Consider the following 112,306-nt stretch of genomic DNA (forward strand, 5'->3'; position numbering starts at 1 on the left):
TGGGGGAGCCGCCCTGGAGTTTGAGTTTGCTGCTGGTGACGTGCTGGAGGAAGTTGCCGTCGGCTTCGGCGCCTACGGCGTCGATGACGACGTCGGCGCCGAGGTAGTCGGTCTCCTTCTTCAGGTGCACCACAATGTCGTCGTATTCGGCGAAGTTGTAGGTTTCGGCGTGGGCGAAGGTGCGGGCCTTTTCCAGCCGGTACTCGAGGTGGTCGATCACGATGACCCGGCCTGCGCCCATCAGCCAGGAGGACTTGGCGGCGAACAGGCCCACCGGCCCGGCACCGAACACCACCACGGTGTCGCCTTGGGCGATGTCTCCGAGTTGGGCGCCGAAGTAGCCGGTGGGCAGCGCGTCGGTGAGCAGGACGGCGTCCTCTTCGTCCATCCAGTCGGGGATCAGGCCTGGCCCGACGTCGGCGAAGGGGACGCGTACGTACTCGGACTGGCCGCCGTCGTACCCTCCGCAGGTGTGGGAGTAGCCGTAGATGCCGCCCACCGCCGTCGCGTTCGGGTTGACGTTGTGGCAGTTCGAATACAGGCCCCGGGCACAGAAGTAGCAGGACCCGCAGTACACGTTGAACGGGACCATCACCCGGTCCCCCACCGCCAGGTTCTGCACCGAGGAGCCCACCTCGTGCACCACGCCAATGAACTCGTGCCCGAACGTCATGCCCACCCGGGTATCCGGCATCATGCCGTGGTAAAGGTGCAGGTCAGAGCCGCAGATGGCCCCGGTGGTCACCCGGACAATCGCGTCGTTGGGATGCTCGATCTTGGGGATATCTTTTTCTTCGACCCTGATTTTGTAGGGGCCGCGGTAAACCATTGCTCGCATGTGTGCCGCCTTGGTTGTTGGCTGGCAGTGCGGTTCCGTCTCGTACAGGAACCACCCCGCTGCTTGAGGCGCACCGCGTGCCCTACGTTTCCACTTCGGGCAGGAGCTGGTCAAGGGTCGCTGCGCCGGCGCCGGCAACCGGGGTGCCGGATGCTTAGGCCGCCCGGCGGCGGGTAGGGGACAGCTGAAAGGTGCACCGACGAAGGGGGAGTGGAACAGTGTCACGGGAAACCCGAACGCCGCCGGCGAAGGCGGCAGGCGTGCCTGCCAAGGCCCCGGCCTTCCTGTTCGGCATGGGGATCGGCGGCTTTGTGGACGGCATCGTCCTGCACCAGCTGCTGCAGTGGCACCACATGCTCAGCCACACCGAAAGCGGCAACACCAAAACTGTGGCCGGCCTGGAGTTGAACACCCTGGCGGACGGCGTGTTCCACAGTGGCATGTGGGTGCTGGTGGTGGCCGCGGCCGCCCTCACCGTCCGCGCCCGCCGGCAGGGGCGCCTGTCAGCCAGCTGGCGGTTCCACACCGGCCTGGTCCTGTGCGGGTGGGGAATCTTCAACATCGTCGAGGGCCTGGTCAATCACCAGCTCCTGCAGATCCACCACGTCCGGGACGATCTGGGCGGCCCGCTGGCTTGGGATCTTGGCTTCCTGGGAGTCAGCGTGGTCCTGGCCGTCGGTGGCTGGCTTTTATTTCGGGGTAGCCCAACGTCTGGAAAAATCGGCACACCTGACGCAGGATAGTAAGCATGCTGACTAACGCGGTCGTCGCCGGGTATTGGCGTGACGGCATCGCTGGCAGCAGGCAAGCTGTCCGGGCCTGACTGGCCCGGAGCCTGAATCGGCAACAGCAAACACACGACAAGGAGAATCACCATGTACCTGCATACTGAACTTCTCATCAACGAAATTGCTGCCGATGAGCCTGATCCGGCAGCAGCGAATGCCCTGCAGGAAGGCTTGGGTGGGCAGTTCGGTGAGATGCGTACCATGATGCAGTACCTTTTCCAGAGCATGAACTTCCGGGGAGACCCGGCTTCCAAGCCTTACAAGGACTTGCTCCAGGGTGTGGGCACCGAGGAGATCAGCCACGTCGAGCTCATTGGAACCACGATCTCCCAACTCCTGGACGGTTCCCCACGGTACCAGGGCAAGAAGACCGACCCCGTTGACGAGCCCGGCGCCAAGGGTGCTACGCCGCTCAAGATTGCCTTGGACACCAGCAATATCCACCATTACCTCGTGGGGGCCCAGGGTGCGCTGCCCGTGGACGCTGCCGGCAACCCGTGGAGCGGATCCTATGTCTACAACAGCGGGAATCTGGTCCTCGACCTGCTTTACAACCTGATGCTCGAGTCCACCGGCCGCCTGCAAAAATGCCGTATCTACGAGATGACGGAGAACAAGACGGCCCGCTCCACCATTGCTTACTTGATCGTCCGGGACCAGGCGCACGAGAACGCCTTTGCCAAGGCGCTTGAGAGCCTCGGAGTGAACTGGGGCAAGGTTCTGCCCATCCCCAAAACCAACGCCGAGCAGTTCCCTGAAGTGAAGAAGCTGCTCGACCTTGGACTGCAAAGCATCCAATACACGTTCAGCGCAGACAACCTCAGCCAGGCGGGGAAACTGTATCGGGGCGCATCACCGTCGAACGATGGCACGGAACTTAGCACTGACGTCATGCCTAAGGGCTTCCCCATGACGATGTCCCCCGAGCGCAAAGAAGAGTTCGCCCCGGGGCTGGACCCGGACTTGCTCGCTCTCATCCAGGCGACAGCAGAAATAGAACTGAAGGAAGCAGACAACCCTCAGGAGGCGAAGGCCTAGCCTAAGCCAGCAAGAAGCCCCTGCCGGCAGGTCCCCGATATGACCGGGCGGCAGGGGCTTCGTCGTGCCTACTTGTTGGGGTCTGGATCCTTGACGTCGCGCGGGCCGATATCGGCGGCGCCCAGGATGTCGGCGGCCGGGCTGTCAGCGGGTGCGTGCTCCCTGACGCTCAGCTCCGGGTGGTGCAGGTCCAGGGCGGGACGCTCCGAGCGGATGCGGGGCAGGGAGGTGAAGTTGTGCCGCGGCGGCGGGCAGGATGTGGCCCACTCGAGCGAGGCTCCGAAGCCCCAGGGATCGTCCACGGTGACCTTCTTGCCGGTCCGCCACGTGATGTAGACGTTCCAGAAGAACGGGATCATCGAGGCGCCCAGCAGGTAGGAGCCGATGGTGGAGAACTGGTTCATCCAGGTGAAGTTATCCTCCGGCATATAGTCGGCGTAGCGGCGGGGCATGCCCTCAACACCGAGCCAGTGCTGGATGAGGAAGGTGCCGTGGAAGCCCAGGAACAGCATCCAGAAGTGAATTTTGCCCAGGCGTTCGTTCAGCATGGTCCCGGTGAACTTGGGCCACCAGAAGTAGAACCCGGCGAACATGGCGAACACCACGGTGCCGAACACCACGTAGTGGAAGTGCGCCACCACGAAGTAGGTATCGGAGACGTGGAAGTCCAGCGGCGGGGAGGCCAGGATGATGCCGGTAAGGCCGCCGAAGAGGAACGTGATCAGGAAGCCCAGGCTCCATAGCATGGGCGTCTCGAACGTCAGCGAGCCGCGCCACATGGTACCGATCCAGTTGAAGAACTTCACGCCCGTGGGCACTGCGATAAGCATGGTCATAAACGCGAAGAACGGCAGCAGTACCGCACCGGTGACGTACATGTGGTGCGCCCACACGGTTACGGACAGGGCAGCAATGGCGATCGTTGCGTACACGATGCCCTTATAGCCGAACAGGGGTTTTCGGCTGAAGACCGGCAGGATTTCGGAGACGATGCCGAAGAATGGCAGCGCGATGATGTACACCTCGGGGTGGCCGAAGAACCAGAACAGGTGCTGCCAGAGGATGGCACCGCCATTGGCGGGGTCAAAGATGTGCGCACCGAATTTCCGGTCTGCACCCAGGGCGAACAGCGCCGCGGCCAGCGGCGGGAACGCCATCAGCACCAGGATGGACGTGACCAGGGCGTTCCACGTGAAAATCGGCATGCGCCACATAGTGAGGCCGGGAGCACGCATGCAGATGATGGTGGTGATGAAGTTGACAGCACCCAGGATGGTTCCAAAACCGGACAGCGCCAGGCCGAACACCCAGAGGTCGCCGCCGAGGCCGGGCGTAAAGGTGGTGTTGGACAGCGGCGCATAGGCGAACCAGCCGAAGGACGCCGCGCCCTGCGGGGTGATGAAGCCGGACACCGCGATGGTGGAGCCGAAGAGGAAGAACCAGAAGGCCAGCGCGTTCAGCCGCGGAAACGCGACGTCGGGAGCGCCGATCTGCAGCGGCATGATCACGTTGGTGAAGCCGGCGAAGAGCGGGGTGGCGAACATCAGCAGCATCATGGTGCCGTGCATCGTGAAGAGCTGGTTGTACTGCTCTTTGGTCTGCAGGATCTGCATGCCTGGTTCGTACAATTCGGCGCGGATCAGCAGCGCCATCACGCCGGCAAGCAGGAAGAAAACAAACGAGGAAATCAGGTACATGTACCCAATGGTTTTGTGGTCAGTGGACGTGATCCAGCTGACCACGATGCTGCCCTTGGGGCGCTTGACCACCGAAGGTGCGGCGGTCGCCGACGTTACGCCCATGTTCTGGCCGGTGGTGGTCATTACGGTTCCGTCCTTTGCTGTGCCTGTTCCAGGGCCGGCCGTGAGGGGTTCCGGTCGTATTCATCGCCGCGGATGCCGGTGTTGCCCCTGGCGCGGAGCTCGGCAATGTGATCGTTGTACTCCTGCTCGGTCACGACCCGGACCTTGAAGAGCATCTCGGAATGGTATTCGCCGCAGAGTTCAGCGCATTTGCCGGTGAACTCACCGATGCGGTTGGGAATGATGTCGATGAACCTGTTGTACTGGTTTTCGCCGGGGTACATATCCCTTTTCTGCATGAACTCCACTACCCAGAAGGAATGCTGGACATCGCGGGAATTCAGCTGCAGTTCCACCTTTTTACCGACCGGCAGGTACAGGGTGGGCAGCCGGTCAGGCGTGCCCCAGTTGCCGTCCAGGCGGGCCTGGACGCCCGGGTCTTCATGGACGTCCTCCTTGACGTAGTTGAAGTCCCACGCCCACTGCTTGCCGCGGACATCGATCACCACGTCGGGGTCCTCGAACCGGTCGTCCATGGCCCGCTGGTCGCGGTCGGTGAAGACGAAGAAGACGCCGACGATCATGAGCGGTACAGAGAGGTAAAAGACCTCCAGCGGGAGGTTGTAGCTCATCTGCCGCGGAAACCCGACCGTATCTTTCCGGCGGCGGTAAGCGATGACGCACCACAGGATCAGTCCCCAGGTGATCACGCCGATAACCAGCGCAGCGATCCACGAGTTCACCCACAGATCCGTGACCAGGGGGGTGTGGTCGGTCGTGTCCCGTTCACCCGGCAGCCAGCCCCGCTGGACCTCCGCAGAACAGGAGGTCAACGCCAGCAGGGCCGGAATGGTCAGTAAAGCGGCAGTCCGCCGCCGTCTAAAAGTGTTTCTTTTAGTATTGCCCACGGCGCGTTCCCTCCGGAAAATACCCAGAGGCCCAGCTGCATGAGCCCAATTGCCCATGGCACTTGGCCAGTGGGTTTGTGCCCACCCTAGCGCGGGAAAGTAGCGGATGGAAGAGGTCCGAACCGTGCGGATTTTTCCCCGGAGGCCGCCGGAACCAGGGCAAGCCGTAGGAGGCCGACGGCGGCGGGGGAGTACCGCCGTCGGGCGCCACATCAGGCCGCGTCGCTGATGATTTCCCTGGCCGCCATGGCCAGCAGGTCACGCTGGAGGGCGGGCAGCGAGATCAGTCCCTCCACGTAGGCCTGGACCTCGTATTCGCCGGCAGTGCCGCTCATGCGAAGTATCGCAGCCAGAGCTCGGCAACGGTGATGTCGGCATCCTTCAGCGTGCGGTTGAGCTGGCTGCGTTCCTCCGGCTCGTGCGGCTCGAATCCCATGACTGTCCCCTTGACGTCGTTGGGGGCGGCGCTGCCGGCCGCACGTCAGGCGACGTCCGGGTAGCTGGCGAGGATGTAGTCGGCGGCGGCAGGCCCGGTCATGTATAGCCGGCAGTTGTTCACGTCAACACCGCAACGCCTCATGCCGGCGCGGAAGGCCTGGTCCGATTTGGCCCGGAAGCCGTGCAGCGATGCCCAGCTGACGTAGAGGCCGTACAGGCAGTCAGGTCCCAAGGGGTGTTCGGCTGATGGATCGGTGACGGTGGCTTCGTCAAGGAACTGCTGGATATGTGAGGACGGCATGGTGGCCCAATCCGGTTCTGCAACATGTGCCGCCGGGTGGCTCCAGCAGCTACTTCCGCCGCCCCTGCAGTAAGGGCCGGGAAGGACGGGAGTAATGCCCGTCACACTTCAGAATCTACCCGCGGCAGCCGGGGAAGTATAGCCCGCCCGCCGCCATCCCGAGCTGAATCAGCAGGCTTAGGGAAACGCCAGCACACCGCCGTAACAAAAGGCAAGTCTTCCCAACAATTCATAAGGGTGCTTATTATGTTCTTCTTTCGACGGCATGCAGCGACCGTCAGCGAACCTTCCCGAATGGACTGCGGCCGGCGGGAAACAGCTGAAAGGCTCCCATGCACCTGACCCGGTCCGAGTACTCAAACCCCAACCATGTGCTGGTCCACGTGAGCGACCCCCACTATGTGGAAGAGGGGTTGCTGTACGGCGAGCTGGATCCCCAAACGGGGCTGGTGGAAGTCCTTGATGCCATCGAAGCCAGCGGGCTGAAGCCGGAAGCCATCATCTTCTCCGGCGACCTGACGGACAAGGGCAGCCTGGAAGCCTACCGGCGGCTGCGGACCACCTGCCAGGCGTACGCCGAGCGCATGGGCGCGCAGCTCATCTGGGCCATGGGCAACCATGACGAACGCATGAACTTTCAAAGGATGCTTCTCGACGAGGAGCCGCGCACCCTTCCGGTGGACCGAAGCTACTACCTGGGCAACCTCCGGGTGCTGGTCCTGGACTCTTCCACCCCTGGCTACCACCACGGCGAGATCAGCGAGGAGCAGCTGCACTGGCTGGCGGGGGAACTGGAGACACAGGCCGACGACGGCACCCTCCTGGTGATCCACCACCCGCCTGTGCCGCCGGTCCAGGAACTCGCGGTGCTTTCGGAGCTGCGGAACCAGGAGAGCCTGGCCCAGGTGCTGGAAGGCAGCGACGTCATCGGGATCCTCTCTGGCCACACCCATCACAGCGTCTTTTCAACCTTCGCCAGCATCCCGGTATCGGTGGCCTCCTCCACCAGCTACAACCAGGACCTGGCACTGCCCGCGGGCGCCATGCAGGGTCTGGCCGGCGCCCGGTCGTTCAACCTGGTCCGCATCCACAACCGGACCTTCGTCTCTGCGGTGGTCCCCGTGGGCGAGTTCCCCCGGATGAATTCCTACGTCACCGCCGAGGAAACCCGGCGGCGGCTCCAGGCCGCCAAAATCGACATCCCATCCGCCACCGAAAACGCGGGAGGCACCCCCTGCGGCCGCCGCTAGGCCGCGACGTCGAATGAAAGGACCAGCCATGGACCAGAAACCACCCGCTCCACCCGGTACCCGCCGCCGCAACGTGGCGGTCATCCTGGCGGGAGGAGTCGGCGCCCGCATGGGCCTGGACATACCCAAACAGTTTGTCCCGATCGCCGGCCGCACCAGTCTCGAGCACACGGTGGAGCTGTTCCAGCACTGCGGGCTGGTGGACGAGATGATCGTTATGATGGCACCGGGCTACATCCCCCGCGCCGAGGAACTGCTCCTGGGTAGCAAACCGGGCAGCAAACAGGGCGCCAGCGGCGACGCCAAGGCAGCCAACAAGTTCAGCAAGCTCGCCGGCATCCTTCCGGGCGGGGCGGACCGCAGCGAAACCTCCCGCCTGGCCCTGGCCGCCATCGCGGACAAGGACGCCAACGTCATCTTCCACGACGCCGTCCGCCCGCTGCTCGACGGTGACATCATCATTGCCTGCATCCGCGCACTCGACGTCTACGCGGCCGTCGACACCGCCATCCCCTCAGCGGACACCATCATCGAAGTGGATGATGAGAACTTCATCCGCGCAGTGCCGCCGCGGGCCAAACTGCGCCGGGGCCAGACGCCCCAGGCGTTCCGGATGCCTGTGATTGCCGAGGCGTATGAACGGGCCGGCCAGGACCCTGGCTTCTCCGCCACGGACGACTGCTCTGTGGTCCTCAAGTACTGCCCCGACGTCCCCATCTTCGTGGTGGACGGGGACGAGGCGAACATCAAGATCACCCAGCCCATCGACATCCACCTTGCGGACAAACTGTTCCAGCTCAAGCACAAAACCATGCTGCCCGGCGGGAACAGGGCCGGGCTCCGCGGCTCCACCGTGCTGGTGTTCGGTGCAAGTTCGGGGATCGGACTGGAGCTTGTCCAGCAGCTCGAGGCGGAAGGCGCCCTGGTAGTGGGGCAGAGCCGCACCGGCAACGGAATCTATGTGGAGGACCGCCAGTGCGTGGCCCAGGCGCTGGCCTCCGCTGCCGCAACCCATGGCCACCTCGACCACATCATCCTGACAGCCGGCGTCCTGAGCGTAGGGCCGCTCGCCCTGCTCACTGATGAGCAGCTGCACCACGACGTGGATGTGAACCTCACGGCAGCCTTCATCGTGGCCCAGGAATCGCAGAAGTACCTGGCCGAGAGCAAGGGATCGCTGACGCTTTTCGCTTCGAGTTCCTACACCCGCGGCCGGGCCAACTACACGGTCTACTCAGCCACCAAGGCTGCGATCGTGAACCTCACCCAGGCGCTCGCGGACGAGTGGAGCTCGGACGGCATCCGGGTGAACTGCATCAGCCCCAGCCGCACCGCCACCCCCATGCGGACCAGGGCGTTCGGGGCGGAGAAGGAAGGGTCCCTGCTGCCCGCGGCGGCTGTTGCCGGGGCCAGCATCCAGGTCCTGGCATCGGCCATGACCGGGCAGGTGGTGGACGTCCGGCTCCCTTACACAGACCCGTCCAAAGACCCGGAACTGGTGGCGCAGCCATGAGCCAGGACGTCGAGGTACGCAGCGTTACCAGCAATAGCTACAGCCACAGCCTTCGGGCGGACAGGGTATCGCTGACCCTCACGGGCCCGCCCATTCCGGCCGGCGCCACCTTGTCCATCCTGCTGGGGGACAGGCCCATCTGGAGCGTCCACTCCGGCGAGGGCGCCAGGCGCGGCCCCGGCTGCTGCATCATCGACTGGCCGCCGGCCTTCGCCGGCCGGCTGTCCGGGTGGGCGCGGCTCAGTGTGCTGCAGGAGGGAACGCCGTTATGCCCGACGGCGAGAGTCACCTTTGATGATTCACCCCACCAGTTCTCGCTCGAGGAGCCCGGCACGGGGATGCCGCAGATCATCAACAAGTGGGGGCGGATCGCCCGGAACTTCGAAGGCCGGCGCGCCTACCTGATTGACGAGGCGCTGGATGAGGCCTGCAGGCTCGTCGAGTGGATGCGGGGCCGCGGCCAGGAGCTGTTCGTCACCGGCGGCACCCTCCTGGGGCCAGTCCGGGACGGCCGGGTGATGCCCGGCGACGACGATGTGGACCTGGCCTACCTGAGCCGGTACGAGAATCCCTCGGACATCGCGCTGGAGGGCTTCGAGCTGGAACGGGCCCTTCATGCGCAAGGCTATGAAACGGTCAGGCACTCAGCGGGGCACCTGCAGCTGCTGTTCCCCGGCGCGGACGGCACCGACCGGTTCTACCTGGACATCTTCACCTACTTCACTGTGGGCGGCTGGTTCCACGGCACGTTCCATGCCCGCGAACGCACGGAGGACGTGACCATCTTTCCGCTGCGGAACCTCACCATCAACGGACGGGAGCTGCCCGCACCGGCAGAGCCGGAGCAGATGCTGGCCGCGATTTACGGGCCCGGCTGGCACACCCCTGATCCGGCATTCCGTTTCATCACCCCGCCGCCGGCCCGCCGCCGTTATGACACGTGGCTGGGCGGCCTGGACTGGGACCGGGAGAATTGGGAGGACCACCACCGGGCGCTGCTGCGGGGTGGGGGCGGGCACGGTGCCGGCCAGACGCCGTCGGCCTGGGCGGAGGAGTTAGCCCGCGGGCTGCCGCCGGGCTCACGCATCCTGGAACTGGGCTGCGGCCTCGGCGGCGACGGGCGGCACTTCTCCGAGCAGGGGCACCATGTGGTGGCCGTTGACTACAGCCGGCCGGCAATCGAGCACCAGCGCGGGCAACAGGCTGGCCCCGGGTCCCTGGAGTTCCGCAGGGTCAACCTCAACTCGCTCCGGGAGACCGCCCCGCTGGCCGCACTCCTGAAGGAGGGCCCAGGTCCCCTGTATGTGTACGCGCGGCTGCTGCTCAATTCGCTCAACTGGCAAGGCCGGGAGAACACGCTGGGGCTGGTCCGCCAGCTTCTGCGGAACCAGGGCCAGGCTGCCGCGGCCTTCCTGGAAGTCCAGGTGGGGGAGTCCGGTCCGGCCTTCCCGGAGTGCCGCTTCTATGCGCCCATGAACGTTGCCGATCTGAAACCCAGCCTCGCAGAGCTGGGACTGGAAGCAGAGGATGTTCCATCACAACCAGGGCGCCAGGCCGATGGCGCCATACCCACGCAACGAGTGAAAGTGAGGGCCCTGCCATGAATGACCCACTGATTGACGCCATCCACGAGCACGAGCCCCTGAGCGACCCGCTGGAAGAGGTCAACCTTCGGCTGGCCATAGCCGCAACGGATATCGCCGAACTGCGCGCCGAGGTTGTCCGGTTGGACCGGGACCTGGACGAGTCGCGGCGGCTGAACCGGAGGGCGGCGGAGCTGCTGGACCTCGTCTACGAGCACCTGGCCGGCAACCCGGGCCGCCTGCCCGCGGAGGCTCCTGCCCTGCAGGGGGAAGGGGCGGGCAGATGACCGGAATCGACATCATCGGTGCCTTTGAGAGCACGTATCTTCCCCGGCACGATAGGGACATCTTCGAATCCACTGCCCACGATGTCCAGTGGAAGCAGGACCTGCAACTGCTCGCCGAATGCGGGGTGAGCCGGCTGAGGTACCCCGTCCGCTGGCACAGGGTGGAGGCCGAGGAAGGGGTCTTCACCTGGCAGGACACGGACAAGGTGCTGCACTATCTCCGGGACAACGGCTTCCGGCCCATCGTGGACCTGGTGCACCACACCAGCTATCCCCGCTGGATGGCGGGCGGCTTCGCGGACCCCCGCTTCCGCACCGCCTACCTCCGGTACACGGAAGCGTTCGCCCGGCGCTACCCGTGGGTGCAGGAGTACACGCTCTTCAACGAGCCCTTCTCCACCCTGTTCCTCACCGGACATGAGGCCATTTGGCCGCCCTACGAGAAGGGCCTGGACAGCTTCGTACGCCAGATCCTCAACGTGCTGCCGGCAGTGGCGGAGGCGAGCCACGCGTACGCGGACCTGCTGCCCGGTGCAAAGCACGTCTGGGTGGACACCTGCGAGCATCACACCGGGGAAGGGGCCGCCGGCGGTGCCTACGCCACCATGGCCAACGAGCGCCGGTTCCTGGTGCTGGACAGCTTCCTGGGCAAATACGACGGCAAGGGCTACGACCCGGACGGCCCCATGGCGGAGCTGCTCCGCCACGCCGGGGGAGAGAAGCTGCAGGACCTGGTGCCGGGACGGATCGATGTGCTGGGCCTGGACTACTACGCCCACTGCCAGTGGCACTTCGATGACAGGGGCGGGTCCACCCACACCCCGCATCCCCTGCCCCTGGCGCAGCAGATCTATCTCTACTGGGACCGCTACCGGTTCCCGTGCCTGCTCACCGAAACGAACATCCGCGGCTTTACTTCTGACCGGGCCACCTGGTTCAAGTACGTTTTGGAGCAGTGCGAACGGGCCCGGCACATGGGGGTTCCCTTGGACGGCCTGTGCTGGTTCCCCGTGATTGACTCCACGGACTGGGCGTCGCTCCTGTTCCGCAACGATGGGCACATCGACCCCGTGGGGGTGTATTGGCTGGACGACGAGCTGGCCCGGCAGCCGTCGGTCATGTCCGAGTCCTATGCGAAAGCCGCGGTCGGCACGCCGTCGAATGACTTGGCGGCCTTCACGCTTCGCGAACCCGTGGCCACCTGGCTGCGCGGATACGAATCACAAATGTCCCACTGGAATTGGAGTGAAGCCCCTGGCACGGATCAGGGAAACAGCCTGCCCAACACCCAGACCCGGATGGAACTGAGGATAGTCAATGCAGAGTGAACTGATTGTTTTGTCGCATCTCCGCTGGGACTGGGTATGGCAGCGCCCGCAGCACCTCGTTTCCCGCCTGGGTTCGCGCTGTTCCACCTGGTACGTGGAGGAGCCACTATCGCCGTCGCCCGGATTCACCGGGCCGAACCGGATGAACCACACTCACATGGACGGGCTGAACCGGGCCTGGCTGGAGATCCCGGAGCAGGGCCACCACGTGGGATTTTTCGACGACGTCCTCCCCGACTACATTGAGCAGCTGCCCGAACTGGTGGGTCCGCCCACGGGGGAGCGGGTGGTGTGGCTGTATACCCCGCTGGCCCTGGAACTTGCCCTCGCCCTGCAGCCCACCACGCTGGTGTACGACGTGATGGACGATCTCGCCGCCTTCAAGGACGCCCCGCCCGAGCTGGTGGTGAGGCAGCGGCAGGCACTCCGCCGGGCCGACGTCGTCTTTGCCGGCGGCCGCTCCCTGCACCGGTCCATGGTCCGGCAGGGCCGCGCAGACACCCTGCTCTTCCCCAGCGGGGTGGAACCGGAGCACTACTGGACCCCGACGGCGGAGCCCCGGGTTCCGGGGCAGCGTCCCGTTGCCGGATACGTGGGAGTCCTGGACGAACGGCTGGACCTGGGCCTTATCGCCGACCTGGCCCGCGCGTTGCCGGAGTGGGACATCAGGATGTACGGGCCGGTGGCCAAGATCGATCCGGCCAGCCTGCCCCAGGCGCCCAACATCAGCTATGAAGGCTATACCTGCTACGCGGACCTTCCGGCGGCGATGGCGGGCCTGGATGTTGCCCTGATGCCGTTCGCCCTGAACGAGGCAACCCGTTCCATCAGCCCCACCAAAACGCTGGAATACCTCGCGGCCGGCCTTCCCGTGGTGTCCACCCGGGTGCCGGACGTGGTGGCTGACTTCCCGGGGGTGGTGCATCTGCGCGACGACGGCGCGGGCTTCGCTTCGCTGTGCCGGACCCTCGGCCAGCGGGATCCTTCGCGCGGGCCCAAGCCGAAGACCCGGGAGCTGCTGAAGAAGTACCACTGGGATGCAATCGCAGCCCAGATGGCCGAGTCCGTCTTAGCTTCGGGCCTGCGGGTGCCGGAACCGTCCGACGCCGAGGCCACTGCCTAGCGCTGCCAGTAACGGAAGGAGAGTGGAATGACGCACATACGGGCCATGATCGACGCCCACCCCAAAGGGCTGGATGAATTCAACAAAGCCAAACTGGCTGAATGCATCGGTGCCTGTTTCGAATGCGCGCAGACCTGCACTGCCTGCGCCGACGCCTGCCTCAGCGAGGACATGGTGGCGGAACTGGTCACCTGCATCGGGACGGACCTGGACTGCGCCGACATCTGCGCAACAACGGGAAATGTACTGTCCCGCCACGCCGCTTACAACGGCAACGTCACCCGGGCGTTGCTGGAAGTTTGCCGCGCTGCCTGCAGGGCCTGCGCGGAGGAGTGCGATAAGCACGCCGACATGCACGACCACTGCCAGGTCTGCGCGGAGGCGTGCCGGCGCTGCGAACAGGCATGCGCCGACCTGCTGACCTCACTGGACGAAGGAGCTGAACAACAATGAACGACGTACCCCTGCACAAGGAACTGCCGCTGCCCGCTTACGACCACCTGCCGGCGGGAACCCTCCCGTCACGCATCTCAGGCCTGGACGAGGCGCAAATCACGCAGTTGATCACGTACGAGAAGGCCCACGGGAACCGCCTGCCCATCATGCAGATCCTCGAAAAGAGGCTGCATGACCTGCAGGGCGGCACCGTTCCCCGCGGCCCACAGGCGCCCAGCACCCCGGAAGTGAACACGGGCCAGCCGGACACTCCGCAAACCGCGAACGTTCCGGGGCCTCCCATCAACCCGCCGTCGCAGGGCGATCCCACCAACCCTGCCCAGCCCCGGTGAGCCGTGGAGCAGTACCACGGGTTCGAGGGCCATGACGGCCCGGGCCACGAGGGCCCGGGCCTGCACGCCCCGGAGCACCAGGGCGTGAACGACGACGGCGCGGACCACGACGTCGGCGCTGACCTTCGCGCCTTCGTCGAGTCCCGCCGGGCTGAGCTCGAGGGCCAGCTGGCGGAGTGGGTGCGTGTGCCCGGGGTGCTGGGGGATCCGGAGCACACCAAGGGCCTGCTCCGCTCGGCCAACTGGCTGGCGGCGGCCTTCCGGGATGTGGGCTTCCCGGTGGTGGAGGTGTTGCCCACCGGGGAGTCGCACGCCGTGTACGCGGAATGGTGCGAGGCGGCCGGTGCCCCCACCGTCCTGGTGTACAGCCACCACGATGTTCGGGTGGCCAAGCCCGGGCAGTGGGACCAGACTGCCCCCTTCGATCCGGTGGTGCGGGACGGCCGGCTGTTCGGGCGGGGCAGCTCGGATGCCAAGGGCCAGGTGATGGCCCACCTCTGGTCGCTCCGGGCGCACCTGGCTCAACAGTCCAAACGCTCTCTCACTTCCGGGGCCCAAAACCCAAACGCTCTCTCACTTCCCGTGCCCAAAACCCAAACGCTCTCTCACCCTGAACCTCCGGGCTCCGCACGAACCGCACCCGCCGTCAACCTGAAGTACCTCGTCGAAGGGGAGGAGGAGGGCGGGTCGCCGCATCTTGCCCAGCTGCTGGAGGAGCAGGCGGACCGGCTGCAGGCGGACCTGGTGCTGTTCTCGGACACCCTTCTCTTCCGCGAGGACCATCCGGCCCTGTGCATGAGCCTGCGCGGGATGCTCAGCGCCCACCTGGAGCTCACCGGGCCGGACGTGGATGTTCACAGCGGTGCCGTCTCCGGTGCTGCCCCCAATCCGGCTTTTGAGCTGAGCAGGCTGCTGGCCGGCCTCCATGACGGGGAGGGCCGGATCGCCATCCCCGGATTCTACGACGACGTTGCCGCGGTGCCGGAAGACTTTCGGGAGGCGCTCGCACGCCTGCCCTTCACCGAAGAGGACTGGGTGAAGCGCTCGGAGTCGGGAAGCATCACGGGCGAAGTGGGGTACACGGTTCCGGAACGGCTGTGGCTCCGCCCGGCGGTGGAGGTCACGGCGCTGGTTGCGGGCGATCCTGTCGGACTTTCCAGTGCTGCGGTTCCATCCGTGGCGTCCGTGGACCTGAGCTTCCGGACGGTGGCCGGCCAGCGGGTGGAAAAGGTGGCCGGGCAGCTTCGGCAATGGGTTCAGGACACGGTGGGGGAGAACTATGGCCGCACGCTCAGCGTGGATCTCGAGACGGCCCAGGAACCGTACCGGACCCCGGACCACCCTGCTGTTTCCGCCCTGGAACGGGCCATGGCCAAGGGCTTCCGGTCAGCCGATGTGGGCAGGATGGGCAACGCCGGCGGAGGGCCTGCCGAGCTGCTCAGCCGGTCGCTGGACGCGCCGGTCCTGTTCTTCGGGACGGGCTTGGTGGAGGACCACTGGCACGACAGTGACGAAAGCGCCAACGTCGAAGTCCTTGTCAACGGCGCCGTCACGGTTGCATGCTTCTGGGACGAACTGGCCCGGATGGAATGACAAGGGACGACGACGATGGACGGTTCAGGAACAGAAGGCACCGCCGGTGCCACGGACGGGAGTGCCACGGACAGCGGTGCAGGCGTTTCGGAGCCTGGTGCCGCCGGGCGGCTGCGTACGTTCGGCATTGAGGAGGAACTGCTCTTGGTGAGCCCGGAAACGGGGGAAGCCGTGCCGATGGCCGGAGCGCTCTGGGACCTGTACGTTCGTCCGATGGACTCCGCTTCCGGTCCCGTCCTGACCGCCGAGTTCCAACAGGAGATGATCGAGGTTGTCACGCCTCCGCATTCCACCATGGCTGCATTGGAGGCGGACGTCATTCGGGGACGGGCCATCGCTGACAGGGCGGCGCGGGACATAGGAGTCCGGGTTGCTGCCCTGGGAACATCCCCGCTGCCCTCCGATCCCCATCCGGTGCAGCTCCGCCGTTTCGTGGCCATGACTGAGGAATATGGGCTAACGGCCAGGGAGCAGCTCACCTGTGGCTGCCATATTCACGTCTTTGTGGAGTCGGACGAGGAAGGCGTAGCAGTGCTGGACCGGATGCGCATCTGGCTGCCGGTACTCATCGCCCTGAGTGCCAACTCCCCGTTCTGGCACGGGCAAAATACCGGCTACGCCAGCTACCGCTCGCAAGTGTGGAACCGATGGCCATCGGCAGGGCCGCTGGAAATCCTGGGTTCACCGGATGCTTACCATCAACTGGTGTATGACATGGTGAGCACCGGTGTGGCACTGGACGAGGGGATGGTCTACTTCGATGCCCGGCTTTCCCGGCACTATCCCACGGTGGAGATCAGGATCGCGGATGTGTGCCTCCGGCCGCAGAACACGGTGCTGCTGGCCGGCATCGCCCGCGGATTAGTGGAGACCGCTGCCCGGGAGTGGCGGAAGGGCATCGACCCGGTCGCCGTGCCGGCGACGCTCCTTCGGCTGGCACGGTGGAAGGCCAGCCGGTGGGGACTGCGCGGGGAACTGCTGGACCCGGTGACCAGCCGCCCGGGGCCGGCGCTCGCCGTCGTTAATGCCCTGCTGAACCATATCCGGGAGGCCCTGGAGGACATCGGCGACCTGGAACGGGTGGAGGAATTGATGGACGATCTGCTCGCCGCCGGCACGGGCGCCGTACGCCAGTTGGAGGTTATCCACCGCACCGGGGACCTGGAGGACGTGGTGGCCGATGCCGCCAACTGCACGGTGTGGGTGGAGGCGGACCGCGACTAAGGCATATTGACACGGCCCACGCCTGGGCGCACCCTGATAGCGCTAGTTGCCCTGTGTTGGCCGGCACTTAGCGGCGCAAGCCGGCCTGCCAACTCTCCCGGGGTTGTCTGGGCGCTCCGGATGAAACAGTTCCACCCGCTCCCTGTCAGGAGAAGAAAATGGCCGGCAATTCAGTCAGAGCCCTTGAGGCGAAGTCGTTCGACGAACCGGATGAAAAACGCCGCCCGCCGAAGACCCAGGTGGATGTTGTTAACATCGGAGACACCACCCTGGGCAGGTTTACTTTTGAGCCGGGCTGGAAGTGGTCCGAGACGGTCAAGACCGTGGTCCACACCGACAGCTGCCAGGTGAACCACGTGGGGATCTGCGCCGCGGGGACGCTGACGGTGGAGATGGTGGACGGCACCCGGACCACGATCAGCCCCGGCAACGCCTACACCATTCCTGCCGGCCACGATGCCTGGGTCGAAGGCGACGAGACATTCGTGGGCTACGAAATCATGAGCGCGGCCACCTTCGCCAAGCCTGCGTGAATTGGGCGGGTAATGCGTTCATCTCCTCGGACGGCTTCGGGGTCAGCAGAAGCTCCTGATTCCGGTGCCCGGAAGAAGCCCCGGCGCGGTTGGCGCCGCGCCGGGATCGCCGCGCTGATCATCCTGGGGCTGATCCTCGTCTCCACGGTGGTCAACCTGGTCCTGGAGTCGACGGAGAAATCAGGCATGGCTGCCTACGGCGAACGTATCGCCGTAGGCAGCGGTTCTCTGAACGTGTACCGGAACGGGCAGGAAGACGGCCAGCCGATTGTCCTGCTCAGTGGTCTGGCAACGCCGGCGCCCGGCCTCGACTTCGCTCCTCTGGCCCGTGAACTTAGCGGCTTCGACGTTATCGCCGTTGAGGGGTTTGGGTACGGTTACAGCGACATGGAAGCCCCTCCGCGGACCAACAAGAACATCAGTACCGAGCTTCACGAGGTCCTGGCCAAATTGCAGGTCAAGCAACCCTACGTTCTGGCAGGGCACTCCATCGCCGGTTTCTACATGCTCGACTACGCGAACCGGTACCCAACGGAAGTGGCCGCCGTCGTCGGAATTGATGCGACCATACCGAAACCCGGGGATCAGCCGGTTCCAGACCCGGAGCCGGGCATCAACTGGGAACGGGCCCTGGCCGTCACCGGGATAGTGCGCGCAGTCGCCGCCGTGGCACCGTGTTTCGTGGACCCGGCCAGCGACGCGTACACGGATGACGAGCTGCACCGGATGCGCCTCATGACCAGCTGGAACTACGGCAATCCGGCAGTCGCCGATGAAACCGCCAGGATAGCAAACAACGCAGCAGCCCTGAGGGGAGTGACCTACCCCGACGACCTGCCCGTGCTGGCCTTCGTTGCCGGCGAGGATTCCGAGTCGACAGCCGCCAAAACATCCGCTGCGCAGAACCTGCTGAAGAACGTCCGGCGGCATGAGGTGGTCACGCTGGAAGGCAACCACTACCTGCACTGGACCCAGTCCAAGCGGATGGCAGAGGAAATCCAAACCTTCCTCGCCGGCAGCGGTTAGTCCGGCTGCCGGAGCCGCCTAGAGCGGCTCGGGCCGCACGCGCACGGCACCCAGTGAACGCAGAAGCGCGACGGCGGTGATGGCGCCCGCCGCCATGATGGACGCCAGGACAATCACCTGGAACCGCCCGGCTTCCAAAGGCGAGGCGCCGCCGAAGATTGCGCCCACGAAGGCGCCGGGCAGGGTGACCAGGCCGGTGGTTTTGGTCTGGTCCGTGGAGGGGATCAGGGCTGCGTGCACCGAGGAGCGGGCCTGGGCCAGTGTGGCCCGCGGGGCCGTGGCGCCCAGGGCGAGCCAGCCTTCCACCTGGTCCCACTGCTCACGGACCGCCTCATGGAATCGGTGCCCGGCAAGCACCGCGATGGTCATGCAGTTGCCGATCACTATCCCGCCCACCGCAAGGACGTAGCGGGGCTCGAGTGCCACAGCTCCGGTGCCGAAGACGACGGCGAGGGTCACCACAATGCCAAGGGCCATGGTCGCCGACACCATTGCGAAGCGCCGCCAGGACCACGTGAGCCGGCGCGTTGCCGTCACCGCAGCCACGGTGAACATCACCAGCAGCGCCACCACCACCCACAATGGATCTGCGATGATGCCCCCGAGAACCAGGCTGATGAGCGCCAGCTGGGCTGCGCCGCGGAGGATAGCCAGAGCCGGTGCAAGGTACGACGGCGTGCGCGCACCCCGGAGCACCGCGACGGTGAGCAGCATAAGGATGGCCACGGCCGCGAAGGTGGGTGCCAAGGCATCGAGGAAGGCCATCGGCTCAGACTAGCCGCCCATCTCGGCGTAATAATCCAGCGAATAGTTTTCTGTGCCTGCTAGTGCGCAGGGAATCTCTCATCAAGACTCCTTTAGAGGCTTACTCGAGCCGCACCCAAGTAATACCTAATCGTAATTAAGAGTACCGACTTCTCTTTTCCGTCGATTCTTCCCCCCGTACGGTGCCATTCATGAACGCAGACCGAAGAGTATGGGTCAAACCGCTGGACCCGCAACGTGTCGAGAGAGCGAAGGCTGCTTTCACTACCCGCCGGGTAGTGCCCGAGGCGATCGTTACCCTGGTTTCGGGAGCCGTGCGCCCTCGTTCTGGTGACCTGGTACTGGCTCGAATTGTGCAGCTGGGCCATCATCGTCACATTGAGCAACCGGACGGGCGGCGCGCAGTGCTTCACGATGATGACGAAATTATTGTCACATACGGCGACAGATACGCTACTGACCAGTTTGAGTCACAGGTGCCCGCGACACTGGGGAATTCGCAATTAGTTGCCTCAGGGGGTATTGCTTCCGAGGTGCTAAGCCGCAGTATGGCTGTCCGGAGGGCAACGGAAATTGAATCCATCGGCCTCTTGGGCGACGCCAAGGGCCGGCCGCTGAACATCCAGGACTTTTCATTGCAGCCGGTGACCCCGCAGGTTCCCCGTCCCCGAACCGTCGCAGTCATTGGAACAGCGATGAATTCAGGCAAAACAACTACTGTCCACTGCCTCGTCCATGGCCTGAGCAAGGTTGGGGTCCGCGTGGGGGCTACGAAAGTCACCGGAACGGGCTCGGGCAACGACTACTGGTGCATGCTGGACGCAGGTGCTCATTTGATGCTGGACTTCACGGATGTCGGGCTCGCCTCCACGTACCGTCAGCCGATGGATGTAGTGGAGTCTAAGTTCGGAGAGCTCGTCAACCACCTCACGGATTCCGGTTCCGCTCTCAATCTCGTGGAAGTAGCCGACGGCATCTACCAGGGCGAAACTTCCCGCTTGCTGGAGTCGGCCGTTTTCCGGTCAATGATTGACGCTGTGATTTTCGCGGCTCCTGACTCCATGGGTGCCGTGGCTGGCGTAACCCACCTGCGGAATCTGGGTCACGATGTTCTCGCTGTGACTGGGCTGCTCACCCGCTCTCCCTTGGCGATCCGGGAAGCCGCGGCCGTTACAGGGCTGCCTGTCCTGACCCGTGAAGAACTAACGGACCCTTTGCTGGCGGCCTCGCTGCTTCGAATACCGGAGGTCCTGGCCACCGCCAAGGACAGTGCCGAGTCAGTCGGTGAGGTGGTACAAGCCCCCGCGACCAGCGAAGTTCTGATCGGTCCTTTCACCGTGTCGCCTGAGCGGCCCGAACCGAGACGGGGCCTTTTCGGGTTTCCCCGACCGGCTACCCCCTCGGGTAGCCCGGACGGATGGTAAACCCGGTGGCTGGCAAACCCAGGCTGTACCGCATCCCTGGCAGCGTCTTCGCGAAGGTTATCGCTATCGGGTTGGCGCAGGTTCTTACCCTGGTCTCCTATGTCCTTCTGTTGCGCAGCATCGTGGACAACTTTGCCCCGGTGACTGTCGGAGCCGCTGCGGACCTGCAGTGGCGTTGGGCGTTGGCCCAGGCCGCCATCCTGGGAGCGGTCGCCTTGCTCCACGGTTGGCTCCGGGCCATGGCTTTCAACGTAGCCGAGACTGCCGGCTACAACGTGGTCCGGGACTTGCGGATGATGATGTACAAGCACTTGCAGGGCATGACACCCCGGCAATTCCAGGGCAGGGCACGGGGAGGCCTGCTTCTTCGCTTTCTTGGTGACCTCTCCATGACCAGGATGTGGATCAGCCGGGGAGTGCTGGGCGGGATGATGGCCGCCCTGGTGCTGGTGGGCACCCTGACAGTGCTGTTCTTCTTCAGTGTTTGGATGACTCTTGCCATCGTTGTGGCAATCTCTGCCGGGGCTGCCGCCTCGCTCGTCGCCGGACAACGCATGCGCCAGGCAACACGCATCATGCGCCGCCGCCGCTCGCTTGTTATGAGCAACCTCGACGAGCAAATGAACGCCCAAACTGTGGTGCAGGTTTTCGGGCGCACAGCAGGAGAATACGCGCGCCTCTCGCACCAGAACGATGAACTTACGCGTGCGCTCATCAGGGTAGCCCGCCTGCGCGGCTACCTCCGTGGGGTTGCGACCGCTTTTTCCCTGCTCGCGTTGGGAGCCGTTCTAACCGCAGGCCTGTTCGAAGTCCGGCAGGGAACGGCAAGCATCGGGACCGTGATTGCATTCGTCGTTGTCACCAGGCAGCTCTCCAGCCCTGTGCGTACCCTCGGTCTAGCCCATGATTACTGGCACCGCGCCCAAGTTTCTGTAGGAAAAATTAAGGAATTCCTTCGCAGTTCAAGCAGAGACATGGATTCCAACGGCCACGGTCCCCTCAAGGTCCGTCAAGGAACCATCGAATTTTCGTCAGTAACGGTAAACGGGTCCCTTCACGACGTTAACCTCTGCGTCGGAGCGGGTGAGGTAGTTGCCGTGACCGGAGACGGCGGAAGCGGCAAATCAACGCTGCTTAATTTGGTCTCCAGAACCATCGATCCTGACCAGGGCTGCATAATCATCGACCGCCAAGTGCTCGCGAAAACCGCTCTGCGTTCTGCAGCCCGGTGGACCGGGGCCATAGGCCCTGAGCTGCCGCTGATGCGTGGGTCGCTATGGCGAAACCTCACATACGCCGCCCCCCACGCGACAGAAGAGGATGTGGAGCGCGTGCTCGCCGCCACGGGGCTGGACGAAATGCTTTTAGACCTGCCTTACGGCCTGCAAACCTGGGTCACCGAAGGCGGGCTCAACCTGTCGAAGAGCCAGCGGCAACGGATAGCACTCGCCAGGGCGCTGATGGGTAACCCTCCCATCCTGCTTTTGGACGAGCCAACCCTTGGCTTGGACACGGCAGCGAAGCAGATCTTCGCGACAATGCTTCGCCGGTTCCACGGGACGGTACTGCTGGCCACTCAGGATCCACAGGAGCTCGCCCTAGCGGACAAAATAGTGGTCCTGTCCAAAGGCGTCGTTGTGGAAGTGCTAAGCGGTGAAGAGTTCCGGGACCGCGTTTGGCTGGAAACCAACCTGCCGGCACTGCCAGCATCGTCTACCACCGTCGAGGCCGAGCAAGTCCAAGCAGGCACAGATCGATACACAGGCCACCACAGCCTCGAAAAGGACTAGTCATGCATCCAAAAACACGCGACAGGTTCCTCATGGTGACGGCATTGGCAGTCTCCATCGCCGGTACGGGCGCAATAGCTGTCAATTATGGGGAGAAGCGGGCCCCGGAAGTTCAGTCCGTCGACGTGTGGACGGGTCGCCTCCCTGCCGAGCGGTGGTCGGTCCAGTTTTTGGGGGACACCATGCTGGGCGACGGGGCCACACCAATGCTGGACCCACTCGGTTATGACGCCGCCGTAGCTGGCGTTCTGCCACTGATTGATGGCGATTTCGTCATTGCTAACGTTGAAAGTCCAATAACTTCCCACGACCAGCCTTTGAACCCAGGAAAAGAGTACTCGTATCATGCGGAGCCGCAATCGGCTTGGACATTATCAAAGGCTGGCATTGATGCGATCGGCTTGGGCAACAATCATTCAATGGACATGGGCCTCGTCGGGCTCCAGGAAACAATGAAGCTGGCCAGCAATGCAGGGATGGCCAGCTTTGGCGCCGGGAACAACCTGGCCGAGGCGGAACGGCCTTTAATGCTGCGCACCGATAGGGGGACGATCGGGGTCGTAGCTATCGGCGAGAATTTCGGCAAGGCAAGCCGGGCCGAAGAGTTCAACCCGGGTACGGTGGCGCTTAGCCCGGCAACCGTGCAACGGGGCTACGATCTTGCCCGCGCTGCTGGCGCTGATTGGGTGGTAGCCTACGTCCACTGGGGTGACAATTACGTAGAAACAAGTTCGCAGGAGCGTTATTGGGCCCAAATGATGGTCGACACGGGTTACGACTTGATTGTCGGCCACGGACCCCACATAGCCGATAAAATCGAATTTATTGGCGATGTTCCGGTCGCCTACAGTCTTGGCAACTTTGTATTTGGTACGCCAGGTCGGTTCGAATCTTACGGAAAACAAGGTATCGGTCTGATGCTGAGCGTTGAAATGAGTCGAAACGGGCCGGTCCAACTCGCAGTCAAATGTCTTGTTACGGATAACTCTAAGACAGGGTTCGTCACCCAGCCTTGCGACGGGCCCCAGATGATAAGTGCGATTCCACTTGTCAACCCCGCTCTGCAAATCCAAGGCAACGTGGCCAGGATGCCCTGCCGCTGCTTCGAGCCGCCGAAATGACCGGACCACCTGTTCAGCCTGAGCGGCGTAAGAGGCTCGCTCTGGTGCTGGTGTCCGGGCTCCTCGCAGTATTGGCGCTCCTGGCGACTTACACATTCGTATCGGGAGAATTGCGTCAAGAATCAAAAGAATCCGATCAGGGAGACAAGATGTTAGGTTCAGGCGGCACCGGCACTCAGACCGGAATGATCCAGCCAGATACAAAAGGAAATTTTTCCTTTTCATGGGAAGGGCCTCTCGTCGACCAACCCATTCGTGTTTGGTACCAAGCCCCGGATGATCCTTCCTCAGCCCAGATCCTGGTTGTTATGACAGGAGCCAACCGGGATGGGGAAGCCTATCGGGAGGACTGGCTGCCGTTAGTCAAAGAGCGCAACACCTTGCTCCTGGTGCTCGAATTCTCAAAAGATGACTACCCAGGTGCCTCCTCCTACAACCAGGGCAACATCCTTGATGCCAACGGTGATATCAATCCGCCCGAGGCCTGGACGTTCAATATGGTCGAAGCACTCTTCGAAGCCGTCGTCCGCGACACAAACAGTAAGGCCAAAGACTATGCCCTCTTTGGGCACTCAGCAGGCGGCCAGTTCGTCCATCGGTTCATGCAATTCACTGAGGAAAACCACGTGCGGGTTGCAGTCGCAGCAAACGCCGGCTGGTACACCATGCCGGACCAGGATGTCGACTTTCCCTACGGACTAAAGAATTCACCGCTTTCTACCAAGGAGTTGCGGGAGGCCTTTTCGCGACGCCTTGTAATCCTGCTGGGAGCCGACGATGTAAATCCAGAAGATCCGTTGCTTCAGCGTGACCGGAAGACTGATGCCCAGGGAGACAACCGGCTTACCAGAGGCTTGACCTTTTACCAGGCTGCCCGGGATGCTGCCCGAGAGAGCGATGATTTTAATTGGGCCCTGACAGTGGTTCCGGGGGCGGCTCATGACCACAAACGAATGGCTGAAGCAGCCGCACCGCTGCTCTTGTCCTCCGACTAGGAAGCAATTCGATCAGAGCAGGCTGGGCTGGCTCGTGAGGATGTAGTCCACCGCTGCCGGGCCTTTCAAGGACAGCCCTGGCCATTCATGCCGGCCGGTATCGTGGTGTTGCTTCATGTATCCCCGTTGATCCATGGCTGCCCACAAGGACGTTACGGGGCCGGGCTGCTGGCCATTGAGCAAGCACCAGCTGACGTACACCCCGTAGATGTCGTCTTCGCGAAGAGCCGGTTGCCTCTCGCGGTCTTGAAGGAAGCAATCCGAGAGGAAGCGGGCGTAGTTCGGAACACTCATAAGTGGCTCCTTCGGGTCGTTGTAGCTCTAGGAATGCGCTGCGGCACAGGTCGCGCGGCAGTGATTCGGAGCCATCTGTGCGAAGGATGGGTCGCTGCTGATATATGCCTGGAAACCATCCGGACCAGCCGCATTGGGCAGGCCATAAACCCCGGGCAGCGGCCGCCCCTTCCGCATCTTCTGCCGCACTTGTAAGATGTGCACCGGAGAGCCGGGAAGCCTGGTCGGCCCGCACGCGGAAGCGCCTGCGGCATGCCATGGCAACCGCCTTGGCGTGATAGCTGCAGCCAAGGAACGGAGCATGCCATGCATGCAGACCCAACTCCCGTCATCAACACCTCACGCCTCGGCAAGAACTTTGGGCGGACGGCTGCGCTTGCCGGTCTGGACCTGTCCGTCATGCCCGGCGAGGTCCACGGTTTCCTGGGGCCCAACGGGGCAGGGAAGTCCACCACCCTCCGGATCCTCCTGGGACTGATCCGGCCAACATCCGGTACGGCACGGGTGTTTGGCATCGACCCGTGGGCTGAGCCGGTGCGGGCACACAGGGATGTTGCCTACGTCCCCGGGGACGTGACGCTGTGGCCCAACCTGACCGGCGGCGAGGTCATCGACCTGATCGCCGGGCTGCGGGGCGGTGCGGATGAAGGCCTGCGCAGGCAGCTGATTGATGAGTTCGATTTCGATCCACGGAAAAAGGCGCGCACCTACTCCAGAGGCAACCGGCAGAAGGCGGCCTTGATCGCGGCCTTTTCCCGCCCGGCCATGCTCTATCTGCTGGACGAGCCGAGTTCGGGCCTGGACCCCGTCATGGACGCTGTTTTCCGCCGGCACATCCGCCGGGTCGCCGCCAACGGGGCCACGGTGCTGTTGTCCAGCCACATCCTGGCCGAGGTAGAACAGCTTTGTGACAGGGTGACCATCATCCGGGCCGGAGCGGCAGTGGAATCGGGCACTCTGGCCGAACTCCGGCACCTCACCCGCACCCGCTTCCGGGTCACCTCAGCGGTCAAACCGGAGGTTATGGCTACGTGGCGGGGCATCCACGACCTCCGCGTCAACGGGACCGCCATGGAGTTCGACGCCGATGCAGCGGACCTGGGCTACGTCCTGGATGCCTTGGCTACAGCAGGCATCACCGGCATCACCGCCGCGCCCCCTTCCCTGGAGGAGCTGTTCATGCGCCACTACGGCGTGCAGGCCGGCGGACAGGCCGGCGGACAGGCCGGCAGGCAGGCAAGCCACAAGAGCCAGGCGCAGTGATGCGCGCCGTCCTTCGGCTGGCCCTGCTCGAGGCACGTAGGGACCGTGGGATCCTGGCGGCGTGGATCCTCGGCATCGCCGGTCTTGGCTACGCGGCAGCCACCGCCGTCACCACGCAGTTTGCCGGGGACAACGAGCGGGCCGCCCTGATTTCCGTGGCCGCGGCCAGTCCGGCGTTCCTGTTCCTCCGGGGGCTCCCGGATGGCATCAGTTCCGGAGCGGTCACCTTCTTCCAGGGCTATTCCTTCACGGCAGTGCTGGCGGGGCTGATGAGTGTGTTCCTGGTGGTCCGGCATACAAGAGGGGACGAGGACCAAGGCAGGTTTGAGCTGGTCGGTTCCACCAGGGTCACCCGGGTGACTTCCCTGTACGCAACCCTGCTTTTCGGCACCTTCGCAAACATGGTCCTTGCCCTGGTAGCTGCCGCCGGATTCATCAGGGCCGGCCTGCCGGTAGCAGGATCATTCCTGGCGGGGTCAGCCGTTGGCGCCGTGGGCATGTTCTTTATGGCCGCCGCCGCACTGGTGGCACAGGTCATGCCCTCCGCCAGGAGCGCGAACGGTACAGCCGCGGCGCTGGTGGGTGGCGCCTACCTGGTCCGGGGTATCGGCGACGCCCTGGGCACCGCCGATCCATCGCTGCTCCACGTCGCCGCCGCCTGGCCCTCCCTGTTCTCACCCATCGGCTGGGGCCAGCGCATCCGGCCCTTCACCGAGGCGGACACGCTGCCGTTGCTGGTTATCGGCGCCGGAACAGTAGTCCTGGCCGGGGCCGCCGTGGCGCTCCGCAACGGCAGGGACCTGGGGGCCGGCTATATCGCTGCGGATGAATCGGGTCCGGAACGGGCGGGCTCCGGCCTGGCGTCGATGCTGGGCCTGGCGTGGCGGTTGCAGCGCGGCAGCCTGGCGGGCTGGTGCTTCACCGCCGCTGCGCTGGGGGCCGTAGCCGGCGGCCTGGGCCCGGTTGTCGGCGACGCACTGGAAGGAAACCCGTCCGTAGCGGAACTGCTAAGCCGCATCGTTCCCGGCGACGCGGGCCTCACTGACCTCTTCACCACGGCCATGCTGGGCATAGCCGGGATCCTCGCCGCGGCCGCTGGCATCGAGGCAGTGCTCCGGCTTCGGGCGGAAGAGACGGAAGGGCGGGCCGAACTGCTCCTGGCCGCGCCGGTGTCGCGAATGCGGTGGCTGGGCGGCACCCTCGCCGTCGCCGTAATCTCGACGACGGCCGTAGCCGCTGCCGCCGGGGCCTCGGCCGCCGTCGTCGTTACCCTGGCGCAGGCCGGGGGAAGCAGCCCCGGTATGGTCTTTGCGGCCGCGCTGGCGCACATCCCGGCGGCGCTCGTCTTCCCGGCCGTGACCGTGCTCGTGTTCGCCCTTGCGCCCCGCTGGAGCAGTGCAGTTGGCTGGGGTGCCCTGGCCGCCGCGCTGGTCCTGGGGCAGTTCGGGGAACTGCTCGGCCTGCCGGGGTGGCTTCAGGACCTGAGCCCGTTCCGGCATTCTTCAGCGATGCCCGTTGAAGCCTTCCACCCGGAGGGCGCGCTGGTGATGGCCGCCGTCGCCATCCTCGCGGCAGGAGCCGCCAGCCGGCTGGTCCGCGAAAGGGACCTGACCGTATGACGGCATCAACGCGAAGTGCGTGGTACCCGATCACGGCTCGAAATGCGTCAGCACTTTCGGGTCCTGGGACACGGAAGCCACAATGGATGCCGCCACGTCACGGAGCTTGATATTGCGGCTGCTGGACGCGATGCGAAGGATCTTCATCGCCGTCTCCTGGCTGCAGCGGTTCTGCGCCATGATCGCCCCGACGGCGATATCGATGGTGGTGCGTGACTCCATCGCCGCGGCAAGGTTATTGCGGTCATCCACCAGTTGCGCCACCTTAACGGCCATACGCAGGGCTTTAGAGGCCTGCGTGGCGTACGCCTCGGCCTTGTCGATGTCCTCGCCGCTGAACGCGTGGGTGCTGGTGGAGTACAGGTTCAGCCCGGCATGCGCTTCGCCCTCGAGGGGGAGCGGAACGGAAAGGATGGATCCGATTCCTTCGGCCCAGGCAGCTTTGCAGTATCGGGGCCAGCGGGTCTCGTCCCGCAGGTCCGGAACGTGCACCGTGGCCTTTTCCCGAAGGGCTGCCAGGCAGGGCCCGTCGCCGTGGCCGTACTGCAGCTCGTCCAGGGGCAGGACGGCGGGGTCGCTCGTAGCAACGGTGGTTGGCTTTTTCCGCCGCATCAGCGTGACGCCGCAAAGCAGCTTGTTGTGGGTGGAGAGGCTGGCGGCGGAAAATGTGGCAAGTTCCGTCAGGAGTTCCTCCACGTCAGAGGAAGCCAGGACAAGGTCCTGGAGGTAGTCGGCCACGCCGTTGTCCTGCTGCGTGCTGCGGTCCTGGACCATGCAGCCTCGTTCCTGTAATGCCCCGAACAATGACCCTGAAGGTACACCGCAAAAGGCTGTGACCCGCCCGGACGGCAGATCTTCAGTTTATCCCCCAGGGCGGCCGGCGGGCCCGCCTCAAACCCCTCCTGAACTGTCGACGGCGGCGCCTCAGCCCGCGGGGTAAGGCGCCTGGTTGAGGGAGCGGGCAAGGTGGGCGGCGTTGCGTGCTGCTCCGGCGGTGGTCGCATCCACCTTTTCGGGGACGCCGTCCAGGTCTTTGTAGTCCACCGTTTGCATGGCCTCTCCCACCCAGTACGTGGCGCCCTGGGCGGGAATGGTGAAGCCGACGTCGTTCAGCGCCTGCTGCGTGTCCGCCACCGTCTTGTGCGCGCCGTCTTCATTGCCCACCACCGCGACGATCGCTACTTTTCCGTACATGATGGGCCGCCCGGCGTCGTCGGTTTCGGCGAGGTCGGCGTCGAGGCGTTCGATGACGCGTTGGGTGATGCTGCTCGGGTGCCCCATCCAGATGGGAGTGGCGAGGACCAGGATGTCCGCAGCGAGGATTTTCTCACGGATTCCAGGCCACGCGTCGCCGTCGCCCATGTCCACCTGGACGCCGGGCATCACGTTGTAATCCACCACCCGCAGCGAGGCCGTGCCTACGCCGTGGCCTGCAAGTTCATCCAGCACGTGGCGGGCCATCAGTTCACTGCTGGACGGCGCGGGTGAAGGCGTCAGGGAGCAAATAAGGGCAAGTGCGGTGAGGTCAGCCATCGTTCATCCTTCTTTTCGTCGAGTTTTCCTTGGTGCCAGTCAGTGGTTCGGGGCGGACGGCACGGCGGACTGCCGCAAAATGTGCCCTTCCGGACAGGAAAGTGCGACGGCGGTCCGAACCCCGGCCGCGTCCGATGTCCTCGAACACGTCTTGCGCGATAGATAGTAAGTGTGCTTAGTATCTAGTTAGTAACCTTACTTACTAATTGATCAGGCTGGGTTTGAAAGTCCAGCTGCCAACCAGTGGAAGCGAGTGACGATGACGGAGAACCAGTGGCCTGAGGCTTCTGCCCGAAGCCATCTCGACCAGTACGGGAACGCAGCACCGACCGATCCTTCCGCAGAGCCGGAAACCTACGTCACCAAGAAGGACGCAGCCAAGGAAGAGACGTCGAAGATTGCCGGGCAGGCGGCCGGTGCGGCCCACAATGTGGCGCAGACTGCCAAATCCGAAGTCGGGAACGTCGCGTCCGAGGCCAAGTCCAGTGCCAAGGACCTCCTGCACCAGGCGAAGTCAGGACTGGGCAGCCAGGCCGGCGCGCAGCAGCAGAAGGCCGCCGATGGCATCCGGACCATTTCCAGCCAGCTGCACACCATGGCAGATGCCCCGGAGCAGAAGGGTATTGCCAGTGACCTGATCCGTCAGGCTGCAGAGCGCACCTCCTCGGTTGCTTCCTGGGTTGAAGGCAAGGAACCCGGGGCGCTGTTGGAGGACGTCCAGTCCTTCGCCCGCCGCAAGCCGGGGACGTTCCTGCTCCTGGCTGCCGGCGCCGGCATCCTTGTGGGCCGGCTTGCGCGTGGCCTGCAGCCGGCCCCGGCCCCGCAGGCAGCAATCCCGCCGATGCCGGCGCAGGCGCCGGCTGCCGCAACAACTGCTGCCGCACCAACCGGTCCGCCGTGGGGCGAGGAGTCGGTCTACCAGGATCAGGTGGCGGCACCGGCAACCTACGGCGAAACCATCTACGGCGAACCCGCCCGGCCGGCCTATTCGGGGACGGAAGCAGGCGGGGTACCGCTGCGGGACCTGGACGATCCGTACAGCGAGATCCGCGGCGCGGAACGCCAGCCGTAAACAGTCAAAGCTGACAGCAAAACACCAGCACCACCAACCAAAGGACCCGTGCCATGAAGAAACTGCTCTTTGCCTTGCTCCCCGGCATCATCAGCCGGGTACTGAAGGCCCGGAAGGCCAAGCAACTCCGTGCCGGACAGACCCGTCCGCCGCGGAACCGCTTCTAGATTTGTCCTCAAGCAGCACAAAACCAGTAACAAGAAGGAGAAACACATGATCAGCACTGAGAACCTTTCTGCACTGACCACTGCCGGCGGACACGTCGTGGGTTCCGACGGAAGCAAGATCGGATCCATCGGCCAGATTTACGTTGATGACCAGACCTCCGAGCCCACCTGGGTCACGGTGAAGACCGGGCTCTTCGGATCCCACGAGTCGTTCGCCCCGCTGGACGCCGCGTCGCAGGACGGCAACGACATCGTTGTGGCCCACACCAAGGACAAGGTCAAGGACGCACCCCGCGTCGCCCCGGACGGCCACCTCGAGCCGGAAGAGGAAGACCGTCTTTACACCTACTACGGCCTCAACGGGCACACCGGCAACGGGCACACCGGCAACGGCTTCACGGGCGGCAACGGTTTCGCTGCCGGAACCGAGGACACCGGCCGCGGCACTGTCGGCCACGACACCTCCGGCCCCACCACCGATGACGCCATGACCCGCTCCGAGGAGCAGCTGCACGTCGGCACCCGCAAGGAAGAAGCCGGCCGGGCACGGCTGCGCAAGTACGTCGTCACCGAAAACGTCACCACTACCGTCCCGGTGCAGCGTGAAGAGGTCCGCCTGGAGCGCGAACCCATCACGGACGCCAACGTCGGTGCCGCCCTGGACGGCCCCGCCATCAGCGAGGAAGAGCACGAGGTCATCCTCCACGAGGAGCGCCCCGTCGTCGAAAAGGAAGCCGTCCCGGTGGAGCGCGTGCGCCTGGACAAGGAAACCGTGACCAACGAGCACACCGTCACCGAGGAAGTCCGCAAGGAAAACATCGAGTTCGACGACGACGGCCGCACCCGCCGCTAAGGCTCACCACCGGAATCCTCAAGGATTCCCCGCGCACGGCCCGCCCTCCATCCCGGAGGGCGGGCCGTGCTTTGCGTCCCGGCGTCCCTGTGTTCCAGGCCGGGCGGGCCCGGCCACAGGACCGCTGGCGGTATCCGGTCAGCCGAGAATGGGCCGTTCCTCGGGCAGGCGGTATAGGCGCGGCCGGGCCGAGAGGGCCAGGGCGGACGCCACTGCCACGGTGCCGATGCGGCCGGTGAACATCAGCGCCATGAGGACCCACTCAGCAACCGGCGGAAGGTTGTAGGTGATGCCGGTGCTCATGCCTACCGTGGCGAAGGCGGAGATGGATTCGAAGAGGACCTTCTCCAGGCTGTAGTCGGTGAACATCAGCAGCAGCATGGTGCCGGTGACCACGGCGGCGATGCCCAGAAGGGCCACGGACAGGGCCTGGCGCTGGGAGGAGGAGCTGATGGACCGGTGCGCGACGGTCACCTGGTCGCGGCCGCGGACTTCGTTCCAGATGGCGAAACCCAGCACCAGGAATGTGGTGATCTTGATGCCGCCGGCGGTGCCGGCGCTGCCGCCGCCGATGAACATCAGGATGTTGGTGACCATCAGTGTTTCCGGTGCGGCCACCGCGTAGTCGATGCTGTTGAACCCGGCGGTGCGGGGAAACACGCTGCCGGCGAAGGAACCTAGGATCTTGCCGGTGAGGGAAAGCTGGCCGAGGGTCTCGTTCCTGTTCCATTCGAACGCGGCGAACAGCGCCATCCCGGCGACCAAAAGGAAGACCGTTCCGTAGATGGTCAGGCGCAGGTGGATGGTCCAGTTCTTGGGTTTGATCTCACCGCGGGTGAGCTGGATGATCACCGGGAACCCCAGCCCGCCGGCGATGATGGCCAGGCAGATGGGGGCGATGATCCAGGGGTCCTCGGCGAAACCGATGAGGCTGTTGCTGTAGACGGAGAAGCCCGCGTTATTAAACGCGGAAACCGCGTGGAAGATCCCGTGCCAGAGGGCCGTGGCCAGGTTTTGGTCGTAGGCGATCCAGAACCGGACGGTCAGGGCCAGGGCTGTTGAGGCTTCGAACGTAAGCATGATCCTGGCAACCCGGACCAGGACGGCCCGGACGTCACCGAGGTTCAGGGTGTGGGTTTCCGACTGGGCCACGAGTTGGCCACGCAGCCCGATGCTCTTGCGGACCAGCAGCGCCAGCAGGGTTGCCAGGGTCATGATGCCGAACCCGCCCACCTGGATGAGCCCCAGGATGATGCCCTGGCCCAGCGGCGTCCAGAACGTTGCCGTGTCCACGGTGATGAGGCCGGTGACGCAGACCGCTGACACGGACGTGAACAGGGCCGGCATGAACCCTTCAGACCCGCCGTCGGTACGGGCCGCGGGAAGCATCAGCAAAGCGGCGCCAATAATGATGACCAGCAGGAAGGCCAGGGGAACTGCCCTGACCGGGTGGGACATTACCCTGCGGATGATGTTTTCCTTCCGGCCTTTCCTGCCGCCGCCCGTGCGGCCCTCGGCCCGGGCGTCCCGCAGCATCTTTTGGACGGCGGCGATGCTGGCCTCGTCGGGTACCCGCATGGCGGATTCCGACGGCGGGACCTCCTTGTGGATGCTCATCCCACGTGGATGCCGGGACGACATTCCGGATCCGGCTCGTTTTCGCGGATGATCTCCCGGACCACCGGGGCGGTGTCGCCGCGGCCCAGGAGCAGGTAGCGCATCAGGTGGGCAAGCGGGTTGCCTTCGGACCATTCGAAGTAGGCGTGCGGCCGGACGCCGGTGGCGTCCCGCAGGGCCAGGAGAATCGCGGCGATGGCGTTGGGCGCGGCCGGGCTCTGGGCGCGGAGGACCCGGTGGCCGTCCACTTCCACGCCGTGGACCGCCAGGGTGTCGCTGAACTCGGAGGGGTCGGTGATGCCGATTTCGAGGAAGATGACATCCGCGGTGCCGGGGACGGGGTTGTTCTCCCGCTGGACGGCTTCCTTGTCCGCGTATTCGGCGCTGTCGCAAGCCTGGGGCCGGTTGGCGATGAGGTTGATCCGGCCGTCGTACTCCAGGGTATCGCTGATGAAGCGGCGCGCGTCGTCGTCGAACTCGATCCTGTCCACGCGGAGCTCGGTGGTGCGGCTGATGCGGGAGACGAGGGAAACGGCCACGATGCCCAGAATGAAGAACCCGGAAATGGTGATGCCGTCCGGCTTCTCGATCACGTTCGCGGCCAGGGCGTAGAGCATCACCACGGTCAGGGCCGTGAAGCCGATGGACGCGCGGCGCTGCTTTTTGCGGATGGCCGAGATGGTGACTGCGATGGCCCCGGACACCATCATCGCCAGGATTCCGGTGGCGTAGGCGCCGGCCTGGGCGTTGACGTCCGCGTTGAAGCCGATGGTGATCAGGATGCTGATGGCGGTGTACACCAGCACCACCGGGCGGACGGCGCGGGACCAGTCCGGGGCCATGCCGTAGGAGGGCAGGTACCGGGGAACGATGTTGATCAGGCCGGCCATCGCGGATGCGCCGGCGAACCACAGGATCAGGATGCTGCTCACGTCGTAAACGGAGCCGAAACCGTTGCCGAGGCGTTCGTGGGCCAGGTACGCCAGTGCCCGGCCGCTGGCTTCGCCGCCGGCTGCAAATTCCTCGGCGGGGATCAGGACGGTGGTGACGAAGCTGCTGCCCAGCAGGTAGCCGCTCATGATGAGCGCCGCCGTCGTCAGAAGCTTGCGGGTGTTTTTGATCCGGCTGGCCAATTTCTTCTCAGGGGTGGTGCCCTTGGCTGCGACCAGGGGCATCATGCTGACGCCGGTTTCGAAGCCGGACAGGCCCAGGACCAGCAGAGGGAAGGCCACCAGGGCGGGCCCGAGGATGCCGCTGAAGCCGCCGCCGGAGGAGGTGAGGGCGTCGGTCCAGGAAGCGAGTGCGCCGGGGGTGGCAAAGACGTGGATGATTCCTTCCCCGATGATGATGGCGTTCATCAGCAGGAAGACGGCCACCAGGGGGATGGCGACGGCGACGGCCTCCGAGAAGCCCATCAGGAACACCCCGCCCAGGATCAGGAGCAGCACCACGGTGATGGCCACGGCCTGCCCTTCCAAGAAGGGCGGCAGGTAGGGGTTTTCGAGCAAGTGCACTGTGGCGTCTGCCGCCGAGAGGGTGATGGTGATGATCCAGGAGGTGGCAACGAAGCCCAGCAGGATCAGCACAAAGATTTTTCCCCGCCAGAACGGCAGGAGCCGCTCGAGCATCGCCACGGACCCCTGGCCGTGGGGGCTTTCCTTGGCCACCCGCCGGTACATGGGCAGCATCCCGAGCAGTGTCAGGGCCACGATCAGCAGCGTCGCGAGCGGTGAAAGTGCGCCGGCGGCGAGGGCGGCGATGCCGGGCAGGTAGGACAGGGTGGAGAAGTAGTCCACGCCGGTCAGGCACATGACCTTCCACCAGCTCTGCTGGGTGGCATGGGCGTCGGAGGTCTCCGGGCCTACGGGCTGGTTCACCCGGTGCTCCAGCAGCCACCTGACCAGCGGGCTGCCGGGTACAGCCTCCCGTTCAGGATTGGGAACGGTGGCGGGGATGGTGAAGTGGGCGGAAGCCGTCAAGGACGTGTCTTTCTGTACTGCCTGACACGGGTAAAACGTCCCGTTTTCAGGCGCGACGCTGTGCTGATAACCACCGGAGCGTAGCACCCGGGAAAGCCCGCCAACCCGGCGTTTCCGCGGATCTTAATGCTTTCTTAACGCCACCCCTGCGGCCCTCCTGCGGGGGCACCCGTGCAGCTGCAACAGGCCTGGCGGGCTACTCCTGGAAGCGGTAACCCAGGCCGGTCTCGGTCAGCAGATGCCGTGGATTCGCGGGGTCGGCTTCGAGCTTCCGCCGCAGCTGTGCGAGGTACACCCGCAGGTAGGCGGTCTCCTGGGCGTAGGCGGGTCCCCACACCTGGGTAAGAATCTCTTCATGGGTGACCAGGGCGCCGGTGTTCCTGGCCAGCAGTTCCAGGATGTTCCATTCAGTGGGGGTAAGCCGGACGGGCACGCCCCGGCGGGTCACCTGCTTGGTGGCGAGGTTGACGGTGAATCCGGCGGTTTCAATAACGGGAACGTCCCCGCTGAATCCGCGGCGCAGGGCAGCGCGGAGCCGGGCCATCAGTTCGTCCATCCCGAAGGGCTTGGTCACGTAATCGTCGGCGCCTGCGTCCAGGGCCTGGATCTTGTCATCGGAACCGTGCCGTGCGGACAGGACCACGATGGGGACTTTGTTCCAGCGCCGAAGCCGCCGGATCACTTCGACGCCGTCCAGGTCGGGAAGGCCCAGGTCCAGGATGATGACGTCCACCGGATGCTGCGCCGCCTGCTCCAACGCGTTCTGTCCGGTGAAGGCGGTGACGGTGGAGTAGCCCCTGGCGTTCAGGTTGATCTGCAGGGCGCGGAGGATCTGGACTTCGTCGTCAACGATCAGCACTGCTGCCATGGTGTCCTCTCATCCCGGGTTCCGGTGCTACGCCCGTGGAGAGCGGCAGCCGGACCACCATGGTCAGGCCTCCGCCGGGAGTGGGCTCAGCCAGGAGCACCCCGCCCATGGCCTCGGTGAACCCTTTCGCCACGGCCAGGCCAAGTCCGATCCCCGTCCCGGGCGTGGTGTCATCGGCACGCTGGAAGGGCCGGAACATGGCAAGGACCTTGTCCGGAGCGATGCCCGAGCCGTGATCCACGATGCTGAGTTCACTGGCAGGAACATCCCCAATTCTTGCACTGCCCGCGCCGCCCACCGCGCCGGCAATCACGACGTCGGAATCGGGGGCGTACTTCAGCGCGTTCTCCACGAGGTTCGCGATGACCCGTTCCAGCATCCCCGGATCGCCGTCCACCGGCGGCATGTTGTCCGGCAGCAGCACGCGGAGCCGCTCCGAGTCCGTTCCCCGCAAGGCCTCACCCACCACGTCGGCCCAGTAGACGGGCCTGATCAGGGGCGCCACCGAGTCCGCCGTGATCCGGGACATGTCCAGGAGGTTGCTGACCAGGCGGTCCAGCCTGTCGGCGCCGTGTTCTATGGTGGCCAGCAGTTCTTCCTGCTCCGCCGGCCCGAACGTGATGGACCTGTCCCGGAGGCTGCTGGAAGCCAGTTTGATCCCGGCCAGGGGAGTACGCAGGTCATGGCTCACGGCCCGCAGGATGGAGGTCCGCATTGTGTTGCCCTCAGCCAGGCGCAGGTTTTCACGCTGGCTCGCGGACAGCTCCTCGCGCTGGACCATGGCCAGCAGGTGCGCCCCGAAGGCGGCCAGCAGCCGCCGTTCGTCCTGGGAGAGTTCCTTTCCGTTCAGCGTGAGCATCCGGTCCCCGTCCAGCTGCTCCACCGTGTCTGCCTCGGCGACGTCAGCCGGGCGGGCTTCGCCAGAGAACTCCTGCGGCTCCCAGCCCACTGTCCTGCCGGGCCCGGACTCCTGCCTGGTCCACAGTCCTGCCCCCTTCGCCTGGAAATGCTCCCGCACCTGGTCCAGGAACGCCGGGATGCTGTTCCCTTCCGCCACCGCCCGGCGGCTCAATTCCCCGAGGACAGCCGCTTCCGCGCCGGCGATGTGTGCTTCCTTGCTGAGCTTGGCGGACCGGTCCACCACCAGCGACACAGCCACTGCCACCAGGACGAAGATCAGCAGCGCCAGGACGTTTTCCGGATCGATCACGGTCAGCGAACCCACCGGCCGGACACTGTAGTAGTTCACGATGAGACCCGCGACGACGGCGGCTGCCACCGCTGGCCACAGCCCCCCTAGCAGCGCCACCCCAACGATCCCGGTCAGGTGGACCAGCATGTCGGTGGACAGCTGGTTGTGGGGGAGCAGGTCCAGGCCAAACTGCAGGAGCGGGGGAAGCGCCACCGCGAGCGCAAACGCCGGTATCTCCCGGCGCCGCCCCAGCCTGGGAGGCCTCCGTGGCTGTCGGTCGCCGGAGTTGGGGAGGTGGTTGATGAGGTGGACATCGATATTGCCTGCGTCCTGCATAACGGCGGCTGCCACCCCGCGGCGGGTGCCGGGCAGCGGCCGGCGTGAGGGGCACCCCAAAACAATCTGGGAGGCGTTGATGCTCCTCGCGAAGTCCATCAGCGCCGCCCCTCCGTCCTGCCCGCCGACGGAGTGGAAGAATCCGCTTAGCTCAGCCGTGAGCTTGCGCAGCTGTTCCAGGTCCTTGCCCGATTCCGGGCCGCGGCCCTCCTTAGTGGTGCGGACATGAACCACGTGCAACTCTCCGCCCGCGGCGGCAGCGAGCATCCTCGCAGCACGGCGGACCAGTACCTGGTCCTGCGCCCTGCCGCCCACCCCCACAACGATCTTTTCCCGGGCGGGCCAGCCCTCCCTAAGGCGAGCCGAGTCACGGTAGTCCGCCAGTCCGGCGTCGACCCGCTCCGCCAGCCACAACAACGCAAGCTCCCGCAGGGCGGCAAGCGTGCCCACACGGAAGATGCCCGCCAGGGCGGCATCGGCTTCCTCACGGGTGCTGTAAATCTTTCCGTCCGCCAGCCGCTGGCGCAGCAGCTCCGGTGAGGCATCCACCAGCTCCACCTGGTTGGCGAGCCGCACCACGGCGTCGGGGACAGTAGTCAACTCCTGGACGCCCGTGATCTCGCGGACGGCATCGGACAGCGACTCCACGTTCCGGATGTCGAGTGTGGAAATAACATCAAGCCCGGCGTCCAGCAGCTGATCGACCTGCTCCCACCGGCTTACGCCGTCGGCCATTGCAGCGTAGTCGTCAACCAGCACGACGTGGGGCCGGCGGGCAATCAGCGCCTGGACATCCGCATCAGCCGGCGCCCTGTCCGGACGCTGCGGGCAGAGTTCCAGGCCTTCCAGCAGCCCGGCAGTATCGGCACGCCCTCGCGGGGAGACGCCACCGACAACCACGTCAAAGCCCTCGCCGGCCAGGCGTCTGCCTTCTTCCAGCATCGCAAATGTCTTGCCCGCCCCGGGCGCAGCCCCCAGGAGGATGCGCAGATTACCTCGTGCCATGGCTCCATTGTTCCCCGGCTGGGGCCACGCCGGATCCAGGCCCGGAGTTCACTGCCCGGCAGGGCCCATAACTGGCTACCAGGACGCGGGGACAATTCCGGTGACGAGTGTGCCGAGGCGGGCAGCTGCCGTCAGCTCCAGGTCAGTTTCCGTAAATCTCAGGTTGTCGCCGCTGATCACAAGGACCCGCCCCGCGCCGGCTGCCTTCAGCCATACGGCATCGAGGCTGTTCCTTCTGTCCAGTTGCTGGGAACACATCAGGAGTCCGTCAACATGCAGTTGGACTGTGCCACCATCGGCCACGGTGCAGGTGCAGGTGTTCCCGGCAGGGGCAGCCCGCTGAAGGATGTCGGTGTAGCTGGCGCTTAAAGACATCTGGAATCCGTGGTTGAGCAGGACCGAGACGAGCGCCGATGTCTTCTCCCCGCCCGGTTCGCCGATAACAACATTGGGAACCAGGGTGTAGGCCAGCACGGGAATGTCCGCCCCGGGCCCCGCCCCGCTCAGGACCAGCCGGGCACCAATGGAGGTCACCTTTTCCACCGCACCCAACTCTTCACGCACAGTCAGCCCGGGTTCCTGGCACTGCAAATGGCAGATAACAGGATCGAAGGTGAGGGATGGGGTGCCCTCCAGGCTGCGGCCTTCGGTGATGTTCACCGACAGGGACAGGACAGCTCCGGGGCCAAGGGGCAGCAGGCACGCCCCGCAGCGGCTGGCCGCAGCTTTGACCGTCTCGATGTAGTGGGCAGTGTCCCTGCCTTTGAAAGCTGTGAGCCGTCCGTCCCAGGCGACATTGCTGATGATGGGCACGTTCCGCAGTCCAATCCGTGACGCGCCCCAGCGACGGACGGCACGGATGGGCTGTTCACGTCGTGGAGCGGGAGACCTGGCCGCCGGGCTGGGCATCACATGGGGGCTAGGATGCCTGGCCCGGCGCACTGACCGGAATGAGTTATGGGGCCCAACTCCCCGGTCAGATACCCACAGCTTGGAGCCGACGCCTTGCGGAAAACCTAGACGCTGTGGACCCGAGGCCCCCAAGGAAATCCCAAGCTGCTCACCGGGTGCAGGGCTGGGACGCGGAACAGTGGAGGAGCCAGTCCAGTCAGCGGTTGTCCCGCTGTTTTTCGGCCTCTTTCTGCGCATCTTCCCTCTGTTTTTCGGCTTCCTTTTGTGCCTCTTCGCGTTGTTCCTCGGCTTCCTTCCTTGCCTCTTCCGCCTGCTCCTGCTGCTCCTCGGTCAGCGGTGGAGCAGTCGCGGGAGCTGTGGGCGGCGGTGCCGGCGCGAGGGATGCTTCCAAATCCGGTGTTTCCACCGGTGTGGGTGCCGGCCGCTGGACAGTGGTCAGCAGCACGGCCAGGAGGATCACGACGACGGCGGCCACCACAGCCAGGACCCACAGCCGGCGGTTTCCCAGGCCTCCGAGTTTTTTCCACGGGCGCTGCCGTGCAGGCGCCGGCTGGGCGGAAGATGGCGGCACGGGAGCCGCCTCTGCGGAAGCTGGTGAGCGGGACGGCAGGTGCGGGGCCGGCTGCCATGACGTGACGTTGGTTGCCTGGTTCTTTGGCAGGGCCGGGAGCCGGGCGCCCTGCCGCACGGCCGGGCTGCTGGACAGGGGCCTCCCGGCAGCCCCCGCGGCCAGGACTTTGGTGGCCGGGCGGGGTGCCAGGGCAGTTTCCGCCTCGTGCGGTTCGTCGGCCTGCAGGGACCAGCCGACGGCGGTGCCCAGCGTGGCTGCAACACTCGCCGCGTCGGGCCGGTCCTGCGGGTTCCGTGCTGTCATGCCGGCAAGCAGGGATTCCCACTGCGGGCCCAGCGACGCAGGAAGATGGGGGCCGCGGGAGAGCCGGGCCACCGCAGCTTCCAGCGGCGGTCCGGGAAAGGCGACCGTCCCAGTCAGGGCCTCCAGCAGCACCAGGCCCAGGGAGTAGATGTCTGCCGGCGGTCCCACCGTGTCACCGCTGGCCTGTTCCGGACTCAAGTAGGCCGCTGTGCCGGGGACCATGTTGGTTGCGGTGACCCGGGCGCCGTCGAGCATCCGCGCGATGCCGAAGTCAGCGAGCTTGGGCCGGAGGGGTGCACCTGCCGCATAGCGGGTGAGGAGGATGTTGGCCGGCTTCACGTCGCGGTGCACCACGCCGCGATGATGGATGTACTGCAGGGCCTCAGCCAGTTCAGCTCCCAGCCGCGCCGCTTCGGCACCAGCCAGCGGTCCGCTTGCGAGGTGGCGGCGTAGATCGGTTCCGGGAATAAGCTCCATCACCAGGAAGGGCACTTCCCGGTGGCCGCGCAGCAACGTCCCCGTGTCGAAGAGCGTCACCAGGCAGTGGTGGTTCAGTTGCGCAAGCATCCGGGCCTCCGACTGCTGCCTGGCCAGTTCGTCGGCGCCGCTGACGTCGTCGCGGAAGATCTTCAGCGCCACCTCCCGGTCCAGGACCAGGTCCGTTCCCCGGTAGACGCTTCCCATGCCGCCGTGGCCCAGCACTTCGCCCACTCTGTAGCGCTCGCGCAGGATGGTTCCGGCCAAACCGGTGTCCGTCTCTTCGGTCATGTCCGGGCTTTTCGTTTCACCCAGCCCCACGCCGCGGTGGCAGCGAACAGCACCAGGCCGATAAGCGCAAGCCACTGCAGGCCTTCGATGATGAAGCCAAGGATCGACAGAACAAGCCAAATGACAAGCAGTGTGATGATTAGTCCCATTCCCGAATACTAGCCGGAAAGGAACGGGCCAGTCCGGTTTAGGAGTTGCTGTCCGAAACCGCTGAACTGACGGCCGTGGGGCTGTCGTACTCCTTGTCGGGGATGGCTTCCAGGGCCTGGATCACGTTGTTGTCAGCGCCGGAGTCCTTCGCGCTGGACAGCAAGGCTTCACGGCTTGCGGGATAGTCCACGCCGCCGAGGAACTTTTGAATCTGGATCGGGTTCGGAGTGTCGGCCATGGTGCCAGTTTCCTTTCTGATCGGTTCTTATGCCGTCGGCCCTGCCCTGGGAAAAGGCCGCGAGGACTTCATCGTAGGCTCTACGTTTTGGCAGGGAAAGGGGGATTACGGCTGCGCCGGATCTTCCGTCAGCCAGGCAAGCGCTTCACCCTTGGAAGTAAAGAACCGGGTGGGGTGGGCCGGATGGTGCCGTGCCATGTAGAAGCCTGCTATGGCTTCGTCTACGGCCGAGGTTCCGACGATTGCTGCCCGGATGAGCGGCCAGGAAGTCGCGAACGCTTCCTGGGCACGCCGGTCAATCCATGTCATGCCGGTCATTTCAACCAGCAGCGGAAGCGTCCGCCCTGCACTGAGGTCGCGGGCACGTTGCATCAGTGCTTTCGCATCGCTTTCCCTGACCACGGCACCGGGAACCCACTTCAGGCGCAGGATCCGCCCGCAGAGCTCTATAGTCCCGAAGATGTCATCATGTGCGTCCTCTTCCACGGCGTCTCCTAAAGACCCGTTTTCGGCCGGCCAATGCAGCCGCAGCAACCTATTTTCGTGCGGTGCGGTCAATGAATCCATGGATCTACTGTGCTGGTATCTGTAGAAAAGCGCCAACCATGGCCCGGCGGACATATCCACGGACGCCGTTCCCTCACCGTTAACCTTCCTGCCACCCCGCCCTTCTACTGTTCCCGGGAACCGGAATCAACAAGAGGGAACGCAATGTGCACCGAAGACAGCGAATCAACCACAGCCAGCCGGAGCAGGGACCTGGCCGACGCAGAGCTGGAGACCATGGGATTGAGCCGACGGCGGATCCTACAATCTGCGGGCATCCTGGCTGCGGGCACGGCAGCGTCGGCAGCCATCGCACGGCCCGCCGCGGCGAATCCTGGGGGTAACGATCCACAGCTGGAATGGCTGGTGGGAGACCACCATGTGCACACCCAGTACAGTCACGACGCCAAGTACCTGATCAAGCAGCAGTTGGATGCCGCCGAATCATATGGTGTGGACTGGCTGGCGCTGACGGAGCACAGCAACTTCGGCCACGCCAACAACGGCGGCGCAGCCAACTCGAACAAGGAGATCCAGGCGCAGCGTGCTGCTCGTCCGGACCTGCTGATCTTCCAGGGCCTCGAGTGGTACATTCCGGGTGCCGAGCACGCCTCCGTGCTGGTGGCTCCGGGACCCAACGAAGTGAACCTGCTGAGGACCTTCGAACTTGTCTGGGACGGCAAGCTGAACCAATGGGAGAAACCGGCCCCGGGAACGGCACAGGTGGAAACGTTCGAACGGAAAGCAGTGGAAGCCCTCGCCTGGCTGGCGGAACAGCGCCGCTCCGGCTACATTGACGACGTCGTGGCCCTCGCCAACCACCCCATGCGCCTTGGCATCGATTCGCCGCACGAGCTGCGCGGCTGGCGCGATGCCGCACGCGAGGTAATGATCGGCATGGAAGGTGCGCCAGGAGCGCAGGGCTCCGGGGTCAGCCAGTTCGCCAGGGCTGGAGACCAGCGTGGCGAGTACACCAACAACCCCACCCAGTTCAGCTTCCCGGGATACCCCGCTGACGCCTTCCGTCCGTACGGCGGTTTCGACTGGGCCACGGCCACCGTCGGCGGTGTGTGGGACTCCATGCTGGTTGAGGGGCTTCCGTTCTGGATCACCGCGAACTCGGACAACCACCTCACGGTCAAGGACACCTGGAAGACCGGCCCCTACCCTGCGGAGGAGCCCTACCTGAGCCTGCCCACTGAATTCGACCGATGGTCCGTCACGGGCAAGCGGCCGGACCCGTACGAAACAGGTGAAAAGCAGGGCGGCAGCGATTACTGGCCCGGGCAGTTCAGCCGCCTCCACACCGGCGTCACCGAGCGTTCGTACAGGGGCGTGCTGGACGCCATGCGCCAGGGACGGATGTGGGTGGACCACGGACACCTGCTGCAGGGCCTGGAGGTGCGGGTGCGTGAGGCGCGTGGCAACGGCAACGGACGCAACGGCGTCACGTTGGGTTCGCGGCTCAGCGTAAGGCGGGGCGCCGACGTCGAAATCTCCATCACCATTACGACGACGGACTACCGCAACTTTGCGGGCGTCCTCCCCAAACTGGCCCACGTTGATGTCATTGGCGGTCCTGTGACCGGGCCCGCGGCGGACCGTGACGCGATGCGCGCTCCGGGAACCACCGTCTGGAAGCAGATGGACGTGTCCGGCCGCACCGGAACGTTCACCATCAGCCATGTGCTCAAGGACGTGCAGGAATCCTGCTACTTCCGCCTCCGCGGCAGCGACGGCAACCGGCATGGTGCGGGCTACTATGGAACTGCCGTTGATCCGGCGGGCCCCCAGCGCCACGGCAACAACCTCGGCGATGCCGACCCGTGGGCAGACACGTGGTTCTACGCCAACCCTGTCTTCATCGACGTGGCCTGAAACGGCGCTAACCGGAGGTCTCGCCCTCGCCCTTTTGGGCGAGCCGCTGGAGCTGCCAGTGATGCACGTCCGGCAGCCAATCCAACGGGGCCGATGGGCCCACCCGCGGATCGTCGGGAACGCCGCCGTCGCGCAGGCGCTGCACATACGCTCGATCCTGTGCGATGCGTTCTCGTAGCTGCCCGGCTACGCCCACTGAGCCGTGCCCGGGGATGACGGCAGTAACGGCATCGGCCACGCTCTCGAGCAGCCGCAGCGCTGCGAGGTAGTCCTCAATCGGATTCTCGGCCTCCAGGTCGAGGAACGGCATCAGGATGTCAGAAAGCATGTCACCGGCGACCAGGACGCCCGCTCTTCGATCAATAGCGCTGCGTGGCCTGGGGCGTGCGCCTGATGCTCGATGATCCGGATTATGGGGCCATCCCACGGAATCTGCGCAGCGCCGGCGGGCAGGCCGGTAATGAGACCCAGCAGCTCCATCGGGATCTCATCGGTGTACTCCGCCGGGAGTCCCTCGGCTATGCGGTCCTTCCAATCCGCGTTCGACAATAGATCTTGGATGGAGGCCGCGCACCGGGCGGCTCCGTAACGGGGCGCGTCGCCGAAGTTTGCGTGCCAGAGCACGTGGTCCCAATCAGGATGCGTCGAGAAGCCTGCCACGACGGGCTGGCCCACCCGGCCAAGGTCGTCCGCGAGGGAGGCCATTTCGCCGGCTGTTATACCGGGGTCGATGAGCAACACACCCTTCCGGCCCTGCACCACAACGGAGTTGCTCTGGATGAACTCGCTCTCGTGAACCAGAACGCCCTCAGCGACTTTGTGCAGCATGACGTGCCTTTCGCTTCGTTAAGCCGGTGGGTCTTGTCCCACGAGACCGTCCACCGACTCCCGAAGGAGGTCGGCATGGCCGTTGTGACGTGCGTATTCCTCGATCATGTTGAGCAGGATGTAGCGCAGGCTGGGAAGCTCGATCTCGGGGTTAGAAGCAATTGTGCCCTGGCGGCCCGGACCGCCTTCCGCCAGCGCCTCCGCGAATAGGGCACGGGAGCGGACCACTGCGTCGCGCCACCTTGCATAGAGCTCTTCGGGAGAATCCTGGCTGGCTGAGTTCCAGTCCCAGTCAGGGTCGGCATCCCAGTCCACCGCGTTCCACGGGGGCAGTTGCCTGCGGCCATGAAGCCACTCAGTGGACATGTCGTCCTCGAAACGGGCCAAGTGCTTGAGGAGGCCGCCCAGAGTCATCGCCGAGGGAGCCAAGGTGGCCCGTAAGCCGGCCTCGTCGAGCGCGCCGGTTTTCCATGCGAAGGTTGACCTCTGCCGCTCCAAAAACCCCAGCAAAGTGGCGGTCTCGTCACCAGCCGTAGGCGGCTCAGGGTTGGTCTGGTCGCTTTGGCCCGTTTCGTCGTTCAACAGGGGGCCTCCTCGGATTCAGGAGTATTCACAGTTAGATATGGAGTGAGTGTACAGAAGCCAAAGGTCATCCAGTTGAAAGCAAAGCGGAAACACCCTCTACTGACTGTGCCCCAAAATTCGTCCTGTGACGGTCCTAATAGGATTGGGATAAAACCGCAGGTCAAGTAGGGGTTAGTGCACGCATGTCAGAGGGAACTCCGAAGGGGAACCGCATACAAAAGGAGAAAGGCGGATCGGAGACCCGGCAGGCTTTCGTCCTCGCCGGGGTCGTGGCCCTGGTCGCTGGGGGCATCGGTGGTGCCGGCATTTACACCAGCGTCTCCGCCAGGACGCAGGAGCAGAACCAGCAACAGAACCAGACGCCCGCAACCACGCCAACCGGGCCCCTTTGCCGGGCTGCGGACCGGGCGGAACTGGTACCCGCCAGCGGGGCGCTGTTCGGTGTGAACCTTGACTGGCACGCCAAACCACTCGCCGGCTACGCCGCGGACCTGGGGCACAAGCCGGCAGTCAGCGTGTCCTTCACCGGGTTCCCGTACACCGCTCAGGAGAAGGTTGACCTGCAACGGGCCGTTGAGCAGATCCGCGCCCACGGGCAGATGATGCTGTTGACCCTGGAACCCATGAACGGGCTCGCCTCAGTCACCCCGGAATCGGCGGCAGCGCTGGCAGCTGATCTGGCGGAATTCAATGACGACGGCGTCCCGGTGATCGTCCGGTTCGCCCATGAAATGAACGGCTCCTGGTACCCCTGGTCCCAGCAGCCGGCCCAGTACATCCAGGCGTACCGGCCCATGGCGGAGGCAATCCACGCCCGCGCGCCGGGCTCGGCGATGATGTGGGCACCAAACTACGGCGGGGGATACCCGTTCGCCGGCGGGCAGTACGAAGCCAAACCCGGGACCCCTGACTTCGCTGCCCTGGACACCGACGCGGATGGGGTGCTGACCATGAACGATGACGCCTACGCCCCCTACTACCCGGGTGATGACGCCGTCGACTGGGTCGGCATGTCCCTTTACCACTGGGGCGCGGACTACCCTTGGGGTGAAAACGAGATTCCGGAACCTAACAAGTTCGCCGACCAGCTCACGGGCAACTACGCCGGCGCCAACGGCGACGATACCCTGCTCGCGGATTTCTACCAGGTCTACGGGGAGGCGCATGGCAAACCTGTCGCGATTCCTGAAACGGCCGCGCTCTTCGCCCCCGGAACCATCGGGGAAGCTGAACTGGCCATCAAGCAAGCGTGGTGGAGCCAGCTCTTCGATCCCGCCACGGCCTCCCGGTTCCCGCAACTGAAAATGATCAACTGGTTCGAATGGGACAAGGAAGAGGTTGAGGTCAAAGGCAGGGTGGACTGGACCGTCACCAACACGTCCGCGGTCCGGGAGGCCTTCACCACCGCTTTGCCGGTCTGGCTGCATTACGGTCCCGAGCAATCCTGCGAACCCCGCAACTAACAGCCGGGTGAGTGGCCCCGACCGCTCGCTTCTTAAGGACACAGCACTGCTCGCCCCCAAACCACGGAGCGGAGCGCTCCGGGTCTCATATCGATAAGTCGTCTGCACTTGCAGCAAGTGTCTGCAGTTCTTTCACATGGGCTTTAAAGGCTCCTGCCCCTGCCTTCGTCAGGTGAACCCAGGTTCGAGTGCGGGTGTTCACGGTGCCCTTTCGGAGCTCAACAAAACCGGCTTGCTCAAGGACTTTCAGGTGCTTACTCAGGACAGAGTCACTGAGCGCCAGAGCATCACGGACGACGCCGAATTCCACTTCCCCTGCCCCGGCCAGGAGCGCGCAGATGCGTAACCTGGTTGGGACGTGGATTGTCTCGTTGAAGCCGCTGCCCACTAGGAGGCCCTAAGCCATCGGGCCAGTTTTGTTTCCATGGCCGGCCCGCAAAGGACTGTCAGGACGAACGCCATGAGCGCGGCGAGGTAAACGACCAGGTCGTTGCCGGTCACACTGTGGATTGAGAGTGCAGCGGCGACGAGGGCTGCAAATGCTCCAAGGTACAGCACGGCAACCAGCCGGCTGCCTGGATGGGTGTAAACATCGAGAATTACTCGGGACCGCCTGGATTGCAGGATGGGGAGCACGCAGAAGACGATCACCGAGAGGCCCAGGGCTATCGTGGCCCAGCCGTAGGACTTGAACAGCACCAGTCCAATGATGAATAGACCCATGCCAATTCCCTGGGCCGGATATAGCCACTTCGGTGATTGGACAAAGGGTGCCAGAGCTCTGCGCGACTCCGAGACCTCAATCAGTGCCTGATGCGCTTCCTGTGGACTTGGTCGCCCGCCGCCTTCGCATGTCATCCCCCAAACTAGAGTTTCCACTACGGAAACACAAGCATTTCCTGAACGGAAAGTTCCTCCATCAGGGAGGATTGCAGATCCACGAGGAGACACATCAAGTAGGTTGTGACTTTCGGCGGTGAATGGCGGCTTTTTCAGCGCGCTATTTGTCGCATGGTGCAGCGGCAGCCTCGCAAGGGGATCGCTGAAAGTCACAGTTTTGATCGCTCTTGGCAGCATTCTGTGCTCGCCTGGCGTCACCTTCCAAGAGGGTGCTAATCACCGGTTCCCGCCGGTCGCCGTCCGGGCTGGCCGTCGGCCTCGGAGAGGCCTTCCCCTAGGCTTAGGACGAGGAGCACCTGAGTAGGGCTCCTTGCCTGGTGCAGTTTGTCGAAATCAACTCTGGGGGAAGTTATGCGGGTAAGACTGGGACTCATTGGAATGGCTGCTGCCATAGCGCTGGCTGGCTGCGCTAGCCGGGCAACCGCCCCGCCCAACGCCACGCCGGCAGCGGCGGCCGAGGTTGAACGCCCCGCAACCGTGGGCGGGTACGAGGGTTGGTGGAACGCGACCCCCTTGTCCGGTGACGTCTCAGGGCTCCCCCAGGAAACCGTGGCAGTAAACACCAGGACCGGGCAAGTTGTTGATGCTTTCAACCGCTCGATGAACGACGCGGGCAAAGTCACCAACGTCGCTGATGTTGATTACACCGTTGTCCCCGACCCCGCTTGGCCTGCAGACTCTGTGGTCATCATTGAGACAGCGACAGGTGACGTCATAGAGAGCTTCCCGGTGAACCAGAATGGGGAACCCATTTACGACGCCACCGGCAACTCAAACCGCGAGAGGCCCCACGGGGCCAATCCCTAAGGCCGGAGGTAACCGTGAACCCCGCTCCCGGCCTCGGTATCCTGGCCGTGCTCTACATCGCCGTGATGGCGGTGCTGATCGGTTTGGCTGTCTACGTCCTGATCCTGGTGATCACCTTCCTTCGGCTGCGCATAGCTGAGCTGCGACGCACCGCACCGCCCAAAGGAGAAACCGGTCCTGGTGAGTAGTCCGGCTCGGTGCTGCTGGATCCCTGGGATCTAAAGGCCTGGTTTGTTGATGGGCTTGTCCAGCGCGAGGCTTATGGTCTGTCCGGGTACTAATTCCCCAGTTGGCAGGTCAACAGCTTCGTACCAGGTTCCGCCTGTGCCGGTGGTCGGGCGGTTCGCTGCTCTCAGGTCCGTGATGCTGAATCGGAACGAAATTTGTCGCTCCGTGTCGCCGGGGGCTGTGGTGTAGGTGAGTGGAATCCCTTCAGCATCGGCTCTGAACGTGCCCTGCGCGCCCTCGATCTTGAGTTCGCCGGGTATCAACCGCACTTTGCTTCCCGCCGGGATTGGCCCCGTGGCCGTGAGTGACGGGTTGTACAGCAGGATCTGTTCGGTAGTGGAGCGGAATTTGTATCCGAGGCTGTCGAAAGAGTCACCGTCCACGGTGGTGTAATAAACGGCCTGGCCGAACGAGTTGGTGACTGTTGTTCCCTTGCCCGATCGGCTGTCCACCGGGTTTTTCTGGAGCTGAATCACAAGTCCCGCCTGGATGAAGTAGGTGCCACCTTTTTCGTAGGTGAACGGGACCTTGTTGGCTTCGGCTAACTGCTCCTGGGTGAGGTTGAACCGGTACGTAATGCCACTCAAGGTGTCACCGGTTTCCACCTTGTAACTGGTTGGGATCCCGTTCGCGTCAACAGTGGCCGCGCCCTTTGCCCCAATTATCGGTTCAGCGGGAATCAACCGGAGTCTTGTACCCGGGCTCACGGGAGAACCCGGCTGGAGTCCGTTGAATTCAGCGACCTTTGCCTCTGAAAGGTTGTAAGCGGCAGCCACGCTGGAGAGGGTGTCGCCGGAGACCGTGGTGTAGTAATCCACGTTGCCGAACGAGTCGGCCACCGCTTCCCCGCGTAGGGAAGGCTTTCCGGTGCTGGCCTTTGTCACTTCCGGTGCGGCGGTGGCCGAGGGTGCTGGGACTGGAGACTCAGTTTGCGTGCATCCTGCCAGCCCCATTGCTAATAGTGCAATGGAGGCAGCTGCCCACCGGGCTGGCCCTACATGCTTCCGGGCAACTGCGGTACCTTCGTTTTCCATACATCCCCCCAAAAAAGCCATGCGCAAGGTCCGTCAGACCAAACCCGAGCATAGTTGATGAGCTTTATAGGCAGGACAGGCGTACGACGGCGGCGCTCGCCTCGTGCGGGAGGTGATGGCGCGTTGGGGGAAAGGCTGCGGGAGGTGATGGGGCGTTGGGGAAAAGGCTGCGGGAGGTGATGGGGCGTTGGGGGAAAGGCTGCGGGAGGTGATGGGGCGTTGGGGGAAAGGCTGCGGGAGGTGATGGGCGTCGGGGGAAAGGCTGCGGGAGGTGATAGGGCGTTTGGGAAAAGGCCGCATTAAGTGAGAGAGCGTCGCAGGGGGTGTGAACGCGCTTGACGGTCTGGAACGCTTCCGCATATCCTGAACGAACGGTCGGTAAATAATTCCTGCCGTCCCGAAGGTCTTTGCATAGGAGCAACCATGGCAGCGCAGAACTTGCAGTCAGTGCCAGCTGAGCTATCCCCGGAGGAGCTCGCGGCGGAAGAAGCGGCAGGCAAGGCCAACTTTGACCGGGTCATGGCCGAGGATTCCCGCATCGAGCCAAAGGACTGGATGCCGGCGCCGTACCGCAAGACGCTGCTGCGCCAGATCTCCCAGCACGCGCACTCCGAGATCATCGGCATGCAGCCGGAGGCCAACTGGATTTCCCGCGCCCCCAGCCTGAAGCGCAAGGCCATCCTCATGGCCAAGGTCCAGGACGAGGCCGGCCACGGCCTCTACCTCTACAGCGCCGCCGAAACCCTTGGCCAAACAAGGGACAAGATGATGGAAGACCTCATCGCCGGCAAAGCACGGTACTCGAGCATCTTCAACTACCCGGCGCTCACCTGGGCGGACATGGGTGCCATCGGCTGGCTGGTGGACGGCGCCGCCATCTGCAACCAGGTCCCGCTGTGCCGCGCCTCCTACGGCCCCTACGGCCGCGCCATGGTCCGTATCTGCAAGGAAGAGTCCTTCCACCAGCGCCAGGGCTTCGAGATCCTCCTGGAACTCTCCAACGGCACCCCTGAGCAGAAGCAGATGGCCCAGGACGCCGTGAACCGCTGGTACGCCCCGTCCCTGATGATGTTCGGCCCGCCGGACGACGATTCACCCAACTCCAAGCAGTCCATGGCCTGGAACATCAAGCGCTTCAGCAACGATGAACTGCGCAGCCGCTTCGTGGGCATGATGGTGGAGCAGGTCAGGGTCCTGGGCCTCACCCTCCCGGATGACCAGATCCGCTACAACGAGGACACCAGGAAGTGGGAGCACGGACCGCTGGACTGGCACGAGTTCCAGGAAGTCCTGGCCGGCCGAGGCCCCTGCAACTCCCAGCGTTTGGAACGGCGCAGGGAAGCGCACGACGACGGCGCCTGGGTCCGTGAGGCAGCCTCCGCTTATGCGGATAAACAGCGGGCAAAAGAGTCGATGAAGACGAAGGAATACGCAGCATGAGCCCCCACGGCAACCCGGAAGTCCCCGCAAGTTCGGCCAGTGAAGTGATCCGCGGCGCGGAGCAGGTTCCGGCCGGCGCCCCCACCCCGGGGGCAGCCGCCACCGAGCCCAAGAGCGCCGCAACAACCGCGGCCTCCGAGAACCAGGTTCCCTCGATCCAGCCCGCCGCCGGACCAACGTCGGCCGAAACTCATGACCGCGCCGCCTGGGGTCTGTGGGAAGTGTTCGTCCGGTCAAGCCGCGGCCTCAGCCACGTCCACGCCGGAAGCCTGCACGCGCCGGATGCTGCCATGGCCCTCCGCAACGCCCGCGACCTCTACACCCGCCGCAACGAGGGCGTCTCCATCTGGGTTGTCCCCGCGGACGCCATCGCCGCGAGTGACCCGGACGCCAAGGGTTCCTTCTTCGAATCACCCCAGGGCAAGGACTACCGGCACGCCACGTACTACACCAAGAGCGAAGGGGTGAAGCACCTGTGATCCCCACCGGCTCCCACAGCTCGCAAGCTCGCAGCGGGTCCCTCGCCGGCGTGGCCCCTGCATCGAAAACCACCACAGGCCACGGCGACATCTCTACCGGCGTGGCCGCCCCATCAGGTAGCGGTGACTCCAACGCGAGCGCCACCCGCATCACCCCCGGCAACGCACTCCGCCCGGAGGACATCGCGCTTGAGGTCCGCACCGGCCTGGCCAAGCCGTCAGAGGACGTCGCGGAGTACGCCCTTCGGCTCGGCGACGACGCCCTGATCCTCGCCCAGCGCCTGGGCCACTGGATCTCCCGCGCCCCCGAGCTGGAGGAGGACGTGGCCCTGGGCAACATCGCCCTGGACCAGCTGGGCCATGCCCGGAGCTTCCTCAGCTACGCCGGCGGCGCCTGGGGGAAGAGCGAGGATGACCTCGCCTACTTCCGCCGCGAGCACGAGTTCCGCTCCGTCCAGCTGTTCGAGCAGCCCAACGGCGACTTCGCGGTAACCATCGCGCGGCAGTTCATCGTGAGCTACTACCAGTTCGAGCTCTACCGCCGCCTGACTGAATCGACGGACGCTACCGTAGCCGCCATCGCCGCCAAGGCCGTCAAGGAAGTGGACTATCACCGGGACCACAGCGCCCAGTGGATCCTCCGCCTGGCCGGCGGCACCGAAGAGTCCCGCCGCAGGATGATCCACGGCCTACGGCTGATGTGGCCGTACGTCAACGAACTGTTCCAGGACGACGAGCTGACGCAAAGGCTCGCCGAGGCGGGCGCCGCCGTCGTGCCTTCCAGCCTGCGGGAAGACTTTGACCGCCTGATCGGCGACGTCCTCAAAGAGGCCGAACTGGAGGTGCCGGACGTCCCGGCGGCCCCCGGCGGCGGCCGGCACGGCAAGCACTCGGAGCACCTGGGCTACATCCTGGCCGAGATGCAGGTGCTGGCCCGCGAGCACCCCGGAGCAACCTGGTGAAGGCCATGTACATCTCCGACTTTGAAACCCGGACCCGCACCCCGCGGCAACAGGCGTGGGACATCGCCGCCACCGTCTGCGATCCGGAAATCCCCGTGCTCACCATTGAGGACCTGGGCATTCTCCGGGACGTGAACGTGACGCAGGAACACGGAACGGCAGACCAAGTCAGGGTCACCATCACCCCCACCTACTCGGGCTGCCCCGCCATGGACGCCATCCGCGACGACCTCAAGGCAGCCTTCGCCAAAGAAGGCTACACAGACGTCGAGGTGGACCTGGTGCTCGCCCCGGCCTGGACCACGGACTGGATGACGGACACCGGAAAGGCGAAGCTGCAGGAGTACGGCATCGCCCCGCCGTCGGGCAAGGCAGGAGCGGCCCGCCACGCCGGCCCCATCCGCCTGAGCATGGCCGTGAAGTGCCCCCAGTGCGCCAGCCTGAACACCAAGGAACTCACCCGCTTCGGCTCCACCTCCTGCAAGGCGCTGTATGTGTGCCAGGACTGCAAGGAACCGTTCGACTACTTCAAAGTGCTGTAAGGAAGCCCCATGCCTGTTGTCCGCCAGACTGCCGCCGAAACGGCGCAGGCCACCGGCCGCCGTCGTCCGTCCTTCCACACCCTCGCCGTGAAGGAGGTGCGCCGGCTCACCGAGGACGCCATCGAGGTGGCCTTCCATGTCCCTGCGGAGCTCGCCGGCCAGTTCGACTACCTGCCCGGCCAGTACGTGGCCCTGCGCACCAAGCTGCCGGATGAGACCGGCGAGCTGCACGAGGTGCGCCGCAGCTACTCCATCTGCGCCGAGCCGCGCAGCTTCGCGGACGGCAGCAGCGAGATCCGGGTTGCCGTGAAAAAGGACCTGGGCGGGCTGTTCTCCACCTGGGCCAACGCCGAGCTGAAGGCGGGGGACACGCTGGATGTCATGAGCCCCATGGGCGCGTTTGTGTCCCGGCACGGCCGGGACGGCCAGGCGGTGGAGCAGAACCGGATGAACTCCATGAACAACCCGGAGGAGCTGGCGGGGGACGTCGCCTCCCACGGGGAAGCCAGCTTTGTGGCCATCGCCGCCGGCAGCGGCATCACCCCGGTGATCGCCATCGCACGCACGCTGCTGGCCGCCAACCCGGAGTCGCGGTTCGACCTGATCTACGCCAACAAGGCCGCCATGGACGTGATGTTCCTGGAGGAGCTGGCGGACCTGAAGGACAAGTACGCGCAGCGGCTGGCCATCCACCACGTGCTGTCCCGCGAGCAGCGGATCGCGCCGCTGCTGAGTGGAAGGATCGACGCCGAGAAGCTCCAGCAGCTGCTGGGCACGGCCATCCACGCGGACGATGTGGACGAGTGGTTCCTGTGCGGGCCGTTCGAGCTGGTGCAGCTGTGCCGGGACACCCTGGCCGAGCGCGGCGTGAAGCCGGAGAACATCCGGTTCGAGCTGTTCACGAGCGGCAAGCCGGACAAGCCGGAGGGGCACGCGGGACGTCCCGTGGTGGTGGACGAGTCCAAGGAAACGTACAAGATCACGTTCAAGCTGGACGGCCTGCAGGGCGAGGTGGCCAGCCCCACCCACGCCCGCGAGTCCATCCTCAACGCCGCGCTGCGGGTCCGGCCCGATGTGCCGTTCGCGTGCGCCGGGGGAGTGTGCGGCACGTGCCGGGCCAAGGTGGTCACCGGCAGCGTGACCATGGACGAAAACTACGCACTCGAGCAGGATGAGCTGGACAAGGGGTACGTGCTGACCTGCCAGAGCCACCCCACCAGCAAGGAAGTCACCGTCGACTTCGACGTCTAAGTTTTTCAACCCGAAGGAGTTCCATGATTTCCCTCTCCATCAACAACGGCGTGGCCGAAGTGGTCCTGGACGCTCCGCACAAGCTGAACTCGCTGGATGAGCAGGCGCTGGCGGATTTGTCCCAGGCGTACGACGACGCTGCTGCCGCCGCCGCCCGCGGTGAGGTGCGGGCGCTGCTGCTGAGGGGAGAGGGCCGCGCCTTCTGCGCCGGCCGGGACATCCAGAACGTGACGCCGGAGAGCGACGACGCCGCCGCGTACCTGGGCGGTCTGGTGGAGCCGCTGCTGAAGAAGATGAGCGCGTTCCCGGCTCCCACGTTCGCGGCCGCCCACGGTGCGTGCCTGGGCGTGGGGCTGGGGCTGCTGCTGGCCACAGACGTGGTGTATGTGGCGGAGAACGCGAAGTTCGGGTCGCCGTTCGCCAAGCTGGGGGCGACGCTGGATTCGGGAGGGCACTGGTACTTCACGGAGCGGCTGGGCATGCACCGGACCCTGGACCTGATTTACACGGCCGAGCTGATGAGCGGTACCGAGGCCGTGGCGCAGGGGTTGTTCAGCCGCGCGATGCCGGCGGGCGAGCTGCTGGAGAAGACGCGGGGCATCGTCTCGAAGGGGGCCCGGGGCGCCACGGGTGCTTTTACCGCCAGCAAGGAGCTGGTGGCGCACATCCGCGACCAGCGCCTCGGCCTGTGGGAGGCCATGGCCGAGGAGAACACCGAGCAGGCGCGGCTTTGCAAAACCGACGACTATGCCGAGGGCTTCCGGGCTTTCCAGGAGAAGCGCGAGCCGCAGTTCCGGGGTTGAGTGGTGGTTTAAGCCTGTCGAAACCGTAGGGGTTGGGTAGTAGCGCCTCCCCTCGTTTAGGTGGGTACGGTGGGCCTGAATGAACGGGTATCGCCTACTCGTGTTTCCCGCTGCGCTTGGTTGTTTACTGGGAAGTGCCGGCGAGGAGAGAGCCTTCGCGAAGGCTCCCACCGCAGCACTCGCCGGCACCATTCATCGCGGCAGCTGAAACGATGAGTCTCCCGGCGAACCCTGGGCGATTCAGGAACGGCGGGATCCATGCGAACCAGATCATCCACTGGGGACGGCATCAATCTTGCGGCCTGCCCGCACCAATTTGTTGGCCGCTGCGATGACTGTTCCGCGTCCGCAAGCCTGAGCGAATCAGACCAGATGGTGACGGATGAAGGCGGGACTACATTCTCGCCGGAGTAAGGCGTTGAGTCTGTCGAAACCCCCTAAAGCAGATCTTGATTGAAACTTGAAGCTTTACCGCAAGAATCTTAAGCCTCGTTCGCCAGAGTAGTTGGAGCCAGGCAAACGCGCCCGGCCAACTCCCGCTGCCGTTCCCACAGGGCTGGCCGCGTTTGAAGACTACAACGGGGGCATCATTGTCTGAGGTTCTGAACGAGAAGGTCACTAGCGGCGAAGAGAACGGTGTCAGCCGCCGCAGGGTGATGGCAGGAGTGGCGTGGACCGTTCCCGTTATTGTTACCGCTATCGGGGTCCCGCCAGCTTCAGCGTCGACAGGTTCCCCGGCCGTAGCCCTCGTTGGTGCAGGGTCACCGATCACGTACAGCCAAGGGAATCGCGCGGGCACCGGTCCCACGAAGATCCAAATCACGGGTGTTGTAGGTGCAATAGGCGGAAGCGTGATTATCGCACCAGAAGGCACTGTCCGTGCGAGGATCGGAATTCAGCCCTCCGCATCAGGCGCATTTTCCGCGTCCAGCTTTGACGGGAATACTTCGACCACTACTTTCGCTGCTGGTTCCGGCACTGGGCAGACCCTGGACATTCCGGTTGGCTTCTTCAACTTGGAGGACGCGGCTCCCAACAAGCCAAAGCCCAATGATGTATACAGCTACTTGATGACCGTGCTCCTCACAGGTCCCAACAGTGGTTCGGTGCGCGCCGAGACAAACCTAACCATCACGTTCAAATGATCTGGCGTCATTCCCACGATGTGGCCCACGTCCGGACACGTGGCGCCGGCCGGGTTGCCCTGCTCCATTTGGACGCAAACCAGCCGGTGGTCCTGGAAGGCACAGCTGCAACAATCTGGGACCTGATCGACGGTCGGCGAACGGAGCAATCCATCCTCGCTGAACTTGAGGCCAGCTTCGAGGATCAGGCAGGACAGATGCAGTCCCAGGTGGAACACTTCCTCGCCAGCCTCGAGGCCCAGCGCCTGATCGAGGCCGCCCCCGACGCATCGCGCTAACCGTTCAGGGCCGCGGGAACCATGGGAAACGCAGTTATGGCGTGGAAGCAACGCCTCTTCGAGGAATTGGCGCGAGGCAGTGATCTGCTGTGCCTGGAGGTCCTGGGAAGGCAGTTCACTGTCCGCTGGGGCCGCGCGGTCACGTGGCAGCAGCGGGAAAGCATGAGTTCGGCCTGGGCACGGTGTGCCAGCAGCCGCGAGCCGGTGCTTCCGCCGCCGCCAATGGAGCCCACGGACAACCTGCCGTTCACCGCTTCCGTCATCTGCAGGTCGGCAAAGCACGACGGCGGGACGTTCCACATGCGGGCCGCCTCCTTTGTGGAGCTGGCTGAGAACCTCACGTCCCGGCTCACAGTGGAAGCCATCCTGGCCAATGCAGGTGGACTGACAATGCTTCACGCCTGCGGAGTGGCCCACCCGGCCACAGGGGCGGTGGTGGCGCTCGTGGCGAAATCGGGAACGGGAAAAACCACCGCGGCGTCCGTGCTGGCCAAGACCTATGGGTATGTCACGGACGAAACGGTGGCCATCCGCCCGGACGGGTCGGTGGTGCAGTATCCCAAGCCGCTGTCCGTAAAGCAGGGGCCTGGCGTACCCAAACTCCAGGTGGGACCGGGCGAGCTTGGCCTTCAGCCAGCTCCAGCCATGCCCTTCATCCAGTCCATCGTTCTCCTCAACCGCGTTCAAGGCGAGCCGCCTCCGGCCCCTGTGCTGGAGAAGGTTCCCCTAGCCGATGCGGTACTCGCCCTGATCCCGGACTCGTCCTCGCAAGGAGACATCCAGGAACCACTGCAGTCGCTCTGCCGCCTGATAGACAGCGTTGGGGGAGTCTGGCAGGTGACCTACTCGGAAGCGGCCGATCTGCCGGCGGCCCTGGCCCCCCTGTTCAGGACGCAGTTACCAAAGTAGCACGGGGCAACGCCTGAATGGGAAGGCCGCGCAGCAGGAGATATCAGGCCCGGACCCATTCCGGATGGCTACATCCGGCGCACAGCAGCAAAGGACGCCGTCGCTATAGGTGACAATCTACTGGTCATGCTGGACAACAAGATCGTCCGGCTCAGCGGGATCGGCCCGGCCATCTGGGCAGCATGCGCCAGTTCGCTCCGGCCGGACCGGCTCGCTGAAGCCGTGGGAGAGGTACACGGCACGCCGGAAGGCTACCGGGGCGCCGTCGCCGTCGCCGTACAGCAGCTCATGGAGGCATCAGTTTTGGATCAGGGCGGCGAGTAGCCGCAACGGGTGGGGGACCACTCGAACCAGCATTTCGGCCACGAAGACCGGCCAGGAAACAAAGAACTTGAGTGGAAGGAACCACTGTGAGCACTACAGCCGCGCCCCCGGAACCGCCCGTTGGCATGGACCTGACGGACTACCTCCGCATGCTTCGGGCCTACTGGAAGGCAATTATCGCCTTCACCCTGCTGGCGACCTTAGCGGCCGTGGGCTGGACCGTACTGCAACCCAAGATCTACGCCTCGGATTCCAGCGGCATTGTGGTCACGCCGGGCTCGGACAACGTCAGCCTGTCACTCGCGGGGGACAGCCTGGCCAAGGCCAAGGTCAAGAACTACGAGTCGGTCGCGAAGTCCCGGCTTGTGGCGGACCGGGTCATCCAAGCGCTGGAGCTGAAAACCAGTGCAGACGCCCTCCTGGGCAGCATCAGCGTGAAGGTTCCGCTGGACACTGCCGAGATCCGGGTGACTGCCCAGTCCACGGATCCTGCCACCGCGCAACGCGTTGCCGATGCCTGGGTGAACGGTCTCGCCGCCCAGGTGGAGGCGATTGAAACGGCACCTGCCGGCGAGGCAGCGGCGGAGCCCGGCACCGCAGCAACGCCCGGCCCGGAATCGGCGGCAAGCGCCACGGCAACGGCTGTGCGGGTGCTTCCTCTGGGCAAGGCAGTTCTCCCCACTAGCCCCACGTCACCCAACACCAAGCTCAACCTGGCGCTGGGCGCACTCGTCGGCCTGGCCCTCGGTGTCGCCTATGCGGTGGTCCGCCGGCACCTGGACCGGCGCATCCGGAAGGCCGCGGAAATCGAACGGCTCTTCGGCCTCCCCGTGATTGGCACCCTTCCCGTGGACCACCGCCTGGACCAGAGGAGTACCATTCTCGGCGCCGGTACAGGAGTGCAGGTCCACGATGCCGGCGGAGCGATGGGTGAGGCCCTGCGGGAGCTTCGCACCAATATCAGCTTTCTCGACGTGGACCAGCCACCGCGGATCATCGTGGTCACCAGTTCGGTGCAGTCAGAAGGCAAGTCCACCGTCACGGCCAACCTGGCCGTCACCCTGGCGGCCGCGGGAGAAAACGTGGTGGTGGTCGACGGCGACCTCCGCCGGCCCACGCTGGTGGACGTTTTCAACCTGGTTCCGGGAGCCGGGGTCACCGATGTCCTCACCGGCACCGCGGAGCTGGCGGACGTCCTCCAGCCCTGGGGCGCGCTGCCGAACCTTTCAGTCCTTGGCTCCGGCCGGATCCCGCCGAATCCCAGTGAGCTGCTGGGGTCCCGGGCCATGAAAAAGATGCTCAACGCGCTGGCTGAAGATGCGATTGTCCTGATCGACGCCCCGCCGCTGCTGCCGGTCACGGACGCCGCGGTCCTCTCCCGTGCAGCAGACGGCGCGATCGTGGTGATCCGGACGGGCAGGACCACCCAGGAGCAGCTGGCACAGTCCCTGGGGAACCTCGAGAAGGTCAAGGGCAGGATCCTGGGGGCCGTGCTCAATTACGTGCCCACCAAGGGAACAGATGCCTACACGTACTACGGAACGTACACCGCTGCGCCGCAGCCCGCGCCGGCAGTGGGAGTCGAGCCGCAGCCCATCAGGCTCGGGCAGGACAGCGGGGCTGAAAGCGTACTGGAAGCCCTTGCCAGCGGGCGCAGGGTCAAGGACTAGGGATATGACGGACGCGGACAATCAAGCGCAACTGAGCGTCCCTGAGGGCGTACTCCTGTGCCACGCTCTGGTGGCACGGGTAGCGGAAAGCCTGGGTGTCCGTGCCTTCTTCATCAAGGGGCCGGCCAGCGTGATACAGGGGCTACGCCAGCCTAAAACGTCAACCGACGTGGACGTTTTCGTCTCACCCTCCAATTTGGAACACCTGGTGCAAGGCCTGCGGGAGCGGGGCTGGCGGGAACGCCCCGTTGATCCGGACAGCAGGACATTTCCGAAGCACGCGGTGACCTTTCACCACCCGGAGTGGCCGTGTTGTATCGATGTCCATTTCCGCTTTCCGGGGATGGAAAGGCCGGCAATGGACTGTTTCGAGGTGATGTGGGCTAATACAGATTGCCTGGAGCTTGCAGGACAGGAGGTACGCATCCCGTCAGCGGCGCTGGGAATCCTGATCCTTGCATTGCATGCCCTCCGGTCTCCTCATTTGCCTGCCTGCCGGCAGGAGCTCGAATTCCTGACCCGCCTCACAGGACGGCAGTCGCGCGTGTCTGACGTGTTGGACATCGCCACGGCCACTGGCTCCCTTGCGGCCATGCGGCCCTTTCTCGAGGATCTTCTCCCTGAAAAAGCTCTGCCGGAGTGGCCGGAGCCATCCACGGAATGGCGCAACCGGCTGATGGCAAAGGAACCGGGGAGTGCAAGGCTCATAGCCATCGCACAGGCATCATGGCGTCAGAAACCAAAGATGTTGTGGCGGGCCGTCTTCCCGCGGCCGGACGTCTTCCTGAGTGGGAACATCTACGCGGACATGTCGCTCCGGGGACGGCTCTCGCAGCATCAGGCCAGATGGGCCCGGTTCCTGCGCTCTGCTCCACGAATCGTGCGTGATTTCAGAAACATCGGTGGTTAAGCTGGTCAAAACTCAGCGGCCAGCCAGAAATTGCCTTTATCTACCGCTGATTTGTAAGGTTCAGCTATGACTACGGGGAAAGCTATCACCAAAGCCGTCATTCCTGCTGCCGGACTGGGGACACGCTTCCTGCCCGCCACCAAGGCAATGCCGAAGGAAATGCTGCCGGTTGTTGACCGGCCGGCCATCCAGTACGTGGTTGAGGAAGCCGTGAAGTCCGGCCTCACCGACCTGCTGATGATCACGGGGCGGAACAAGCGCTCCTTGGAGGACCACTTTGACCGCGAGCCGGGCCTGGAGCGCGCGCTGGAGCTGAAGGGGGATAAGGACAAGCTAGAATCCGTCCAGTACGCCTCCGAGCTGGGACCCATCCACTACGTCCGCCAGGGCGAGGCCAAGGGCCTGGGCCACGCGGTGCTGTGCGCCAGCCAGCACGTGGGCAAAGAGCCTTTCGCCGTGCTGCTGGGCGACGACCTCATTGACGAGGCTGAGGACCTGCTGACCACCATGATGGAGGTGCAGCAGAAGACCGGCGGTTCCGTGATCGCCCTGATCGAGGTGGATCCGTCCCAAATCAGCGCCTATGGCTGCGCAGACATCACCGCCGTCGACGGCGAAGACTACGTCCGCGTGAACAGCCTGGTGGAGAAGCCGGCCACGGGGGAGGCTCCCTCCAACCTGGCTGTAATCGGCCGCTATGTGCTGCACCCGTCCGTGTTCGGCATCCTGGAGAAGACAGAGCCGGGCCGCGGCGGCGAGATCCAGCTGACAGATGCCCTGCAGACCCTGGCCGCCGGCGAGGGCGAAGGCTCCGGCGTGTACGGAGTGGTCTTCAAGGGCCGCCGCTTCGATACCGGAGACAAACTGAGCTACCTGAAGGCCGTCATCACGCTCGCGTCCGAGCGCGTTGAGTTCGGCGAGGACCTGAAGACCTGGATGAAGGGCTTCGTCAACTAAGCGGGGCTAAAGCCCTACCTACAGGTCCGCTGCCATAATGCGGCGGGCCTGTAGTTCTTTAAGCGCTGCAGTGGCCAGGAGAGCGCCGATGACAGCGCCTGCAGTGTTTGTCACAAGGTCAAGAGGGCTTGGAAAACGGGCGTGAAGAAACAACAGCTGGCCAAGTTCCATGCACCCGGAAATGAGCAGCCCGAATGCGCCGATCCGCCACCACGGTCTATTAGGAAAAGCAAGCGAGCTTACTACTCCTAGTGGGATGAAAAGAGCAACGTTGGCTGATGCTTCAGCGAATTTGTAATTGACCCACGTCGGAATTCCATGGCGGTGAAGAGAATTCAGGGCGGCTGCGAGCTGGCCCTGCACAGGCTGGTCCACGGGGCTTGGCCAGAAAGCGATGAATGCCAAGGGAACCATCGTGGCGATAAGGACCAGGCGCCAGAAGCGGCGGTTCTTTGGCTGCTTCATGTGGCCCTTAGGAGCTGCGCAGAAGGGCTAACGCTGCGATTCCGGATGCGGCCACTGCCAGCAGTCCCAAAAGAACGTAGGGGAGCACTTGGTGGCGGGCAAGGGGAAGAAAGAAGTCGTACCGCCGTGGTGCGCGCCGCCAATGTCTTCCCATAGGTCATATTGATACCACAGCTCCGACGCCGGCTTGGTTGCTGAGTCTTTTGAGACCTAAAACCAAGAAGGTGGGTGTTCTCCCTTTCTGGAGTACACCCACCTTCTTCGGTGGTGATCGGGTACTGAGGTTATGCAGCGGCCTCAGCCTTGGCCCGACGGCGAACCACAACTACTGAGGTTGCGCCGGCAGCCAGTGCGCCTGCGCCGACCAAGGTCCAGAGGACCAGACCGGAGTCGGCGCCGGTGTTGGCAAGGCCCGTACCGGTGTTGGCCAATGGAGCACCTGCGGCGTTGCCGCCGGTGCTGGCCAATGAAGCTGCAACGGTCACCGTTACGGGACCGACGGTGACGCCTGACTCCTGACCGGTTGCGGTGATGGAGTAGGTGCCAGCCTCGTTGATAGCGATCGGCAGGGAAACTGCACCCTGGGCGTCAGCAGTTGCCTGCAGGGTCTGTGCTTCGGCAACAACGCTGATGCGTGCTGCCACTGAACGGCCACCGGCAATGTTGGCGCCTGAAGCTGCAGGCGGCTGACCGGGCGTTACACGGATGATGAGCGGTTCGCCAGCGCGGAAGCCCTGTCCGCGGAAGACGAAGGTTTCGCCCGGGCCTACGACACCGTCAGAAACAGCAGCCTGCGGCGGAAGCGCGGGGTAGGTGTTGGCAACGGCAGGAGCCGAGCCGATTAGGGCGATGGAGCCAGCAAGCGCGAGTGCTGCAAGAGTTTTCTTCATGAGTGTCCCCCCGGAGACGTTTAAGTTTTGGTGTACCCGATTTTGAGGAAGTTTTCCTCTCCACACGAGACCTGTGCGGAACTACGGATAATGATCCCAAGAAAGACGTTATCACCTGAGTCAGCTTGTGAGCAACGTCAATCAAGACGGTTTACATAGTGTTAACGCCGAGTCCATGTCTTAACTGCACGCAGCAATTTCTGTGGGCAAAGTCACGTCCTTTACGTCTTGAATGGTTGGCGTGACAACAACGTTAGGTTCCGTGTGCTGGACAATTTTTCCAAATGTGAAGTCGACGGTTCGGCTCTCCCCAGGAGCCAGCTGTACGGCTAGTACGCCCACAGGTCTGTTGCTGTGGAAGTAAGGTGCAAACTCGGTCTTCTGGCCATCCAATTTCGCCGTCTCCACCTGCGCTTGGGCTGGGCCGTAGGCGACTATGTTCGTCTGCACCGATCCAGGCGGCACACCGAAATGTCCATCACCTGTTACGTAGGCCGGCAGGGTTGTACCTGCATCGCCAGGAGCAGTGTTTGTGCTGGTAATCCGGACTGTTGTCTGCTCGTAGCCGCCTTGAGGGCATTCCTTAATCAGTTGGACGGTGCGTTTAACGTAGTAGTCCATCTTCGCTCCGGTGCCGTCGTTGAAATAGACACCGAACTGCGAGGGGGCTACGCTCGGTCCAGCTATGGATCCGCTCAAGGCGTACTCGCCGATTATGGATTGTTCCGCGGGGAGTCCAGACCAGACCAAGACCCGGCCCTCCGCTGCACCACGAGTGAGTCCATCCACCATGCCTTTCGCATTTCCCCTGCCATCCGAAAGAGCTGCAAAGATTTGCTGGGCTACCCCGGCAAAATAGGTGTCCTGGAGAGCGGGCTGATCGATTTGTGCATAAACGTCCGAAAGCAGTGTTTGGACAACATTCTTGCCTGTCAACTCAGTTGGCAATCCTGCCGCTGCGAGCGCCACGAGTTCGGGGTTCGTGATGCTGACAGGACCAGTGGCATCAAGTATGTACCCGAGTGCCACTGGGTCAATGGAGATCACTCCGTCAACACGCTGTTCGGTCTTTCGCTCCCACATAGCTTGAGCCGCTTTTGCCGCGGTGGGAAAGTCAGGAGTGAGGTTCACATCCTGCATGAACTTTCCTACGCGCTGCGAGTAAATCTGCTGTTGCTGAGGGTCAAACGGAATAATCGGAGACATTGCGCCGATGGCCCCGGCGCTGATTTGAGAACCGAGAGTCAGCCGGCCCTTGTCGAGGCTTAGAACAGCTAGGGCCCCAGGTATGCCGCCAGATGCCCTAGCTTCGGCATTGTTTTGGATCATGAGGAGGTAGTGTCGTGGTGTCTGCGCACCTAGCATTCCGGGTGCAATGCGCGAAGCGTTTGCGGCTGCGTCCAGTGCCCCAGCGAGGTCTTGCAATTGATGTCTTGCACTAGTCAAAGGTTCGGCCACTTGTGGCGCCAAGTCTGTGGTATCAATCTGTTGCAGTCTGTCCGCCGACAGCCTTACGGAGTGAGCGGCAGCCGAGATGTTTGGGGAGGCTGATTGGAGTGGTTCCAAATCAGTCCCTGAACCGCTAGGGAGAAGCGTTTCCCAATTCAGGGAGCTGTACACCTTTACTAGTGGTGTGAGACCCAAGCTTGCAACATCGTCTGCTGAACGTGCAACCTCGGCGACGGCACTGAAGTTAGCCCCTGGCCCAGGCAGAGCCGAAGCCAAGGTCCACAGTGGGTCTTCTGCCGCCTTTTTCGCGGCGGCGGTATGTTCGCGTAGTTCGCGGACTGTGGCTGTGGCCTCATCGGCGTTCTCTGTTGCTATCTCCTCTTTAAGAGCAGAGACCAAATGAATCGCCGATGTGAGCTCGGAGTTTATTTCCGACGCTTTGCTCCCAAGCCAGGCTGCACCGGCGGCGGTTATGAGAAAGGCACCCCCCAACGCGGCGAAGGTGAACACGAGCCGGCGACGAAAGCCTTTGCCGCTCGCCTTCGAAGGATGTCGCATCTTGGAGGGGGCCTTTTTGGCGGAGGCGTCCTGATTTTTGGTCCTGGTCAAGGTCGACCTAGCCCGCGGTAGTTCCATCCAGCAGCCCGCCATTTCGCGGCGTTCAAAACATTGCGGCCATCGAGGATTCGGGGAGAGGTAACTGACTCCACCAACTCGTACGGGTCCAGATCTCGATATTCTTGCCACTCAGTAAGCAATAGCAAAGCGTCCGCCGTCTGGACGGCAGTCGAAGTGTCGTCTTCGTAGTGAAGCTCTGGGAACCTCCGCGCCGCATTAGACAAAGCCTTTGGATCTGTCACCGTAACCACGGCGCCCTGCAACTGTAGTTGGGCCGCAATGCTGAGGGCGGGCGAATCCCGAACATCGTCGCTTTCGGGCTTGAAAGCGGCACCCAGCACTGTGATTCGTTTGCCCAGCAGCGATCCATCGCACAAATCCCGGGCGAGCTCGACCACCCGGGTTCTGCGACGCATGTTGATAGCATCAACCTCGCGGAGAAAAGTAAGAGCTTGATCGGCGCCAAGCTCTCCAGCTCGCGCCATGAACGCACGAATGTCCTTGGGAAGGCAACCTCCGCCAAAGCCGATGCCCGCATTGAGAAATTTCCGTCCGATACGATCATCCATGCCGATCGCATCAGCAAGTTGCGTTACGTCCGCTCCTGCTGCTTCGCAAACTTCAGCCATGGCGTTGATGAATGAGATCTTGGTGGCGAGAAAGGAATTTGCTGCCGTTTTTACGAGCTCCGCGGTCGGGTGGTCTGTCACGAGGCGGGGAGTACCTGCTGCGAGCGGAGCCGAGTAAACGTCATCCAATACGGCGACGGCAGGATGGTCTTCCGATCCGTCAGACACTCCGTACACGAATCGGTCAGGATGAAGAGTGTCCGCAACGGCGTGGCCTTCACGAAGGAATTCTGGATTCCACACCAAGTGCGCCTCTGGTTGTTCGGCCCGGAGAATTTCCGCAAGACGTGCGGCCGTTCCCACAGGTACCGTCGACTTGCCTACCACCACGTCAGTTGGTGAAACGTAAGGAAGTAGTCCTGCTGTGGCGGCATCCACATACGCCATATCAGCACCATTTTCCCCCTTCTTTTGAGGCGTACCGACGCAGATAAAGTGCACGGCACTTCCTCTGGCGGCGGCCAAGTCGGTTGTGAAAGACAAACGCCCTGTGCCCTGAACTTCACGCAGGAGTTCTTCAAGCCCCGGCTCGAAAAAGGGCGCACGGGCTGAGGACAACTCTTCGATCTTTCGTGAATCGACATCAATGCCGACGACCTCGTGGCCTAACTTCGCCATGCATGCTGCATGAACAGCGCCCAGATAGCCGCAGCCGATTACAGATATGCGCATTGTGATGGTTTCCTTCCCCAAGGGGTCAGTTATTCGCGTCCGGTCGAAACGGGATTGGCGAGATCAATAGGCGCCGCTACTGCCGAAGACAGCACGGACGGTCCGGAGGATGATGACGAGGTCACCAGCTAGCGACCAATTTTCCACGTAGTACAAGTCCAGGCGAACTGAGTCCTGCCAGGACAAATTGGAGCGCCCGCTCACCTGCCACAACCCAGTAAGCCCGGGCTTGACGAGCAGGCGACGACGTACGTCGCTTTCATAGGCCGCGACCTCCTGCGGAAGAGGAGGGCGTGGGCCAACTAGGCTCATGGAACCAGTAAGGACATTCAACAGCTGAGGCAACTCATCCACGCTGTATCGGCGCAGGAATCCTCCAATTCGTGTCACGCGCGGGTCGTTTTTCATTTTGAAAAGGGGACCACTGCCTTCGTTTTCCTTAACCAATTCTGCGAGGCGGGCTTCGGCGTCAACTGCCATGGAACGGAACTTGAGCATATAGAAGTGATTTCCTTCTATCCCCACGCGTTCTTGGCGGAACAGGACGGGCCCAGCACTATCGAGCTTAATCAAGACCGCCACAAGGACCATCACCGGGGAAGCCACTAGTAGCAAAAGTCCCGCTGCTAGCAGATCAAAGAGGCGCTTGGCCACTCTCTGGCCTGCTTCCAGTGTCGGAGTGGTGACGTGAATCAGGGGCAAGCCCGCGACCTGCTGTGTGTGAATCCGGGGCCCCGCGATGTCGGTTAGAGCTGGTGCCATAATGAGCCCGATATTCCGGGCAGCGAGTTCCCAGCCTAGATGCCTGAGCGTCTGAGGGTGCAGCTGAACGCCCGCAGAGACTGCTACCGCATCAGCGCCACAGGCCTCCAGAGCCGCGATGATGGATTGCGTGTCGGGTTTGTGCCCCACTACTTTCAGCCCGGAGCTTGGTTCCACGGGAGAGCCGCTCTCGATGCCCGGCATGTAGGCTGCTATAGGGAGGTATCCTGCGTGCTTGGCACGGCGAAAAGACGAAGCCAGGTGGGCAACCGCACCGGGCCCCCCCAGTAATAGCAGGCGGGACATACTTCGGCCCTGAACGCGCTTGATACTCAGATGTTGTCTAATCAACCATCTGCCGAGTAGTAGGCCTAGCAGCCCGACTGGGAGCGCCAACCCGACGTATCCCCGTGCCGTGTCAATCCTGAAGACATATGAGACTATCGCGATGATGCCGAACAGCCAGAGGGAGGCAGCGGCCACACGCTTGTATTCGTCCGGGCCGGACCCGAGGATGCGACTCTGGCGGCTGTTCCAAGCGCCCAACATTAGCCACCACACCGCGGCGAGCACCACGGAAAGCCATATGTAAGAGAGGTCTTGACCAGGCGTAGTGAGTGCGGGGTCAACACCGAATCGTATAAGAAAAGCCCCCATGACGGCCCAGATAACGACGAACGCGTCGACGAGCCGTAAGAGCCGTGACGAACGCCTCCGCCAGTTGGCGTCCTCACTCACTACGAATCCCCCATTTCAAGAACTGACTAGCTGCGTACTGATAGAGAGTTTTCTCTAAACCACTCGACTGTTCTGCGCACTCCCTCTTCGAGTCCGATTGATGCTGACCATCCAGCGTCGGCCAATTTGGAAACGTCGAGTAACTTCCGGGGCGTGCCATCAGGTCTAGTGGAGTCCCATGCGATTTCCCCTGTGTAACCGACCGCTGCGGCCACCAGCGAGGCAAGCTCACGAATGGTTACGTCGGTGCCCGTTCCCACATTGACCTGTGAAGGACCGTCGTAGTTCTCCAACAGGTGCAGGCAGGCAGCCGCCATGTCATCTACGTGCAAAAACTCCCTTCGTGGCGAGCCTGTACCCCAATTGGTGACGGTTTTGGCACCCGATTTCGCTGCTTCGTCGTAGCGTCTTATTAGGGCCGGCAAGACGTGAGAACCCGTTGGCGAAAAGTTATCGCCAGGACCGTAAAGGTTTGTCGGCATGGCGGATATCCATGGAAGGCCGTACTGCCGGCGAATAGCTTGGATGTGCATGATCCCTGCAATCTTGGCTATCGCATAAGCATCATTGGTTGGCTCCAAGTGCCCGGTGAGCAGCGAGTCTTCGCGGATCGGTTGATCAGCAAATTTCGGATAGATGCAGGACGAACCCAAGAACAGGAGACGTTCCACACCGTATTCCCTTGCTGCATCCAATACGTTGACCTGGATCCTTAAATTGTCGCTCAGAAAGTCAACAGGATAAGTGTTGTTCGCAAGAATGCCACCGACCTTAGCAGCAGCGAGAATGACGTACCGGGGCTTTGAGTCGGCGAAGAACGCGAATACCGCATCGCGATCTTTCAAATCCAGTTCCGTCGAGGTGCGGCCCACAAGGTTCTTGAACCCTTCGGATTTCAATTTTCGCCATATTGCAGAGCCGACGAGCCCCCGATGGCCGGCGACGTAGAAGGTCGAAGAGCGGCTTAGCGCAGCCGGTTCGAAGATGACGTCGTCAGCCACTATTTCTTCCAGCTTTCCAGTTCAACTTTGTCAATCCAATGATTGCCCGCATGCTTGAGGGCTTCAATATCCGCATCCACCATGATCCGTGCGAGTTCGGGAGTGTGAATCGACGCTTTCCACCCCAGCTTCTCCTGCGCCTTAGAGGCATCGCCTACAAGGGCGTCAACCTCGGTGGGTCGGAGATAACGCTCGTCGAACCGGACGTGATCTTCCCAGTTCAATCCCGCATGCTCAAATGAGATCTGGAGGAAGTCCCGGACGGTGTAATTCCCGCCAGTTGCCAGGACGAAGTCGTCAGGTTCATCGGCCTGAAGCATACGCCACATGCCTTCCACATATTCTGCGGCGTAGCCCCAGTCGCGGACGGCATCCAAGTTACCCATGTAAAGCAGATCCTGCTTGCCGGCCTTGATAGCGGCGACAGCACGCGTGATTTTACGCGTTACAAACGTCTCGCCCCGCCGAGGGGACTCGTGGTTGAAGAGGATGCCGTTAACCGCAAACATCCCGTAAGCCTCACGGTAATTCTTGGTGATCCAATAGCTATAGACCTTGGCGGCTCCGTAAGGTGAGCGCGGGTAGAACGGGGTTTCCTCATTTTGGGGGGGAGGCGTGGCCCCGAACATCTCTGAGGATGAGGCCTGGTAAAAACGGGTATTGATGCCTGACATCCGCACGGCTTCAAGCAACCTGATAGTTCCGACACCGGTCGTGTCTGCCGTGTGCTCGGGCTCGTCAAAAGAGACTCGAACATGCGATTGGGCCGCGAGGTTGTAGACCTCGTCTGGGTTTATCTCTGCTAGCAGGGTAACGAGGCGTGCACCGTCACTCAAGTCGCCGTAATGCAAGAAAAGCTTGGCTTTCGGGTCGTGAGGATCCACGTACATGTGATCAATCCGCGCTGTGTTGAAAGTAGAAGCCCGGCGGATGAGTCCGTGCACCTCGTAGCCCTTGTTCAGCAGTAGCTCGGCAAGGTACGAGCCGTCTTGGCCTGTTATTCCAGTGATCAGTGCGCGTTTTGTCACAATTCCCCCACAATACAAAAGTGATACTGGGCCCACGGCGCAGTATGGTTCGGCTGAATACCGACCTCATCTTAGTGGGTGGCCGCGCAAGTCGCTAAACAGGCCGTATCGGGGCTCGATCGTTAACGGGACCTAGTCGAAAAGTGGCCGTGGTCTTCACCCCGGGCATCCACGAAGATCTGCTTCCGCGCTAAGGGCTCAGCAGTGTTCGAGGGGACTGCGAGGCGCCGGGTCACGTTTGCATCCGGCTTACTTCTCGATTCTTAACGTCCGGCTTGCTTGGTCAGCGGGGTTTGTCCGAAGGCTGACTGGCTAGGGCAACTTAAGGCTCAGCCAGGTTTTGGCGATCAAAAGGCGGACTGAGCCCCGGAAGGGGACGGCTATAATTGCTGAGACGCACGAATGTTGCCGTTCTTGAGCTGCCGGTGGGGGCAACGCCAGAAACTTACAGGGGGACTCCAGTTTTGGATTTACGCGACTACCTGCGCATTCTGCGCCGCAACTGGATATTGATAGTTGCGGCAACGCTGGCCGGTCTCCTGGTCGGAGGCGTGCTTTCGGTCCTAGCCAAACCGATTTACAAGGCCGATACAGAACTATTTGTAGCTACTCATAGTTCCGGATCAGTCCAAGAACTCCAGCAAGGTAATACTTTTACTCAGGCTAGAGTCCAGTCGTACGTTAAGACGGTTGACTCACCCATGGTGCTTCAACCGGCCATCGATTCGCTCGGGCTCGCAATGACTCCTGCTCAACTGTCAAGGGCAGTGACGGCGAGCAGCGACCATGACACGGTTTTGATTAACATCACTGTTGAGGACGGATCGCCGGTTCAGGCAGCAGCAACGGCGGAGGCGGTCGCTACCAGCCTTATCCGCGCGGTAGATTCCCTTGAGAGGCCCAAAACGGGGGGAACATCCCCTATCAGTCTCTCAATTATCAAACCTGCAGTCGCGCCAGATGCGCCTTCCGGTCCCAATACGCGGCTAAACCTGCTACTCGGCCTTGTAGTCGGTCTGGCTGTGGGTATTGGCCTCTCCGCTCTGAGGTCAGTCATGGATACTCGCATCAGGGGGGAGGCCGATATGCGTAACATAACGAACGCTCCACTATTGGGCGGCATTTCCTTTGACGCTGAGGCGATCAAAAGGCCTCTCCTGACACAGGTTGCACCTCAAAGCCCAAGAGCTGAATCCTTCCGCCAGCTACGGACCAATCTTCAGTTCGCTAACGTGTCGGGGCACGCAAAAACCGTCCTCATCACGTCGTCCTTGCCTGGCGAGGGGAAGAGCACTACTGCTACAAACCTTGCAATAGCCCTGGCTCAGGCGGGTGAGTCAGTTTGCCTAATCGATGCGGATCTTCGTCGCCCTATGGTGGGTGACTACTTGGGTATCGACCCGGGCGCAGGTCTCACCACCGCACTTGTTGGGCTTGCTGATTTGAACGATCTATTGCAGCCGTGGGGCGATGACAATCTGTTTGTCCTAGCATCGGGTCGGATTCCTCCAAATCCCAGCGAGCTTCTGGGCTCGGCCGAGATGAAGGAACTCATCACAAGGCTGGAACAAGAATTCGATACGATCATTATCGACGCGCCGCCACTCTTGCCGGTAACGGACGCTGCAGTACTTTCGCAACACGTAGGCGGCGTGGTCCTCGTAGTTGGAACACAGAAGCTCAAGCACCAAGACTTAACCAAGTCAATAGCGGCCCTGCAACTGGTTGGATCCAATCTACTGGGTGTTGTACTCAACAGGCTTCCACCCAAGGGACCTGACGCGTATTCCTACTCATATGGCGGGCACGACGCAACATCGTCGAACGACGAGAGTCCGATGTTGGCCGATGGGACTAGCCGTCGTCGATCTTGGGGCAATCAGAATGGTGCGCGGAGGGGGCAGAGAGCAGTTCCAACTGGTTTGGAGCTACAAGATGACGGTTTCAGGCCGGCAGCGAAGTATCCATCCGGACGACTGTCAAAGAGATGAACCAGCGCGATAGCCCGAGCCGCGGGAAATACCGTCGTAGTCTGATTCGTAGTCTTAATTTAGGTGCAAATTGAATCTGTATATCATTATCGCCTGCCATAACCGCCGAGACTCCACACTTCGGTGCATACAGAGCGCTCATGACGCAGCCAGGAAGGCTGGTCTGAATATGCGAATAACTCTTTATGATGATGGCAGTCATGATTCGACGGCGGAGTCCGTATCGGCGCAGTTCCCGGACACGGCGATATTGGCGGGAACTGGGTCAGAGTTTTGGGCCAAGAGTATGGCAATCGCCGAGGCCTCGGTTCTGAAAACCATCCGACGGGACAACAAAGAGAATCCCTTCGTTGTGTGGCTAAACGACGACGTCGTTCTTGACGTGGATGCCTTCGAGCGACTACACGAATTGTCGCTGAAAAATCCTGGTCAGATATTGGTCGGTGCAATGCGAGATCCGCTGACGTCCGAAGTGACGTACTCGGGACTAAGGAGAAGCGGACTTCACCCTCTGAGTTTTGAGACATACCCGATGTCCTCCGTTCCTGAGCCAGTGGAGACCTTTAACGGGAACCTAGTCTTGGTGCCTGCATCCGCCGCTGAAAAGATTGGCGGAATCGATGGTGGATACTCGCACGCCTTGGCTGACATCGATTATGGACTCCGGGCTGCAGCAAAATCTATTGGTGCAAAGCTGGCTCCGGGTTCCCTCGGAACGTGTGCTCGGAATCCTGTTCCTCCTTCGCAGCCGTTAGCAACGCAATGGAAACACTTCGTGGGGCCAAAGGGGGCTGGTAACCCAAAGTCTATGATGAAGATCCTACGACTGGCAGCACCGCGAAGCTGGGTGGTTTACTATGTGGCCACCTATGGACTGTGGTGGGCGCGCCGCATTTGCGGGAGCTTTTTTAGGGTTGTTTTATCTCGTCGTTCTAAGCAGACGTCATAGTGAAGATTGCCGTCCTCGGTCCATGCCGACCACCGGAGTTTGTCAGAGATATCGAGTCGTCTGTGGCTGGTTTGCCGGAGGGACTCGGGGGTACGCCGATCAATGATCTGGTTCGGGGACTTCTGGACTTAGGGCACCACGTTCACCTGATCAGTGCTTCTCCTGACGTGAGCTCTGTCTGGCGGGCCCAAGGGCCACAATTTTCCATTTCTGTTGTTCCTTATAGGAAGCGTCCCAGAGAGCGCGCCCTCGATCTGTTCCGTAAGGAGCGGAATCTAATGGCACGTGAGCTGGCTTCGAGTGATGCCGAAGTGGTAAGCGCACACTGGTCATATGAGTTCGGATGGGTGGGTGTTACGTCTGAAAAACCATGCGTTCTCAGCGTTCACGATGCACCTCTGACCATTCTCCGGAATCTTCCGGACGCCTACCGTCTTTTTAGAACGCTCATGGCTTATCGGGTTCGAATGTCCGCGTCCTGTGTTACCGCTGTGTCACCGTACCTGGCCGAGAGATGGCGGAGACAGATGCTGTTCCCAAAGGCCATTAGAGTCATACCTAATATGACGCCTCCATTGCCCGTATCAGACCCTCAACTGACAAGAATGCCTGTAATACTTGACATTGCTGATGGTAGCTCGTTGAAGAACGTGCGCCGGCTTATCGAGGCCTTTGACATTTTCAGCCGAGAGGTGCATGGTTACGAGTTGCGACTTGTCGGTCCGGGTTTGGGGGAAGGTGACGAGATGGCAAGGTGGGCCGCCGCTCAGAATGTCTCCAAAAATGTTCGTTTTTTTGGCAAGCAATCTCGTTCGGAAATAGGTCGCCATCTAGCAGAGGCGTCCTTGTTTTGTCATCCATCTCTGGAGGAGAGCCAACCGATGTGCCTCTTAGAGGCGATGGCTGCGGGCGTCCCCATTATAGGAGGATATCGCGCCGGCGGAGTCCCGTGGACACTAGATGGCGGCAATGCAGGGGTTCTTGTCGATGTTTCCCGGCCTAAGATGATTGCTTCTGCGCTTCGCGATCTTCATGAGAACGCCCCTCTTGCTAATCGTCTAGTCGAGCATGGACGGCGCTTGATTGCGGATAGACACAGCAAAGACAGCGTGACCACGGCGTACTTGGAAGAGCTTCGTCGGGTTCTGATGTTGGACTAAGTCCAGCTGAAGCAGGTTGGATGCCGTTTTCTATGGCTTTCGGCGATGTTGAGGTGGGAAATACGTCCGTGCCACCAACACCTAAGACTCGAAGCCAACTGGTAGCGGCAGAAAGATCGAGATGAAATTAGCGACGGGGGCCGTAAAGTGAGCCGTTTTCGGAGCGTCTCTCGAAGTTTGTCTTGGGCGTTGGCAGCTCAGATGATCATCAGCGTTGGCCAGTTGGTCTACGCAGCCTTGACTGCGCGGCTCTTTACGCCTGCCGAGTTTGGCGGCTTGGCGGCGGCTCTAAGCCTTGTGGGCATACTCTCACTTCTTACGACAACAGGGTTGCCGTCCTTCGTATTAAAGGAATCTGAGCTTGGAGGTCGTGCGGTCCTAACAGTCCGTCTCTTCGGTCTTTTGGGAGGAATATTATCGGCCGTCGTCTTTGTAGTCCTGGTTCCTAGCTGGCTCTTGATACTGCGCGCCCCAGAAGGCCACGTGTACGTTGGTTTGCTCGCTGTCGGTCAAGCCATAGGGCCCTCCGCGGCCATAGAAGCGGCGTTACTTCGTCGTGAAATACAGCCCAAGAAAGACGCGCTTGCACTTCTTTTAAGCTTCCTGCTGTCCAGTGGTTGCGGGATCATTATGGCCTTACTTATCAGACAAAGCTGGACACTAGCAGCCGTGGTTGCCTTACAGTCACTCCTACTGGCGGTTCTCTCGCGGCTATTTCAAACTCATAAGCGCGCACAGGGGATCCCCTTGTTTTACCGCACGATAATGGGATTCACGCGGAAAATAACAGCGCAGAACACCGGTTTTTTTCTTTTACAACGAGTGCCGGAGTGGATCGTGAGCGCTTCGTTGGGTTCTAGCGCCTTAGGTCAATTTACCAGGGGGGCCTCTTTGGCGCAGATGCCGGCTACTGCGTTGAATGCTGCGCTAGGTCGTGCCATGCAACCATACTGGCGTCTCATCAGCCAGCCACATGTTGCAGATAGGGCCATGAACGACGCGGCCACGCTTTCAGCGGGAATTGCTTTTCCGATTTTCGGCATTGTAGCTGTGAATGCCGGGGCGCTTGTGGACCTGTGGTTGGGGGAGGGGTGGGAACAGGCTGGGGCACTGGCGACTCTTCTAGCGATTGGTGCTGGACTGGCCGTGCCGTTCGGTAGCTTGGCCAGCGGTCAGGAAATGCGAGGCAATTTCAAGCATGTACGACGTGCGCAATGGTCCATGACGGGTGCCCTAGTTATTCCAGTTCTTCTCTTGGTTACAACCCACTCAATTTGGTGGGCGGCCGCGGCCGTTACTATTTCGACTTTTGTTGGTCTTTTGGTCATGGCGATATCGTCAGCCACCTCTCATACCGGGTTCAGGGTAAGGATGAGAAGTCGCCTCGTGCGGCGATTGACCTCACTTGCGCTCTGGTCTGCTGGCGTTTCCGTCCTCGGGCTACTCGCGGGACTTGAGGCGGCCAGACTCGTTTCACCAGCGGGTCGAATAGCAGAGGCTGTGATGCAGATCAGCGTTGCCGGGACTGTGTCTGCATTTGTCTGGCTATTGACTTTCCGCTGGCACGAAACAAATCGCGTACTTCGTCGGCGTGGCGTGCGGCTTCCATCCTTTGTCGGGGGTCGTTCCGTCTGAGAGGAGCGCAACTCACCCGAGGGTATCGAAGTAGGCCAGGATCGCGGCCTTCTATTCTTCAACTGCGTGGTCCAGTCGTGAGACTCGAGGGATTTAGGCAGGACGAGAATGAGGAGATCACCTCATCGACGAGTTCCAAGCAGCTCCGCTCGGGCCTGACTTGGTAGATTCGGCCGAGCTTCTGGTAACACTGGTGGGCGAGGGTGACCTCGGCCCCCACCCTGGGGAGGTCAGGCGGATCCCGTAGAACAGTGCCCCTGCATGCACAGTACCCTAGGTAACTTGTTGGGCGCGGCGGCCGACTTCATTGTCCATGGCCGAGCAAGCTTTACAACACGTAAGGCGTCCAGGTTGCTGAAACCCCTCGGGCAGTTCGCCGCCCATCGCGTGGGCGTAGCCGAGGAACGAATCCTGCACTGCGGTCCTGATCCCGGCGGGGAATTCCGCGCCGCGCCGTTTGAGCCAGTCGGCATAGGGCTCCCCGGACAGGCCGGGGACAAGCTCCAGCAACCTGGCCTGCACCACGCCGTAAGCGTCGCAGACGTGGTCCACGTCCCGGTGACCATGCCGACCCCGGGCGGTCGCCGGTCGATGGCAACGACCTGCACTCCCATGCACCACTCAAGCTGATGCGCGAACAGCCAGTGCCCGACGCCCTCACTGTCGCGGCCGTGAACGATCTCAAGGCATCGATGCCGAGCTGCCGCGGTGCCAAGGCGTCGACATCGGGAAGCGTCAGCGCCGCGGAGTCCAGGGGCCCGTTGCACGAACCACCATGAAACACCGTATGAAGCGGCGGTCCTTGGGGGCGCCCTGCCGGAGCTGATCACGGCGGCCACGAGGCGTCCCGGAGCCGGCGGGTGGGGACGGTGCCCCGGCGGGGCAACTTGATTATTTCCTGCCTGGAGGGCAGAGATGCATTACTAGGTGGCGGGTGAAGTGTTTCTTCGCGTCGGGCTAGCTGAGGAAAGAGCACTAAACTCTTCGACCGAAAGCAAGAAATTCAAATAACCGCCGAAACGCTTGACATAGGTGCTAATAATGGTTTGATTTAGGCCTTCAGGCGCATCGCGCTAACGCTGGTATAGAGGTCGAGATACTCGGATGCACCACGAGCGGGCGACAAGTCGATAGGGAGCGGATTCGCCCTGGTCTCTTCAATATCGGGCCTCCGCTCAACACTTTTTACCGCAACGTTCCATAGATCTTGATCGATGGGAAGGACGGTTACGTTCGGGAAATCGTGTGCCCAACGTAGGCCTGGTACATTGTTCACGATTGCCGGTAGTCCGACCACAAGCGCTTCCGCCAGTGCAATGCCAAGACCTTCGTGTCGACTAGGCAGAAGAAACACGGACCCTTGAAGCAAACTGGTGCGAGGATCCGAAGTACCTCTGTGGCGAAGTCTGCCCTCGTCCTCCAACGCGTCCAAGATGGTAACTTCCTCCTTCGTAGCTCCCGTCTCGTCCCCATGGAAGTAAAGGTCCAAGCCTGAATTCCAAACCGCTTGAAGCGCCAGCACCTGGTTCTTGATGGGCGAGGAGTTGCCGACAATAACAGCTGACGGTTTGCCGGTCTGTATGGTCCTCACCTCCCGAGCTTGGAAATATGTATCGTCAACCCAGTTGAAAATCGTGCGTGCATCTCTGTTGTACGAACGCTCGTTTTCGCATACCTCGGGGGACACAGCAACAAAAGCGGCAACGAATTTGTCTGCCGCCAGGCCTTGGAGTCGTCGGCTTAGCTTCGCTTTGCCGGTCGGTCGGAAGATGCTGTGAACGGTGCGCACGATCGGCGTTCCTGGTAGTGAGGCTCTCGCCACCAATACTGAGACGACGAACGCACCTTCTGTATGAATGTGGACGACGTCAGGCCGCAATCTCCGCAGTAGGGTCGCCCAGGCTTTGGCACCACCATAGGTCTTGACCGATGGGACGACTTCAACTCTGTAGCCGGCTTGGGTGAGATACTGCGCGAAAGGCTGGTCACTGCCTTGACCGACGATGATCGTTTCTACGCCCGCTGCTCGGAAGTGGATGGAGGCGGACAAGAACATCCGCTCCATGCCGCTTGGCCGCAGTGCCCCCATAAGATGGACGATTTTCATGGAGCCACGCTAACACGCTGCTGATGGCCTTGATGCCAGAGAGTAGATCCTGTTACAACGGCCCAGATGCTGTCGTCTTCGAACTTTCTGCATAATCCAGGCTCAGTACTCACGGTGTTGCTCGCCCATATTTACATGGCAGGTAGAACGGGGGATGCCCCTTGGAAAATGCTTCACGTGGGACCATCGAATACAAAGAGTCGCTTTCAAATGGAAAACCGACTCAAACTTGTAGAGCCTTTCCAGTCAGTTGCGCCCCTAAGGAATAGCAGAGGAACAGTCAGCCATGTTTATATCGCTACTGCTGCTGAGGCAGTAACTTTTGTGGACCGCGCATGGCATCTTTCTTGGGTCTTGTCGCCTGATACAGGCGGGGTACGATAATCGGTTGCCGCTGCTTACACTGCTACGCATTCCGCCTAGCATTCACTCTTCGGAACGAAGCGTACTACGAATCTCGCGGCCACCTGACTCCGGAAACTTCCACTACTAGGTCCAGGAAAACGGGGCAATGTCTCTTGAGGAAAGACTTCTGGATTTAAGAGTCAATTACCAAGATCCGATCCCGAACTGAAGCGGGCTGCGACAGGGGAGCCGTGCGAGGGCGCTGTGAACCCCGGAAATCATCAGTGATTATGAATCATTGTTTCATTCCTGCTGGTGCAGGTTTTAGGAAAGAGCCTTTTCCCACCTCGTAGTGGATACTGCCAAGCTTCGCTGCTCAGAGATGAACTGGGCCCCATTCCGTCCGCGCCTGGCAGCAAGACCCGGAGTTGATATATACGTCTTCAGTTCGTCTGCGATTGCTCTGACGTCACTGGTCCCAACCGTCGTGCCCGCATCTGCGGCGGCGATATCTAGGGCGGCTTGGCTCTTGTCGGACCCTAAGAACAGGCATGCCCGGCCTGCGGCCATCGCAGAGTAGGCTTTCGATGGGACGCATGTTCCTGTCACTCGCTCATCCAGGATGGCTACATGAAGGTCAGCCGTAGCGTGGAGCGCTGGAACTTCATAATCTTCAACTAGGTCAACAAATTGGACATTGCTGAACCCGGCCCTCTTTACAGCCTCGCGGGCTTTCCGGACCTCTGACCCGCGCCCGGCGATCAAGAGGACGGCATTATCATTCTCAACCGAGCCTACTGCTTCAATCAGGGCTGCCATTGGGTGGTTACTGCCGGCCGTTCCGGCGTAAATCAGGACGAACTGGTCATTCCTCAGTCCGAAGCGCTCCCGAAGGTTCTCTCCTGTTACCGATGGTTCTTTCCAAATCGGAATCACTATCGCGTCTTGGCCGGAGATACGTTTGACAGCCTCTGCCATACACTGCCCCAGCACTACGACGTGGCTAGATGCACGCAGACCGAGGTTGTCCCAGAACTCGATTACTCGATTGCGCGGTAGTAGCCCAGCCTGTAGGCGCGACACTTGAGTCGAATACATGTCGAGCACCCATGAGACGTTGATAATTCGATTGCCGGAGAGAATCCGCGGCAAAACCCCTACGAGGCGAACGCCAGTTGGAACATCTATCGCGATTATGGCGTCAATGTCTCTGAAACGTGCCACCGAATAGCCCAGAGCCTTCGCCAAGTAGATCCATTGGTCAAGGGTTTTGCGCCGCGGACGTAGCTTCCTGTCCACTTTAAGTGCCAGTAGGTCTACGCTGTTGCGCTCTCCTAGCATGGCCGTCAGTTCGCGAACCATAGCCGAAACCGCGTCCCGTTCCTCATAGGCGTAGGGATAAAGGATGAGAATCTTTTGCTTTAGGTTAGGCACGTGCCTAACCTAACAGACACGCGCCCGTTGGGTCCGGTGAGGGGTTGTTCTGTCAGGTCACTCGTTCCCACCGGGGAAAACGCAGGGAGTTAGTCAATCCGTGTGAGTGGTCCGGACGTGAGACGGCGCCCACCGGTTCGGGTGACACCTTCGGAACATCGATAGGAGTTTGCAGTGGATACCCGCTCGTAGGTGCCGAAATTCTGAGCAGGTCTAGGTGCGCTGGGAATCTGCCGCACAGTATGGCGGTCGTCGTTTTCAGCGTACGGTAACCTCTCGGCGACTGCCCGGTGCGAGTCCAAGTACTGGAGCAATCCCGTGCTTCGAGTCCACGTTGCGGGCAGATTTTTCAGCATGCCTTGCAATCATGGCGTTGGAGGAGCACCACTGAATCTATCCAACCTTGGATTGTCGCCTGCATAACTACAGGGTCGGATTTTCCCTCGTCCTGGCGGCGCTGCTGCTTGCAATCCTATTCCTGGGCCTGACGATCGTGCCGCACCCGCAGACCCAACGCCGACGAACTCAGGCCGCCAGGGCGCCCGTTTTAACAAGACTTGAGACAGCGCTCGCCTCGCAGCGCTGGCCCTCTACTTCGGCGCCTAGAACCATGGCGAAACTTCTGCTTTTTCGGAACGTGCCTGGGCTTGGTCGTGTGGGCGCGAATGCATGTGCATCAACGGGTGCAGCTTTCCGCCCCGCCGTGAAGTTCGGGAAGAACATTCACGTCGTACAACGTGGAATGAGTCTGATGATCTACCCTAGAGTGACCATCGGTGACAACGATAGGCTCTATCACGGCGTGACAATTGGGCTCTCCAGGATAGCCTGATAGGTGAAACGGCGGTCGGTGACGGTGCGGGTACCGCCACTGTTCTGTTATTACCATTGGCCTCGCGGAGTAGGTTTTCCCGCGCCCGCGGGATCTGCCGGGTCGGCGCGACCACGCCAGCCCAGGCGCTCACCTAGCACCCCAAATGCGCTAACCGACCACAAGGCGGGATTTTCGGTAGCCGCCCCAAAAAGTTAAGCAGTACGCGAAGGATAACGCCCATAGTTGATTTTGCTTTCTCATAAACATGTCGCTCCTGAGCATGTTCTTCCAACTGTGCCGTTGGTGAATGCCGGTCCTAGGCCGCAGGCGAGGCTGGCATTGATGTTGTTCGGCGTGTCACCACTGGTTTTAGCGAGGATGGGGAGGTCGCTGACAGCGTTGTTGGTTCCGGTGTAGTTCGGCGCCTTTAGAGTGACCGTTTTGATAACGCATTGCAAGAGCGCCAGCCGTCTTACCTCCAATTTCGGGCTCGCTGATAGTGATCGTAGCTTTGTTGATGCTCACGATTTCGACGGTGGGCCCTGAGTCTTTGATAATCAGCCGCTGCATCGTTACGCGCGTTTGCTCATCTTCAAGACTCACAGTGACGGTGCCGGTCTTTAGCAGCCCTTAGACTTGGGGAATGAGTCTTTTTAGGTGGCAGTCCCGAGGCCCGCGCGGCAGGACGCGGGTGGTCTATGACTTAGCCTGCAGCCCATTTGGGCAATGGTACCGTGACGGGACGTGTCAGCCGTGCACCTGGTCAGAAGGCAACGGGTTCTAGAGGTACCACCAGGTTGAAAATGCGGCATCCTACGACCTTGTCACGGGCGCTGGCTTCGACGATTTTAGGAACAGTAATCAAAAACAATTCAGCTGAGACATCGCTTCCAGTCCCTGAAAGAATTCGTCCTATCCTTGGCGTCAATGTTCTGGGGCTTCCGCGCGATATTGCTGCGGATTACCTCGAGGGCCTGCTTCATAGCGGGAGGCCGGCCAAGGTGGCCTTTGCGAACGCCAACCTCGTCAACCTGACGTCAAAAGACGAGCAACTGAAGACATCTCTCAGGTCGTTCATCGTCCTGAACGATGGGGTTGGGGTGAATAGTGCAAGTCGCCTGCTGCACCGAGAGCCGTTCCCCGACAATCTCAACGGTACGGACTTTACGCCTTATTTTCTCGACCGCTGCCGCATTCCTCTAAGGATCTTCCTACTAGGTGCTACGCCCTCGGTGGTTGTCCGGGCAAAGCATATTTTTGCTGAGAGATGGCCTCGCCACCGCGTCGTCGGATTCCATCACGGCTTCTTTGAACCCACGGATGAGGATGAGGTTATTCGCCACGTGCGAGCCGCTACCCCTGACTTAGTGTTTGTGGCGATGGGCAACGGCCGTCAGGAGCGGTGGGTGGAGCGCCTTGTTCCGGAGTTAACTACATCGGCTTGGGGGGTCGGGGCTCTCTTCGATTACCTTACTGGCGAACAGCGGCGTGCTCCCGGCATCGTGCGTTCTGTAGGGCTGGAATGGGCCTGGCGACTGGGGCAGGAGCCTCGGCGTTTAGCTAGACGGTACCTTGTGGGCAACCCTAAGTTCCTATTCAGAGTTCTTTGCGAACATACATACAACACGCTTTTTGGCCGCACTGTTAAGAATGACCTGAGGGGGGAAAATGGTCGTAAATGAAAAGCCGTTTCAAGTAACGGTGATAGTGATCAGTTACCGAAGGCCGGAGGGTCTGCTGAATCTTCTGCATACACTCGATAGGCAGGAGTCTCGTATCGCAAATGTAGCTTTCAAACTAGACGTCGTTGTCGTAGACAATGACGTCGCGGCGACTGCGCTTCCCGTCGTACAGGCGTTCGAGAAGTCCGGAACCATCCCGGTCCGATACGTCGTCGAGGGACACCAGGGTATTCCAATAGCTCGCAACGCCGGCCTCGCGTCCGTCCCCGACGATAGTCACTTCATCTGTTTCATCGATGATGATGAGTGGCCGAGTCCGCACTGGGTCGAGCAGATGCTGCTCACACAGCAGGCGACGGATGCTGATTGTGTCCTTGGTGCTGTGATCCCGGTGTATCCGCCTGATGCGCCGAAGTGGTTGGTTAATAGCCGCGTTTTTGAAAGCTGGACATTCCCTGATCAAGCGCCCTTGACCGCTGCCGCGACTAATAATGTCATGGTTTCGGCTGCATTCATTCGGCGGGTGGGCATCCAATTCGATGAACGAATGCGAATTTCCGGCGGGTCCGACTATCTATTTTTTCGTCAGGCCGTGGCTATGGGCATGAGGATCGTATGGTCAGCGGGTGCGCCGGTTTACGAATCAGTCCCCCGCACTCGTATGAACATACGTTGGGTCCTACGCCGACAGTACCGCCTGGGTAATACTTTCGCCGTGGCCGATAGGCTTTCGGGGAAACTGCCGCAAGTGCTTGCATGTGGTTTCAAAGGATTCCTTCGCCTTGGTCTTGGAGCGATTATGCTTCCCGGCTTAGCTCTGTCGCCGTATCGTGGCATGCGCGCTCTTGTCCATGTTTTTAGGGGTGCAGGAATGATTGGCGGATCGTTCGGGCACATTTTGGAAGAGTATTCGCAGTCACGGCTGGGTGCCGACCGATCGGCTCGTAGCCATAGTATTTAGCCTTAGGCTGCTGGGGATGGTGGACCTATTCAGCCGCTTATGTTCCGGTCTTCTGTAGCCCTATGCTGTGGGAATGAGACCTGAACGACTTTGGTCCCTTTCGACTCTCCTGCACCAGCGCGGCTTGCGAAGCTGGTGAAGGCCCTGAGTTATGTCCTTTTCCAGACCGTCCTTGCCTTACGAGTGTCAGTTGTCGCCGGATGTTAGCTTTTACCCACCGGGACGACGGTTATCCTCCCAAACACGACCATCGGGGCTCGTGTCGCCATCGCCCACAATGTGCATTGGGCGGGCAGGGTGCGACGTCAGCCTGCTCCATCATTGTCGAGGACGGCGTAACCATCGGGGAGGGAGCTGTCCTCATGGCGAAGGTCGGGGTGCCGCTGGTCTTGGCAGTGGCGCCGTCATTGGCGCGAATGCGACGATTACCGGCAGCGTGCCTCCCGGAGCAGTCATGGTCGAACCAAGGCCACCCTGCTGGAACGTGCCCTATAACCAGATTGTCGGGACCAAAGCCGATCATACTCGCCGCGCCACAAACAAGTGCAATTATGACTTCTGGTGTGCGGATTGCGCGAGTAGTCCGCTTACAATCTAACCCGTGAAGGTATTGGTTACCGGCGGGGCCGGGTACATTGGGTCGCACACAACGCTTTGCCTTCTAGAAGAGGGCTACGACGTCGTAGTACTCGACAATCTTACAAATTCGACATCAGAATCGTTACGACGCGTGGAAGGGCTAACCGGAAAACAGGTCCATTTTTGCGAGGTTGACTTGCTCGACGCTCTTGCCATTGATCGAGTATTTCAGGAAAACCAATTTGACGCCGTTATCCACTTTGCTGGTCTGAAGGCAGTTGGTGAATCTGTGGAGAAGCCCCTTTTGTACTATCGCAACAACGTCATGGGTACCTTAAACCTCCTGCAAAGTATGGAAAAGGCCAACGTGCGTCGATTAGTATTCAGCTCGTCGGCTACTGTATATGGGGCGTCTGAGAACGTTCCACTTAACGAAAAGTCGCCCCTGGATGCCACCAACCCTTACGGTCGAACCAAGGAGCAGATCGAGGATATTCTTTCTGACTTGGGCGCTGCTAACTCCAGTTGGTCTATCGCCTTGCTCCGGTACTTCAATCCCGTAGGGGCGCATGAATCGGGTCTCATAGGAGAAGACCCGCAGGGAGTTCCCAACAACTTGGTGCCGTTCGTAGCTCAGGTAGCAGTGGGGCGTCGTGAGAAGGTGCTGGTTTTCGGCAATGATTACCCAACCATCGACGGCACAGGTGTCCGGGACTACATTCACGTCATGGACCTTTCTGCCGGGCATCTTGCCGCCCTTGCCCATCTCGAAAACAAGACTGGCGTCTTCCGCTGGAACTTGGGAACAGGGCACGGCTCTTCTGTACTGGAAGTTATAAACGCATTCGGGCGGGCGGCCGGATTTCCCGTGCCCTTTGAATTTGCGCCAAGAAGGCTGGGCGATGCGGCTGTAAGTTACGCAGATCCGTCAGCGGCGCTGGCGGACCTCGGATGGTCAGCCCGAAGGAACCTCATGCAGATGTGCGAGGACCATTGGAAGTGGCAGAGTAACAACCCTCAAGGTTACTGCTAAATTCCTCGGACGCTGACCCCTAACGCGAGTACAGATAGTAAGGGAAACAGGTGATGGTATGGGATGTCCCTTAGGAGCACTCTCCCCCGTGAAAGCGATTCTAGGGGCACAACAATATCGAGTTCTGAGGGTGCAACGACCCCGAAAACCGAAAATTTCAGGTTCTGTCACGCTTTTCTACCCGCCCCAAGCCCAGTCGACGACCTCCTGGGGTAGGTACCAGCACAGCCCTTAGGTGAGTGACTCAGCCGTCCATGCAGAACTCCTTTCCCGCGCTCAGCCTTATCTCCGCGCTTCGCCGCAGCCATGAATTCCGCGACCGGCCATGGGAGGCTCTGGAGAGACTAGTTCCTCGAACCATGCCAGCACGATGACCGCCGCCGTCTGCCGGGCAGCCCCATCTGCAAAGCCCCTTTCCACTCAACCCGGATTCGTAACAGAAGCCATACTTCGGGGCCAGACTGCCATTCATCTGCATACCGAAGCCGGCGCTTGCTCGGAGAGACCTCATTCCGGTTCCGATGGTGAGAGCGTGCCTGATACCCGCTCGGCTACAACCTGGAGCCCTGCGAATTGTACTGTCGTTGACCTCCGTAACTTCGGCGGCGTTCCGGCCGTCAGCGCGGCTGTTTGAAAGACGATGGAAGAAGTCAGGCTAATTCTTCTGGAGGGGTACTCCGGCACCGACCTTTCTGGCACGAGCACGGGTGGGGGGCGCGCCCATGCTCAGTCGGGTGGACAGCAGGATTTCGTGTTTTCACCAGTGCGGAAGTTCGCTGGGAGTGCGTGCTATCCTCGCTCTTTGACCTGGGTGGGCCCTAGCTGCTCCTAGCGACCATTGGAAAGTGCCTTCTGCTCCGTAACAATGCACGTGACTTGATCAAAACTTGAGGCTGTGTTTTTAGCATGTGGGGCATGGGTAAATACGCTGGGACTTACCGCGCTCGGGACTTTCGCAGTGAGCTGAGGCGGCGAAATATAAGGGTACTTTCATATTTTCTGCTGACGGCTTTGTCTGTGGCCACTGCGGCCGTGGTGCTGATGGCCCTCCAGGGGTAGCCGCTGCCGGCCCAGGCCAACTCTTGACGTGACTTGTCATTCCGTTTGTCACGTGGTTGGGTCATAGCTGATGGGGATCACTGTGACCGATGGAGGCTGTTGTGGCTATATCCGAGTTCGCCTTTGCGCTCTGCGCGCTGTTGGGCACCCTTCTGGTTCCTTTCTTTGTCCTGTACCAGATGCTGCGGCTCAAGCGCCGCGCCGTGCGGATCGGCGCTTCCCCCGCCGCACGAGGTGACCGCCGCTAGCCATGCCGTACGTAGACATCAACCCGCACAAAGGCCGTCCGAAGTGGCAGGGCTATACCGTTTTGGCCGTCCTCCTGGTCCTTACCGCAGCTGTAGTGTCCGCCGCCCTGACGCGCATCTGACCTGGGGACTCGCCAACCCTCTAGACTTACTGTTTGAACGAGTGCAGCAGAACAGTTTTCCGAAACGTCCTGGGGGGACATACATGCCCGATCCGGCGGATCAGAACGCACGCGCCCATGCAGAGGATGCAGGGCAGCCGCAGCCTCGCCGACGCCGTGACCTTCGTCGCGCCGACGGCGAGCCGACGGATGCCCGGACAGGAACCATGCCAGCCGTAACACCCGACTCAGCCAGCCAGCCCGACGCCGGCAGGGCGCTGACGCGCCGGACCTCCTGGGCTGAGGCGGCTGCCGCAGCCGACGCGGTATCGCCTGCCGCGCACGTCCCGGCTCCCACCCGTGCGCCGGCGTCGGTACCTGTGCAGTCCGCTGCGACGGATACCATCACCTCTGTACCGGATACCCTGGCAGCGGAAGCCCCGATACCGCCGTCGGACGCTCCTTCCGAAACTCCCGCGTTTCGGAGGGTTCGGCCCACTGTGGCCGACACCATCGCCGAAAAGCCCATGCCGGACTTCATCAGTTCGCCAGGACTGTTTGTAAAGGAACAAAAACCGCGCCCCGTCGGTGGTCTGCGCGGCGCCATCTTTAAGATGACAGGCGGGGCCTGGAACATGGGCCCCGGCGCAAAGCAGCGTCAGGAAGAAGAACTGGGCCGCCGCATCTCGCGCCAGTTGCAGGGCAGTTACAACACTGCCGTGCTGAGCCTCAAGGGAGGAATCGGCAAAACCTCCACCACCGTGGGCGTCGGCTTGACCCTCGCGGAGTACCGCGGCGACGCGCCCTGCGCCATCGATGCCAACCCGGACTCGGGTGACCTCGTGGAGCGTGCTTTGGGGGAGGGCATCTATCAGCAGGCCAGCCCCCGCACTATCACTGACCTGCTCCGGAACATTGAGTCCATTGATTCACTCACAGCTCTGGCGCGCTACATGCACCACGCAGGCAGACTGCATCTCATTGCGGGGGAACAGGACCCGGAGGTTTCGGACTCGCTGACCGCCGAGGAGTACCTGCGGATCCGTAAGCTAATTGCGGCCTACTACTCGGTGGCCCTGACTGACTGCGGCACGGGCGTCACGCACAATGCAATGAGCGGGATTCTGCAGTCCGCGGACAACCTGGTCATCGCTGCCGGCTATGCAGTGAGCGGTGCCAAACGTGCGCGCAGTACCCTGCAGTGGCTGGCCAGCCATGGGTACGAGGACCTGGCCCGCAATGCCATCGTGGTGATCACGGACAAAGACGAGGTTTCGTCGCGCGTGGACAAGGACGCTATTGAGGAACACTTGGCCGGCATATGCCGCGAACTGATTGCCGTGCCGCACGACCGCGGTGTTGCTGACGGCGACCTTGTGACCTTGGATGTGCTCAAGCCCGAGACGCGTCGTGCATATAAAGAGATTGCTGCGGCGATTGTGGACGGGTACCGCTAAAACCTTTGTGCAGGGCTTGCTTCCCATGTGTCAACCTGGGTCTCGTTCCTAGTCCGGGTAAGGCTGCGCGAGCGTAATGGGTGCACCAAATCCTTGGGCTTACCTCATAATTCGCTGCCATATGGAGTAGGGCACATAACCGGTCCTTTATAGCCCCTACAATTGCGTCTATGACTTCTGGGGGATCGCGTAAGCGTGTGCTTGTCCTGGTTCTGGCGATGGATGCCGAGCCGTGGCGGGACATTGAGGATGAAGGCCAACGTAAAACTTGGGCGGCGGCACCCATGGTCCCGACGTTTTGGCTCTATGGCAGATCAGGGAAGCTTACGCGCACACTTGCCCGTTACGTCCAATCAGGCGTGCGGCGCTATACAGGGGAACGCACTTTTGGCCTCTGCAGTCGCGTTTCCGGGTCCTGGTTTGCCGCACGGCAGGCCCACACGACCGGGGACCGGATCTACACCGGAGTGCCGGAGACGTACCTGAATACGAACGCCAAGAACATCGCCGGCCTGCGTCACCTTCTGGCCACCCAAGAGTTCGACTACGTCTTCCGCACAAATTCATCCAGCTACGTCAGCCTCCCTATGCTCGATGAGTACGTCCAGGCCCTACCGGATCGGGGCTACTACGCGGGGTTCATAGGCGAGGCTGGCGGAACCCGGTTCGCTTCCGGTACCTGCACCCTAATGTCCCGAGACCTGGTTGAAAGCGCCGCCTCCGATCCGAAGTGGGAGTACGAGCTTATTGACGATGTCGCTATGGGGCGTTCAATGGCTAGGGCAGCAATCGAGGTCCAGCCACTCCGCAGGGTTGATGTCCTGACGCCCGAAGACCTGAGCGGCTTGACCGCCGAAGATCTACGGGACACTTTCGTAGTTCGTTGCAAGAGCAGTGGTGGACGCGGCCATGACATAGAGGCCATGCACCGCGTCCACCAGCTCTACCGGACAGTTGCCGCTACCAGGTTGTAAGCGCCGAGCGCTTCCACCCGGTCGAAGCTTGCCCCTTATGATGGAGGCATGTTTGTTGAGAATGCACCCGATCTGGACGTGCTGGATTGGATCATGGCGCGGGCGTCGTGATCCTCGTTCCCGCCATCGGGATTGCGCTGCTCGTGGTCGGTTTCAAGTGGTTCCACTCCATGCTCAACCGCTACTTTCGCTGACGGTAGAATCTAGGGCATGACTACTGGGGGAAATTCCAAGCCGAAGCCTGCCTTCAGCTCGATCATGTTCTTCATGGAAAGCAGCGAAGAAGGGTGACGGCGCTCTTGCTCCTCGGCGGGCTGATCGTTTTCCTTCTACTGTCGCTCCAGGCCAGCAAATACCCCCAGATTGTCCTATACGCCTTCACGGCAATCACAGCGGCGCAGTGGGACTGGCCGGCGCTTCCGGCTGTTGGCTCGGTTGGCGGAGCGGCCATCTTCCCGGAGGACGCTTTGGCCGGGGTGATGCTTCTGACGTTGGCTTTCCGTCCTCAGCGTTTTTGGGCCGCCGTGAGGCCGTACATTCTCATCGTTGTGGTGACTGTCATTGCCATTGCAGCATCCCTGGTGTGGGGGGCGGCTACACACGGTGCAGGCGGCCTCAACGAGTTCCGGTCGTTTCTCTACCCGCTAGCCGCCGTTGCTTGGGCGTTGAATCAGGATTGGCCCAGCGATGCATGGCAGGCCAGTATGCGGCGATGGACTATCGTCACTGGCCTGGTGTTGTCCCTGGTTGCCGCCACGCACATTGCGCTCTACGGCTTAGGAAAGGCTGATGGGTTCGTTCAGTCCGCATTCAGTGGCATCATGCAGACAGCTCGGCCGCTCACTGCGGGTCAGGCGGTCCTGGTCGCCCTGTGCGGCGTCTATATGCTCCATGGCTTAGGCAGTACAACGCGTAAGGGCCTTTGGTGGGCTGCGCTGTTTATTGGTGTGACTCTCGTGGCGCAGCACCGGTCCGTTTGGTTAGCGCTAGGCGCTGGACTAATCGTGCTGTTCTTCAAGGTGCGCGGGGTTGCCCGCGCCCGGCTGGTAGTCGCTGGTGTGACCGCGGCTTTTGCGGCAGCCATCTTGGCCCTATCAGGGGTCTTTAACCCATTCGCGAATGAGTTCACCGCCTCGGCCGCTGGCACTAAGACATACACCGACCGTGAGAACACTTGGATGACACTGATTGGGCAGAACCTGGAAGAGGGTATGGGCCCCACCGTTTTCGGCAGCCCCTTTGGGTCAGGCTGGAAACGGGTTTTCCAAGGAACATACGTAGAGTGGGCTCCGCATAACTGGTACGTGACGGTCTATTTGCGGCTCGGGCTGTTCGGGGTTTTCGTCTTCGTCTGCCTGCTCGCGGTCGTTCTCTGGCGGTTGCTCCGCACGCGTGACGTAGGGACTGCCGCAGCCGCATTCACTTTGATCCTGGCCTACTGCTGGGCGTACTCGCTGTTTTACCAAATGGCCCCGTTCTTTGCTTGGGCGATGTGGAGCGCAAGGACGCGAGATATGCGGCAGGCAGAAAAGAATCCTTCTCTACCTGCCACATATCAGCAACGATTCGCGACCAAGGACTAGAAGTCTTGACGTAGACGTAGTTGTCATCCTTGCGGATTTCACCGTGTCTCACATGCACCCATACGTGCGGACATGGGGAACACCACTAAACAGTCTCGTGGCCGCCGCCTGCTCGACATTCAGGCCCAGTACCCCGTCGCGTCGGAGGGCGGTACTCACGCCTAGGCACCCGGTCAGCGGTTCGCCACGAAGACGAACTCGCCGCCGAGTACGAAGCCACCTTGCGGGAACTCCTACGCGGCTGACGCCCGTAGCACCTGCTGCATGGTCTTGACCGGGATGACTTGCGCTGCAATGTAATCGATGAGCCCGTTGAAGTCTGCGGTGGTCACATCGTTGCCCTTGGTTTTCGCGTCCACAATGTCATGGAAGGTGTAGACCAGCCTTGTCCCGTTCGCCTTGCACGTGTCCACTTCCGCCTTCATTTGGTCCAGTGTCTGGAAGGTAGGGCTCCGGGACTGGATGCGGTGCGACAGTGCGGGGACCTGTTGCTCGGTGGTCTGCATCCCCCAATCCGGCCCAGGGCGTAGACCTGCTGGACATCCGCAACGCTCACGGCGTCGAAGGTACCGTTGGGCCAAGCGAACGAATCGGACTGGAAACCGTTGGCTACCTGCCAGCCCTTCAGTGCCCGTAGTTCCGCCTGCCGCTCCGCACTGGTCATCCCGTTCATGGACTGACTGTGCGTTGCCGCGGTGGTTGCGTGCGCCCCAACTTCCCATCCCTGATTGAAGTAGGGCTTTTTCATCTGGTCCAGTGTCATCCAGTCGGTGGCGCCGATGATTTCCGTGATGGGAAACAGGGTGCCGGCGTAACCGTACTGATCCATTTTGGGGCGGGCGTTGGTGTACTGGCCGATGTACGAGTCATCGAAAGGTAAGGCTGATGACACCGTTGGTCCAGGGGCCTTTGTCGTCCACGAGTTCGACGCGGTTGACACGGAAGGTGCAGGGGCCGCCAGCCGCGTCGTAGGTCAGCAGGCGGATGCGGGTGATGCTTGCCCTATTCGGCGTGCCGCCTGTTGAGGCGATCGCCCACGGGAAGGTGACTCAAACCCGCTCGCCGGACTTCCAAGGAAGGCTCAGCCCCGTGGTCCCAATTGGCGCTTGAATCATGAAGTAGTTGGTTACCCCGGCGTCGGAAGCGGCTACCGGCTCCACACGGCTCGCCTTGGCCAAGCCATCGACTTTCATCCATACCCGAAACACCTTGCCGGTGGCGTCGATATTCAGCGTGTGCTTGTCGAAGAAGGTGAACGAGCCGGTGGCGTTCGTGACCAAAGACGCGGACTGCGTGCCGAACGCGTAGTCGCTCGTGTCATTTAGGTTCACGAAGGCGGCGCCGGTGGTGTCCAGCCGTGCCCGGTCTGGAAGTTGGTAATGATGCTGGGGTCCAGGCGTTTGAACCGGGGCAGGCTGCCTACCTCGCCGGACTTCGCGTACCCCTGCAGAGCGGTATTGGCAGGGGTTCCGGGGCTCGCCATCTGCGTCCTAAACGTGGCAGTTTGTTCCCTTACCGATTGAACACGATGGGTCAGTGCCGGGAGCGAGCTCGCAAACGTTGAAAGCCGAGTCGGCCTTTTGTTTTCCCTCGTGGAGGTCCGACACCTGCCAGCAGCCACCGGCACGCTGAGTTTCGCTGACCTACCGCGTATCCAGATCCTCAAACACCAGAAATGTCTGTGTATCCAAGACGCCAGGCATAGACTGCAGCTGGTCGAAGATGACCCGCCGCAGGTCGATGTTGTCCACAGCGCGGACCAGCAGGATCACGTCGAAGTCGCCGCCCACCAGGGCCACGTGGTGCACCTCGGGTATGGCTCCGAGCTGGTCGCGCAGTTCGCGCCAGGCATCCTGCTTCAGCTTCAGCGTCACGTAGGCGGAGGACCGGAGCCCCGCCTTGATCGGGTCCACCAGTGCCGTGAACCTGGACAGCACCCCTTCGCTGGTGAGCCGGCCGATCCGGGTGTACGCGTGCGCCCGCGAGATGTGGACGTTCTCCGCCACCTGCGTGACGGACATGCGGCCGTCCCGGGTCAGCTCCGAGATAATCCTGCGGTCGATGTCGTCTAACGGGACGGGTTCCGTCCCGGCGTCCCTGGTTGCCACGCTGCCCACGGCCTATCAGTAATCCGGCTCACACTTACAATTCGTCTCCCAGTGTAAGGGGAATTGCGTAAGCCGTTGCGATTGCCGAACAACCTGAATACGAACGGGTGTCAGGAACGCGGGGACGAGGACTCACTGCGCCGGGCATCGTCCAGGTTCGCTGCAGTGCGGATGAAGTCGCAGTCGGCAGGGGAGAGGAGAGTCTCACCGTGCCTGTCCTGATCGAACTCCACTCCGGTGGCCTTGGTGATCGCTGCCACCACGGCCCGGGGAAGGATCTTGCTCCCGGGATTGTCGATCAGCCACTGCCGTGTTTCTGGCTCGAGCTGGTCCCACACCTTGTCAATGCCCATTACGGATACCCACCCTTAGTCATTTCTCCCTGTGTTTGAAATGCCGCCCCGCGCCCGCGGGAACGGATGCCGCTTGGTTGTCCCGGTCCCCGTCAACCGCAGGAAAGGCTGATCGGGAAAGTGATTCAGAGGCGGAGGGGACCACGCTGTCCCCTCCGCGTCCATCGCCACACCAGGAGCCCCCATAGAGGATATCCCTGCCACCTGGTGCGGAGCCTGCTGCCTGCAATAACAGAAAATGAACTCCGATTTTGACCGATAGACGTTTTCGTCAATCGACCAAATTCGAGTGTGGTCCCATACAGGGAGAAGGTCAAGGAGTTTTTCTAAACAGACGAAGCATTACGGGCGCCCGTCCTGCCGAGATCGGCTTCTTCCGCCAACTCGCAAACACCGGCCCTTTTATGTCAGGGGCGGTTCGGTTGCTGCCCGTTGCTTAGTTCGTCCCGGGCGGCTCCCAAAAGAGTGCAGTTGCGGCTGCAGGCCGTCATGATGAGCCGTCCTGCCGCTTCCTCCGGTGTGCAGCCGATTCGCGCCGCTATCGCCTCGCAGGCCTCGGCGATCACCGAACGCGATAGCAGTGATTCCTCCAGGGCCAGGAACTGATCGTCCCAGAGGGCCGTGGAGGGCAGTTCCTCCGGCAGGGCCCGCAGGGAGGTGACGGCGGACGCCGTCCGGGCCTGGAGTACGGACCGGGCAGCGGCGAGCAGTTCGGCGGCTTCCGGGTACGCCAGCCGGTAGATCAGGCGGCCGTCGGACCGCAGACATTGAATCAGGTGCTGCCCGCGCATCTGGCCCAGGTGCCGGGACAGGTGCGTCGCCTTCACCCCGGTGCCCTCGCAAAGCTCAGGGATGGTGGACTCGCCATATGAGAGCAACTCCAGGATCTGCGCCCGGACCGGATGGGCCACGGCCTTGAACAACTCCGCCGCAGCAGACATTGGCGGGCCGGCGCCTCCGCCATTAACCCCGCCCGGCATAGCCTGCTGGCTCTTCATGCCAATGTCATATGTGCTCATGCGCTTTGCTCCCTGTAGGGCCTGCACGCCATTATCCTCCCTTGTCCGGCTCCCGGCCCCGGAACAGGCCCAGATAAACGAGTGGTTTCACTCAAAAAACTGTCTCGCGCATCTGTGCCAGCCGTGCGGCCACCGCTGTACTTTCCCTATTCAGGACTGGGAACCCGGCGTTACGCTTGGTCCCCCGGACTGAGGAGGCGATGATGCTCGACGAGGCGGACCTGATGCAGGCCCTGCGGCGCCACTGGGAGTACTCAGGCAAGGACGAGGACATTGCCCACGAGATCTACCACGGCGACGCCGTGCTTGAGTTCCCCCAGTCCGGCGAACGCTTCGAAGGCGTGGAGAACTTCCGCGAATGGCGGCGCCGGTACCCGGCGAACCTCAAGTTCCACACCCGGCGCATCACCCACCGTACCGACCTGGTGGTTGTGGAGAACCTGATCAGCTACGACGGCGCCCCGTGGATGTTCACTGTCAGCCTGCTGGAATTCAGGGGCGACCGCGTTGCGCACGAACGGATCTACATCATGGATGCTTGGGATGCTGCCGAGTGGCGCACTCCATGGCGCTCCGAGGTGCCCGCAGACCCTCCGCCGCCGCCGGTTACCTAGCAACGCCCGGGCGTCTCGACGCCATCAAAAACCCGACCACCCTCCTGGCCGACCTGTAGCTCAAACCCTCTCTCAGCAGATGTTGGTTTGACTCAATCCCTCTCGCAGTTGATGTTGGTTCAAACCAAATCCTCTCCCACCAAATGCCGGGCTCCCCTCGGGACGGTGAGACACACGACGGCGGCGCGTGCCGCCGTCGTACGCCCTAGGCTCTCCAGGGAGTCTTTACGAATGGGCTGCCGGGCCGATGCCGCCGGCAGCCAGCAAGGCATCCAACTGGGCGGCCTGATGTGCTTGAAAAGCCTTGTCCGCGTTGGCGTTCGTGCTGGCGAGTAGAGGTACGTCGAGGCTGGCGTTGCACTCCCGGCAGCGGATCTCGTCCGTCCACGCCCAGCTGTATGCTGCGTGGGCCTCCCGTACCCGTTGCATCGCTGTGGTGATGACTTCCGTCTTGGCCGCAAAGTGCGCCGCGTCCTCGTTGCTGAGGCTGCTACCAATTTCGATGTCGATGCTCATCGTCGCCTCTTTTCCGTTCGATCCGGATGGTGGAGTCGACAGTAACGGCTGTTGCGCGGCGACGGAACGACCGGAAGGTCACGGTTGGTTAACCCTTTGACATGTGCGCGGCCGTAGGCAGGACAAGAGCGCCGCTTTGCTCCGCAGGCGGGCTACCTACCGCCGGTAAAATGTGCGGGTGAGGGGAAACGGCGGGCGCATGCAGGAGTGGATCAAGTACGCTGCACTTTTCGTGCTGGCCGTGGCAGCATTCGGGGTGGCAGCCATCGCTTTGATGGGCCCACAGGGTGCAGGCGAGGCCGGTCCTGTCCCCTCGAGCACGTTGGAAGCCACGCCGACGCCTAGTGCCTCTGTGGCTCCTACGTCTCCGGCTCCCGCACCCACGGCCGCTGCAACCACGCCACAACCGGGAATTGCGCTGCCGGCCGAGCCCGTCCTCCTTGTCATGGGCGATTCGTACACTGCCGGTGTTGGCGCAGATCAGCCAGACCAGGGGTGGGCGTATCTCGTTGCCGGACAGCTTGGATACCCCACCAACATTGACGGAGTGTCCGGCACCGGGTTCGCCTGGGGCGGCGGTGGGCAGGACGAACTGGCCGGCGAGTACGAGGTGCGGCTGCAGGAAATCGCCGCCGACCCCGCCTTCGTGCCCAACGTCCTCATTCTGCAGGGCGGACAGAACGACTCCCGGATCCCCAACCTTGAAGAAGTTACAGCTGCCACGGCGCAGACCATTGAGGCGGCCCGCAGGTTCTGGCCGGGCGTCCAGGTGGTGGTGCTTGGGCCGTCGGCGCCCCAGCCCCTCGCGGAGGAACTGCGCGGCGTGAACAGTGCCGTCCGCGCCGGCGCCGCAGCTGCCGGCGCTCCCTTCATTGACGCCACCGAGGCCGGCTGGTTCACAACTGCCAACAGCCCGGGCTTCGACGCTGACGGCGCCCACCCGAACTCTGCCGGCCACGCTTACATCGCTGAAAAGTTCCTGCAGTCTTGGGCCGCTCTGATCCAATAGATGGCCCAGGACTACGTGCCCGCAGACCCGCCGCCGCCGTCTCCCTAGCAACCCCTGGCGTCTCTCGCCGCCAATTTGTCTACGGCCGCGGTCAGTAACCCAGCTCACACGTACAATTCGTCTTCCGACAGGGGCAGAATCGCGCAGCTTCTCCACGATTTATCGACGTGCTGGATACGAAACCTTCCGTGGGCGGATACTGGGGAGTAATAGTGGCAACAGAAGGACGGAACCGATGACGATCTCCGCGAACCACACCGCACCGGACCAAACCAGCCAGGCGCCCGCCGAGGACGCCCTCACCGAAGCTGCCAAGAAGTTCGGCATCACGGCCGAGGATTACATGCTTCCCGCCCGGCACCAGATCGAGATGGTGGACCCGGACGGCCGGCTCAAGCCCGAAGGTGAGCAGGGCACCGAACCCGGCCACGAGTACCCTTTGCCCGGCGATGAGGAGCTGCTGGCAGCGTACGAGCAGCTCGTCGTCGGACGCCGCGTCAACGACCAGAACTCGGCACTCGTCCGGCAGGGCCGCATGGCCGTGTACCCGTCCAGCCACGGGCAGGAAGCCTGCCAGGTGGCGGCCGCGCTGTGCCTGTCCGACGGCGACTGGATGTTCCCCACCTACCGCGACGCCGTCGCCGTGATGACCCGCGGCGTGGACCCCGTGCAGGTGATGACCATCTTCCGCGGTGACTGGCACGGCGGGTTCGATCCCCTTAAGCACAAAGTGGGCATCCAGTGCACCCCGCTGACCACGCAGCTGCTGCACGCCGTCGGCGTGGCCCACGCGGCCAAGCTCCGCGGCGAGGACACCGTGGTGCTGGCCATGTGCGGCGACGGCGCCACCAGCGAAGGCGACTTCCACGAGGCCCTGAACTTCGCCGCCGTCTTCCACCTGCCCGTCATCTTCTTCGTCCAGAACAACAAGTACGCCATCTCGGTGCCGCTGGCACACCAGTCCGTGGCGCCGTCGCTCGCGCACAAGGCCGTGGGCTACGGCATGGCCGGGGAACGCGTGGACGGCAACGACGTGGTGGCGCTCCTCGCCGTACTGGACCGGGCCGTGAAACTGGCCAGGGAAGGCTCCGGCCCCCTGCTCGTGGAGGCTAACACCTACCGCATGCAGGCCCACACCAATGCCGACGACGACACCCGCTACCGCGAGAACAGCGAGGTTGCCGAGTGGCGGGCCAAGGACCCGGTGAACCGGATGCGCACCTACCTGACGGACCGCGGGCTCTTGGACGACGACGGCGAGGCGCGGATCCGCGAGAAGGCGGAGGCAGTTGCCACGCAGCTGCGTGACGGCCTCAGCGAGGACGTTCCCGTGGACCCGCAGGAGCTTTTCCGCCACGTCTTCGCCAAGACCACGCCCCAGCTGAAGGAACAGTCCGCCCTGCTCGCCGACGAACTCGCCCGCGACGCAGCAGCATCTACCGAGGAGGCCGGCAAGTGAGCCCCACCATCACCACCTCGTCTGAGGCCAACGGCAACGTTTCTGCTGCGACTGCCCGGGCCGCCGCCTCGGCCGCTGCCTCCGCGGAAGCCGCCGGCCCCCAGCCGGTCACTCTTGCCAAGGCGTTGAACACGGCACTGGCCGACGCGATGCACGCCGATTCCTCCGTCCTGGTGTTCGGCGAGGACGTCGGAACGCTGGGCGGCGTCTTCCGCATCACCGACGGGCTCACTAAGACCTTCGGCGAGCAGCGCTGCTTCGACACCCCTTTGGCGGAGTCCGGGATTGTGGGCATGGCCGTGGGCATGGCCATTAACGGGATGCGCCCGGTGATCGAAATGCAGTTCGACGCGTTCGCCTACCCGGCGTTCGAGCAGATCATCAGCCACGTGGCCAAGATGCACAACCGCACCAAGGGCGCCGTGAAACTGCCCCTGGTCATCCGGGTTCCCTATGGCGGCGGCATTGGGGGAGTGGAGCACCACTGCGATTCCTCCGAGTCCTACTACGCCCACACCGCCGGCCTGAAGGTGTTCACCCCGGCCACCGTGGCGGACGGGTACCGGATGCTGCGCGAAGCCATCGACTCGGACGATCCCGTGGTGTTTATGGAGCCGAAGAAGCTCTACTGGTCCAAGGACCTGGTGGATTTGGGTGAGCTGCGTTCTGCCCACTCTGCTGCTGCTTCCGCCGGCCGGTCCTCGGAGGGCCGCGCCGCCGTCGCCCGTCCCGGAACGGATGCCACGCTGATCGCCTACGGGCCGTCCGTCCCCACAGCGCTCGCTGCTGCCGAGGCCGCTGCGCTGGAAGGGCGCTCGCTGGAAGTCATTGACGTGCGCACCATCGTCCCGTTCGACGATGCCACTGTCTGCGAGTCGGTGCGGAAGACCGGCCGGGCCGTGGTGATCGCCGAAGCCCACGGCTTCGCGTCCGTGTCCTCCGAGATCGTGGCCCGGGTGCAGGAGCGCTGCTTCCACTACCTGGCCGCGCCCATCCGCCGCGTCACGGGGTTCGACATCCCCTACCCGGCGCCGAAGCTTGAGAAGTATTACCTGCCCGGCGTGGACCGCATCCTCGACGCCGTTGACGACCTTCAGTGGGAGAACTGACCATGAGTGAAACACGCGTGTTTTTGTTGCCGGACCTGGGCGAAGGCCTCACCGAAGCCGAGCTCGTTTCCTGGCATGTTTCTGTTGGTGACACGATTACCGTGGACCAGCCGATTGCCGAGGTGGAGACTGCGAAGTCCACGGTTGAGGTGCCCTCTCCTTATGCGGGGATTGTGGCTGAGCTGCACGGGCAGCCGGGCGAGACGCTGGACGTGGGGAAGCCGCTGATCTCGGTGACGCCTGTTTCCGTGGGTGGGCCTGCTCCGGTGGCTGAACCTGCCGCCGAGCCTGCCGAGCCGGAAACCCAGCCGACCGAAACCGAACTGGGGGAGCCGGCAGCTGAGCACGCCGAAGCCCATCCCGAGGCGGAGGCTTACCGCGAAGAGGAAAAAGCCGGATCCGGCAACGTACTCATCGGGTACGGAACTCCTGGGGGCCACGGTGTTGCCCGCCGGACGCGTGCCCGGAAGGGTTCCGCGGCCGGGCCTGTCGGCACCCTTCCCCTGGAGGATGGGGCGGCCGACGGCGGCTCCGCGGCGGATGCCGACGTGGACCTCTCCCTCCTGCGCACCCGCGTCCCCGGCAAGCTCGGTGCCGTGATCTCACCGCTGGTCCGGCGCATGGCCCGGGAGCACGGCGTGGACCTCGGAGAGCTCCCCGGCTCCGGCGAGGGCGGACTCATCATGCGCCGCGACGTGGAGAAGGCCATCAGCACGCCGGCGGTCGAGCCCGCTCCGGTGGAGCCTGGGCCCACGCCCGCAGGGTTCCCTGGCCGAGCTAGCGAGGTTAGGGAGCGGGTGGGGACCAATGGAAAAGCTGCCGGGACGGACGCCCGTACCGGCCTTGCCATCTCTTCGCGGACTCCTGTTAGGGGAGTGCGCAAAGCCGTCGCCGCGAACATGGCCCGCAGCCGTTCGGAAATCCCCGAGGCAACTGTGTGGGTGGACGTCGACGCCACCGCACTGGTCGAGCTTCGGCAGGAACTCAAGGCCGGCGGCTCTGAGGTGCCCGGCCTGCTTGCGTTTATTGCCCGGTTTGTCACAGCTGGGCTAAAAAAGTACCCGGAGCTGAACACCCGGATCGAATCCTCGCCCGACGGGTCCCAGGAGATCGTTTCGTTCGACGGGATCAACCTCGGCATCGCCGCCCAGACCGACCGGGGTCTGGTGGTGCCTTCGGTCCGTTCCGCCGAAAAGCTGAGTGCCCGGGAGCTGGACGCGGAGATCCGGCGGCTGACCGACGTCGCGCGACAGGGCAAAGCAACCCCCACCGAACTGGGCAGCGGCACGTTCACGCTGAACAACTACGGAGTGTTTGGTGTGGACGGATCGGCGGCGATCATCAACCACCCGGAGGTGGCCATCCTCGGCGTGGGCCGGATCATCGACAAACCGTGGGTGGTGAACGGTGAGCTGGCTGTCCGCAAGGTCACCGAGCTGACCCTAACGTTCGACCATCGAGTCTGCGACGGCGGCACCGCAGCCGGCTTCCTCCGCTTCGTAGCCGACGCAATAGAAAACCCAACCACCCTCCTAGCCGACCTCTGACCCAACCTCCATCCCGACGCTCTCTCACTTAACGTCGGCTTTTCCCAAACGCTCTCTCTCTCGATGTCGGGTTTTCCCAAACGCTCTCTCACTTGACGTCGGGTTTTCCCAAACGCTCCATCACTCGATGTCGGGTTTTCCCAAACGCTCCATCACTCGATGTCGGTTAAACCGAAACGCTCCATCACTTGATGTCGGCTTTTCCCAAATGCTCCATCAGTCGAGGTGGCAGCACCTCTCGGGACGGTGAGGCGTACGACGGCGGCGCGCGCCGCCGTCGTACTGGTCGCCTGCTCCTGGCGGCGGGAGTGGCGGCAGCCGCCCACACCGGGGAAATGCATTGATTCTGGCTGCAAAGAGCGGTACGGTCGGCCGCACGAGCCGGTAAGAGACGTCGGGCAAAAGGGCGTTACGCCATCCGTCCCCGCCAGGCCTCGCGGCTAGCACCACGGCGGCCGCGCGCCGCCTTGTTGCGTGCGGAAAAAACAAGTACCCGGGTGGGAGTTGAATCTCAATATGAGTACTCGGTACTCGTGACCTGCTGCGGCGCCCCTCTTAGGCTGAACGGACGGGGATGAGGCCGGGCGCTCCGTTCTTGCCCAAGTCCCCCACGCACCACGATGGGAGGACACCATGGCAAACAGGCCTCGCAACTCCCTCTTTCCCTGGATGGGCGGACACGGCACAACGCGGCATCTTGTCCCTGAGGAGGAAACGACACCCTCCGAAGCGATCAAGACACGTGCGCGGGCCGGCGGCGCCGTCCTGGTGGTCGTTTCCCTGGCGGTCGCCATTAGCACGCTCAGCGTCGCTGCAACTTCCCCGCGGACCCAAGCTGCTGAAGGCCAAGGAGGAGGCGGCGGAGGAGAGCCAGTAACCCAGGTAACTCGCTCTGCGCAGCCCACTACGGATGCCCCTTCTCCGGAGCCAACTTCTGATCCAAGTTCTCTGCAGCCAAGTGCCGAGGCCGGGACTCCGGAAGCCACCGCCGAAACCGCCTCCCCGGAGCCGACCAAGGACGGCGGCTCTGATCCGGCTCCGAAACCCAATTCTTCGTCCTTCGACCAATCCCTGCCGGCGGGCGACCTGCCCGGCTGGAAGCAGGTCTTTGTGGAGGACTTCACGGACGGGGACGTGCCCCTTGGCGGTTTTCCCGGCATCTACGGTTCGAGATGGCACGAGACCTATAAGGACGGCACACCGGACACCCATGCCCAGGCGCAGGAAAAGGGCCAGAGAACGTCCGGCTACTACCCGTCAAAGGTCCTGAGTGTCCACGACGGTGTCCTGGACATGTTCCTGCGCACGGAGAACGGTGTCTCCATGGGTGCGGCACCCTCCCCGAGATTCGCAGGAGCCACCGTGCCGCCCTACAACAGCCAGCTTTACGGGCGCTACTCCGTGCGATTCAAAGCCGACTCCCTCCCGGGTTTCAAGGTAGCCTGGCTGCTCTGGCCCGTGAGCAAGCAGTGGCCGCAGGACGGTGAGATCGATTTCCCGGAAGGGGACCTCGCCTCAGTCATCTACGCCGCCCTGCACGGCATCCGGGACGGCAACCACCAATTCGACGTGTTTCGTCCCAACGTTCCCTTCACGGACTGGCATGTGGCAACCACCGAGTGGAGTCCGGGCCGCATCGAATTCTTTCTTGATGGCAAGTCCATCGGCGTTGCAACGTCAATGGTCCCGAACAAGCCGATGCGCTACATCCTGCAGACCGAGTCGTGCCTGACAGGCTGCCCGGCACCCGAGACCAGCGGCCATGTTTACGTCGACTGGGTAGCGATCTGGGCGAGGAACTAGCCCCGGGACACTCCTGCACCAGCAACAGCGGTCATCCCGGGAACTCCAAGGGCCAGTGGGTACAATCGACGCCTGGACGAACGAACACTGCTTTGCCGGAGGTACGGAGAAACAATGTCGGAATGGCTCGAAGTCGGCGCGGACAACCATGTGCTGGTTACCGAAGGATCGCTGCTGAACACCGGACTCATAGTCGGATCCGAGCGGGCCATGGTGATCGATACCGGCTGCGGCCCCCGGCAGGGGCGGGAGATCCTGGACGCGGTGCGGGAGAAGACTCAGTTGCCGCTCGTCGTCGTCAACACCCACGCCCATTACGACCACTTCTTCGGAAACGCCGTGTTCGCGGCAGAGGGCGTCACCGAATTCTGGGCGCACCAGAACTGCGCCCGGGAGATCGATGAACGCGGGGACCTCCAGCGCCGCTTCGTGGGGACGCTGGAACCGGAGATGTCAGCCGGCGAGGGCCAGGACGTGGAGCTCGTGGTCCCCAATGCCATCGTGAAGGACCAGCCGGTGCTGGTGGACCTGGGCGGGCTGACCGCCACCCTGTTCCACCTGGGCCGCGGCCACACCGACGGCGACCTGCTGGTGGGCACGCCCACTACCCTGTATGTCGGTGACCTCGTGGAGCAGGGTGCCCACCCGTCCTTCGAGGACTCCTACCCGGAGGAATGGGCGGACGCGCTCCGGCACATCTCAGCGCTGCGTCACCGCTACGAGTCCCTGATCCCCGGGCACGGCAAACCCTGCAGCGACCAGTTCGTGAAGACCATGGCGGACACCATGACGACGGCGGTACGCCAGGCCCAGCGTTCCATCCGCGAAGCCCCCTCCGACGCGACCAAGGCGATTCCCGTCCTGCCCTACGGGCCGGAGCAGTCGCGCTGGTTCATCAAGCGGCTGCAGGAGACCCGCCGGGAGCACTAAGCGGCGATGGGGCCTTACCGCCCGCCATTCCTGCGTACTGCCGCGGCTGAACGATCAGTTCGACGCGTTACGGGAATCGATGCCCACCTTGAGCCAGTATTCAAGTTCCGCCTTGTCCTGGATCCGTTCGTACGGCACGGTGAGCCATCCGGGTCCCATCGGTCGATCCTTGCCCATGTAAGCCGGTTCTCCGCCTCGCTTGAGCAGGTCGCCGTACATGGCGGGATCGGTGCGTACCAGCAGGTCGCCGTTACGGCCGGCGGCTACGGCCATGCGCTCATCCACCATGAAGGACAGGCCGCCGAACATGCGCACTTCACGAACGTTCTGGTACGAGGTCAGCAGGTCTCGAAGCCTCTGCGCGAGGGCGTCCCGCAGGCTCGGCGCCGCCGCTGTCATTGCCCGCGTCCCGCTGTGTTGTCCTGCCCGCCGTATTGCAGGGTAAGCGCGTAGCCGATCACGGATAGCTCCCTCGGTAGCGGTGACACTCGTGTGAGCATTTCTAGATCCTACGGCCGCAGTATCCTGCGGCACTAGCTTGCGGGCTCACTCCTGTCCCAGCCACGTCGGGAAGCAGGGGCGTACGACGGCGGCCGCGCGCCGCCGTCGTACGCCTTACGTTGCCCGGTGCGAACCTTCCGCCTGGCGGCTCAGGGATTTCCCAGCCCACCCAGCCTAGGATGTTCCCCATGAAGCTTGCCCGAGAGGCGTACTCCGCTGCCGTGGTGATAAACGCCGGGGCCCGTCTGGCAGCGGCGGCGCCGGACGTTGCAGTGGACAAGCTGCGAAGGGCGGGCCTGCCCGTCACATCCGTGCACCGCGTGCTGTCCGGTGCAGAGCTGGCCGGAACCCTGGACAGGGTGGTGGCCGACGGGCACGACCTGGTGGTTGTTGGCGGCGGTGACGGGACGGTGTCCTACGCCGCCGGCCGGCTCGCAGGGACCGGAATCGTGCTCGGCGTCCTTCCACTGGGAACCGCCAACGATCTTGCCCGCACGCTCGAGATACCGAACGATCTTGCCGCGGCCTGCGCTGTCCTCGCGGACGGAAAGGTGGTGGACATCGACCTGGGGCGGGCGAACGGCCAGCCCTTCCTGAACGTTGCTTCGGTTGGCCTGTCGGTCGGTGTCACCGAGACCCTCAGCCCCCGCCTGAAGCGGTATCTCGGGCCGGTGGCCTATGGCGTTGCTGCCGTGCGAGCCTACGCCCGGCACAGGCCGTTCCGGGCCCGTCTCGAGTTCCCCGAGGGGGACCATGAAGCCCTGGAGCTCGAGGACATGCTGCAGGTGGCAGTGGGCAACGGCCGGCACTACGGCGGCGGCAACACGGTCTCGCCGACGGCAGGAATAGATGATCACACCCTTGATATCTACGCCATCCCCGGGGCACCGCTGCGGGAGCACGTGAGGATCGCACGGCTGCTGAAGGACGGCAGCTTTGTGGAACGCGACGGGGTTTATCACCTCACCAGCCGGCGTGTCCGGCTGGTTACCGAGCCGCCCATGCCGGTGAACCTCGACGGCGAGATCGTCACCGCCACGCCCGCCGATTTCACTATCGAGCGCAACGTTGTGCACGTTGTGGTCCCGGAGGGCAGTAGCAGTGCGCGGTTCGACGGCGGAGCTGATTAGTGACGTATGCCGGCGGCCGCGTGTGCCCCGTACGTTAAAGCCTTACCAGGCGTTGACAGGAGTCCCGCCGGGGGCATTGGTTGCATCCACCTGCGGGGTCAGGACTGGCGGCGCAGCAAGCCTGAGCTTTGCGGCCCGTTCAACGAGGATGGCGATGTAGTCCCGAACGCGGCACTCAGCAAAAAGGCTGTGTTCGTAGGCAACCACGTCCTCGATGACGGAGCGTGGCTGATCAGGGAAGCGCCGGGCCAGCCGGTCCACCACAGCCCTGAGCGCCCGGATTTCAGTTTCCCTGAGAACCATTACCACTCCTTCACCGAAGGGGAGCCAGCAACCACCTGTACATTCCGGAACCGGCGCATGGCTAAATCCTACGAACGTGGACAAGGGAAGAAAGGCAAATGCCGGAAGTCTGCGGATACCCGCAGACTTCCAGCCGGCTATGGCTTTGACAGGCTTTCGAGGGCAGCCGCTCCCACGGCCCCCTGCTGCGGGTTAGAGCCGGTGGCGATCCCGGCGCACGTCCCGGACGAGGAGGACGGCCGCGCCGGCTACGATCACCGCCCCGATACCCTGCAGACCCGGAGAGTCATCAGCGCCGCCGAGCACGAAGACGGCAACGCCCAGCGCCACGGCGAGGAGTGCGGCCAGCAACCTCATCGCTTCTCCGTCCCGTCGCCGGCACCATCGTCGGCTACCCACTCGAGCAGGTCGCCCGCCTGGCAATCCAGCACCCGGCACATCGCGTCCAGGGTGCTGAAGCGGATCGCCTTGGCCCGGCCGTTCTTCAGCACGGCCACATTGGCCGGCGTGATCCCGACGCGCTCGGCGAACTCGCCCACGCTCATCTTGCGCTTGGCCAGTTCGACGTCGATGCGCACCACGATGGCCATCAGATCACCCCTTCCATGTCAGTCCGCAGTGCCGTCGCCTGCCGCAGCAGGTCCCGCATCACCACGATCAGCAGGACCAGCACTGCAAAGATCAGCGTGATGCCGATTAGCATGGCGGGCGTCCCTGGGTCCCGCAGTTCGGGCGTGAAGTAGATGTACACGATGAGGGAGCCGGCCAATGCTGCCAGCAGCAGCCATGCAGCGACGAACGTCCACATGATCACGTCCACCCACCGCAGCGAGGCCGGGGTGAAGATCCGGTCGCGCTGGACCAAGGTCAGCAACCGCCAGATGCACACGATGACAACCTGCAGGCACAGCGCTTCCAATTCGGCGAACAACAGCAGCGGCCACCGCCAGGGATCCATTCCCGGCCCCTCCTCTGTTGTGAAGAGGAATTCACCGGGGAACGACATGACCTGGGCCACCAACAGCCCAAGGAACACCATCACCAGCAGGACCCGAAGCGGGAGGACCAATCGACTCACAATACTCATGTCTCAACAATCAATTGGTTTCTATCGAAAGTAAATATATTGCGGTAGTGCTGCGGCCGCCGCGTAGTCCGGGTTTAGTAAAACGAGTAGGCGATACGCGGGTGCCGGCGGGTTGGGTTGCGTAGAGTCGGCGCATGACAGACGTAATCCGCAAGCACGGGCGTAGAAGAGGGCCAGGGCCAGCACAAGGGGGCGGCAGGCAGCTCGCCATCCTTGGCACCGTCCTGTTGATTGTCCTGGCGGTGGCCGCGTTCGCCCTGACTCGCTAGCGGGCACCTACGAATGATCGGGCTGCGCGATCCCCAGGGGCAGCTCGACCTGGACCTGGAAGCCCGAATCCGTGGGGCCGTATACGAGGCTCCCGCCGACTATCGCCACCCGCTCCCGCAGGCCAATCAAGCCGAAACCTTGCTGTTCCTGTTCCGGGCGGCGCCCAGGGCCGCCGTCGTCCGCAATGCCCATGGCCAGTGAACCCGGTTGCCAGTGAAGGAACACCTCCACGTGCGCTCCGGCCCCGGCATGCTTCGCCACGTTCGTTAAGGATTCCTGGACCACCCGGTAAGCGGTGTGATTGACGCTGTCCGCCAGCATCTGCGGCGTTCCTTCCACGCGCCACTCCACCTCGAAGCCGGCTCCCCGCAGCGACTCGAGGAGCGGCTCGGCCATGTCTATGCCCGCCAGGGAAGACGACGCCGGGTACGGGCTGATCCCGGCCCGCAGGGCTTCGAGCATCCTCCGCAGTTCGTCCATTGCCTGCGTCCCGGTTGCCTCGATGACTGTCAGGGCCTGCGCAGCCCGCTCAGGATCACCCTTGATGATTCGGCGGGCTCCTGCAGCATGCAGTGTCATCACTGTCACGGCGTGCGAAACGATGTCATGCAGTTCGGAAGCGATGAGTGCATGCTCTCTCGAAATGGCTGCCTGAGCTTCAGCCTGGGACTTCTCGAGGGTCTGAATACGACGGCCGCTGCGGCCGGCCATTATGCCTACAAGCCATGCCGAAAAAAAGATCGCGGCTTGGACCAGAAATACGTTCGGCACGTCCCAGAGGCCGTTCAATATCGTCAGCCCGGTCCAAGCACCAAAGCCAACCGCGGCCGCCGTGGCCGACCATGGCAGCGGCCGATCCGTCGCCACGGCGGTTAGGGCTACGAGGAGGACCACCCAAGGGGTGTAGAGCTGAGCCATCGACAAGTAGGTGGCGCCGAGGGAAGGGTCCAAGGGGGCATGATAATTCAGTGCAACTGCGGGAAAGGCCAGGTGAAGCAGGAGCGTCAGTGCATAAACCGAAAGCGGAAAGTGATGCCGCCACGCGAGGAACATGCCCATTGCCGCGGTGTACAAGAGAACCAGCCACGGCGGCTGCGGCATATCGCCGCTGAGCCATGCAGCCATAAATGCTCCAAAGTCCAAGGCGGCAGCAGCCCCCGCCGTGAGAACGTCGCTCCGGGCGGGCATGGGCAGTTCCGGGGTTCCGCCAAGGCGGGCGAGGATAAGAGCACTTTTTTCCTGTGACATCATTGCTGACTCCTTGATGCCCATCTTCGGCCCGACCTCACTTTGCCGGATAGTTCACTGATCCGCATCCTTCTGGCGATGGATGCCCAAGTCTCCACCCCACGGTGGAAGGAAGCCGGTTAGTCGGAACGGACCAGCCCTGAGCGGTAAGCCACCGCAACAGCCTGGGAACGGTCTGATAAGCCTAGTTTCAGAAGGATGCGGTGCACGTGCGTCTTGACGGTCGTTTCGCTGAGGAAAAGCTTGCCCGCTATTTCGGCGTTCTTCAGTCCAATGGCCATGGCCCCAAGAACCTCACGTTCGCGGGCAGTCAGGACAGCGATGTCCGCGGAAGGAACGGTCTGGCCGTCGGAACTCCTGGAGCTGAAGTGGCGCAGCAACGACCTGGTTATCGCCGGATCCAGCCATCCTTCGCCTTTCGCAAGAGCGCGGATAGCAGTGGCGAGCGTTTGCGGTGCCGAGTTTTTCAGGAGGAAGCCCGCAGCCCCGGCCCGCATGGCGGTGGTGACGTTTTGGTCCTCGCTGAAGGTTGTCAGGATGAGGACGGCGGGAAGCCCGTTGTCTGTGTGGAACTCGTTTGAGGTCAGCCGGGTTGTCGCCTCGATGCCATCCATGACCGGCATCCGGATATCCATGACGACCACATCCGGACGCGTAGTGGCGACGATCGCCAGGCACTCGGCCCCGTTCGCAGCTTCGCCCACCACTTCCAAGTCCGGTTCGGCGGCAAGCAGCAGCGATAGTCCTGCGCGGATCAGCCGCTCGTCATCGGCCAGGACGATGCGCACCTTTGGCACACTTTCCGAACCGGGCTCATGCGCCGATGCATAGGCCCACCGTTCATCGCCCATGACCGAAAGTATCCTCTCCGCCCTGCCCGCTGTCAGTAGGCAACAGCCGGCTGCTCCACCTGGAGATGTAGCGCAGGAAGTCGAACCGGTGGTGGACGCGGTCATCGTTCAGGGAAGGGCAAGCTGGATTCACATCACAAGGAAAGGGAGCGCCATGAAAGCGCAGGATGAAGAAACTGAGCCGACGCGCTTGGATACCGCTGGTATTCGCGGGAGTGCCGTCGCCGGTGGGGTGGGCGGTCTATGCCTGATGGCCTACGGGATAGTGCAGGCAATGCAACCGCCAGGATGTATCGCGGAGGAATGCGTAGGGCGAACCTACAGGTCCGCGGGCGCACTGGAGGGATTGCTGTTCGTTGCAGGCTTGCTCCTGGTTATCGGGGCGACCCTTGGTGTCCGCGCGGTACACCCGGCAGGGGCGCGTGTGGTACGAGTCGCCGCTTTGGTAGCGGCCAGCGCCATGTTCTTCGGTTTCGTGCTGATGGGGTCGGCCCTGTACTTTGCTGGTCTTGCCCTGACGGTCGTGGGCGTCCTTGCTTACGCCGTCCTGGGAATAGGCCTTGTGGTAGCCCGGACATTGCCCGCCTGGGCCGGCGTGATGCTGACTGTCTCGGCGCTGCTTGTGCTGGGAGCAAATGACCAGAACGAGCGCGTCCTTTTCGTCCTACCCTTCGGCCTGGCATGGCTGGTGCTGGGCGCCTTGCTGTGGATCTCTGCCGCACCCCGAAATGAGAGCCGCCGCGGAGGCGTGCGACTGGCCTGAGTCGAAAAGTCATGCTGCCACTGGCCCATAAGGGGTCAGGCCGCCGGTTCAGGCGCTGCTGCCATCCTCTGGTTGCTGTACGCGGACGATTCCCTGTGCTCAGCACACTGGACGTCAGCAACCAAGGAGCCGCCGACGTCGTCCTTTTGGTAGTGCGTTACGTGCTTGGTCTCCCTGCCGCACTTGCTGCAAAAAGCCTGGTGCTGTTTTGTCCACATGAATGAATAATACGGGCTTGGCGGTTTACCGGAAGTGGATGTTCCGGGATGTGTGGCTGTCCACACCGGAACTGTGGCACTTGCGGTTCCAATGGGACTTTTCCCGCGTCAAAACCCTTTACTACCCGGGCTCGGGTTACTAAAGTCAGTACTTGTCATAGTCCGGATGGGCGCTAGGGGGCGTCCGGGAAGGGGGAGTGCATCACCGCTGACCGATACCAGAAGACAATTGACCACTACGTTGAAAGCCCCTCCTAGGAGGGGCTTTCCCTTGTCCTGGCAAGGTCCTGCAGAATGTCAGCTGTTGCCGGTGTGCACGATGCTTTCGCGGTCCAGTTCGTTTGCGGGGGCGTCAGCCAGGCCGGCGGGCGTGAGGTCGAGGTCCTCGATGCTCATCGGGCGGGAAAGTCCGTCGTTGGACGCTGTGGTGTTGCTGGTGATGGTCATGCTCTGTTTCCTTCGGTCTATCTTTTTCGGGTGGGAGCAAGGGTCAGTACTGCGCTGTGGCCCGCTTAGACCACGGCCTGGTAGCTGGCCAGGATGTAATCCGCAGCCGCCGGGCCTTTCATGCGCAGTTCGTCACCGGGGCCGACGAGCTGCGCCATGGCCTCCCAGAACACGTGCTCTGCCTGCGGCGTTTCCTGGGACACGTTGCACCAGCTGGTGTACAGGCCATAAAAGGCATCCCGGCTGAGGATCGAGCCGGACTCGGGGTCCCGGTAGGTGGCTTCCGTGAGGAACTGATCAAACTGTGATTGCGCCATTGAGGCTCTTCCCAGCAGGGTGCAGTGGTCCGCCGTTGGGCTACAGCAGTCAGACTTGATGCCCTGCACGGGACAACAAGCGAGCAACCAGAATATCAGGGTCCCCGGCTTCAGGGCCAAACAGGAGACCTTGGACGAGCTAGGAAACCACAAGGTGCGGCCGCAGGGTTCCCCCAACATCCGCTCCGTACAGTCCAGGCATGACCACCACCACTCCACTGCACAAGGTGAATTGCCCCCAGCCCGGCGGGACGTCCCCCTTGATAGGCGCCGGAGGATCCGCTCATCCCCTCATAGACCATGTTGTGCTGGAGAAGTTGCGCGAGGACCTTCATGAGTACGAGGTCTGGCGGGTATTTGTCGAGAATTTCATCACCGCCCTGCCTTCGAGGATCGAAAAGCTGCGGGTGGCGTTGACTACCGGGGATGCTGTTGAGGCCAGGGATGCGGTCCTCAGCCTCAAGACCGCTAGCCAGATGGTGGGCGCCGAACGCCTCGCTGCCCTCGCCCTCGACCTTGAGGCAGCCCAGCGGGAAGGTATCCGGATCGCTGACCCAGCTCTCGCCCTGCCCCGGCTCGCGGTGGACTATCTGTATAGGATCAAGCAACGGGCCAGCCAGACTTCCCACGCTCTCCAGACACACCTCGATACAGCCAGGCAGCCGCGGGATGTCGTCGGCCAGCCCTGAGCTTCCGCTCACGCGGCCCCCGGCGCTGCCGCTCGCGCTGCGCCCGGCTTCTCCCCATCTACCCCGGGGCCAGCTGTTCCGCTCTGATCCTGCTGGCCGCCAAGCTGCCGGTTCAGTCCACGAAGCGGGTGGCGGGTGCGCCGCGCGGCATGTTCTTGAGGATGCCCTCGGCCACGTCCCGTACCTGCATGCTTCGCCGGGTGGACGCAGAGGCAAGCATGCTGAAGGCGTCCGGATAGGAACAGCGGTTCCGGCCCATGATCACGCCGCACGCCACGTCAATGGAGGTGCGGCTTTCCAGGACGGCCTTGAGGTTGTCCCCGGCTGCCCGCACGTTCCGCACGTCAAGGGCCAGCTTCAGGCTCTTCCCCGCCACGCCGGCGAACCAGGTGGCATGCCCCACCACCTCCGGCGCGAACGAAACGCCGGGCGGGGCGAAGAAGGCCAGGACGCAGGATATGCCGGCCTCCAGCCGGACCGGAACGGCGAGGACTTCGCCGTAGCCGGCGTCGAGGAACCGGCACCGGTAAGCCTGCCACCGCAGGGGAGTACCGCCGTCGGCCCCCACCACCACGGGAATCCCTGAATCGGCCACCTGGGCCAGCGGGCCGTCGTCGAAATCCTGTTCCGCTGCGGCGAGGGAAGCGGCCCGGCCGTTGTTGGCCGCGCGAATGGGAGCGCGCTGGGCAGAGGCGAGCGTGGCGGCGCAATCGATCTGAACCCCCACCGAGCCGGTGAGCGCAACAGCTGCAGTTTCGGCCAGCCTCCGCAGGGAGTCCACATCCGTGTGTGCGTCCGTCACCAGGTCCAGTAGGAACCCGGACGGCTCCGGCCAGGGCTCCAAGGCGGGGGAGCCCGCCATCGCCTGCTTCCCGCCGTCGGCCTTCAGCACCCTGCCGCTGGTGCCTGCCACATGAATCGTCACCGAGACCCCCCGTTCGCTCCGCACCCGCGCAGCATTGTCCGCGGTCTGCACCTTGAATCTACGGGCGGGCCCGAGGGGAGGGCACCAGTAGCCGGTACTCTAATTTCCGACGGCGCCGGCCGGGGACTACCTGTTTTGTTGCGTTTGCGTTTCCAGCCACTCAAGGAACGTCTGGCGTCCGACGGCGGCACCCGCCTTGGGAATCAGCTTGCCTTTGCGCATGGCTTTACCCATCGGGCCCGGAACAGGCACCTGGACAATCCGTTTCCGCTTGCCCGTCTTCTTCAGGTAGGCGCGGACCAGGTCCACCAGCTGTTCGCCGCGGGGGCCGCCGAGATCGGCCAGGCGTCCCTTCGGCCCTGCTTCTGCTGCGGCGACCAGGGCAGCTGCCACCTCGCGGGCGGCGACCGGCTGCGTGAACATCTTCGGGACCAGCACCAGCGGGCCGGCCGAGGCAGCCTTTACCGCCATCGGGACAAACTCGTGGAACTGCGTGGACCGCAGGAGGGACCAGGGAATGCCGCCGTGCCTGACTTCGTCCTCCTGCACCAGCTTCCCCGCGTAGAGGCCCGAGGTGGCCTTGTCGATTCCAACGATGGAAAGTGCCACGTGATGCCTCACACCCGCCTTCTTCTCCGCCGCCAGCAGGTTCTGCGTGGCGTTGGTGAAGAAGTCAACTGCCTTCTTGGTGGACGTGGTCTGGATGCCGGAAACGTCGATGACTGTCTCCGTGCCCTGGAGCGCCTGGTCCAGGCCGCGGCCGTTCACCAGGTCCACGCCCTCCGAACGGCTCAGGCTGACGACGTGGTGCCCGCGCTCTTTCGCTATCTCCACCACGTGGCGCCCGACGGTACCGGTTCCCCCTGCAACGGCAATCCTCATGGAAGAAATCCTAATCCCGCAGTCCCTGACAAAGGGGTCTTCGCTCAATGGTCAGTTTTTCGGAAGCGGGGGTGCCCCTGCGGATTAGGCCGGAGGGGTAGCCACAAGGGTAAAGTGCTAAGTAGCCTTATAAATGGGGTTTGCAGCTGCGGAATGCTTGGTTTGATGACTCGGTTGGAGATGGACGGCGTGGATGACGAGGTGAAGCGGCGGCTGGAGCTCGCTGCCACGATCGGTGTGGATCCCCGGAAACTCCTGCCCGCCAATTCGGGTAAATCCCGGTGGTCGGAGTTCGAGCTGGACGCCTACCTTCACGGGTCCATGGCCTGGCCAAAACCGCAACGCCGCCATGGTGCCGGTAACGGACACTCGCCGGGGCGGCAGTTGGCTCCTTCACCAGGCCTCATGGAAAGATCCAGGCAGTACGCGGCTGACCAGGGGACGCCCCGTGAGCAGTCGCTGTCAGCGCTGGGAGCTGCGGGCAAGTTTCTGCTCACGCCAGAACAAGCAGAGGGTGAACGCCTTAGATCACTGCACGAGACGAACTTGCTTCACAGCGGCGCGGAAGAAGCGTTTGACCGCATTGTGACTGCCGCCAGGAAGTACTTTGATGTAGGTGCTGCGTCATTGTCACTTATCGCCGAAGACGCCCAGTACTTCAAATCTGTGTTCGGGCCGCTTCGCGAGGAAACTCCGAGGCAGATCGCAC

The 112,306-nt window shown here is 62.7% G+C and carries 114 protein-coding genes (1 of these 114 only partly in view); 61 read left to right on the forward strand and 53 right to left on the reverse strand.

Annotation, left to right across the window (positions count from 1 at the left end; translation table 11 throughout):
* The coding region (locus M8J71_RS11290) for an alcohol dehydrogenase catalytic domain-containing protein (protein WP_256248005.1) at window positions 1-838 on the reverse strand (838 nt) is incomplete at its 3' end.
* A gap of 260 nt (window positions 839-1,098) precedes the next feature.
* Between M8J71_RS11290 and M8J71_RS11295 the strand changes: the two genes are divergently transcribed.
* Window positions 1,099-1,581, forward strand: a complete 483-nt coding sequence (locus tag M8J71_RS11295; protein WP_256248006.1) for a DUF2243 domain-containing protein — start codon at window positions 1,099-1,101, stop codon at window positions 1,579-1,581.
* A 132-nt stretch (window positions 1,582-1,713) separates the two neighbouring features.
* On the forward strand, window positions 1,714-2,664 hold the full coding sequence (locus M8J71_RS11300; protein ID WP_256248007.1) for a manganese catalase family protein: 951 nt from the start codon (window positions 1,714-1,716) through the stop codon (window positions 2,662-2,664).
* A 68-nt stretch (window positions 2,665-2,732) separates the two neighbouring features.
* Here the strand turns inward: M8J71_RS11300 and ctaD are convergent, their stop codons facing one another.
* The 4 genes from ctaD to M8J71_RS11320 form a co-directional block, all read right to left on the reverse strand.
* Window positions 2,733-4,466, reverse strand: a complete 1,734-nt coding sequence (gene ctaD / locus M8J71_RS11305; RefSeq protein WP_374114859.1) for an aa3-type cytochrome oxidase subunit I — start codon at window positions 4,464-4,466, stop codon at window positions 2,733-2,735.
* A gap of 20 nt (window positions 4,467-4,486) precedes the next feature.
* Window positions 4,487-5,374, reverse strand: a complete 888-nt coding sequence (gene ctaC / locus M8J71_RS11310) for an aa3-type cytochrome oxidase subunit II (RefSeq protein WP_374114838.1) — start codon at window positions 5,372-5,374, stop codon at window positions 4,487-4,489.
* A 212-nt stretch (window positions 5,375-5,586) separates the two neighbouring features.
* Window positions 5,587-5,709, reverse strand: a complete 123-nt coding sequence (locus M8J71_RS23435; protein WP_308292958.1) for a hypothetical protein — start codon at window positions 5,707-5,709, stop codon at window positions 5,587-5,589.
* 146 nt (window positions 5,710-5,855) lie between these two features.
* Window positions 5,856-6,113 carry a hypothetical protein gene (locus tag M8J71_RS11320; RefSeq protein WP_256248009.1) on the reverse strand — a complete coding sequence of 86 codons (258 nt, stop codon included), beginning with the start codon at window positions 6,111-6,113 and terminating at the stop codon, window positions 5,856-5,858.
* Window positions 6,114-6,445: 332 nt separating this feature from the next.
* Between M8J71_RS11320 and M8J71_RS11325 the strand changes: the two genes are divergently transcribed.
* From M8J71_RS11325 to M8J71_RS11380, 12 genes are all read left to right on the forward strand, one after another.
* Window positions 6,446-7,363, forward strand: coding sequence for a metallophosphoesterase (locus tag M8J71_RS11325; RefSeq protein WP_256248010.1), 918 nt, complete (start codon window positions 6,446-6,448; stop codon window positions 7,361-7,363).
* A 28-nt stretch (window positions 7,364-7,391) separates the two neighbouring features.
* Complete coding sequence (locus tag M8J71_RS11330) at window positions 7,392-8,876, forward strand: bifunctional cytidylyltransferase/SDR family oxidoreductase (protein WP_256248011.1); 1,485 nt, start codon at window positions 7,392-7,394, stop codon at window positions 8,874-8,876.
* On the forward strand, window positions 8,873-10,480 hold the full coding sequence (locus M8J71_RS11335) for a class I SAM-dependent methyltransferase (RefSeq protein WP_256248012.1): 1,608 nt from the start codon (window positions 8,873-8,875) through the stop codon (window positions 10,478-10,480). Before M8J71_RS11330 ends, M8J71_RS11335 begins: the two co-directional genes overlap by 4 nt.
* Window positions 10,477-10,746, forward strand: a complete 270-nt coding sequence (locus M8J71_RS11340) for a DUF6752 domain-containing protein (RefSeq protein WP_256248013.1) — start codon at window positions 10,477-10,479, stop codon at window positions 10,744-10,746. Before M8J71_RS11335 ends, M8J71_RS11340 begins: the two co-directional genes overlap by 4 nt.
* Entirely contained in the window at window positions 10,743-12,074 is a 1,332-nt protein-coding gene (locus M8J71_RS11345) for a family 1 glycosylhydrolase (RefSeq protein WP_256248014.1), read from the forward strand. Before M8J71_RS11340 ends, M8J71_RS11345 begins: the two co-directional genes overlap by 4 nt.
* Window positions 12,064-13,197 (forward strand): glycosyltransferase, encoded by a 1,134-nt coding sequence (locus M8J71_RS11350; protein ID WP_256248015.1) that lies wholly within the window; start codon window positions 12,064-12,066, stop codon window positions 13,195-13,197. Before M8J71_RS11345 ends, M8J71_RS11350 begins: the two co-directional genes overlap by 11 nt.
* A gap of 27 nt (window positions 13,198-13,224) precedes the next feature.
* Entirely contained in the window at window positions 13,225-13,650 is a 426-nt protein-coding gene (locus tag M8J71_RS11355; protein ID WP_256248016.1) for a four-helix bundle copper-binding protein, read from the forward strand.
* A complete protein-coding gene (locus tag M8J71_RS11360) occupies window positions 13,647-13,985 on the forward strand; it encodes a hypothetical protein (RefSeq protein ID WP_256248017.1) in 339 nt (112 codons plus the stop codon). Before M8J71_RS11355 ends, M8J71_RS11360 begins: the two co-directional genes overlap by 4 nt.
* Before the next feature lie 3 nt (window positions 13,986-13,988).
* On the forward strand, window positions 13,989-15,578 hold the full coding sequence (locus M8J71_RS11365; protein ID WP_256248018.1) for a M20/M25/M40 family metallo-hydrolase: 1,590 nt from the start codon (window positions 13,989-13,991) through the stop codon (window positions 15,576-15,578).
* Window positions 15,579-15,593: 15 nt separating this feature from the next.
* Window positions 15,594-16,802: a carboxylate-amine ligase gene (locus M8J71_RS11370; protein ID WP_256248019.1), complete on the forward strand. Its 1,209-nt coding sequence runs from the start codon at window positions 15,594-15,596 to the stop codon at window positions 16,800-16,802.
* A 158-nt stretch (window positions 16,803-16,960) separates the two neighbouring features.
* The gene (locus M8J71_RS11375) at window positions 16,961-17,335 is read left to right on the forward strand and encodes a cupin domain-containing protein (RefSeq protein ID WP_256248020.1); all 375 of its coding nucleotides are present in this window, start codon (window positions 16,961-16,963) and stop codon (window positions 17,333-17,335) included.
* A 12-nt stretch (window positions 17,336-17,347) separates the two neighbouring features.
* Window positions 17,348-18,361, forward strand: coding sequence for an alpha/beta fold hydrolase (locus M8J71_RS11380; RefSeq protein WP_256248021.1), 1,014 nt, complete (start codon window positions 17,348-17,350; stop codon window positions 18,359-18,361).
* 18 nt (window positions 18,362-18,379) lie between these two features.
* On the opposite strand, the gene M8J71_RS11385 is transcribed toward M8J71_RS11380, so the two are convergent.
* Window positions 18,380-19,126, reverse strand: a complete 747-nt coding sequence (locus M8J71_RS11385) for an ABC transporter permease (protein ID WP_256248022.1) — start codon at window positions 19,124-19,126, stop codon at window positions 18,380-18,382.
* A gap of 548 nt (window positions 19,127-19,674) precedes the next feature.
* On the opposite strand from M8J71_RS11385, the gene M8J71_RS11390 reads away from it, so the two are divergent.
* From M8J71_RS11390 to M8J71_RS11405, 4 genes are read left to right on the forward strand one after another with little or no spacing between them, the layout of a single operon-like run.
* On the forward strand, window positions 19,675-20,550 hold the full coding sequence (locus M8J71_RS11390; protein WP_256248023.1) for a hypothetical protein: 876 nt from the start codon (window positions 19,675-19,677) through the stop codon (window positions 20,548-20,550).
* A 5-nt stretch (window positions 20,551-20,555) separates the two neighbouring features.
* A complete protein-coding gene (locus M8J71_RS11395; RefSeq protein WP_256248024.1) occupies window positions 20,556-22,340 on the forward strand; it encodes an ABC transporter ATP-binding protein in 1,785 nt (594 codons plus the stop codon).
* Window positions 22,341-22,342: 2 nt separating this feature from the next.
* Window positions 22,343-23,461: a CapA family protein gene (locus tag M8J71_RS11400; RefSeq protein ID WP_256248025.1), complete on the forward strand. Its 1,119-nt coding sequence runs from the start codon at window positions 22,343-22,345 to the stop codon at window positions 23,459-23,461.
* The gene (locus tag M8J71_RS11405) at window positions 23,458-24,456 is read left to right on the forward strand and encodes a hypothetical protein (protein ID WP_256248026.1); all 999 of its coding nucleotides are present in this window, start codon (window positions 23,458-23,460) and stop codon (window positions 24,454-24,456) included. Before M8J71_RS11400 ends, M8J71_RS11405 begins: the two co-directional genes overlap by 4 nt.
* 12 nt (window positions 24,457-24,468) lie before the next feature.
* Here the strand turns inward: M8J71_RS11405 and M8J71_RS11410 are convergent, their stop codons facing one another.
* Entirely contained in the window at window positions 24,469-24,750 is a 282-nt protein-coding gene (locus tag M8J71_RS11410; RefSeq protein ID WP_256248027.1) for a hypothetical protein, read from the reverse strand.
* 306 nt (window positions 24,751-25,056) lie between these two features.
* On the opposite strand from M8J71_RS11410, the gene M8J71_RS11415 reads away from it, so the two are divergent.
* Together M8J71_RS11415 and M8J71_RS11420 are read left to right on the forward strand one after the other, a co-directional pair.
* Window positions 25,057-26,013, forward strand: a complete 957-nt coding sequence (locus tag M8J71_RS11415; protein ID WP_256248028.1) for an ABC transporter ATP-binding protein — start codon at window positions 25,057-25,059, stop codon at window positions 26,011-26,013.
* A complete protein-coding gene (locus tag M8J71_RS11420; RefSeq protein WP_256248029.1) occupies window positions 26,013-27,632 on the forward strand; it encodes an ABC transporter permease in 1,620 nt (539 codons plus the stop codon). Before M8J71_RS11415 ends, M8J71_RS11420 begins: the two co-directional genes overlap by 1 nt.
* 30 nt (window positions 27,633-27,662) lie before the next feature.
* Here the strand turns inward: M8J71_RS11420 and M8J71_RS11425 are convergent, their stop codons facing one another.
* Complete coding sequence (locus M8J71_RS11425) at window positions 27,663-28,406, reverse strand: GAF and ANTAR domain-containing protein (RefSeq protein ID WP_256248030.1); 744 nt, start codon at window positions 28,404-28,406, stop codon at window positions 27,663-27,665.
* Window positions 28,407-28,556: 150 nt separating this feature from the next.
* Entirely contained in the window at window positions 28,557-29,165 is a 609-nt protein-coding gene (locus tag M8J71_RS11430; RefSeq protein WP_256248031.1) for a flavodoxin family protein, read from the reverse strand.
* Window positions 29,166-29,424: 259 nt separating this feature from the next.
* Between M8J71_RS11430 and M8J71_RS11435 the strand changes: the two genes are divergently transcribed.
* Window positions 29,425-30,237, forward strand: coding sequence for a hypothetical protein (locus tag M8J71_RS11435; protein ID WP_256248032.1), 813 nt, complete (start codon window positions 29,425-29,427; stop codon window positions 30,235-30,237).
* A gap of 213 nt (window positions 30,238-30,450) precedes the next feature.
* Window positions 30,451-31,257 (forward strand): DUF2382 domain-containing protein, encoded by an 807-nt coding sequence (locus tag M8J71_RS11440; RefSeq protein ID WP_256248033.1) that lies wholly within the window; start codon window positions 30,451-30,453, stop codon window positions 31,255-31,257.
* Window positions 31,258-31,395: 138 nt separating this feature from the next.
* Here M8J71_RS11440 and M8J71_RS11445 read toward each other — a convergent pair whose 3' ends face one another.
* The 9 genes from M8J71_RS11445 to M8J71_RS11485 form a co-directional block, all read right to left on the reverse strand.
* Complete coding sequence (locus M8J71_RS11445) at window positions 31,396-32,715, reverse strand: TrkH family potassium uptake protein (RefSeq protein ID WP_256248977.1); 1,320 nt, start codon at window positions 32,713-32,715, stop codon at window positions 31,396-31,398.
* Window positions 32,716-32,870: 155 nt separating this feature from the next.
* Window positions 32,871-34,853, reverse strand: coding sequence for an amino acid transporter (locus M8J71_RS11450; RefSeq protein WP_256248034.1), 1,983 nt, complete (start codon window positions 34,851-34,853; stop codon window positions 32,871-32,873).
* A 196-nt stretch (window positions 34,854-35,049) separates the two neighbouring features.
* Window positions 35,050-35,721: a response regulator gene (locus M8J71_RS11455; protein ID WP_256248035.1), complete on the reverse strand. Its 672-nt coding sequence runs from the start codon at window positions 35,719-35,721 to the stop codon at window positions 35,050-35,052.
* The gene (locus M8J71_RS11460; RefSeq protein ID WP_256248036.1) at window positions 35,699-38,254 is read right to left on the reverse strand and encodes a DUF4118 domain-containing protein; all 2,556 of its coding nucleotides are present in this window, start codon (window positions 38,252-38,254) and stop codon (window positions 35,699-35,701) included. The genes M8J71_RS11455 and M8J71_RS11460 overlap by 23 nt, the downstream gene beginning before the upstream one ends.
* 75 nt (window positions 38,255-38,329) lie before the next feature.
* Complete coding sequence (locus M8J71_RS11465) at window positions 38,330-39,067, reverse strand: hypothetical protein (RefSeq protein ID WP_256248037.1); 738 nt, start codon at window positions 39,065-39,067, stop codon at window positions 38,330-38,332.
* 295 nt (window positions 39,068-39,362) lie between these two features.
* Window positions 39,363-40,808 (reverse strand): serine/threonine-protein kinase, encoded by a 1,446-nt coding sequence (locus M8J71_RS11470; protein WP_256248038.1) that lies wholly within the window; start codon window positions 40,806-40,808, stop codon window positions 39,363-39,365.
* Window positions 40,805-40,957, reverse strand: coding sequence for an LPXTG cell wall anchor domain-containing protein (locus tag M8J71_RS11475; RefSeq protein ID WP_256248039.1), 153 nt, complete (start codon window positions 40,955-40,957; stop codon window positions 40,805-40,807). The genes M8J71_RS11470 and M8J71_RS11475 overlap by 4 nt, the downstream gene beginning before the upstream one ends.
* A 38-nt stretch (window positions 40,958-40,995) precedes the next feature.
* Window positions 40,996-41,196 (reverse strand): DUF2795 domain-containing protein, encoded by a 201-nt coding sequence (locus tag M8J71_RS11480; RefSeq protein ID WP_256248040.1) that lies wholly within the window; start codon window positions 41,194-41,196, stop codon window positions 40,996-40,998.
* A gap of 105 nt (window positions 41,197-41,301) precedes the next feature.
* Window positions 41,302-41,682, reverse strand: coding sequence for a DUF7793 family protein (locus M8J71_RS11485; protein WP_256248041.1), 381 nt, complete (start codon window positions 41,680-41,682; stop codon window positions 41,302-41,304).
* A gap of 225 nt (window positions 41,683-41,907) precedes the next feature.
* On the opposite strand from M8J71_RS11485, the gene M8J71_RS11490 reads away from it, so the two are divergent.
* Window positions 41,908-43,620, forward strand: coding sequence for a PHP domain-containing protein (locus tag M8J71_RS11490; protein ID WP_256248042.1), 1,713 nt, complete (start codon window positions 41,908-41,910; stop codon window positions 43,618-43,620).
* Between the two features lie 7 nt (window positions 43,621-43,627).
* On the opposite strand, the gene M8J71_RS11495 is transcribed toward M8J71_RS11490, so the two are convergent.
* Genes M8J71_RS11495 through M8J71_RS11505 form a run of 3 tightly spaced genes read right to left on the reverse strand, consistent with a single transcriptional unit; the run spans window position 43,628 to window position 45,030 of the window.
* Window positions 43,628-43,948 carry a hypothetical protein gene (locus M8J71_RS11495; RefSeq protein ID WP_256248043.1) on the reverse strand — a complete coding sequence of 107 codons (321 nt, stop codon included), beginning with the start codon at window positions 43,946-43,948 and terminating at the stop codon, window positions 43,628-43,630.
* Window positions 43,930-44,448, reverse strand: a complete 519-nt coding sequence (locus M8J71_RS11500; RefSeq protein WP_256248044.1) for an MBL fold metallo-hydrolase — start codon at window positions 44,446-44,448, stop codon at window positions 43,930-43,932. Before M8J71_RS11500 ends, M8J71_RS11495 begins: the two co-directional genes overlap by 19 nt.
* Window positions 44,449-44,466: 18 nt before the next feature.
* On the reverse strand, window positions 44,467-45,030 hold the full coding sequence (locus tag M8J71_RS11505; RefSeq protein ID WP_256248045.1) for a mycothiol transferase: 564 nt from the start codon (window positions 45,028-45,030) through the stop codon (window positions 44,467-44,469).
* A 185-nt stretch (window positions 45,031-45,215) separates the two neighbouring features.
* Here M8J71_RS11505 and M8J71_RS11510 point away from each other — a divergent pair, with 185 nt between their 5' ends.
* The gene (locus M8J71_RS11510) at window positions 45,216-46,496 is read left to right on the forward strand and encodes a glycoside hydrolase family 26 protein (protein WP_256248046.1); all 1,281 of its coding nucleotides are present in this window, start codon (window positions 45,216-45,218) and stop codon (window positions 46,494-46,496) included.
* Between the two features lie 85 nt (window positions 46,497-46,581).
* Here the strand turns inward: M8J71_RS11510 and M8J71_RS11515 are convergent, their stop codons facing one another.
* Entirely contained in the window at window positions 46,582-46,884 is a 303-nt protein-coding gene (locus M8J71_RS11515) for a transcriptional regulator (RefSeq protein WP_308292959.1), read from the reverse strand.
* The gene (locus M8J71_RS11520; RefSeq protein WP_256248047.1) at window positions 46,884-47,219 is read right to left on the reverse strand and encodes a hypothetical protein; all 336 of its coding nucleotides are present in this window, start codon (window positions 47,217-47,219) and stop codon (window positions 46,884-46,886) included. Before M8J71_RS11520 ends, M8J71_RS11515 begins: the two co-directional genes overlap by 1 nt.
* 555 nt (window positions 47,220-47,774) lie before the next feature.
* On the opposite strand from M8J71_RS11520, the gene M8J71_RS11525 reads away from it, so the two are divergent.
* The gene (locus M8J71_RS11525; protein WP_256248048.1) at window positions 47,775-48,203 is read left to right on the forward strand and encodes a hypothetical protein; all 429 of its coding nucleotides are present in this window, start codon (window positions 47,775-47,777) and stop codon (window positions 48,201-48,203) included.
* Between the two features lie 14 nt (window positions 48,204-48,217).
* Window positions 48,218-48,391 carry a hypothetical protein gene (locus M8J71_RS11530; protein ID WP_256248049.1) on the forward strand — a complete coding sequence of 58 codons (174 nt, stop codon included), beginning with the start codon at window positions 48,218-48,220 and terminating at the stop codon, window positions 48,389-48,391.
* Between the two features lie 30 nt (window positions 48,392-48,421).
* Here M8J71_RS11530 and M8J71_RS11535 read toward each other — a convergent pair whose 3' ends face one another.
* Window positions 48,422-49,270, reverse strand: coding sequence for a LysM peptidoglycan-binding domain-containing protein (locus M8J71_RS11535; RefSeq protein WP_256248050.1), 849 nt, complete (start codon window positions 49,268-49,270; stop codon window positions 48,422-48,424).
* 618 nt (window positions 49,271-49,888) lie between these two features.
* Between M8J71_RS11535 and paaA the strand changes: the two genes are divergently transcribed.
* The 12 genes from paaA (at window position 49,889) to galU (ending at window position 61,135) form a co-directional block, all read left to right on the forward strand.
* The gene (paaA, locus tag M8J71_RS11540) at window positions 49,889-50,905 is read left to right on the forward strand and encodes a 1,2-phenylacetyl-CoA epoxidase subunit PaaA (RefSeq protein ID WP_256248051.1); all 1,017 of its coding nucleotides are present in this window, start codon (window positions 49,889-49,891) and stop codon (window positions 50,903-50,905) included.
* On the forward strand, window positions 50,902-51,384 hold the full coding sequence (gene paaB / locus M8J71_RS11545) for a 1,2-phenylacetyl-CoA epoxidase subunit PaaB (RefSeq protein WP_256248052.1): 483 nt from the start codon (window positions 50,902-50,904) through the stop codon (window positions 51,382-51,384). The genes paaA and paaB overlap by 4 nt, the downstream gene beginning before the upstream one ends.
* A 50-nt stretch (window positions 51,385-51,434) precedes the next feature.
* The gene (paaC, locus tag M8J71_RS11550; protein ID WP_256248979.1) at window positions 51,435-52,346 is read left to right on the forward strand and encodes a 1,2-phenylacetyl-CoA epoxidase subunit PaaC; all 912 of its coding nucleotides are present in this window, start codon (window positions 51,435-51,437) and stop codon (window positions 52,344-52,346) included.
* A gap of 5 nt (window positions 52,347-52,351) precedes the next feature.
* Window positions 52,352-52,888 (forward strand): 1,2-phenylacetyl-CoA epoxidase subunit PaaD, encoded by a 537-nt coding sequence (gene paaD / locus M8J71_RS11555; RefSeq protein ID WP_256248053.1) that lies wholly within the window; start codon window positions 52,352-52,354, stop codon window positions 52,886-52,888.
* A 9-nt stretch (window positions 52,889-52,897) separates the two neighbouring features.
* Window positions 52,898-54,139, forward strand: a complete 1,242-nt coding sequence (paaE, locus tag M8J71_RS11560) for a 1,2-phenylacetyl-CoA epoxidase subunit PaaE (RefSeq protein WP_256248054.1) — start codon at window positions 52,898-52,900, stop codon at window positions 54,137-54,139.
* Window positions 54,140-54,162: 23 nt separating this feature from the next.
* On the forward strand, window positions 54,163-54,942 hold the full coding sequence (locus M8J71_RS11565; protein ID WP_256248055.1) for an enoyl-CoA hydratase/isomerase family protein: 780 nt from the start codon (window positions 54,163-54,165) through the stop codon (window positions 54,940-54,942).
* Between the two features lie 1,141 nt (window positions 54,943-56,083).
* Window positions 56,084-56,365 (forward strand): PqqD family protein, encoded by a 282-nt coding sequence (locus tag M8J71_RS11570; RefSeq protein WP_256248056.1) that lies wholly within the window; start codon window positions 56,084-56,086, stop codon window positions 56,363-56,365.
* Between the two features lie 21 nt (window positions 56,366-56,386).
* Window positions 56,387-57,274: a hypothetical protein gene (locus M8J71_RS11575; RefSeq protein ID WP_256248057.1), complete on the forward strand. Its 888-nt coding sequence runs from the start codon at window positions 56,387-56,389 to the stop codon at window positions 57,272-57,274.
* A gap of 126 nt (window positions 57,275-57,400) precedes the next feature.
* Window positions 57,401-57,598 carry a hypothetical protein gene (locus tag M8J71_RS11580; protein ID WP_256248058.1) on the forward strand — a complete coding sequence of 66 codons (198 nt, stop codon included), beginning with the start codon at window positions 57,401-57,403 and terminating at the stop codon, window positions 57,596-57,598.
* A gap of 86 nt (window positions 57,599-57,684) precedes the next feature.
* Window positions 57,685-59,268, forward strand: coding sequence for a polysaccharide biosynthesis tyrosine autokinase (locus M8J71_RS11585; RefSeq protein WP_256248059.1), 1,584 nt, complete (start codon window positions 57,685-57,687; stop codon window positions 59,266-59,268).
* A gap of 4 nt (window positions 59,269-59,272) precedes the next feature.
* Window positions 59,273-60,178 (forward strand): nucleotidyltransferase family protein, encoded by a 906-nt coding sequence (locus tag M8J71_RS11590; RefSeq protein WP_256248060.1) that lies wholly within the window; start codon window positions 59,273-59,275, stop codon window positions 60,176-60,178.
* Between the two features lie 66 nt (window positions 60,179-60,244).
* Window positions 60,245-61,135 (forward strand): UTP--glucose-1-phosphate uridylyltransferase GalU, encoded by an 891-nt coding sequence (gene galU, locus M8J71_RS11595; RefSeq protein ID WP_256248061.1) that lies wholly within the window; start codon window positions 60,245-60,247, stop codon window positions 61,133-61,135.
* Window positions 61,136-61,153: 18 nt separating this feature from the next.
* Here galU and M8J71_RS11600 read toward each other — a convergent pair whose 3' ends face one another.
* The 7 genes from M8J71_RS11600 to gmd form a co-directional block, all read right to left on the reverse strand.
* Complete coding sequence (locus M8J71_RS11600; protein ID WP_256248062.1) at window positions 61,154-61,600, reverse strand: VanZ family protein; 447 nt, start codon at window positions 61,598-61,600, stop codon at window positions 61,154-61,156.
* A 284-nt stretch (window positions 61,601-61,884) separates the two neighbouring features.
* Entirely contained in the window at window positions 61,885-62,490 is a 606-nt protein-coding gene (locus M8J71_RS11605; protein ID WP_256248063.1) for an LPXTG cell wall anchor domain-containing protein, read from the reverse strand.
* Window positions 62,491-62,670: 180 nt separating this feature from the next.
* Entirely contained in the window at window positions 62,671-64,548 is a 1,878-nt protein-coding gene (locus M8J71_RS11610; protein WP_256248064.1) for a DUF4012 domain-containing protein, read from the reverse strand.
* A complete protein-coding gene (locus tag M8J71_RS11615; RefSeq protein ID WP_256248065.1) occupies window positions 64,545-65,858 on the reverse strand; it encodes a UDP-glucose dehydrogenase family protein in 1,314 nt (437 codons plus the stop codon). Before M8J71_RS11615 ends, M8J71_RS11610 begins: the two co-directional genes overlap by 4 nt.
* A gap of 63 nt (window positions 65,859-65,921) precedes the next feature.
* Window positions 65,922-67,358, reverse strand: coding sequence for a sugar transferase (locus tag M8J71_RS11620; protein WP_256248066.1), 1,437 nt, complete (start codon window positions 67,356-67,358; stop codon window positions 65,922-65,924).
* A 26-nt stretch (window positions 67,359-67,384) separates the two neighbouring features.
* Window positions 67,385-68,359: a GDP-L-fucose synthase family protein gene (locus M8J71_RS11625; protein WP_256248067.1), complete on the reverse strand. Its 975-nt coding sequence runs from the start codon at window positions 68,357-68,359 to the stop codon at window positions 67,385-67,387.
* A complete protein-coding gene (gene gmd / locus M8J71_RS11630; RefSeq protein WP_256248068.1) occupies window positions 68,359-69,387 on the reverse strand; it encodes a GDP-mannose 4,6-dehydratase in 1,029 nt (342 codons plus the stop codon). Before gmd ends, M8J71_RS11625 begins: the two co-directional genes overlap by 1 nt.
* Window positions 69,388-69,851: 464 nt before the next feature.
* Here gmd and M8J71_RS11635 point away from each other — a divergent pair, with 464 nt between their 5' ends.
* From M8J71_RS11635 to M8J71_RS11650, 4 genes are all read left to right on the forward strand, one after another.
* The gene (locus tag M8J71_RS11635) at window positions 69,852-71,378 is read left to right on the forward strand and encodes a polysaccharide biosynthesis tyrosine autokinase (RefSeq protein ID WP_256248069.1); all 1,527 of its coding nucleotides are present in this window, start codon (window positions 69,852-69,854) and stop codon (window positions 71,376-71,378) included.
* 70 nt (window positions 71,379-71,448) lie between these two features.
* Window positions 71,449-72,327 carry a glycosyltransferase family 2 protein gene (locus tag M8J71_RS11640; RefSeq protein ID WP_256248070.1) on the forward strand — a complete coding sequence of 293 codons (879 nt, stop codon included), beginning with the start codon at window positions 71,449-71,451 and terminating at the stop codon, window positions 72,325-72,327.
* Window positions 72,328-72,389: 62 nt separating this feature from the next.
* Window positions 72,390-73,487, forward strand: coding sequence for a glycosyltransferase family 4 protein (locus M8J71_RS23635; RefSeq protein WP_374114860.1), 1,098 nt, complete (start codon window positions 72,390-72,392; stop codon window positions 73,485-73,487).
* Between the two features lie 147 nt (window positions 73,488-73,634).
* Window positions 73,635-75,122 carry an oligosaccharide flippase family protein gene (locus M8J71_RS11650; RefSeq protein ID WP_256248072.1) on the forward strand — a complete coding sequence of 496 codons (1,488 nt, stop codon included), beginning with the start codon at window positions 73,635-73,637 and terminating at the stop codon, window positions 75,120-75,122.
* A gap of 273 nt (window positions 75,123-75,395) precedes the next feature.
* Here M8J71_RS11650 and M8J71_RS11655 read toward each other — a convergent pair whose 3' ends face one another.
* From M8J71_RS11655 to M8J71_RS23440, 3 genes are all read right to left on the reverse strand, one after another.
* On the reverse strand, window positions 75,396-75,674 hold the full coding sequence (locus M8J71_RS11655; protein WP_256248073.1) for a hypothetical protein: 279 nt from the start codon (window positions 75,672-75,674) through the stop codon (window positions 75,396-75,398).
* A gap of 499 nt (window positions 75,675-76,173) precedes the next feature.
* Complete coding sequence (locus M8J71_RS11660) at window positions 76,174-77,229, reverse strand: glycosyltransferase (RefSeq protein ID WP_256248074.1); 1,056 nt, start codon at window positions 77,227-77,229, stop codon at window positions 76,174-76,176.
* Window positions 77,230-77,898: 669 nt separating this feature from the next.
* Window positions 77,899-79,008: a glycosyltransferase gene (locus M8J71_RS23440; protein ID WP_256248075.1), complete on the reverse strand. Its 1,110-nt coding sequence runs from the start codon at window positions 79,006-79,008 to the stop codon at window positions 77,899-77,901.
* 1,617 nt (window positions 79,009-80,625) lie between these two features.
* Here M8J71_RS23440 and M8J71_RS11670 point away from each other — a divergent pair.
* From M8J71_RS11670 to M8J71_RS11700, 7 genes are all read left to right on the forward strand, one after another.
* Window positions 80,626-81,504 carry a WecB/TagA/CpsF family glycosyltransferase gene (locus tag M8J71_RS11670; RefSeq protein ID WP_256248980.1) on the forward strand — a complete coding sequence of 293 codons (879 nt, stop codon included), beginning with the start codon at window positions 80,626-80,628 and terminating at the stop codon, window positions 81,502-81,504.
* Window positions 81,491-82,465 (forward strand): glycosyltransferase family 2 protein, encoded by a 975-nt coding sequence (locus M8J71_RS11675; protein ID WP_256248076.1) that lies wholly within the window; start codon window positions 81,491-81,493, stop codon window positions 82,463-82,465. Before M8J71_RS11670 ends, M8J71_RS11675 begins: the two co-directional genes overlap by 14 nt.
* Before the next feature lie 601 nt (window positions 82,466-83,066).
* Window positions 83,067-84,077: a UDP-glucose 4-epimerase GalE gene (gene galE / locus M8J71_RS11680; RefSeq protein WP_256248077.1), complete on the forward strand. Its 1,011-nt coding sequence runs from the start codon at window positions 83,067-83,069 to the stop codon at window positions 84,075-84,077.
* A gap of 1,160 nt (window positions 84,078-85,237) precedes the next feature.
* The gene (locus tag M8J71_RS11685; protein ID WP_256248078.1) at window positions 85,238-85,384 is read left to right on the forward strand and encodes a hypothetical protein; all 147 of its coding nucleotides are present in this window, start codon (window positions 85,238-85,240) and stop codon (window positions 85,382-85,384) included.
* A 328-nt stretch (window positions 85,385-85,712) separates the two neighbouring features.
* Window positions 85,713-86,942 (forward strand): MinD/ParA family ATP-binding protein, encoded by a 1,230-nt coding sequence (locus tag M8J71_RS11690; RefSeq protein ID WP_256248079.1) that lies wholly within the window; start codon window positions 85,713-85,715, stop codon window positions 86,940-86,942.
* A gap of 170 nt (window positions 86,943-87,112) precedes the next feature.
* A complete protein-coding gene (locus M8J71_RS11695; RefSeq protein ID WP_256248080.1) occupies window positions 87,113-87,916 on the forward strand; it encodes a hypothetical protein in 804 nt (267 codons plus the stop codon).
* Between the two features lie 287 nt (window positions 87,917-88,203).
* Window positions 88,204-89,499, forward strand: a complete 1,296-nt coding sequence (locus tag M8J71_RS11700; RefSeq protein WP_256248081.1) for an O-antigen ligase family protein — start codon at window positions 88,204-88,206, stop codon at window positions 89,497-89,499.
* Between the two features lie 233 nt (window positions 89,500-89,732).
* Here M8J71_RS11700 and M8J71_RS11705 read toward each other — a convergent pair whose 3' ends face one another.
* The 7 genes from M8J71_RS11705 to M8J71_RS11735 form a co-directional block, all read right to left on the reverse strand.
* Window positions 89,733-89,924 carry a hypothetical protein gene (locus M8J71_RS11705; protein ID WP_256248082.1) on the reverse strand — a complete coding sequence of 64 codons (192 nt, stop codon included), beginning with the start codon at window positions 89,922-89,924 and terminating at the stop codon, window positions 89,733-89,735.
* Window positions 89,921-90,391, reverse strand: coding sequence for a polysaccharide deacetylase family protein (locus tag M8J71_RS11710; protein ID WP_256248083.1), 471 nt, complete (start codon window positions 90,389-90,391; stop codon window positions 89,921-89,923). Before M8J71_RS11710 ends, M8J71_RS11705 begins: the two co-directional genes overlap by 4 nt.
* Window positions 90,392-90,548: 157 nt before the next feature.
* A complete protein-coding gene (locus M8J71_RS11715) occupies window positions 90,549-90,830 on the reverse strand; it encodes a hypothetical protein (protein ID WP_256248084.1) in 282 nt (93 codons plus the stop codon).
* Window positions 90,827-90,982 carry a hypothetical protein gene (locus tag M8J71_RS11720; RefSeq protein WP_256248085.1) on the reverse strand — a complete coding sequence of 52 codons (156 nt, stop codon included), beginning with the start codon at window positions 90,980-90,982 and terminating at the stop codon, window positions 90,827-90,829. The genes M8J71_RS11715 and M8J71_RS11720 overlap by 4 nt, the downstream gene beginning before the upstream one ends.
* 160 nt (window positions 90,983-91,142) lie before the next feature.
* Window positions 91,143-91,607 carry an Lrp/AsnC family transcriptional regulator gene (locus M8J71_RS11725; protein WP_256248981.1) on the reverse strand — a complete coding sequence of 155 codons (465 nt, stop codon included), beginning with the start codon at window positions 91,605-91,607 and terminating at the stop codon, window positions 91,143-91,145.
* Between the two features lie 110 nt (window positions 91,608-91,717).
* A complete protein-coding gene (locus M8J71_RS11730; protein ID WP_256248086.1) occupies window positions 91,718-91,960 on the reverse strand; it encodes a hypothetical protein in 243 nt (80 codons plus the stop codon).
* A gap of 407 nt (window positions 91,961-92,367) precedes the next feature.
* On the reverse strand, window positions 92,368-92,979 hold the full coding sequence (locus M8J71_RS11735) for an ArsR/SmtB family transcription factor (protein WP_256248087.1): 612 nt from the start codon (window positions 92,977-92,979) through the stop codon (window positions 92,368-92,370).
* Window positions 92,980-93,179: 200 nt separating this feature from the next.
* Here M8J71_RS11735 and M8J71_RS11740 point away from each other — a divergent pair, with 200 nt between their 5' ends.
* Entirely contained in the window at window positions 93,180-93,593 is a 414-nt protein-coding gene (locus M8J71_RS11740) for a nuclear transport factor 2 family protein (RefSeq protein WP_256248088.1), read from the forward strand.
* A 225-nt stretch (window positions 93,594-93,818) separates the two neighbouring features.
* Here the strand turns inward: M8J71_RS11740 and M8J71_RS11745 are convergent, their stop codons facing one another.
* Window positions 93,819-94,109: a hypothetical protein gene (locus M8J71_RS11745; protein WP_256248089.1), complete on the reverse strand. Its 291-nt coding sequence runs from the start codon at window positions 94,107-94,109 to the stop codon at window positions 93,819-93,821.
* A 178-nt stretch (window positions 94,110-94,287) separates the two neighbouring features.
* Between M8J71_RS11745 and M8J71_RS11750 the strand changes: the two genes are divergently transcribed.
* The 6 genes from M8J71_RS11750 to M8J71_RS11775 all read left to right on the forward strand — a co-directional run bounded on the left by M8J71_RS11750 (window position 94,288) and on the right by M8J71_RS11775 (window position 101,966).
* Entirely contained in the window at window positions 94,288-95,118 is an 831-nt protein-coding gene (locus M8J71_RS11750; RefSeq protein ID WP_256248090.1) for an SGNH/GDSL hydrolase family protein, read from the forward strand.
* 235 nt (window positions 95,119-95,353) lie between these two features.
* Window positions 95,354-96,577, forward strand: a complete 1,224-nt coding sequence (gene pdhA / locus M8J71_RS11755; RefSeq protein WP_256248091.1) for a pyruvate dehydrogenase (acetyl-transferring) E1 component subunit alpha — start codon at window positions 95,354-95,356, stop codon at window positions 96,575-96,577.
* A complete protein-coding gene (locus tag M8J71_RS11760) occupies window positions 96,574-97,686 on the forward strand; it encodes an alpha-ketoacid dehydrogenase subunit beta (RefSeq protein WP_256248092.1) in 1,113 nt (370 codons plus the stop codon). The genes pdhA and M8J71_RS11760 overlap by 4 nt, the downstream gene beginning before the upstream one ends.
* Window positions 97,687-97,688: 2 nt before the next feature.
* Complete coding sequence (locus M8J71_RS11765) at window positions 97,689-99,233, forward strand: dihydrolipoamide acetyltransferase family protein (protein WP_256248093.1); 1,545 nt, start codon at window positions 97,689-97,691, stop codon at window positions 99,231-99,233.
* A gap of 633 nt (window positions 99,234-99,866) precedes the next feature.
* The gene (locus M8J71_RS11770) at window positions 99,867-101,036 is read left to right on the forward strand and encodes a glycoside hydrolase family 16 protein (protein ID WP_256248094.1); all 1,170 of its coding nucleotides are present in this window, start codon (window positions 99,867-99,869) and stop codon (window positions 101,034-101,036) included.
* 114 nt (window positions 101,037-101,150) lie between these two features.
* A complete protein-coding gene (locus M8J71_RS11775; protein ID WP_256248095.1) occupies window positions 101,151-101,966 on the forward strand; it encodes an MBL fold metallo-hydrolase in 816 nt (271 codons plus the stop codon).
* Window positions 101,967-102,020: 54 nt separating this feature from the next.
* On the opposite strand, the gene M8J71_RS11780 is transcribed toward M8J71_RS11775, so the two are convergent.
* The gene (locus M8J71_RS11780; protein WP_256248096.1) at window positions 102,021-102,365 is read right to left on the reverse strand and encodes a TfoX/Sxy family protein; all 345 of its coding nucleotides are present in this window, start codon (window positions 102,363-102,365) and stop codon (window positions 102,021-102,023) included.
* Window positions 102,366-102,655: 290 nt separating this feature from the next.
* Here M8J71_RS11780 and M8J71_RS11785 point away from each other — a divergent pair, with 290 nt between their 5' ends.
* Window positions 102,656-103,597: a lipid kinase gene (locus M8J71_RS11785; RefSeq protein WP_256248097.1), complete on the forward strand. Its 942-nt coding sequence runs from the start codon at window positions 102,656-102,658 to the stop codon at window positions 103,595-103,597.
* A 42-nt stretch (window positions 103,598-103,639) separates the two neighbouring features.
* Here the strand turns inward: M8J71_RS11785 and M8J71_RS11790 are convergent, their stop codons facing one another.
* The 4 genes from M8J71_RS11790 to M8J71_RS11805 all read right to left on the reverse strand — a co-directional run bounded on the left by M8J71_RS11790 (window position 103,640) and on the right by M8J71_RS11805 (window position 104,987).
* Window positions 103,640-103,900: a three-helix bundle dimerization domain-containing protein gene (locus M8J71_RS11790; protein WP_256248098.1), complete on the reverse strand. Its 261-nt coding sequence runs from the start codon at window positions 103,898-103,900 to the stop codon at window positions 103,640-103,642.
* A gap of 192 nt (window positions 103,901-104,092) precedes the next feature.
* Window positions 104,093-104,257, reverse strand: coding sequence for a hypothetical protein (locus M8J71_RS11795; RefSeq protein ID WP_256248099.1), 165 nt, complete (start codon window positions 104,255-104,257; stop codon window positions 104,093-104,095).
* On the reverse strand, window positions 104,254-104,490 hold the full coding sequence (locus M8J71_RS11800) for a helix-turn-helix domain-containing protein (protein WP_256248100.1): 237 nt from the start codon (window positions 104,488-104,490) through the stop codon (window positions 104,254-104,256). The genes M8J71_RS11795 and M8J71_RS11800 overlap by 4 nt, the downstream gene beginning before the upstream one ends.
* Window positions 104,490-104,987: a DUF2975 domain-containing protein gene (locus M8J71_RS11805; RefSeq protein ID WP_256248101.1), complete on the reverse strand. Its 498-nt coding sequence runs from the start codon at window positions 104,985-104,987 to the stop codon at window positions 104,490-104,492. The genes M8J71_RS11800 and M8J71_RS11805 overlap by 1 nt, the downstream gene beginning before the upstream one ends.
* Before the next feature lie 134 nt (window positions 104,988-105,121).
* Between M8J71_RS11805 and M8J71_RS11810 the strand changes: the two genes are divergently transcribed.
* Window positions 105,122-105,256, forward strand: a complete 135-nt coding sequence (locus M8J71_RS11810) for a hypothetical protein (protein WP_256248102.1) — start codon at window positions 105,122-105,124, stop codon at window positions 105,254-105,256.
* Window positions 105,257-105,263: 7 nt separating this feature from the next.
* On the opposite strand, the gene M8J71_RS11815 is transcribed toward M8J71_RS11810, so the two are convergent.
* Both M8J71_RS11815 and M8J71_RS11820 read right to left on the reverse strand, forming a co-directional pair.
* Window positions 105,264-106,508: a sensor histidine kinase gene (locus tag M8J71_RS11815; RefSeq protein WP_256248103.1), complete on the reverse strand. Its 1,245-nt coding sequence runs from the start codon at window positions 106,506-106,508 to the stop codon at window positions 105,264-105,266.
* A 116-nt stretch (window positions 106,509-106,624) separates the two neighbouring features.
* Window positions 106,625-107,356, reverse strand: a complete 732-nt coding sequence (locus tag M8J71_RS11820) for a response regulator transcription factor (RefSeq protein WP_256248104.1) — start codon at window positions 107,354-107,356, stop codon at window positions 106,625-106,627.
* Between the two features lie 346 nt (window positions 107,357-107,702).
* Between M8J71_RS11820 and M8J71_RS11825 the strand changes: the two genes are divergently transcribed.
* Window positions 107,703-108,119 (forward strand): hypothetical protein, encoded by a 417-nt coding sequence (locus M8J71_RS11825; protein ID WP_256248105.1) that lies wholly within the window; start codon window positions 107,703-107,705, stop codon window positions 108,117-108,119.
* 515 nt (window positions 108,120-108,634) lie between these two features.
* On the opposite strand, the gene M8J71_RS11830 is transcribed toward M8J71_RS11825, so the two are convergent.
* Window positions 108,635-108,784, reverse strand: a complete 150-nt coding sequence (locus tag M8J71_RS11830) for a hypothetical protein (RefSeq protein WP_163167246.1) — start codon at window positions 108,782-108,784, stop codon at window positions 108,635-108,637.
* A gap of 65 nt (window positions 108,785-108,849) precedes the next feature.
* Window positions 108,850-109,101 (reverse strand): hypothetical protein, encoded by a 252-nt coding sequence (locus M8J71_RS11835; RefSeq protein WP_256248106.1) that lies wholly within the window; start codon window positions 109,099-109,101, stop codon window positions 108,850-108,852.
* Between the two features lie 200 nt (window positions 109,102-109,301).
* On the opposite strand from M8J71_RS11835, the gene M8J71_RS11840 reads away from it, so the two are divergent.
* Window positions 109,302-109,790: an Hpt domain-containing protein gene (locus M8J71_RS11840; protein ID WP_256248107.1), complete on the forward strand. Its 489-nt coding sequence runs from the start codon at window positions 109,302-109,304 to the stop codon at window positions 109,788-109,790.
* Window positions 109,791-109,902: 112 nt separating this feature from the next.
* Here the strand turns inward: M8J71_RS11840 and M8J71_RS11845 are convergent, their stop codons facing one another.
* Together M8J71_RS11845 and M8J71_RS11850 are read right to left on the reverse strand one after the other, a co-directional pair.
* Window positions 109,903-110,715 (reverse strand): ANTAR domain-containing protein, encoded by an 813-nt coding sequence (locus M8J71_RS11845; protein ID WP_256248108.1) that lies wholly within the window; start codon window positions 110,713-110,715, stop codon window positions 109,903-109,905.
* 126 nt (window positions 110,716-110,841) lie between these two features.
* Complete coding sequence (locus tag M8J71_RS11850) at window positions 110,842-111,597, reverse strand: SDR family oxidoreductase (protein ID WP_256248109.1); 756 nt, start codon at window positions 111,595-111,597, stop codon at window positions 110,842-110,844.
* 165 nt (window positions 111,598-111,762) lie between these two features.
* Between M8J71_RS11850 and M8J71_RS11855 the strand changes: the two genes are divergently transcribed.
* Window positions 111,763-112,306, forward strand: the 5' portion of a protein-coding gene (locus tag M8J71_RS11855) for a GAF domain-containing protein (protein ID WP_256248110.1). Its footprint extends 263 nt past the window's final position; 544 of the gene's 807 nt are visible here — the first part of the coding sequence; it begins with the start codon at window positions 111,763-111,765; the stop codon falls past the right edge of the window.

The organism is Pseudarthrobacter sp. R1, from assembly GCF_024494415.1.
Lineage (GTDB): Bacteria > Actinomycetota > Actinomycetes > Actinomycetales > Micrococcaceae > Arthrobacter.

Excerpts from the sequence above, each read along its gene's own strand:
- M8J71_RS11565 (WP_256248055.1), top strand. The coding sequence starts at position 54,163 with ATGATTTCCCTCTCCATCAACAACGGCGTGGCCGAAGTGGTCCTGGAC.
- M8J71_RS11745 (WP_256248089.1), bottom strand. The coding sequence starts at position 94,109 with ATGAGCATCGACATCGAAATTGGTAGCAGCCTCAGCAACGAGGACGCG.
- M8J71_RS11590 (WP_256248060.1), top strand. The coding sequence starts at position 59,273 with ATGACGGACGCGGACAATCAAGCGCAACTGAGCGTCCCTGAGGGCGTA.
- M8J71_RS11580 (WP_256248058.1), top strand. The coding sequence starts at position 57,401 with ATGCTGGACAACAAGATCGTCCGGCTCAGCGGGATCGGCCCGGCCATC.
- M8J71_RS11495 (WP_256248043.1), bottom strand. The coding sequence starts at position 43,948 with ATGCTTTCTGACATCCTGATGCCGTTCCTCGACCTGGAGGCCGAGAAT.
- M8J71_RS11490 (WP_256248042.1), top strand. The coding sequence starts at position 41,908 with ATGTGCACCGAAGACAGCGAATCAACCACAGCCAGCCGGAGCAGGGAC.
- M8J71_RS11340 (WP_256248013.1), top strand. The coding sequence starts at position 10,477 with ATGAATGACCCACTGATTGACGCCATCCACGAGCACGAGCCCCTGAGC.
- M8J71_RS11390 (WP_256248023.1), top strand. The coding sequence starts at position 19,675 with ATGGCTGTCCGGAGGGCAACGGAAATTGAATCCATCGGCCTCTTGGGC.
- M8J71_RS11690 (WP_256248079.1), top strand. The coding sequence starts at position 85,713 with ATGCCAGCCGTAACACCCGACTCAGCCAGCCAGCCCGACGCCGGCAGG.
- M8J71_RS11470 (WP_256248038.1), bottom strand. The coding sequence starts at position 40,808 with ATGACCGAAGAGACGGACACCGGTTTGGCCGGAACCATCCTGCGCGAG.
- M8J71_RS11805 (WP_256248101.1), bottom strand. The coding sequence starts at position 104,987 with ATGAGTATTGTGAGTCGATTGGTCCTCCCGCTTCGGGTCCTGCTGGTG.
- M8J71_RS11600 (WP_256248062.1), bottom strand. The coding sequence starts at position 61,600 with ATGAAGCAGCCAAAGAACCGCCGCTTCTGGCGCCTGGTCCTTATCGCC.
- M8J71_RS11370 (WP_256248019.1), top strand. The coding sequence starts at position 15,594 with ATGGACGGTTCAGGAACAGAAGGCACCGCCGGTGCCACGGACGGGAGT.
- M8J71_RS11320 (WP_256248009.1), bottom strand. The coding sequence starts at position 6,113 with ATGCCGTCCTCACATATCCAGCAGTTCCTTGACGAAGCCACCGTCACC.
- pdhA (WP_256248091.1), top strand. The coding sequence starts at position 95,354 with ATGACGATCTCCGCGAACCACACCGCACCGGACCAAACCAGCCAGGCG.
- M8J71_RS11765 (WP_256248093.1), top strand. The coding sequence starts at position 97,689 with ATGAGTGAAACACGCGTGTTTTTGTTGCCGGACCTGGGCGAAGGCCTC.
- M8J71_RS11325 (WP_256248010.1), top strand. The coding sequence starts at position 6,446 with ATGCACCTGACCCGGTCCGAGTACTCAAACCCCAACCATGTGCTGGTC.
- M8J71_RS11420 (WP_256248029.1), top strand. The coding sequence starts at position 26,013 with ATGCGCGCCGTCCTTCGGCTGGCCCTGCTCGAGGCACGTAGGGACCGT.
- M8J71_RS11815 (WP_256248103.1), bottom strand. The coding sequence starts at position 106,508 with ATGATGTCACAGGAAAAAAGTGCTCTTATCCTCGCCCGCCTTGGCGGA.
- M8J71_RS11445 (WP_256248977.1), bottom strand. The coding sequence starts at position 32,715 with ATGTCCCACCCGGTCAGGGCAGTTCCCCTGGCCTTCCTGCTGGTCATC.
- M8J71_RS11425 (WP_256248030.1), bottom strand. The coding sequence starts at position 28,406 with ATGGTCCAGGACCGCAGCACGCAGCAGGACAACGGCGTGGCCGACTAC.
- M8J71_RS11775 (WP_256248095.1), top strand. The coding sequence starts at position 101,151 with ATGTCGGAATGGCTCGAAGTCGGCGCGGACAACCATGTGCTGGTTACC.
- M8J71_RS11830 (WP_163167246.1), bottom strand. The coding sequence starts at position 108,784 with ATGACCATCACCAGCAACACCACAGCGTCCAACGACGGACTTTCCCGC.
- paaE (WP_256248054.1), top strand. The coding sequence starts at position 52,898 with ATGCCTGTTGTCCGCCAGACTGCCGCCGAAACGGCGCAGGCCACCGGC.
- M8J71_RS23435 (WP_308292958.1), bottom strand. The coding sequence starts at position 5,709 with ATGAGCGGCACTGCCGGCGAATACGAGGTCCAGGCCTACGTGGAGGGA.
- M8J71_RS11520 (WP_256248047.1), bottom strand. The coding sequence starts at position 47,219 with ATGGGTCTATTCATCATTGGACTGGTGCTGTTCAAGTCCTACGGCTGG.
- M8J71_RS11480 (WP_256248040.1), bottom strand. The coding sequence starts at position 41,196 with ATGGCCGACACTCCGAACCCGATCCAGATTCAAAAGTTCCTCGGCGGC.
- M8J71_RS11835 (WP_256248106.1), bottom strand. The coding sequence starts at position 109,101 with ATGGCGCAATCACAGTTTGATCAGTTCCTCACGGAAGCCACCTACCGG.
- M8J71_RS11795 (WP_256248099.1), bottom strand. The coding sequence starts at position 104,257 with ATGAGGTTGCTGGCCGCACTCCTCGCCGTGGCGCTGGGCGTTGCCGTC.
- M8J71_RS11330 (WP_256248011.1), top strand. The coding sequence starts at position 7,392 with ATGGACCAGAAACCACCCGCTCCACCCGGTACCCGCCGCCGCAACGTG.
- M8J71_RS11570 (WP_256248056.1), top strand. The coding sequence starts at position 56,084 with ATGATCTGGCGTCATTCCCACGATGTGGCCCACGTCCGGACACGTGGC.
- M8J71_RS11380 (WP_256248021.1), top strand. The coding sequence starts at position 17,348 with ATGCGTTCATCTCCTCGGACGGCTTCGGGGTCAGCAGAAGCTCCTGAT.
- M8J71_RS11345 (WP_256248014.1), top strand. The coding sequence starts at position 10,743 with ATGACCGGAATCGACATCATCGGTGCCTTTGAGAGCACGTATCTTCCC.
- M8J71_RS11720 (WP_256248085.1), bottom strand. The coding sequence starts at position 90,982 with ATGGCGAGCCCCGGAACCCCTGCCAATACCGCTCTGCAGGGGTACGCG.
- M8J71_RS11415 (WP_256248028.1), top strand. The coding sequence starts at position 25,057 with ATGCATGCAGACCCAACTCCCGTCATCAACACCTCACGCCTCGGCAAG.
- M8J71_RS11400 (WP_256248025.1), top strand. The coding sequence starts at position 22,343 with ATGCATCCAAAAACACGCGACAGGTTCCTCATGGTGACGGCATTGGCA.
- M8J71_RS11780 (WP_256248096.1), bottom strand. The coding sequence starts at position 102,365 with ATGACAGCGGCGGCGCCGAGCCTGCGGGACGCCCTCGCGCAGAGGCTT.
- M8J71_RS11850 (WP_256248109.1), bottom strand. The coding sequence starts at position 111,597 with ATGAGGATTGCCGTTGCAGGGGGAACCGGTACCGTCGGGCGCCACGTG.
- M8J71_RS11790 (WP_256248098.1), bottom strand. The coding sequence starts at position 103,900 with ATGGTTCTCAGGGAAACTGAAATCCGGGCGCTCAGGGCTGTGGTGGAC.
- M8J71_RS11375 (WP_256248020.1), top strand. The coding sequence starts at position 16,961 with ATGGCCGGCAATTCAGTCAGAGCCCTTGAGGCGAAGTCGTTCGACGAA.
- M8J71_RS11385 (WP_256248022.1), bottom strand. The coding sequence starts at position 19,126 with ATGGCCTTCCTCGATGCCTTGGCACCCACCTTCGCGGCCGTGGCCATC.
- M8J71_RS11605 (WP_256248063.1), bottom strand. The coding sequence starts at position 62,490 with ATGAAGAAAACTCTTGCAGCACTCGCGCTTGCTGGCTCCATCGCCCTA.
- M8J71_RS11705 (WP_256248082.1), bottom strand. The coding sequence starts at position 89,924 with ATGAAGGCGGAAGTGGACACGTGCAAGGCGAACGGGACAAGGCTGGTC.
- M8J71_RS11350 (WP_256248015.1), top strand. The coding sequence starts at position 12,064 with ATGCAGAGTGAACTGATTGTTTTGTCGCATCTCCGCTGGGACTGGGTA.
- M8J71_RS11460 (WP_256248036.1), bottom strand. The coding sequence starts at position 38,254 with ATGGCACGAGGTAATCTGCGCATCCTCCTGGGGGCTGCGCCCGGGGCG.
- M8J71_RS11430 (WP_256248031.1), bottom strand. The coding sequence starts at position 29,165 with ATGGCTGACCTCACCGCACTTGCCCTTATTTGCTCCCTGACGCCTTCA.
- M8J71_RS11785 (WP_256248097.1), top strand. The coding sequence starts at position 102,656 with ATGAAGCTTGCCCGAGAGGCGTACTCCGCTGCCGTGGTGATAAACGCC.
- M8J71_RS11355 (WP_256248016.1), top strand. The coding sequence starts at position 13,225 with ATGACGCACATACGGGCCATGATCGACGCCCACCCCAAAGGGCTGGAT.
- M8J71_RS11510 (WP_256248046.1), top strand. The coding sequence starts at position 45,216 with ATGTCAGAGGGAACTCCGAAGGGGAACCGCATACAAAAGGAGAAAGGC.
- M8J71_RS11575 (WP_256248057.1), top strand. The coding sequence starts at position 56,387 with ATGGGAAACGCAGTTATGGCGTGGAAGCAACGCCTCTTCGAGGAATTG.
- M8J71_RS11660 (WP_256248074.1), bottom strand. The coding sequence starts at position 77,229 with ATGAAAATCGTCCATCTTATGGGGGCACTGCGGCCAAGCGGCATGGAG.
- M8J71_RS11730 (WP_256248086.1), bottom strand. The coding sequence starts at position 91,960 with ATGGGCATTGACAAGGTGTGGGACCAGCTCGAGCCAGAAACACGGCAG.
- M8J71_RS11695 (WP_256248080.1), top strand. The coding sequence starts at position 87,113 with ATGACTTCTGGGGGATCGCGTAAGCGTGTGCTTGTCCTGGTTCTGGCG.
- M8J71_RS11840 (WP_256248107.1), top strand. The coding sequence starts at position 109,302 with ATGACCACCACCACTCCACTGCACAAGGTGAATTGCCCCCAGCCCGGC.
- M8J71_RS11615 (WP_256248065.1), bottom strand. The coding sequence starts at position 65,858 with ATGCGCATATCTGTAATCGGCTGCGGCTATCTGGGCGCTGTTCATGCA.
- M8J71_RS11675 (WP_256248076.1), top strand. The coding sequence starts at position 81,491 with ATGGTCGTAAATGAAAAGCCGTTTCAAGTAACGGTGATAGTGATCAGT.
- M8J71_RS11525 (WP_256248048.1), top strand. The coding sequence starts at position 47,775 with ATGGCTGCTGCCATAGCGCTGGCTGGCTGCGCTAGCCGGGCAACCGCC.
- M8J71_RS11405 (WP_256248026.1), top strand. The coding sequence starts at position 23,458 with ATGACCGGACCACCTGTTCAGCCTGAGCGGCGTAAGAGGCTCGCTCTG.
- M8J71_RS11360 (WP_256248017.1), top strand. The coding sequence starts at position 13,647 with ATGAACGACGTACCCCTGCACAAGGAACTGCCGCTGCCCGCTTACGAC.
- M8J71_RS11335 (WP_256248012.1), top strand. The coding sequence starts at position 8,873 with ATGAGCCAGGACGTCGAGGTACGCAGCGTTACCAGCAATAGCTACAGC.
- paaD (WP_256248053.1), top strand. The coding sequence starts at position 52,352 with ATGTACATCTCCGACTTTGAAACCCGGACCCGCACCCCGCGGCAACAG.
- ctaD (WP_374114859.1), bottom strand. The coding sequence starts at position 4,466 with ATGGGCGTAACGTCGGCGACCGCCGCACCTTCGGTGGTCAAGCGCCCC.
- M8J71_RS11435 (WP_256248032.1), top strand. The coding sequence starts at position 29,425 with ATGACGGAGAACCAGTGGCCTGAGGCTTCTGCCCGAAGCCATCTCGAC.
- M8J71_RS11410 (WP_256248027.1), bottom strand. The coding sequence starts at position 24,750 with ATGAGTGTTCCGAACTACGCCCGCTTCCTCTCGGATTGCTTCCTTCAA.
- M8J71_RS11770 (WP_256248094.1), top strand. The coding sequence starts at position 99,867 with ATGGCAAACAGGCCTCGCAACTCCCTCTTTCCCTGGATGGGCGGACAC.
- M8J71_RS11300 (WP_256248007.1), top strand. The coding sequence starts at position 1,714 with ATGTACCTGCATACTGAACTTCTCATCAACGAAATTGCTGCCGATGAG.
- M8J71_RS11455 (WP_256248035.1), bottom strand. The coding sequence starts at position 35,721 with ATGGCAGCAGTGCTGATCGTTGACGACGAAGTCCAGATCCTCCGCGCC.
- paaB (WP_256248052.1), top strand. The coding sequence starts at position 50,902 with ATGAGCCCCCACGGCAACCCGGAAGTCCCCGCAAGTTCGGCCAGTGAA.
- M8J71_RS11735 (WP_256248087.1), bottom strand. The coding sequence starts at position 92,979 with ATGAGCACATATGACATTGGCATGAAGAGCCAGCAGGCTATGCCGGGC.
- M8J71_RS11810 (WP_256248102.1), top strand. The coding sequence starts at position 105,122 with ATGACAGACGTAATCCGCAAGCACGGGCGTAGAAGAGGGCCAGGGCCA.
- galU (WP_256248061.1), top strand. The coding sequence starts at position 60,245 with ATGACTACGGGGAAAGCTATCACCAAAGCCGTCATTCCTGCTGCCGGA.
- paaA (WP_256248051.1), top strand. The coding sequence starts at position 49,889 with ATGGCAGCGCAGAACTTGCAGTCAGTGCCAGCTGAGCTATCCCCGGAG.
- M8J71_RS11820 (WP_256248104.1), bottom strand. The coding sequence starts at position 107,356 with ATGGGCGATGAACGGTGGGCCTATGCATCGGCGCATGAGCCCGGTTCG.
- M8J71_RS11475 (WP_256248039.1), bottom strand. The coding sequence starts at position 40,957 with ATGGGACTAATCATCACACTGCTTGTCATTTGGCTTGTTCTGTCGATC.
- M8J71_RS11740 (WP_256248088.1), top strand. The coding sequence starts at position 93,180 with ATGATGCTCGACGAGGCGGACCTGATGCAGGCCCTGCGGCGCCACTGG.
- M8J71_RS11800 (WP_256248100.1), bottom strand. The coding sequence starts at position 104,490 with ATGGCCATCGTGGTGCGCATCGACGTCGAACTGGCCAAGCGCAAGATG.
- M8J71_RS11670 (WP_256248980.1), top strand. The coding sequence starts at position 80,626 with ATGCGGCATCCTACGACCTTGTCACGGGCGCTGGCTTCGACGATTTTA.
- M8J71_RS11440 (WP_256248033.1), top strand. The coding sequence starts at position 30,451 with ATGATCAGCACTGAGAACCTTTCTGCACTGACCACTGCCGGCGGACAC.
- M8J71_RS11500 (WP_256248044.1), bottom strand. The coding sequence starts at position 44,448 with ATGCTGCACAAAGTCGCTGAGGGCGTTCTGGTTCACGAGAGCGAGTTC.